The 109665-nt window shown below is 69.6% G+C and carries 106 protein-coding genes, 6 tRNA genes and 1 pseudogene (2 of these 113 running past the window's edge); 60 read left to right on the top strand and 53 right to left on the bottom strand.

Annotated elements, in window-relative coordinates; all coding sequences use genetic code 11:
• Both ACZ3I4_RS44810 and ACZ3I4_RS44815 read left to right on the top strand, forming a co-directional pair.
• Positions 1-120 carry the 3' portion of a Pecanex-like protein 1 gene (locus ACZ3I4_RS44810; RefSeq protein WP_465388269.1) on the top strand. Its footprint begins 1122 nt before the window's first position, so the window shows 120 of its 1242 coding nt (coding positions 1123-1242); its start codon lies beyond the left edge, outside the window; it ends in the stop codon at positions 118-120.
• A 264-nt stretch (positions 121-384) separates the two neighbouring features.
• A complete protein-coding gene (locus tag ACZ3I4_RS44815) occupies positions 385-1293 on the top strand; it encodes a DNA-3-methyladenine glycosylase family protein (RefSeq protein ID WP_465388270.1) in 909 nt (302 codons plus the stop codon).
• Between the two features lie 22 nt (positions 1294-1315).
• On the opposite strand, the gene ACZ3I4_RS44820 is transcribed toward ACZ3I4_RS44815, so the two are convergent.
• The gene (locus tag ACZ3I4_RS44820; RefSeq protein WP_465388271.1) at positions 1316-2206 is read right to left on the bottom strand and encodes a LysR substrate-binding domain-containing protein; all 891 of its coding nucleotides are present in this window, start codon (positions 2204-2206) and stop codon (positions 1316-1318) included.
• Between the two features lie 71 nt (positions 2207-2277).
• On the opposite strand from ACZ3I4_RS44820, the gene ACZ3I4_RS44825 reads away from it, so the two are divergent.
• A complete protein-coding gene (locus tag ACZ3I4_RS44825) occupies positions 2278-3102 on the top strand; it encodes an oxidoreductase (protein WP_465388272.1) in 825 nt (274 codons plus the stop codon).
• Here the strand turns inward: ACZ3I4_RS44825 and ACZ3I4_RS44830 are convergent.
• Positions 3062-3850 carry a TrmH family RNA methyltransferase gene (locus ACZ3I4_RS44830; protein ID WP_465388273.1) on the bottom strand — a complete coding sequence of 263 codons (789 nt, stop codon included), beginning with the start codon at positions 3848-3850 and terminating at the stop codon, positions 3062-3064. The two genes, ACZ3I4_RS44825 and ACZ3I4_RS44830, sit on opposite strands and share 41 nt — an antisense overlap.
• A gap of 63 nt (positions 3851-3913) precedes the next feature.
• Here ACZ3I4_RS44830 and ACZ3I4_RS44835 point away from each other — a divergent pair, with 63 nt between their 5' ends.
• Both ACZ3I4_RS44835 and ACZ3I4_RS44840 read left to right on the top strand, forming a co-directional pair.
• Positions 3914-4669, top strand: coding sequence for an ROK family protein (locus ACZ3I4_RS44835; protein ID WP_465388274.1), 756 nt, complete (start codon positions 3914-3916; stop codon positions 4667-4669).
• 1 nt (position 4670) lies between these two features.
• Entirely contained in the window at positions 4671-5396 is a 726-nt protein-coding gene (locus ACZ3I4_RS44840; RefSeq protein WP_465388275.1) for an HAD family hydrolase, read from the top strand.
• Here ACZ3I4_RS44840 and ACZ3I4_RS44845 read toward each other — a convergent pair.
• Entirely contained in the window at positions 5393-6508 is a 1116-nt protein-coding gene (locus tag ACZ3I4_RS44845) for an FAD-dependent oxidoreductase (RefSeq protein WP_465388276.1), read from the bottom strand. The genes ACZ3I4_RS44840 and ACZ3I4_RS44845 overlap by 4 nt on opposite strands.
• A gap of 83 nt (positions 6509-6591) precedes the next feature.
• On the opposite strand from ACZ3I4_RS44845, the gene ACZ3I4_RS44850 reads away from it, so the two are divergent.
• Entirely contained in the window at positions 6592-7221 is a 630-nt protein-coding gene (locus ACZ3I4_RS44850) for a TetR/AcrR family transcriptional regulator (protein WP_465388277.1), read from the top strand.
• On the opposite strand, the gene ACZ3I4_RS44855 is transcribed toward ACZ3I4_RS44850, so the two are convergent.
• Positions 7211-7846, bottom strand: coding sequence for a class I SAM-dependent methyltransferase (locus ACZ3I4_RS44855; RefSeq protein WP_465388278.1), 636 nt, complete (start codon positions 7844-7846; stop codon positions 7211-7213). The genes ACZ3I4_RS44850 and ACZ3I4_RS44855 overlap by 11 nt on opposite strands.
• Before the next feature lie 80 nt (positions 7847-7926).
• On the opposite strand from ACZ3I4_RS44855, the gene ACZ3I4_RS44860 reads away from it, so the two are divergent.
• Positions 7927-10965: a putative bifunctional diguanylate cyclase/phosphodiesterase gene (locus ACZ3I4_RS44860; protein ID WP_465388279.1), complete on the top strand. Its 3039-nt coding sequence runs from the start codon at positions 7927-7929 to the stop codon at positions 10963-10965.
• Positions 10966-11068: 103 nt separating this feature from the next.
• Here ACZ3I4_RS44860 and ACZ3I4_RS44865 read toward each other — a convergent pair whose 3' ends face one another.
• The gene (locus ACZ3I4_RS44865; protein WP_465388280.1) at positions 11069-12148 is read right to left on the bottom strand and encodes an NAD-dependent epimerase/dehydratase family protein; all 1080 of its coding nucleotides are present in this window, start codon (positions 12146-12148) and stop codon (positions 11069-11071) included.
• A gap of 60 nt (positions 12149-12208) precedes the next feature.
• Here ACZ3I4_RS44865 and ACZ3I4_RS44870 point away from each other — a divergent pair, with 60 nt between their 5' ends.
• From ACZ3I4_RS44870 to ACZ3I4_RS44885, 4 genes are all read left to right on the top strand, one after another.
• Positions 12209-12649 carry a (2Fe-2S)-binding protein gene (locus ACZ3I4_RS44870; RefSeq protein WP_465388281.1) on the top strand — a complete coding sequence of 147 codons (441 nt, stop codon included), beginning with the start codon at positions 12209-12211 and terminating at the stop codon, positions 12647-12649.
• On the top strand, positions 12646-13605 hold the full coding sequence (locus tag ACZ3I4_RS44875) for an FAD binding domain-containing protein (protein ID WP_465388282.1): 960 nt from the start codon (positions 12646-12648) through the stop codon (positions 13603-13605). Before ACZ3I4_RS44870 ends, ACZ3I4_RS44875 begins: the two co-directional genes overlap by 4 nt.
• Positions 13602-15638, top strand: a complete 2037-nt coding sequence (locus ACZ3I4_RS44880; protein WP_465388283.1) for a xanthine dehydrogenase family protein molybdopterin-binding subunit — start codon at positions 13602-13604, stop codon at positions 15636-15638. Before ACZ3I4_RS44875 ends, ACZ3I4_RS44880 begins: the two co-directional genes overlap by 4 nt.
• A 157-nt stretch (positions 15639-15795) precedes the next feature.
• The gene (locus tag ACZ3I4_RS44885) at positions 15796-16551 is read left to right on the top strand and encodes a GNAT family N-acetyltransferase (protein WP_465388284.1); all 756 of its coding nucleotides are present in this window, start codon (positions 15796-15798) and stop codon (positions 16549-16551) included.
• A gap of 128 nt (positions 16552-16679) precedes the next feature.
• Here the strand turns inward: ACZ3I4_RS44885 and ACZ3I4_RS44890 are convergent, their stop codons facing one another.
• Positions 16680-17831, bottom strand: a complete 1152-nt coding sequence (locus ACZ3I4_RS44890) for a glycoside hydrolase family 12 protein (RefSeq protein ID WP_465388285.1) — start codon at positions 17829-17831, stop codon at positions 16680-16682.
• A 282-nt stretch (positions 17832-18113) separates the two neighbouring features.
• On the opposite strand from ACZ3I4_RS44890, the gene ACZ3I4_RS44895 reads away from it, so the two are divergent.
• Positions 18114-18458 (top strand): histone-like nucleoid-structuring protein Lsr2, encoded by a 345-nt coding sequence (locus ACZ3I4_RS44895; protein WP_465388286.1) that lies wholly within the window; start codon positions 18114-18116, stop codon positions 18456-18458.
• 76 nt (positions 18459-18534) lie between these two features.
• Entirely contained in the window at positions 18535-19275 is a 741-nt protein-coding gene (locus ACZ3I4_RS44900; RefSeq protein ID WP_465388287.1) for an SDR family NAD(P)-dependent oxidoreductase, read from the top strand.
• Positions 19276-19564: 289 nt separating this feature from the next.
• Here ACZ3I4_RS44900 and ACZ3I4_RS44905 read toward each other — a convergent pair whose 3' ends face one another.
• The 3 genes from ACZ3I4_RS44905 to ACZ3I4_RS44915 form a co-directional block, all read right to left on the bottom strand.
• Complete coding sequence (locus tag ACZ3I4_RS44905; protein WP_465388288.1) at positions 19565-20077, bottom strand: pyridoxamine 5'-phosphate oxidase family protein; 513 nt, start codon at positions 20075-20077, stop codon at positions 19565-19567.
• A gap of 9 nt (positions 20078-20086) precedes the next feature.
• Positions 20087-21724, bottom strand: a complete 1638-nt coding sequence (locus ACZ3I4_RS44910) for a GMC oxidoreductase (RefSeq protein ID WP_465388289.1) — start codon at positions 21722-21724, stop codon at positions 20087-20089.
• A 144-nt stretch (positions 21725-21868) separates the two neighbouring features.
• Complete coding sequence (locus ACZ3I4_RS44915; RefSeq protein WP_465388290.1) at positions 21869-22882, bottom strand: zinc-dependent alcohol dehydrogenase; 1014 nt, start codon at positions 22880-22882, stop codon at positions 21869-21871.
• A gap of 53 nt (positions 22883-22935) precedes the next feature.
• Between ACZ3I4_RS44915 and ACZ3I4_RS44920 the strand changes: the two genes are divergently transcribed.
• Positions 22936-24552: an AMP-binding protein gene (locus ACZ3I4_RS44920; protein WP_465388291.1), complete on the top strand. Its 1617-nt coding sequence runs from the start codon at positions 22936-22938 to the stop codon at positions 24550-24552.
• On the opposite strand, the gene ACZ3I4_RS44925 is transcribed toward ACZ3I4_RS44920, so the two are convergent.
• The 4 genes from ACZ3I4_RS44925 to ACZ3I4_RS44940 all read right to left on the bottom strand — a co-directional run bounded on the left by ACZ3I4_RS44925 (position 24549) and on the right by ACZ3I4_RS44940 (position 30069).
• Positions 24549-25970, bottom strand: a complete 1422-nt coding sequence (locus ACZ3I4_RS44925; RefSeq protein ID WP_465388292.1) for a hypothetical protein — start codon at positions 25968-25970, stop codon at positions 24549-24551. The two genes, ACZ3I4_RS44920 and ACZ3I4_RS44925, sit on opposite strands and share 4 nt — an antisense overlap.
• A 101-nt stretch (positions 25971-26071) precedes the next feature.
• Positions 26072-27673, bottom strand: coding sequence for an ArnT family glycosyltransferase (locus tag ACZ3I4_RS44930; RefSeq protein WP_465388293.1), 1602 nt, complete (start codon positions 27671-27673; stop codon positions 26072-26074).
• Between the two features lie 36 nt (positions 27674-27709).
• On the bottom strand, positions 27710-29386 hold the full coding sequence (locus ACZ3I4_RS44935) for an AMP-binding protein (protein ID WP_465388294.1): 1677 nt from the start codon (positions 29384-29386) through the stop codon (positions 27710-27712).
• 14 nt (positions 29387-29400) lie between these two features.
• Positions 29401-30069, bottom strand: coding sequence for a dioxygenase family protein (locus ACZ3I4_RS44940; RefSeq protein WP_465388295.1), 669 nt, complete (start codon positions 30067-30069; stop codon positions 29401-29403).
• A gap of 248 nt (positions 30070-30317) precedes the next feature.
• On the opposite strand from ACZ3I4_RS44940, the gene ACZ3I4_RS44945 reads away from it, so the two are divergent.
• From ACZ3I4_RS44945 to ACZ3I4_RS44960, 4 genes are all read left to right on the top strand, one after another.
• A complete protein-coding gene (locus ACZ3I4_RS44945) occupies positions 30318-32510 on the top strand; it encodes a TRAP transporter permease (protein WP_465388296.1) in 2193 nt (730 codons plus the stop codon).
• Between the two features lie 10 nt (positions 32511-32520).
• Positions 32521-33510, top strand: a complete 990-nt coding sequence (locus ACZ3I4_RS44950; RefSeq protein WP_465388297.1) for a TAXI family TRAP transporter solute-binding subunit — start codon at positions 32521-32523, stop codon at positions 33508-33510.
• A 129-nt stretch (positions 33511-33639) separates the two neighbouring features.
• On the top strand, positions 33640-34344 hold the full coding sequence (locus tag ACZ3I4_RS44955) for a DUF6745 domain-containing protein (protein WP_465388298.1): 705 nt from the start codon (positions 33640-33642) through the stop codon (positions 34342-34344).
• 499 nt (positions 34345-34843) lie between these two features.
• Positions 34844-34916: transfer RNA gene (locus tag ACZ3I4_RS44960), tRNA-Trp, on the top strand.
• Positions 34917-35047: 131 nt separating this feature from the next.
• Here the strand turns inward: ACZ3I4_RS44960 and ACZ3I4_RS44965 are convergent.
• A complete protein-coding gene (locus ACZ3I4_RS44965; RefSeq protein ID WP_465388299.1) occupies positions 35048-35437 on the bottom strand; it encodes a VOC family protein in 390 nt (129 codons plus the stop codon).
• Positions 35438-35501: 64 nt separating this feature from the next.
• Between ACZ3I4_RS44965 and ACZ3I4_RS44970 the strand changes: the two genes are divergently transcribed.
• From ACZ3I4_RS44970 to ACZ3I4_RS45000, 7 genes and pseudogenes are all read left to right on the top strand, one after another.
• Positions 35502-35573: transfer RNA gene (locus tag ACZ3I4_RS44970), tRNA-Met, on the top strand.
• Positions 35574-35577: 4 nt separating this feature from the next.
• A tRNA-Arg gene (locus tag ACZ3I4_RS44975) sits at positions 35578-35651 on the top strand.
• A 41-nt stretch (positions 35652-35692) separates the two neighbouring features.
• A pseudogene (locus ACZ3I4_RS44980) lies at positions 35693-36007 on the top strand (ArsR/SmtB family transcription factor); the annotation flags it as partial.
• Positions 36008-36173: 166 nt separating this feature from the next.
• Positions 36174-36629: an SRPBCC family protein gene (locus ACZ3I4_RS44985; RefSeq protein WP_465388300.1), complete on the top strand. Its 456-nt coding sequence runs from the start codon at positions 36174-36176 to the stop codon at positions 36627-36629.
• Positions 36622-37026 (top strand): DUF6069 family protein, encoded by a 405-nt coding sequence (locus tag ACZ3I4_RS44990; protein WP_465388301.1) that lies wholly within the window; start codon positions 36622-36624, stop codon positions 37024-37026. Before ACZ3I4_RS44985 ends, ACZ3I4_RS44990 begins: the two co-directional genes overlap by 8 nt.
• Positions 37027-37124: 98 nt before the next feature.
• Positions 37125-37808 (top strand): ArsR/SmtB family transcription factor, encoded by a 684-nt coding sequence (locus ACZ3I4_RS44995; protein WP_465388302.1) that lies wholly within the window; start codon positions 37125-37127, stop codon positions 37806-37808.
• Entirely contained in the window at positions 37808-38548 is a 741-nt protein-coding gene (locus ACZ3I4_RS45000) for an MBL fold metallo-hydrolase (protein WP_465388303.1), read from the top strand. Before ACZ3I4_RS44995 ends, ACZ3I4_RS45000 begins: the two co-directional genes overlap by 1 nt.
• 10 nt (positions 38549-38558) lie before the next feature.
• On the opposite strand, the gene ACZ3I4_RS45005 is transcribed toward ACZ3I4_RS45000, so the two are convergent.
• Complete coding sequence (locus tag ACZ3I4_RS45005) at positions 38559-39278, bottom strand: TetR family transcriptional regulator (RefSeq protein WP_465388304.1); 720 nt, start codon at positions 39276-39278, stop codon at positions 38559-38561.
• A gap of 27 nt (positions 39279-39305) precedes the next feature.
• Between ACZ3I4_RS45005 and ACZ3I4_RS45010 the strand changes: the two genes are divergently transcribed.
• Positions 39306-40136: an alpha/beta fold hydrolase gene (locus tag ACZ3I4_RS45010; RefSeq protein ID WP_465388305.1), complete on the top strand. Its 831-nt coding sequence runs from the start codon at positions 39306-39308 to the stop codon at positions 40134-40136.
• Here the strand turns inward: ACZ3I4_RS45010 and ACZ3I4_RS45015 are convergent.
• Entirely contained in the window at positions 40120-40905 is a 786-nt protein-coding gene (locus ACZ3I4_RS45015) for an SDR family NAD(P)-dependent oxidoreductase (protein ID WP_465388306.1), read from the bottom strand. The genes ACZ3I4_RS45010 and ACZ3I4_RS45015 overlap by 17 nt on opposite strands.
• A gap of 70 nt (positions 40906-40975) precedes the next feature.
• Between ACZ3I4_RS45015 and ACZ3I4_RS45020 the strand changes: the two genes are divergently transcribed.
• A complete protein-coding gene (locus tag ACZ3I4_RS45020; RefSeq protein ID WP_465388307.1) occupies positions 40976-42715 on the top strand; it encodes a pyruvate dehydrogenase in 1740 nt (579 codons plus the stop codon).
• On the opposite strand, the gene ACZ3I4_RS45025 is transcribed toward ACZ3I4_RS45020, so the two are convergent.
• Positions 42712-43713, bottom strand: coding sequence for a fatty acid desaturase family protein (locus ACZ3I4_RS45025; protein ID WP_465388308.1), 1002 nt, complete (start codon positions 43711-43713; stop codon positions 42712-42714). The genes ACZ3I4_RS45020 and ACZ3I4_RS45025 overlap by 4 nt on opposite strands.
• Positions 43714-43815: 102 nt before the next feature.
• On the opposite strand from ACZ3I4_RS45025, the gene ACZ3I4_RS45030 reads away from it, so the two are divergent.
• Both ACZ3I4_RS45030 and ACZ3I4_RS45035 read left to right on the top strand, forming a co-directional pair.
• Positions 43816-45111: a sensor histidine kinase gene (locus tag ACZ3I4_RS45030; RefSeq protein WP_465388309.1), complete on the top strand. Its 1296-nt coding sequence runs from the start codon at positions 43816-43818 to the stop codon at positions 45109-45111.
• On the top strand, positions 45063-45698 hold the full coding sequence (locus tag ACZ3I4_RS45035; protein WP_465388310.1) for a response regulator transcription factor: 636 nt from the start codon (positions 45063-45065) through the stop codon (positions 45696-45698). The genes ACZ3I4_RS45030 and ACZ3I4_RS45035 overlap by 49 nt, the downstream gene beginning before the upstream one ends.
• Positions 45699-45700: 2 nt before the next feature.
• Here the strand turns inward: ACZ3I4_RS45035 and ACZ3I4_RS45040 are convergent, their stop codons facing one another.
• Positions 45701-46633, bottom strand: a complete 933-nt coding sequence (locus ACZ3I4_RS45040; RefSeq protein ID WP_465388369.1) for an LLM class F420-dependent oxidoreductase — start codon at positions 46631-46633, stop codon at positions 45701-45703.
• A gap of 263 nt (positions 46634-46896) precedes the next feature.
• Here ACZ3I4_RS45040 and ACZ3I4_RS45045 point away from each other — a divergent pair, with 263 nt between their 5' ends.
• The 3 genes from ACZ3I4_RS45045 (at position 46897) to ACZ3I4_RS45055 (ending at position 50942) form a co-directional block, all read left to right on the top strand.
• Positions 46897-47877: an ABC transporter substrate-binding protein gene (locus tag ACZ3I4_RS45045; RefSeq protein WP_465388311.1), complete on the top strand. Its 981-nt coding sequence runs from the start codon at positions 46897-46899 to the stop codon at positions 47875-47877.
• A 143-nt stretch (positions 47878-48020) separates the two neighbouring features.
• Complete coding sequence (locus tag ACZ3I4_RS45050; RefSeq protein WP_465388370.1) at positions 48021-48770, top strand: ABC transporter permease; 750 nt, start codon at positions 48021-48023, stop codon at positions 48768-48770.
• A gap of 771 nt (positions 48771-49541) precedes the next feature.
• A complete protein-coding gene (locus ACZ3I4_RS45055) occupies positions 49542-50942 on the top strand; it encodes an NF041680 family putative transposase (protein ID WP_465388312.1) in 1401 nt (466 codons plus the stop codon).
• 702 nt (positions 50943-51644) lie between these two features.
• On the opposite strand, the gene ACZ3I4_RS45060 is transcribed toward ACZ3I4_RS45055, so the two are convergent.
• The 3 genes from ACZ3I4_RS45060 to ACZ3I4_RS45070 are packed head-to-tail and all read right to left on the bottom strand — an operon-like array spanning position 51645 to position 55609.
• A complete protein-coding gene (locus ACZ3I4_RS45060; protein ID WP_465388313.1) occupies positions 51645-52757 on the bottom strand; it encodes a hypothetical protein in 1113 nt (370 codons plus the stop codon).
• Positions 52754-53866 carry a hypothetical protein gene (locus tag ACZ3I4_RS45065; RefSeq protein WP_465388314.1) on the bottom strand — a complete coding sequence of 371 codons (1113 nt, stop codon included), beginning with the start codon at positions 53864-53866 and terminating at the stop codon, positions 52754-52756. The genes ACZ3I4_RS45060 and ACZ3I4_RS45065 overlap by 4 nt, the downstream gene beginning before the upstream one ends.
• A 48-nt stretch (positions 53867-53914) precedes the next feature.
• Positions 53915-55609, bottom strand: coding sequence for an alpha/beta hydrolase (locus ACZ3I4_RS45070; RefSeq protein WP_465388315.1), 1695 nt, complete (start codon positions 55607-55609; stop codon positions 53915-53917).
• Positions 55610-55680: 71 nt separating this feature from the next.
• Here ACZ3I4_RS45070 and ACZ3I4_RS45075 point away from each other — a divergent pair, with 71 nt between their 5' ends.
• The 4 genes from ACZ3I4_RS45075 to ACZ3I4_RS45090 all read left to right on the top strand — a co-directional run bounded on the left by ACZ3I4_RS45075 (position 55681) and on the right by ACZ3I4_RS45090 (position 61653).
• Entirely contained in the window at positions 55681-57615 is a 1935-nt protein-coding gene (locus ACZ3I4_RS45075) for an amylosucrase (RefSeq protein WP_465388316.1), read from the top strand.
• Between the two features lie 45 nt (positions 57616-57660).
• Positions 57661-59394: an acyl-CoA dehydrogenase gene (locus ACZ3I4_RS45080; RefSeq protein ID WP_465388317.1), complete on the top strand. Its 1734-nt coding sequence runs from the start codon at positions 57661-57663 to the stop codon at positions 59392-59394.
• A gap of 9 nt (positions 59395-59403) precedes the next feature.
• Positions 59404-60375 carry a non-homologous end-joining DNA ligase gene (ligD, locus tag ACZ3I4_RS45085; RefSeq protein WP_465388318.1) on the top strand — a complete coding sequence of 324 codons (972 nt, stop codon included), beginning with the start codon at positions 59404-59406 and terminating at the stop codon, positions 60373-60375.
• A gap of 69 nt (positions 60376-60444) precedes the next feature.
• The gene (locus ACZ3I4_RS45090) at positions 60445-61653 is read left to right on the top strand and encodes an MFS transporter (protein ID WP_465388319.1); all 1209 of its coding nucleotides are present in this window, start codon (positions 60445-60447) and stop codon (positions 61651-61653) included.
• Here the strand turns inward: ACZ3I4_RS45090 and ACZ3I4_RS45095 are convergent.
• A complete protein-coding gene (locus ACZ3I4_RS45095; RefSeq protein WP_465388320.1) occupies positions 61592-62143 on the bottom strand; it encodes an antibiotic biosynthesis monooxygenase in 552 nt (183 codons plus the stop codon). The genes ACZ3I4_RS45090 and ACZ3I4_RS45095 overlap by 62 nt on opposite strands.
• 83 nt (positions 62144-62226) lie before the next feature.
• On the opposite strand from ACZ3I4_RS45095, the gene ACZ3I4_RS45100 reads away from it, so the two are divergent.
• Positions 62227-63264, top strand: coding sequence for a WD40/YVTN/BNR-like repeat-containing protein (locus ACZ3I4_RS45100; RefSeq protein ID WP_465388321.1), 1038 nt, complete (start codon positions 62227-62229; stop codon positions 63262-63264).
• Here the strand turns inward: ACZ3I4_RS45100 and ACZ3I4_RS45105 are convergent.
• Positions 63261-63566 (bottom strand): hypothetical protein, encoded by a 306-nt coding sequence (locus ACZ3I4_RS45105; RefSeq protein ID WP_465388322.1) that lies wholly within the window; start codon positions 63564-63566, stop codon positions 63261-63263. The two genes, ACZ3I4_RS45100 and ACZ3I4_RS45105, sit on opposite strands and share 4 nt — an antisense overlap.
• A complete protein-coding gene (locus ACZ3I4_RS45110) occupies positions 63559-63945 on the bottom strand; it encodes an OsmC family protein (protein WP_465388323.1) in 387 nt (128 codons plus the stop codon). Before ACZ3I4_RS45110 ends, ACZ3I4_RS45105 begins: the two co-directional genes overlap by 8 nt.
• Positions 63946-64674: 729 nt before the next feature.
• Here ACZ3I4_RS45110 and ACZ3I4_RS45115 point away from each other — a divergent pair.
• Positions 64675-66489, top strand: coding sequence for a penicillin acylase family protein (locus tag ACZ3I4_RS45115; protein WP_465388324.1), 1815 nt, complete (start codon positions 64675-64677; stop codon positions 66487-66489).
• 5 nt (positions 66490-66494) lie between these two features.
• Positions 66495-66944 carry a YdeI/OmpD-associated family protein gene (locus tag ACZ3I4_RS45120; RefSeq protein ID WP_465388325.1) on the top strand — a complete coding sequence of 150 codons (450 nt, stop codon included), beginning with the start codon at positions 66495-66497 and terminating at the stop codon, positions 66942-66944.
• On the opposite strand, the gene ACZ3I4_RS45125 is transcribed toward ACZ3I4_RS45120, so the two are convergent.
• Positions 66941-68152 (bottom strand): hypothetical protein, encoded by a 1212-nt coding sequence (locus tag ACZ3I4_RS45125; protein ID WP_465388326.1) that lies wholly within the window; start codon positions 68150-68152, stop codon positions 66941-66943. The genes ACZ3I4_RS45120 and ACZ3I4_RS45125 overlap by 4 nt on opposite strands.
• 375 nt (positions 68153-68527) lie before the next feature.
• Here ACZ3I4_RS45125 and ACZ3I4_RS45130 point away from each other — a divergent pair, with 375 nt between their 5' ends.
• Positions 68528-70087, top strand: a complete 1560-nt coding sequence (locus tag ACZ3I4_RS45130; protein WP_465388327.1) for an alpha/beta fold hydrolase — start codon at positions 68528-68530, stop codon at positions 70085-70087.
• A 23-nt stretch (positions 70088-70110) separates the two neighbouring features.
• Here the strand turns inward: ACZ3I4_RS45130 and ACZ3I4_RS45135 are convergent, their stop codons facing one another.
• Complete coding sequence (locus tag ACZ3I4_RS45135) at positions 70111-70233, bottom strand: hypothetical protein (protein WP_465388328.1); 123 nt, start codon at positions 70231-70233, stop codon at positions 70111-70113.
• Positions 70234-70326: 93 nt separating this feature from the next.
• Here ACZ3I4_RS45135 and ACZ3I4_RS45140 point away from each other — a divergent pair, with 93 nt between their 5' ends.
• Positions 70327-71286, top strand: coding sequence for a GlxA family transcriptional regulator (locus ACZ3I4_RS45140; RefSeq protein ID WP_465388329.1), 960 nt, complete (start codon positions 70327-70329; stop codon positions 71284-71286).
• A 29-nt stretch (positions 71287-71315) separates the two neighbouring features.
• Entirely contained in the window at positions 71316-72716 is a 1401-nt protein-coding gene (locus ACZ3I4_RS45145; protein WP_465388330.1) for a glucose-6-phosphate dehydrogenase, read from the top strand.
• On the opposite strand, the gene ACZ3I4_RS45150 is transcribed toward ACZ3I4_RS45145, so the two are convergent.
• The 4 genes from ACZ3I4_RS45150 to cbiE are packed head-to-tail and all read right to left on the bottom strand — an operon-like array spanning position 72710 to position 76106.
• On the bottom strand, positions 72710-73375 hold the full coding sequence (locus ACZ3I4_RS45150) for a VOC family protein (protein ID WP_465388331.1): 666 nt from the start codon (positions 73373-73375) through the stop codon (positions 72710-72712). The two genes, ACZ3I4_RS45145 and ACZ3I4_RS45150, sit on opposite strands and share 7 nt — an antisense overlap.
• Before the next feature lie 37 nt (positions 73376-73412).
• On the bottom strand, positions 73413-74147 hold the full coding sequence (locus tag ACZ3I4_RS45155) for a cobalt-precorrin-6A reductase (RefSeq protein ID WP_465388332.1): 735 nt from the start codon (positions 74145-74147) through the stop codon (positions 73413-73415).
• The gene (cobM, locus tag ACZ3I4_RS45160; RefSeq protein ID WP_465388333.1) at positions 74140-74937 is read right to left on the bottom strand and encodes a precorrin-4 C(11)-methyltransferase; all 798 of its coding nucleotides are present in this window, start codon (positions 74935-74937) and stop codon (positions 74140-74142) included. Before cobM ends, ACZ3I4_RS45155 begins: the two co-directional genes overlap by 8 nt.
• Entirely contained in the window at positions 74892-76106 is a 1215-nt protein-coding gene (gene cbiE / locus ACZ3I4_RS45165; RefSeq protein ID WP_465388334.1) for a precorrin-6y C5,15-methyltransferase (decarboxylating) subunit CbiE, read from the bottom strand. Before cbiE ends, cobM begins: the two co-directional genes overlap by 46 nt.
• Positions 76107-76269: 163 nt before the next feature.
• On the opposite strand from cbiE, the gene ACZ3I4_RS45170 reads away from it, so the two are divergent.
• From ACZ3I4_RS45170 to ACZ3I4_RS45190, 5 genes are all read left to right on the top strand, one after another.
• Positions 76270-77901: a ferredoxin reductase family protein gene (locus ACZ3I4_RS45170; protein WP_465388335.1), complete on the top strand. Its 1632-nt coding sequence runs from the start codon at positions 76270-76272 to the stop codon at positions 77899-77901.
• Positions 77902-77917: 16 nt separating this feature from the next.
• Positions 77918-78427 (top strand): FMN-binding protein, encoded by a 510-nt coding sequence (locus ACZ3I4_RS45175; RefSeq protein ID WP_465388336.1) that lies wholly within the window; start codon positions 77918-77920, stop codon positions 78425-78427.
• 32 nt (positions 78428-78459) lie between these two features.
• Positions 78460-79188 (top strand): FAD:protein FMN transferase, encoded by a 729-nt coding sequence (locus ACZ3I4_RS45180; RefSeq protein WP_465388371.1) that lies wholly within the window; start codon positions 78460-78462, stop codon positions 79186-79188.
• 156 nt (positions 79189-79344) lie between these two features.
• A complete protein-coding gene (locus ACZ3I4_RS45185) occupies positions 79345-80967 on the top strand; it encodes an ABC transporter transmembrane domain-containing protein (RefSeq protein WP_465388337.1) in 1623 nt (540 codons plus the stop codon).
• Positions 80964-82670 (top strand): ABC transporter ATP-binding protein, encoded by a 1707-nt coding sequence (locus ACZ3I4_RS45190; protein WP_465388338.1) that lies wholly within the window; start codon positions 80964-80966, stop codon positions 82668-82670. The genes ACZ3I4_RS45185 and ACZ3I4_RS45190 overlap by 4 nt, the downstream gene beginning before the upstream one ends.
• A gap of 22 nt (positions 82671-82692) precedes the next feature.
• On the opposite strand, the gene ACZ3I4_RS45195 is transcribed toward ACZ3I4_RS45190, so the two are convergent.
• A complete protein-coding gene (locus ACZ3I4_RS45195) occupies positions 82693-83259 on the bottom strand; it encodes a TetR/AcrR family transcriptional regulator (RefSeq protein ID WP_465388339.1) in 567 nt (188 codons plus the stop codon).
• Between the two features lie 325 nt (positions 83260-83584).
• Between ACZ3I4_RS45195 and ACZ3I4_RS45200 the strand changes: the two genes are divergently transcribed.
• Positions 83585-85087 carry a CocE/NonD family hydrolase gene (locus tag ACZ3I4_RS45200; RefSeq protein ID WP_465388372.1) on the top strand — a complete coding sequence of 501 codons (1503 nt, stop codon included), beginning with the start codon at positions 83585-83587 and terminating at the stop codon, positions 85085-85087.
• Positions 85088-85310: 223 nt separating this feature from the next.
• On the opposite strand, the gene ACZ3I4_RS45205 is transcribed toward ACZ3I4_RS45200, so the two are convergent.
• Both ACZ3I4_RS45205 and ACZ3I4_RS45210 read right to left on the bottom strand, forming a co-directional pair.
• Complete coding sequence (locus tag ACZ3I4_RS45205; protein WP_465388340.1) at positions 85311-85613, bottom strand: hypothetical protein; 303 nt, start codon at positions 85611-85613, stop codon at positions 85311-85313.
• Between the two features lie 48 nt (positions 85614-85661).
• Complete coding sequence (locus ACZ3I4_RS45210) at positions 85662-86843, bottom strand: GNAT family N-acetyltransferase (protein WP_465388341.1); 1182 nt, start codon at positions 86841-86843, stop codon at positions 85662-85664.
• A 191-nt stretch (positions 86844-87034) separates the two neighbouring features.
• Between ACZ3I4_RS45210 and ACZ3I4_RS45215 the strand changes: the two genes are divergently transcribed.
• From ACZ3I4_RS45215 to ACZ3I4_RS45225, 3 genes are all read left to right on the top strand, one after another.
• A tRNA-Gly gene (locus ACZ3I4_RS45215) sits at positions 87035-87107 on the top strand.
• A 34-nt stretch (positions 87108-87141) separates the two neighbouring features.
• Positions 87142-87212: transfer RNA gene (locus tag ACZ3I4_RS45220), tRNA-Cys, on the top strand.
• 24 nt (positions 87213-87236) lie between these two features.
• Positions 87237-87311 (top strand) — tRNA-Val (locus ACZ3I4_RS45225).
• A gap of 65 nt (positions 87312-87376) precedes the next feature.
• Here ACZ3I4_RS45225 and ACZ3I4_RS45230 read toward each other — a convergent pair.
• The 15 genes from ACZ3I4_RS45230 to ACZ3I4_RS45300 form a co-directional block, all read right to left on the bottom strand.
• Positions 87377-88543, bottom strand: a complete 1167-nt coding sequence (locus ACZ3I4_RS45230; RefSeq protein WP_465388342.1) for a site-specific integrase — start codon at positions 88541-88543, stop codon at positions 87377-87379.
• A complete protein-coding gene (locus tag ACZ3I4_RS45235; RefSeq protein WP_465388343.1) occupies positions 88540-88746 on the bottom strand; it encodes a helix-turn-helix domain-containing protein in 207 nt (68 codons plus the stop codon). Before ACZ3I4_RS45235 ends, ACZ3I4_RS45230 begins: the two co-directional genes overlap by 4 nt.
• A 22-nt stretch (positions 88747-88768) precedes the next feature.
• The gene (locus tag ACZ3I4_RS45240; protein WP_465388344.1) at positions 88769-90607 is read right to left on the bottom strand and encodes a replication initiator; all 1839 of its coding nucleotides are present in this window, start codon (positions 90605-90607) and stop codon (positions 88769-88771) included.
• 2 nt (positions 90608-90609) lie between these two features.
• A complete protein-coding gene (locus tag ACZ3I4_RS45245) occupies positions 90610-90897 on the bottom strand; it encodes a hypothetical protein (RefSeq protein WP_465388345.1) in 288 nt (95 codons plus the stop codon).
• The gene (locus ACZ3I4_RS45250) at positions 90894-91784 is read right to left on the bottom strand and encodes a DUF2637 domain-containing protein (RefSeq protein ID WP_465388346.1); all 891 of its coding nucleotides are present in this window, start codon (positions 91782-91784) and stop codon (positions 90894-90896) included. Before ACZ3I4_RS45250 ends, ACZ3I4_RS45245 begins: the two co-directional genes overlap by 4 nt.
• Positions 91781-92071 (bottom strand): hypothetical protein, encoded by a 291-nt coding sequence (locus ACZ3I4_RS45255; RefSeq protein ID WP_465388347.1) that lies wholly within the window; start codon positions 92069-92071, stop codon positions 91781-91783. Before ACZ3I4_RS45255 ends, ACZ3I4_RS45250 begins: the two co-directional genes overlap by 4 nt.
• Positions 92068-92382 carry a hypothetical protein gene (locus ACZ3I4_RS45260; protein WP_465388348.1) on the bottom strand — a complete coding sequence of 105 codons (315 nt, stop codon included), beginning with the start codon at positions 92380-92382 and terminating at the stop codon, positions 92068-92070. Before ACZ3I4_RS45260 ends, ACZ3I4_RS45255 begins: the two co-directional genes overlap by 4 nt.
• Entirely contained in the window at positions 92379-92795 is a 417-nt protein-coding gene (locus ACZ3I4_RS45265; protein ID WP_465388349.1) for an RRQRL motif-containing zinc-binding protein, read from the bottom strand. Before ACZ3I4_RS45265 ends, ACZ3I4_RS45260 begins: the two co-directional genes overlap by 4 nt.
• The gene (locus ACZ3I4_RS45270; protein WP_465388350.1) at positions 92792-93118 is read right to left on the bottom strand and encodes a hypothetical protein; all 327 of its coding nucleotides are present in this window, start codon (positions 93116-93118) and stop codon (positions 92792-92794) included. Before ACZ3I4_RS45270 ends, ACZ3I4_RS45265 begins: the two co-directional genes overlap by 4 nt.
• Positions 93115-93549 (bottom strand): DUF6197 family protein, encoded by a 435-nt coding sequence (locus tag ACZ3I4_RS45275; RefSeq protein WP_465388373.1) that lies wholly within the window; start codon positions 93547-93549, stop codon positions 93115-93117. Before ACZ3I4_RS45275 ends, ACZ3I4_RS45270 begins: the two co-directional genes overlap by 4 nt.
• A gap of 120 nt (positions 93550-93669) precedes the next feature.
• Positions 93670-94146 carry a hypothetical protein gene (locus tag ACZ3I4_RS45280; protein ID WP_465388351.1) on the bottom strand — a complete coding sequence of 159 codons (477 nt, stop codon included), beginning with the start codon at positions 94144-94146 and terminating at the stop codon, positions 93670-93672.
• Positions 94143-95024, bottom strand: coding sequence for an FtsK/SpoIIIE domain-containing protein (locus ACZ3I4_RS45285; protein WP_465388352.1), 882 nt, complete (start codon positions 95022-95024; stop codon positions 94143-94145). Before ACZ3I4_RS45285 ends, ACZ3I4_RS45280 begins: the two co-directional genes overlap by 4 nt.
• 88 nt (positions 95025-95112) lie before the next feature.
• The gene (locus tag ACZ3I4_RS45290; RefSeq protein WP_465388353.1) at positions 95113-95487 is read right to left on the bottom strand and encodes a hypothetical protein; all 375 of its coding nucleotides are present in this window, start codon (positions 95485-95487) and stop codon (positions 95113-95115) included.
• 13 nt (positions 95488-95500) lie between these two features.
• Positions 95501-96433, bottom strand: a complete 933-nt coding sequence (locus ACZ3I4_RS45295; RefSeq protein ID WP_465388354.1) for a hypothetical protein — start codon at positions 96431-96433, stop codon at positions 95501-95503.
• Between the two features lie 315 nt (positions 96434-96748).
• Positions 96749-97069: a hypothetical protein gene (locus ACZ3I4_RS45300; RefSeq protein WP_465388355.1), complete on the bottom strand. Its 321-nt coding sequence runs from the start codon at positions 97067-97069 to the stop codon at positions 96749-96751.
• A 209-nt stretch (positions 97070-97278) separates the two neighbouring features.
• Between ACZ3I4_RS45300 and ACZ3I4_RS45305 the strand changes: the two genes are divergently transcribed.
• The 4 genes from ACZ3I4_RS45305 to ACZ3I4_RS45320 all read left to right on the top strand — a co-directional run bounded on the left by ACZ3I4_RS45305 (position 97279) and on the right by ACZ3I4_RS45320 (position 100954).
• Positions 97279-98535 carry a helix-turn-helix domain-containing protein gene (locus tag ACZ3I4_RS45305; RefSeq protein ID WP_465388356.1) on the top strand — a complete coding sequence of 419 codons (1257 nt, stop codon included), beginning with the start codon at positions 97279-97281 and terminating at the stop codon, positions 98533-98535.
• A 161-nt stretch (positions 98536-98696) separates the two neighbouring features.
• A complete protein-coding gene (locus ACZ3I4_RS45310) occupies positions 98697-99197 on the top strand; it encodes a 2'-5' RNA ligase family protein (RefSeq protein ID WP_465388374.1) in 501 nt (166 codons plus the stop codon).
• Between the two features lie 590 nt (positions 99198-99787).
• On the top strand, positions 99788-100399 hold the full coding sequence (locus ACZ3I4_RS45315) for a DUF4145 domain-containing protein (RefSeq protein ID WP_465388357.1): 612 nt from the start codon (positions 99788-99790) through the stop codon (positions 100397-100399).
• A 147-nt stretch (positions 100400-100546) separates the two neighbouring features.
• Positions 100547-100954, top strand: coding sequence for a hypothetical protein (locus ACZ3I4_RS45320; protein ID WP_465388358.1), 408 nt, complete (start codon positions 100547-100549; stop codon positions 100952-100954).
• Positions 100955-101399: 445 nt separating this feature from the next.
• Here ACZ3I4_RS45320 and ACZ3I4_RS45325 read toward each other — a convergent pair whose 3' ends face one another.
• Positions 101400-102506: an LPXTG cell wall anchor domain-containing protein gene (locus ACZ3I4_RS45325; protein ID WP_465388359.1), complete on the bottom strand. Its 1107-nt coding sequence runs from the start codon at positions 102504-102506 to the stop codon at positions 101400-101402.
• A 485-nt stretch (positions 102507-102991) separates the two neighbouring features.
• Between ACZ3I4_RS45325 and ACZ3I4_RS45330 the strand changes: the two genes are divergently transcribed.
• The 3 genes from ACZ3I4_RS45330 to ACZ3I4_RS45340 all read left to right on the top strand — a co-directional run bounded on the left by ACZ3I4_RS45330 (position 102992) and on the right by ACZ3I4_RS45340 (position 104854).
• Positions 102992-103180: a hypothetical protein gene (locus tag ACZ3I4_RS45330; protein WP_465388360.1), complete on the top strand. Its 189-nt coding sequence runs from the start codon at positions 102992-102994 to the stop codon at positions 103178-103180.
• Between the two features lie 121 nt (positions 103181-103301).
• Positions 103302-103424 (top strand): hypothetical protein, encoded by a 123-nt coding sequence (locus tag ACZ3I4_RS45335; RefSeq protein WP_465388361.1) that lies wholly within the window; start codon positions 103302-103304, stop codon positions 103422-103424.
• A 458-nt stretch (positions 103425-103882) separates the two neighbouring features.
• Complete coding sequence (locus ACZ3I4_RS45340; protein ID WP_465388362.1) at positions 103883-104854, top strand: TAXI family TRAP transporter solute-binding subunit; 972 nt, start codon at positions 103883-103885, stop codon at positions 104852-104854.
• Positions 104855-104886: 32 nt separating this feature from the next.
• On the opposite strand, the gene ACZ3I4_RS45345 is transcribed toward ACZ3I4_RS45340, so the two are convergent.
• Both ACZ3I4_RS45345 and ACZ3I4_RS45350 read right to left on the bottom strand, forming a co-directional pair.
• Positions 104887-106317: a HAMP domain-containing sensor histidine kinase gene (locus ACZ3I4_RS45345; protein ID WP_465388375.1), complete on the bottom strand. Its 1431-nt coding sequence runs from the start codon at positions 106315-106317 to the stop codon at positions 104887-104889.
• A gap of 33 nt (positions 106318-106350) precedes the next feature.
• On the bottom strand, positions 106351-107013 hold the full coding sequence (locus tag ACZ3I4_RS45350) for a response regulator transcription factor (RefSeq protein ID WP_465388363.1): 663 nt from the start codon (positions 107011-107013) through the stop codon (positions 106351-106353).
• A 437-nt stretch (positions 107014-107450) separates the two neighbouring features.
• On the opposite strand from ACZ3I4_RS45350, the gene ACZ3I4_RS45355 reads away from it, so the two are divergent.
• Positions 107451-107984 carry a hypothetical protein gene (locus ACZ3I4_RS45355; RefSeq protein WP_465388364.1) on the top strand — a complete coding sequence of 178 codons (534 nt, stop codon included), beginning with the start codon at positions 107451-107453 and terminating at the stop codon, positions 107982-107984.
• A gap of 174 nt (positions 107985-108158) precedes the next feature.
• On the opposite strand, the gene ACZ3I4_RS45360 is transcribed toward ACZ3I4_RS45355, so the two are convergent.
• Both ACZ3I4_RS45360 and ACZ3I4_RS45365 read right to left on the bottom strand, forming a co-directional pair.
• On the bottom strand, positions 108159-108485 hold the full coding sequence (locus tag ACZ3I4_RS45360) for a winged helix-turn-helix domain-containing protein (protein ID WP_465388365.1): 327 nt from the start codon (positions 108483-108485) through the stop codon (positions 108159-108161).
• Complete coding sequence (locus ACZ3I4_RS45365; RefSeq protein ID WP_465388366.1) at positions 108470-108886, bottom strand: hypothetical protein; 417 nt, start codon at positions 108884-108886, stop codon at positions 108470-108472. Before ACZ3I4_RS45365 ends, ACZ3I4_RS45360 begins: the two co-directional genes overlap by 16 nt.
• 262 nt (positions 108887-109148) lie before the next feature.
• Between ACZ3I4_RS45365 and ACZ3I4_RS45370 the strand changes: the two genes are divergently transcribed.
• Positions 109149-109665 carry the 5' portion of a PspC domain-containing protein gene (locus tag ACZ3I4_RS45370; protein ID WP_465388367.1) on the top strand. Its footprint extends 188 nt past the window's final position, so the window shows 517 of its 705 coding nt (coding positions 1-517); the start codon lies at positions 109149-109151; its stop codon lies beyond the right edge, outside the window.

Consider the following 109665-nt stretch of genomic DNA (forward strand, 5'->3'; position numbering starts at 1 on the left):
GCGCAGTGCGCCTCGTGGGCCGGTGACGGCTCGCACCGCATCCCGATGATGGTCCGGGCCAACCAGACGCCCGCCTTCGACGTGGTGAAGATCCAGGTCGGCCGGCGCGGCCGCGGCTGATGCGAATCTAGGAGCCACGCCGCTTTTCCCGGAGGCGAACCTGACCGGGACGGGGTCACCGACATGAACCCGTTCCGGACAGGGCCCCCCATCGACTCCGGGTGGTCGCCCTTCCCCCTGACGGACGACAGTAGCGGCAGCTCCATGGCGGTCCGGACCACTCGGGTGTCCGGTCGCCCCCTCCGATGGCCCTGACCGGGAGCGCGGTCAGGGCCATCGGCCTGTCCGCAGGTGGTGGGCAACGGCCCGCGAAGGTGGCACAGTATGCCGGTGAGTTCGACCCGCAGGCTGACCGTGCCCGAGCGCTACCAGTTCGGCGCCTCGATCCGGTCGCTGCTGGTCCCCAAGCACGACCCCTGTGGCCGCTTCACCGGCAACGAATTCTGGCTGGCGCTGCGCACCCCCGACGGCCCGGCCACCCTGCGGCTCTCCCGCGACGCCGACGGCCTGCTGGCCACCGGATATGGTCCGGCCGCCGGCTGGGCGCTCGACCGCGCCGACGCGATCGCCGGTCTCCGCGACGACCTGAGCGCCTTCCCGGCCCTCGCCGAGGCCCATCCTCTCGTCGCCCGCCTGGCCAAGACCTTCGCCGGCGTACGCATGCCGGCCACCGGCCTGGTCTTCCGAAGCGTTCTGCGGGCAGTCCTCGAACAGAAGGTCACCGGCAAGGAAGCCCACCGGGCGTACCGGATGATCTGCAAGCAACTCAGCGAGCCCGCCCCCGGCCCGCTCGACCTGATGCTGCCGCCCGACCCGGCGGTGATCGCCGCGACGCCGTACTGGGTCTTCCACCCGTTCGGCATGGAGCAGCGCCGCACACAGGCCCTGCAGCGGGCCGCCGTGGTCGCCGACCGCCTCGAACGCTGCGCCGGCTCGGCCGAGGCCACCCTGCGCCTGACCGCGCTGCCCGGCATCGGCCCGTGGACCGCGGCCGAGGTGGTGCGGGTGGCCTACGGGGATCCGGACGCGGTCAGCGTGGGCGACTTCCACATCCCCAACACGGTCGCGTGGGCCCTGGCCGGTGAGGCCCGCGGCACCGACGAGCGCATGATGCAGCTGCTGGCGCCGTTCGAGGGCCACCGCGGCCGGGTGTGCGACCTGTTCGCCCACGGCGGCATCGGCGCCCCCAAGTTCGGCCCCCGCATGCCGATCCGGTCCTTCGCGCGCTTCTGAACGCTTCTGGAATCAGGCCGCCTCAGCCCCAGCTGGTCAGATCCAGAGTGCGCGCCAGCTCGTCGGCCAGCGCGAGCAGATCCCCAAGCAGCGGATTCTCCCGGCCCGGCACCCACGCCACCACAGTCGCCGCCCGCTCGCCCTCGAGCGGGACGAACACGACGCCGCCGCCGCGGATGCTTCGGGCCGACTGGGCCAGCCTGGTCACCCCGACGCCCGCGGCGACCAGGCCGAGCAGGTTGGGCACGCCGGCCGCCCGCTGGACGATCCGCGGGGTGAAGCCGGCCCCGGCGAAGTCGCGGTCGTACTTGTCGTGCCACGGCGGCCACGAGTCGCGCGGGGTCAGCACCCAGTTTTCGCCGGCCAGCTCGTCGAGCCGGATCGAGGCGCGGGCGGCCAGGCGGTGCTCCGACGGCAGGGCGACGCAGACCGGCTCGGTGACCAGGTTGCGGGTGGCCAGGTCGTCGACCAGCGGAGGACGGGTGAACGCGGCGTCGAACCTACCGTCGCGCAGACCCTCCACGAGCGTCGCGATCGGCACGTTGCTGGTGGTGAGCTTGGCGTCGGGGAGCCGCGAACGGACCGCGCGGACGATCGGCGGCAGCATGTAGTTGGCGGTCGACTCCAGGAACGCCAGGTTGAGGGCGCCGGCCAGGCCGCGTACGAGGGAAACGGCCTTGTCGACCTGCTCCAGGATCTGCCGCGCGGAAGGAAGGAACGCCGAACCGGCCCCGGTCAGCCGGGCGCCGCGGGTGTCCCGGTCGAACAGCCGCACCCCGAGCATCCGTTCGAGCGCCGCGATCTGCTGCGACAGCGACTGCTGGGCGATGTGCAGCTGCTGCGCGGCCCGGCTGAAGCTCGAATGCTCGGCGACCGCGACGAAGTAGCGCAGGTGGCGCAACTCAACAGTCACAGTTGGCGACTGTAGCGGCGGCAGGGAACCGGTGTTGGATCACGCCGCGCCGGTGAGCCAGCGTGGAGCGCATGAAGAACTGGCTCATCACAGGCTGCTCCTCCGGTTTCGGCCGTGCCCTGGCCGAGGCCGCCCTCGCCGCGGGCGATCAGGTTGTGGCCACCGCCCGGCGCCCCGAGACGCTCGACGGGCTGGGCGCCACCCGTACGGCCGCTCTCGACGTCACCGACGAGGACCAGGTCAACGAGGTGGTCGCCGGGGCCGTACGGGACCTGGGCCGCCTCGACGTGGTGGTCAACAACGCCGGGCACGGCAGTGTGGGCGCGGTCGAGGAGCTCACGATGGCGGAGCTGCGCGCGCTCATGGACGTGATGTTCTTCGGCGCGGTCGCCGTCACCAAGGCGGCCCTGCCCCATCTGCGCGCCCAGCAGTCCGGCACGTTCGTGCAGATCAGCTCGATGGGCGGCCAGGTCACCATGCCGGGCTTCGGGGCCTACTGCGCCGCCAAGTTCGCGCTCGAGGGGATCTCGGAGGCGCTGGCGGCCGAGGTCGCGCCGTTCGGCGTACGGGTCCTGATCGTCGAGCCGGGTTCGTTCCGCACCGAGTTCGGTGGTGGCCGCATGCACCGGTCGCGGACCATCGACGCGTACGGGATCTCGACCTCGCAGACCCGCGCCGCCGTCGACAGCATGGACGGCGCCCAGCCCGGTGACCCGGCGAAGGCGGCCGCGGCCATCGTCGACGCCGTCAACCGCCCGGACGCGCCGCTGCACCTGGCGCTGGGCGGCGACGCGGTGGAGGCGATCGCGGCGGCCCAGGCGAGCCGGGCGGCCGACCTGCGGGCGTGGGCCGAGGTCAGCCGTGGGACCGCTGGCGACTGGTCTCGTACAGGATGACCGTGGCCGCCGTCGCCGCGTTGAGCGAGCTGGCCGCTCCGGTGATCGGAATGCGGACCAGCACGTCGGCCGCCGCCCGCCAGGCCGCGCTGAGCCCGCTGGTCTCGTTGCCGATCAGCAGGGCGGTCGGGCCGGTCAGGTCGTGGTCGGCCACCTCGACCGCGCCGTGCTCGTCGGTGCCGACCAGCTGAATCCCGGTCCGGGCGGCCCAGTCGAGCACCGGCTCGGGCCCGTCCAGCTGGAGAACCGGCAGAGCGAAGATCGAACCGGTGCTGGCCCGTACGGCCTTCGGGTCGTACGGGTCGGCGGCGTGCCCGGTCACCACGACGGCGGCGGCGCCGAACGCGTCAGCCGACCGGATCAGCGTGCCGATGTTGCCGGGGGTGGACGGCCGGTCGAAGACCACCACGAGGTCGGCGGCGGGCAGCGCGGGCGGCTCGGGCAGGGCGACCACGGCGATCAGCTCGGCCGAGTCCTTGCCGGCCAGTTCGGCCACCAGTTCGGAGGACATGGCCACCGGGCGGGCGCCGGTGCGGTCGAGCATGTCTCGCGCCCAGCCGGACAGCGACTGCCGATCCGGGTAGATCAGGTCGCGGATCTCCCAGCCGTGCTCGGCGGCCAGCGAGATCGGGCGTACGCCATGGACCAGGAACTCGCCGGCCCGATGCCGCTTGGTGCGGTTGGTGAGCAGCGCCTGCCACTGCTGGAAGCTCGCGTTGCGGGTGCTCACCCGGACAGCCCTCGACATCGCAGCGACGATACCGGGTCACAATTGCTGTGCGAGGAGGTGTACTCCATGCAAACTGGCGGCGTGGCTTTCACCCTGACGATCGACTGTGGCGGCGGCGGCATCAAGGGTTCCGTGCTCGACGAGGCCGGCACGATGCGGGCGCAGCCGTTGCGCGTCCCGACCCCGTACCCGTTGCCTCCCGATCTCTTCGTCAAGACGTTGACGCAGCTCGGCGAGCGTCTGCCCGCGCACGACCGGGTGACCGTGGGCATGCCGGGGATGCTGCGCCACGGTGTCGTCGTCGCCACCCCGCACTACATCACCCGGTCCGGCCCCCGTACGAGGATCGACCCCGAGCTGCAGGACGCGTGGTTCGGTTTCGATGCCCGCACCGCGCTCGAGGACGCGTTCGGCCGCCCCACGCTGGTGCTCAACGACGCCGAGGTGCACGGGGCCGGCGTGGTCGCGGGCACGGGGTGCGAGCTGGTGCTGACCCTGGGCACGGGTCTGGGCTGCGCGTTGTTCGACGGCGGCGCGCTCGCCCCGCACCTGGAGATGTCCCAGGCCCCCGTACGGTGGGGAATGTCCTACGACACGTACATCGGCGAGCACGAGCGGCGCCGTCTCGGGGATGCCCTCTGGTCCCGCCGGGTCCGCAACGTCGTCGAGGGGTTGCGGCCCGTCTTCCTGTGGGACCGGCTCTATCTCGGCGGCGGCAACTCGCGCCTGATCACCGCCGCCCAGCTCGCGCGCATGGGCGACGACGTGGTGGTCGTGCCGAACACGGCCGGCATCGTGGGCGGGGTGCGCGCCTGGACGCTGAAGACGTCGCGCTGACATGCGACCCGCGGCGATCCTGCTCGATTTCGGGGGCGTGCTGGCCGACGCGCCGCCGCAGCGGACGGCCCCGCCCGGGCTGGTGCTGCGCATCTTCAACCTGGTGCGGGGCGCGCTGACTCCGGGCGAGATCCAGCGGTCGCTCACCGAGGGCGCGGTCGCCTATGCCGCGTGGCGCGACGAGGACTGGCCCGACGAGCTGAGCCAGGCCGAGGTGTGGAATCGGTTCATCCTGCCGGGGTGGCCTCCGGCGGCCCAGATTCCCGTACGCGGGGCCGTGCGCAAGCTGAGTTACGAGTGGGCCTGGCGGGACAACTGGTCGATCCGCCCCGGCATCGTCGAGGTCCTGCACACCGCCGCGGACGCGGGCATCCCGCTCGCCGTGGTCTCCAACACCCTCTCGGGCGCGGCCCATCGCGACTACCTCGACAAGTCCCACCTGGGTGACCTGTTCGCCGTGCAGGTCTACAGCGACGAGGCCGGCGTCCGCAAACCCAACCCGCAGATGATCTGGAACGCCACCGACGAGCTGGGCGTCGACCCGGCCGCGTGCTGGTTCGTCGGCGACACCCCGCGCCGTGACATCCTGTGCGGCCGCCGGGCGGGCATCGGCCGGGCGATCCTCATGCTCTCGCCGCGCACCGCCGCCGAGCCCACCGGTCCCGCCCCCGACGACACGATCGAGGACGGCCACGGCTTGCGGATGCTGCTCCAGAAACATCTCTAACCGAAGAGCCCGGCGAGCCCGTACGGTGCCCCGGCGCCGAAAATCAGCTCGATGGTCTCGCGTGCGGCGACGGCCTCGGCCTCGCTGCGCCGGAACATGACTTCCTCGTACGCCGCGTACGCGGTCTCGAGATCGGAGGGGTTCGCGGCGATCGCCTGACCGAGTTCCGCCCCGTCCAGCATCGCCAGGTTCGCGCCCTCGCCGCCGGGCAGGGTCACGTGCGCCGCGTCGCCGAGAAGTGTCACGCCGGGGGTCCGCTCCCACCGGTGCCGGTCGGGCAGCCGGTGGATGCTGCGCAGGACCGGCCCGGTGTCGCCGCCGGTGATGAGGGAGAGCAGTTCGGGCGCCCAGCCGTCGAACTCGTCCGCGATCCGCTCCTTGGCCGCCGGGGCATCGGCGAAGTCGATCCGCGCGAACCATTCGAGCGGGCGGTCGAGGACGACGTACGTGTGGATGACGTTCCCCGCCTCCCGGTGAGCGAGGAACCCCTGCCCCGGCACCAGGGCGTACATCGCGCCGTTCCCCACGGCCCGGGCCGCCCCGGGGTGACGCCGGTCGACGTCGTGCAGGTAGGTGTCGACGTAGCTCATGCCCGCGTAGACCGGCTTCTCGTCCGACACCAGCGCCCGGACGCGGGACCAGGTGCCGTCGGCGCCCACGAGGGCCTCGGAGTCGACCGCCGAGCCGTCCGTGAACGCGAGTCGATGGCGTCCGTCGCCGAGGGGCGTGGCCGACCGGAGCTTCTTGCCCCACCGGACGGTCCCGGCCGGCAGCGACTCCAGCAGGATGCGCCGGATGTCCCCGCGAAGGGCCTCCGGCCGGGCCGTCGAGCCGTCGTCGGGCATCTCGGCCAGCACCGTGCCGTGCCGGTCGAGAACCCGCTGCGCCGCCCCGCCCGCGTGGATGATCGACCGGAACTCGCTCGTGAGCCCGGCGATCTCCAGCGCGAGCTGACCGTTGTGCTCGTGCAGGTCGAGCTGGCCGCCCTGGGTGCGGGCGTCGGCCGAGGCGTCGGCGTCGTAGACGGTGACGGGGACGCCGTGCAGGTGCAGGACGCGGGCGAGGGTGAGCCCGCCGAGACCCGCGCCGACGATCGTGACCGGAGTCGTCATGGTGATCCTCTCCTAGCAGTTGGACCACTGGTCCATTCGCTCTACTATTGGACCGCCGGTCCAAAGATGTCAAGATGGTGTGCATGACCCCACGGCGCAGCGACGCGCTCTCCCGCGAGCGCATCATCGAGGCCACCGTCCGGATCCTCGACGCGGAAGGCGAGAGCGGCCTGACGGTCCGGGCGGTCACGGCGCATCTCTCGACCGGCCGGGGCGCGATCTATCACCACATCGCCAACAAGGACGAGCTCCTGGCCGCGGCGGCCGATGAGCTCGTCGGCGCCGTGGTGGCCGCGGGGCGGGGCGACGACCCGATCCGGGCTCTGGCCCTCGGGATCTTCGACGCGATCGACGCGCACCCGTGGCTGGGCACGCAGCTGGCCCGCGACCCGTTCCAGCCGGCCGTCCGGCGCATCTGGACGGGCCTCGGGGTGCCGCTGCGCGAGCTCGGCCTCACCGGGACGCGGCTGTCCGACGCGGGCGCGGCCCTGGTCAACTATGTGCTCGGCGCGGCCGCCCAGCACGCCGCGGGCGCCCGGCAGGCCCCGGACGCCGCGGCCCGGAAGGACTACCTCGAGGCTCTGGCCGCGGAGTGGGAGCGGCACGACGGCGATCCGCTCGTGCGGGAGGCGGCATCGTCGCTCCGCGAGCACGACGACCGCGCCCAGTTCCTGGCCGGGGTCGACATCTTCCTGGCCGGCATCAGCGGTTGACCAGCTGCCAGACCTTGGTGTGACGGGTGGGGACGCTTTCCAGGGACACCGGGACCGGGATGTCGTACGCGGCCCGCTCGATCAGGCCGGAATCGGGCAGGTAGGCCCGGCCGGGGTCGCCCACCAGCACCAGGGAGCCGCGGCCGGCCACCCGGCGCAGGAAGGGCAGCACCCGGGCCGCCATCTCGCGGCTGTAGAAGACGTCGCCCGCCAGCACCACGCCGTACTCGTCGTCGCGGTCGAGGATGTCCTCCTCCAGGGCGAGCACGTCGACGTTGTTGGCGGTGGCGTTCGCGGTGGCCGCGGCCAGCGAATAGGGGTCGATGTCGTTGGCCGTCACCGGGTGGGCGCCGGCCACGGCCGCCGCCACCGCGACCAGGCCCGAGCCGGTCGCGAAGTCGAGCACCGAACGACCCGCGACCAGGTCGGGGTGGTCGAGCACGTGCCGGGCCAGGGCCTGACCGCCGGCCCAGGCGAAAGCCCAGAACGGTGGCGGCTGGGCGACGCCGGCCTCCTCGGTCTTCTCCCAGAGCGCGATCGGCTCGTCGGCCTGGAACAGGGTGATCTCGGGGACGAACGGGACCGGGGCGGGGGTGGTGTTGCCGCGAATGAACTCCAGGAGCACCAGACGATTGTGCCCGGTTCCTCAACCGGGGCCGCGCCGGGCCGATCAGACGGCACGTCCCCCACGGAAAAGGAACACCCATGCCGGCTCGCTGGGCCGCCGCCCTCTTCGGCGGCTGGATGGCAGTGCTCGCGGTGCTCTTCGTGCTGGTTCCGGCCGGCGCGCAGACGCCGGTGCGCCTGCTCGCGGGGATCACCGCGGTCGCCGTGGTGACGCTCGGCGTGCGCCGGAACCGGCCCGCACACCGCTTCCCCTGGCGCATGCTGACCACCGCGCTGGTGCTCTCGGTGCTGGGCACCGCCATGTACCGCGCGCCCGATCAGGTCCACCTCAGGCTGCCCGACCTGGCCGGCGTCGGCTCGCTGCTGGTGCTGGCGAGCTATCCGGTGCTCGCCGTCATGCTCGTGGCCTTCCTGCGGCGCCGCTCCGCCAAGCCGCGCGACCGGGCCGCGCTGCTCGACTCGCTCACCGTCACCGCCGGGGTCGCGCTGCTGTCCTGGAGCTTCGTGATCGGCCCCACCCTGCGGCCCTCCGCGGCCGAGACGTGGCAGCAGATCGCCTTCCCCCTGTGCGATCTGCTGCTCGTCGGCGTGCTGGCCCGGCTCCTGGTCAGCGGCGTCACCACGACCGCGGGCCGGATCCTCGGCGCCGGTCTGGTGCTCATGCTGATCAGCGACGCCGGATACGGGATGTCGCTGCCCGGCGGTCCCACCTACCTCGTCGGCCTGGGCCGTTTCGCGCTCTACGCCGCGGCCGGCCTGGCCGCGCTGCACCCGTCGATGGCCGAACTCGACCGCCCGGCCGGTCTGCCCGTCGCCCAGCTCGGCCGGGGCCGCCTCGCGCTGCTCGGGGTGGCGTCGATGGTCGCGCCGGTCGTGCTGCTGGTCCGCACGGTGCTTGACGGCGAGGACCCCGACCTGACCGTCGTGGCCGCCCTCAGCGCCCTCACGTTCTTTCTCGTGCTGCTGCGGATGGCCGGCATCATGGCCGGTCACCGTCAGGCGCTGGCCCGGGAGCGGGCTCTGCGCACGGCCTCGGCAGCCCTCGTCTCGGCCGCCGACACCGACGAGGTCGGCGACGCCGTGCGTACGGCGGTGGCCCAGCTGCTGCCCCCGGACACCCAGCACGCCGTCGTCCTGGCCGTGACCATCGCCCAGAACGGGCCGCTCGCGCCCGAGGCGGCCGAGCAGGCGGCGCTCGACCGGACGACCGGCACCGCCGGGCGGATCATGCCCACGCGCGACGCCGACTGGGCGGTCTCGGTGCGGCTCGCCAACTTCCCGATGACGCTGCGCTGCCCGCTGGTCCTCGCCGACCGGCCGACCGGCGACCCCCTGCTCGGCGTGCTGCACGTGGCCGCGCCCGCCCGCGCGCTGCCCGGGCTGGTGCGCGCGATCGAGGTACTGGCCACCCAGGCCGCCCTGGCCCTCGAGCGGATCGCTCTCAGCGAGGAGGTCATCCGCCGCAACAGCGAGACCTATTTCCGTACGCTCGTGCAGAAGACCTCCGACGTCATCCTCATCGTCGACGAGGAGAACCGGGTGCGGTACGCGAGCCCGTCCGCCGCCGGCGTGCTCGGCGACGACCCGACCGGACTCTTCCTGCCCGCCGTGATCGACCCGGCCGAGCGCTCCCGCCTGACCGAGGTGCTGGCCGCGCTGCGGGCCGGCGACAACCTGCAGGAGGGCCTCGACTTCCGCGGGGACCGGGCCGACGTCGTGCTGGAGATGCACGGCCAGGACCTGCGCTCCGACCCGACCGTGGCCGCGCTCGTGATCACCTTGCGGGACGTGACCGAGCGCCGCCGGCTCGAGGCGGAACTGACCCACCGGGTGTTCCACGACGCGATGACCGGGCTGGCCAACCGGGTGCTCTTCCACGACCGGCTGGGACACGCGCTGGCCCGCGGCGCCCGCGACGGATCGGTGGTCGGCGTCCTGTTCATCGACCTCGACGACTTCAAGAAGGTCAACGACACGCTGGGCCACGCGGTCGGCGACCAGCTGCTGATCGGGGTGGCCAACCGGATCGCGGGCGCGCTGCGGGCCGACGACACCGCGGCCCGGCTCGGCGGCGACGAGTTCGCCGCCCTGGTCGAGAACGTGCAGGACCCGGGCGCGGTCGAGGAGACGGCCCAGCGCATCCTGGCCGCGCTGGCCGAGCCGATCATGCTCGACGACGGCTCCGAGCTGACCGCGGTGGCCAGCATCGGCATCACCACCACGCCCGAGGCCGACACCGCCGACGAGCTGCTGCGCCAGGCCGACCTCGCCCTGTACGTGGCCAAGGGCGCCGGCAAGAACCAGTGGCGCCGCTACCAGGCCCACCTGCACGGCGCGATGGTCGAGCGGCTGGAACTGCGCTCCGCCCTCGACCACGCGGTGCACGAGGGCCACTTCCTGCTGGCGTACCAGCCGGTGGTCGATCTGAGGACGGACGAGGCGGTGGGCTTCGAGGCGCTGGTGCGCTGGCACCACCCGACCCGCGGGGTGATCGCGCCGGCCGAGTTCCTCGAGGTCGCCGAGGAGAGCGGCCTGGTCGTGCCGATGGGCCGCTGGGTGCTCGACCAGGCCCTGCACACGGTGGCGCAGTGGTGGAGGACGTTGCCGCGCAGCCGCCGCCCGTACGTCAGCGTCAACGTCTCGGTCCGGCAGTTCCGCGACGGCAACTTCGTCGAGCAGGTCAAGCAGTCACTGGCCTACGCGGGCGTGCCTCCGCAGGCGCTGATGCTCGAACTGTCCGAGGACCTGCTGGCCGACGAGCACGACGCGATCTGGGCCGACCTCGCCGTGCTGCGCGATCTCGGCGTCGGCATCGCGATCGACGACTTCGGCACCGGGCACTCGTCGCCCGGCGACCTGCGCCGCCGCCCGCTGGACGTGGTGAAGATCGACAAGACCTTCCTGGACGACACGGCGCTGGTCACCGGTCTGATCACGCTGGCCCGCTCACTGGGCCTGACGATCGTGGCCGAGGGCATCGAGGACATCGCCCACCGCGACATGCTGATGCGCCTCGGCTGCCCGCTCGGCCAGGGCTACCTGTTCTCGAGCCTGCTCGACGGCACCGAGGCGCTGAGCCGCATGACCGGCGGCAGCCACCTCCCCCTCGTTGCGTAGGCCCTGTTTCGGAATTCACCCAAGTGCGAGGCGAGGTCCAGGTGACGCCAGGCGCCGGCTGGGCCACGCCGCAGCCCTGGGTGAATTCCGAAACAGGGCCTAGCTAGTACGGGTTGCCCTCGCCGGGGAGGCGGCCCTTGAGCAGGCCACCGAGCCGGCCGGGGAGGTCCGGGTTGCCGGACAGGGGCGGGCCGCCGTCATCGTGGGCCCGGTCGGCCATCCCGGCGATCAGCTCCTTGAGGGCCGACACGGCGTCGCGCCGGGGCTGCCAGCCCAGCTCGGTGGCGGCGCGGTCGCACGACATCAGCGGGGCCTTCAGGGCCAGCTGCACCCAGCCCGCGTCGATCGGCTGCAGGCGCAGCCACCAGCTCGCCGCGGCCGCCCCCCGCAGGGCGAAACCGGGAACGGGCACCTGGACGCCGTGGAACGTGCGCGCGGCCACGGCCGGATCCAGCACCGGGCCCGCGGCGATGTTGAACGCGCCCTGAGCATCCGACAGCACCGCCCGGGCGTACGCGTCGGCGACGTCATCGGCGTGCACGGCCTGCATGCGCAGACCCGGATGCGACGGCACGACCGGCAGCCACTGCGGCCGCAGCAGCCAGGCCGGAAGCAGCGGGCCCGCGAAATAGCGCGAGATCTCGGTGCCGACCGCGCGCTGGAAGATCAGCCCGGGGCGCAGCCGCACGACGCGGAGCTGCGGGTGGTCGGCCTCGATCTGGTCGAGCATCCACTCGACGAGCGCCTTGTGCCGGCTGTACGACGACTGCAGCACCCCGGCCCGCGGCCAGCTCTCCCGGACGAAGGCGTCCTTGGGGCCCGCCGAATAGGTGCCGACCGACGACGCGACGACCAGCGCGGGCACCCCGGCCCGCAGGACCGCCTTGGCCACCGCCCGGCTGCCCAGCACGTTCGTACGGTAAAGCAGCTTCTGATCGTGGCTCGGCTGGATCTGCCAGGCCAGCTGGACCACCGCGTCGGCCCCGGCGAACACCCCGGCCAGCTTGTCCTCGGCCTGCGACGAGCCGACGTCGACCGAATGCCACGACGCCTTGGCGTACACCCCGGTCGGGGCGGGCAGGCGCCGCGCCACGCCGACGAGTTCCACGTCCGGCTCGGCGCTCAGACGGCGCAACAGGGCGGTTCCGGCGTTCCCGGTGGCTCCGACGATCACGACTCGCATGTCCTGACGCCTACCCTGGCCCGCGCGGTTGAACCACTCCGGCGCGGGTACGGCCCAATCATGGATCTCGTCGTGAACGGTGACCGGCACAGCCTCGAGATGGATCCGCGGACGACGCTGCTGGACGCGTTGCGCGAGCATCTCGGTCTGACCGGCGCCAAGAAGGGCTGCGACCACGGGCAGTGCGGCGCGTGCACGGTCCTGCTCGACGGCCGGCGCGTCAACAGTTGCCTGATCCTGGCCATCACGCTGGACGGCGCCTCGGTCACCACGGTGGAGGGGCTGTCCCACCCCGTACAGGAAAAGTTCTTGGAGCATGACGGTTTTCAGTGCGGCTACTGCACGCCGGGGCAGATCTGCTCGGCGGTCGGCATGCTCGACGAAGCCGGGGACGACGAGCTCACCGACGACGACATCCGCGAGCGGATGAGCGGCAACCTGTGCCGCTGCGGGGCCTACCCGAACATGGTCCGGGCGATCCGGGAGGTGGCGGCCCGGTGAAGACGTTCACGTATCGCACCGCGACCTCGCTCGACGACGGCCTCGAACCCGGCGCGGTCTTCCTGGCCGGGGGCACCAACCTCGTCGACCTGATGAAGCTCGGCCTCGCCACCCCCGAGGTGCTGGTCGACGTGACCAAGCTGCCGCTGAACGAGGTGAGCGACCGGCCCGGCGGGGGGCTGCGGATCGGGGCGGGCGTACGCAACAGCGACCTCGCAGTCCATCCCCGGGTGCGCCACGACTATCCGGTACTCAGCCAGGCGTTGCTCTCCGGCGCGTCCGGCCAGCTGCGCAACATGGCCACCACCGGCGGCAACCTGCTGCAGCGCACCCGATGCCGCTACTTCATGGACCCGACCATGCCGTGCAACAAGCACGCGCCCGGCTCCGGTTGCCCGGCCCGGTCGGGCGACCATCGCAACCTGGCGATCCTGGGCGGGTCCGAGGCCTGCATCGCCACGCACCCGTCCGACATGGCGGTGGCGCTGGCCGCGCTCGACGCCGTCGTGCAGATCAGCGGCCCGTCGGGGGACCGCTCGGTGCCGGTGGCCGAGTTGCACCGCTTGCCGGGCGATGATCCGTCGGTGGACACCGTTCTGCAGCACGGCGAGCTGATTACGTCGGTTGACCTACCCGCTGTTCTGTCCCGTACGAGCGCTTATCGCAAGGTGCGCGACCGGGCCTCGTACGCCTTCGCGGTGGGCTCGGTCGCGGCTGTGGCCCGGATCGACGACGGCACGGTGACCGACGTACGCCTGGCCTTCGGAGCCGTGGCGCCCAAACCGTGGCGTGCCTACCGGGCCGAGGAGGCGCTGCGCGGCCGGCCCGCTACCCGCGAGTCGTTCCTGGCCGCCGCGGACGCCGAACTGGCCGCCGCCGAGCCGCTGCGCGACAACGCCTTCAAGATCACGCTGATCCGGAACCTGGTCGCCTCGGTGCTGGAGGACCTGTCATGACCGCCACCTCGGAACGGTCCGTCGGGCAGCCGCTGCGGCGCATCGAGGGACCGGACAAGGTCACCGGCGCCGCCCGTTACGCCGCCGAATACCAGGTCGGCGACGATCTCGCGTACGGGTGGGTGGCGCAGTCGCCGGTGGCCGCCGGCACCCTGACCGGGGTGACCGTCGACCCGCTGGTGGAGGCCGACGACGTGATCGCCGTCCTCTGGCACGGCAACGCGCCCCGGCTGAGCCCGGCCGACGACCCCGAACTGGCCGTGCTGCAGTCCGACCGGATCAGCTATCGCGGGCAGGCGCTGGCCCTGGTCGTCGCGCGCACCCTGGAGGCGGCCCGGGCCGCCGCGCAGTCGTTGCAGCTCACGATCACGGCCGGGTCGCACGACACGGTGCTCCGCGCCGACCACCCCGACCTCTACACGCCGGAGAAGGTGAACCCGAGCTTCCCCAGCGAAACGGCCACGGGCGACGTCTCCGCCGCCTTCGCCGCGGCGCCGGTCCGGATCGACGTCACCTACACCACGCCGGCCCTGCACAACAGCCCGATGGAACCGCACGCGACGACGGCGCTCTGGGCCAACGACGACCTGGTCCTGTACGACTCCAACCAGCACCCGCCGGGCATCGCGGCCACCGTGGGCGCGCTGTTCGACCTGCCTCCCGACCGGGTCCACGTGATCACCGAGCACGTCGGCGGCGGATTCGGCTCGAAAGGCACCGCCCGCCCCAACGCCGTGCTGGCCGCGATGGGCGCCCGCGTCACCGGCCGGCCCGTCCGGCTGGCCCTGCCCCGGCAGGCGCTGTTCAGCATGGTCGGCCACCGCACCCCGACGATCCAGCAGCTGCGGCTGGCCGCCGGCCCCGACGGCAAACTGGCCGCGATCGACCACCTGGCCGTCGAACACACCTCCCGCCTCTTCGAGTTCGCCGAGCAGACCGCCGTGTCGACCCGGCACATGTACGAGGCCCTGGCCGTACGCACCGGCCACCGGCTGGTTCGCCTGGACATGCCGACGCCGCGCTGGATGCGGGCCCCCGGCGAGGCGCCCGGCATGCTGGCCCTGGAATGCGCGATGGACGAGCTGGCCGTCGCGCTGGAACTCGACCCGATCGAACTCCGCGCCCGCAACGCTGGCTCCGCCGCGCTCGTCGACTGCCTGCGCCGCGGCGCGGACCGCTTCGGCTGGTCCGACCGTGACCCGCGGCCCCGCCGGCAACGCTCCGGCGACTGGTGGATCGGCACCGGGGTCGCCGCGGCGACCTACCCGGCGATGGTCCAGCCGTCCTCGGCGCGGGCCCGTCGCCTCCCCGACGACAGCTTCGAGGTCTCGATCGCCGCGGCCGACCTGGGAACCGGCGCCCGCACCGTGCTGACCCAGATCGCCGCCGACGCGCTCGGCGTCCCCCACGACCGGGTGCGCGTACGCATCGGCGACAGCACCCTGTCCTTCGCCTCGGTGGCCGGCGGCTCGTCCGGCACGGCCTCGTGGGGCTGGGCCGTCACGGGCGCGTGCCGGGCACTGCGCGAGTCGGGCCGCCCGGAGGAGACCTTCGACAGTTCCGCCCTGGTCGAAAAGCTGAACCAGGAAGGCAAGCACGCCTTCGGCGCCCACTTTGCCGAGGTACGCGTCGACGCCGTCACCGGCGAGGTGCGGGTGTCCCGCCTGTACGGCATGTACGCCCCCGGCCGCATCCTGAACCCGCGCACGGCCCGCAGCCAGTTCATCGGCGGCATGGTCATGGGCATGGGGATGGCCCTGCACGAGGAAAGCGTGCTGGACCCGGCCGAGGGGGTCTGGGTGAACCACGACTTCGCCGAATACCACGTGCCCACCCACGCCGACGTCGAGTCGGTGGAAGCCGAGTGGATCGAAGACCCCGACGAGGGCCTGAACCCGATGGGCAGCAAGGGAATCGGCGAGATCGGCATCGTCGGCTCACCGGCCGCGATCGTGAACGCGGTCTGGCACGCCACCGGCATCCGGGTGCGCGACCTGCCCGTCCGCCTGGACAAGCTGCTGCCCCACCTGTAGCCCCTACTGGCTCCTACCCCCATGGCCCGCCCTACCAGGGGGCCCCCACCCTAAACAGCATCCGGGCGCTCCGGCCGGTTGTCCACAGGCGCCTGAGTTATCCACAGGGCCCGGATTTCTGGTGGCGGCGGGGTGGATCGGTTGCCACGATGCCTGCGTGACCGACGATCCCTTGCTGCGAAGTGCCCAGAGCCTATGGGCCGAGCTGGCCTGCGCGCCAGTGGAGTTCCGGGCCGACGCGGTCGATGTCGCCGTCTCGCCGCGGTCGCTTCTCTGCCCACCGGGTTGGGCCGGCATCGTCAGCCTCGGCGGGTCCACGATCGCCACCGCACCCGATGAGGAATCGGCGGAGGCGATGCGGCAGGCGCTGTCCACAATCGACCGGCTGAATCGCCTTACCGTCCTCGAGACGTTGGGGCCGGCATCGCTTTCCTACTGCGATGCGGCGGCCTTCCGGCCGGTGGCGGAGGTCGGAGAGGGACAGGCGAATACGGGTGACGACCGCGGCCATGCGATCGGTGCGCCTGGCCGACGGATGGCCGCCGTCGAGGTCGTTTCCGCGGATGATCCCGAAGTGGAGGAGATGCGTGCCGGGGTCAGCGCCGAGGACGACGGGGAAGCGGGGCTGCAGGACGTCACGTCACGGCTTTTCGTCGTACGGGGAAAGGCCGCGGCCGGCTATCGGGTGTGGCCCCGGGGGACGGCTCACCTCAGCGTGCTCGTGGCCGATGAGTGGCGGGGGCTCGGGCTGGGGCGGCTGGTGGCTTCGGCGGCCACGGCGGATGCGCTCGACCGCGGGCTGATGCCGCAATGGCGGGCGCGGCCGGAGGCTTCGCGGCGGGTGGCGAAGCCGCTCGGGTTTCGCGAATTCGGTACGCAACTCAGCCTGCGACTGGGGCCCGGGGCCCGGTAAACCAAGGGTCCGGTGGCGCCGGCTGGTCGATCGCGGGAATGGACGAACCGCCCCGGCGTCGGAGAATCGGCGACGAGGCGGCTCGGGTTCGGGTGGCGATCTCTTTGCGGGATGCGCCAATCAGCGGGTCATGCGGTTGTGCACTGGGAGCCGTTCAGCGAGAACGAGGACGGCGCCGCGGTTGAGCCGGTGTGGTTGGCCTGGAAACCGAACGACGCGCTGCCGCCGGGCGGAATCGCGCCGTTCCACGTGATGTTGCGGGCGGTCACCGCGCCACTCGAACCGGTCAATGTGGCGTTCCAGGAACTGGTGATCGTCTGGCCGGCCGGCAGGGTGAAGGCGAGCGCCCAGCCGTTCAGGGCGGTCGATCCGGTATTGGCCACGGTCACATTGGCGGTGAGTCCGCTATTCCACGTGTTGGTGGCGTATGTGATGCGGCAGGAAGCGGTCCCGCCGGTCGGTGGCGAAGTGGGCGGAGTTGTCGGCGGCGTAGTGGTGGGGGGATTACTCGGAGTGCCGCCGTTGCCGTTCACCTGGGCGCTGAAATCGGTCACCGCGAGGCCCGCGCCGCCGATCCAGGGCTCGAATCCGGCCTGAATGCTCGTCAAATACCAACTGCTGGTGATGGCGCCGCGATTCTGCACGTCCCGGATGAAGTCGAGGACGCTGAAGCTCCAGCTGCTGATGGCCGACGGGGCGACGTAGGAGACGACGGCATTCGAGCCGTTGCTGCCCTGCCACACCTGCCACGTACGGCCGCCGATCGTCGCATTGCCGACAACCGAGCCGATCGGCTGGATCGAGCCCTGCCGGTTGAACCAGATCATGATTTCCTGCTGGTTCACGCCGTCCTTCTTGGGCGACGGGTCGAGCCAGATGTCGTAGGCCGCGTCGTAGGTCGCGCCCGAGACGTACCGGTAGCTGATGCTGCTGGTCGCGCTGGAGATGTCGCTGACCCGGATCGGCAGGTTCGTGCCCGGCGAGCAGTTGGTGTAGTGGCAGCCGAGATAGACCGCCGGATAGGACACCGGGGCGCCGCTCGTGCTGCCCGTGCCCTGCTGGCTGGTGATCGAAAAACCGGTGCTGGTGACGTCGATGCACTGCTGGGCCGAGGTGCCCCAGCGGTTGTTCATCACCACGTAGCGGCCACCGATCGTGGTGCTGCCGTACTGCTCACAGATCTGCGCGTCGGCCGCGGCCGGACCGGCGGCGGCAAAGGCGGTGACGGCGGCGGCCGCGAGCAGGCCGGAGGCCAGGGCGGCGCGGAGAAGACGTCGCATTTCGTCAGCTCCTTGGGGAGGGGGAACCCGTGGGGACGGGACTGGGAGCGCTCCCAGCGCACGTTACAGGACATTTACGAGCGTGGAAAGAGCCGGGACCACGGGCTCGCCGGGCGGGCCACCGGAGGGGGTAACCGGCAAGGGAATTGCGACATGCGGAAGGGGGCAATTTGCACCGGGAGTAATCGCAAGACAGAATGAAAGCGTATCGACATTCCACGGCGTTGCCGCACGCGCAAAGTCGTGGCCTCTAATGACATCGTGGTAGGAGCGGGGCACACCATGGCCAAGCAGGTAATAACCCTTCTGACCGACGACATCGACGGCGGCGAGGCAGATCGCACCGTCGAGTTCGGACTGGACGGTGTGAACTACACGATCGACCTCTCCGAGAAGAACGCCGGCAAGCTTCGCAAGGCGCTCGACCCGTTCCTGAGTGCCGCTACCCGGGTGGGTCGCACGGCTGTCGTATCGCCGACGCGGCGTACCGCCCCGGCCAGCACGGGCCGCGCCAGCCGCGACCAGAACCAGGCGATTCGCGAGTGGGCGAACAAGAACGGCTACGAGGTCTCCGAGCGCGGACGCATCCCGAGCCACATCGTGGAGGCGTACCACAGCAAGCGATAGGTTGACCCAGCAAGCGCTGAAATGACGGCGTCGCCGATCCACGGCGGCGCCGTTTCTTCGACAATGGGGTGGGACCATGCCGGTGGTAATCGTGACGGGCGCGTCCAGTGGAATCGGCCGCGTCACGGCCGAACGGCTTGCCCGCAACGGCGCCACGGTGGTGCTGGCCGCTCGCAGCACGGACAAACTCGCGGCCCTCGCCGAGCAATTGCCGAACGCTGTCGCGGTGCCCACCGACGTACGGGATCAGCAAGCTCTGGCGAATCTCGTCGAGCGCGCCACGGCGATCACCGGACGGATCGACGGGCTGGTCAACAACGCGGGCGTCGGCGGGGTCGCGTCCGTGCTCTCCGAGGACTCCGCGGTCGAGGGCATGATCCAGGTCAACCTGCTCGCACCGATCCGCCTGATGCGCGCGGTCGTGCCGATCATGCGGGCGCAGGGCGGCGGCTCGATCGTGAACATCGGCTCGGTCGCGGGCGAGGTCGGCATGAGCGGCGTCTACTCGGCCACCAAGTTCGCCTTGCGGGGCATGACCGATTCCGTACGCCGGGAGCTCGCCGGAACGGGAATCGGCGTCACCCTGATCGAGCCCGGCTATATCGCCGGCGCCGCCAACAAGAACCGCTCCGGCCTGCCCGGGCCCGAGATCGTCGCTGCCGCGGTGGAAAGCGCTTTGCGCCGTCCCCGCCGGCGCGTGATCGTCCCGGTCAAATATCGGGCCGCGGTCATCGCCGCGAACGTCTTCCCCGGGATTGCCGACCGCATGTACGCGGGCAATGCCGCCGGGAAGGGCGACGTCAAGGGCCGTCTCTGATTCCTGTGGACAGGGCGGCTGCTGTGGATAACCGGCTTTCCCCGCTTGACACCGCTTAGGGTTCATCCGTCTCCCCAGGGCGGGTGGGGGTTAGGGATGGCCGTACGGGCGGTACTACGAAGGCATGACGGATCCGAACAGTGTTAACGACCCCGGGGCAGACGTTTCCCAGGAGGCCGGCGGGGATTACGAGTACGACGAGGTGCACGGGGGCGGGAATGAGCCGACTGTGCCGGAGCACCTGTCGGATGACCCGCCGCCGTTGAACGAGTCGGCCGAATAGCGGGCTTCAGAGCACCCGGGCCCGGTGGTCCCGCATGATGCCGTGCAGGTCGCAAGCCTCGCCGGGCTCGCCGGGGCACAACACCCACAGGTCGGACGCGCCGGCCTGATAGAAGCGCCACGGCTGGTCGCCGGTGACATCCGCGCGGGTCAGGGTCCGGCCGCCGCGCGACTCGGGACCGGGGTAGTTGCTCAGTGCCTCGTCCAGGTCTTCCGGCAGGACCTCGCGGGCCTCGCCCACGGCGTACACGGCCCGGCCGTGATAGGCGGGAACGGTCGAGTCGAAGACCGAGATGCTGACCGCGGGACGATCGAGCAGGTTGAGCGAATGCTGGGCGTCGGCCGCCGACACCCAGAAGAACTCCCAGCTGGTGGCCACCGACGACCACGAGAAGTAGACCGGGCTCGTCCACGGCTGCCCGCCGGGCGAGACCGTGCCCAGGGTCAGATAGCGATTGGCGCCGAGCAGCTCGCGGGCGTGGCCGGCCAGGCTCTCGTGGGGCTGGTCAAGGTCCATCATGGGCACAGCCTAGGGCGCGGGACGCAGGGCTGCCGGGGCGTGCGCGGGGACGGCGGGGGAGCTGGGCGCGATCGGGGACAACCGCACGTACGGTGACCCGAGCGGCGGGCGCGGGTCGGCCGAGCCCTTGTTGGGCCACAACGAGACGGCCCTCTCGGCCAGCGCGGTGATGGTCAGCGACGGGTTCACGCCGAGGTTGGCCGGGACGGCCGAGCCGTCGATGACGTGCAGACCCTCGTACCCGAAAACGCGGTGATAAGCGTCGATCACGCCGGAGCCGGGCGATTCGCCGATCGTCGCGCCGCCCAGGATGTGCGCGGTCATCGGGATGTTGAAGATGTCGCCGACACCGCCGCCCGGGAAGCCGCCGATCCGCGTGGCGATCCGTCGTACGGCCTCGTGCCCGACCGGGATCCACGCCGGATTGGGCGCGCCGTGCCCGGGGCCGGTGGTCAGGCGGCCGCGGCGGGTGCGGCGCACGGTGAGCGAGTTGTCGGCCGTCTGCATGACGAGCGCGATGATCGTACGTTCGCTCCAGCGCCGCACCGACAACGAGCGGAGCAGCACGTACGGGTGGCGCAGGGCCTGCCCGAGAAAGCGCACCGGCCGGGGCAGCCGTCCGCCACCGTCGACGAGCATGGTGGTGAGCAGTCCCATCGCGTTGCTGCCGGGGCCGTACCGGACCGGTTCGATGTGGGTTGTCTCGTCGGGGTGGAACGAGGACGTGATCGCCACGCCGCGCGAGAACGGCTCGGCGGGCACGTCGGCCGTCTGCGCGCCGAGTAGCGCCTCCGAGTTGGTGCGGGTCAGCGAGCCGAGCTGCGCGGACAAGTTGGGCAGGACGCCGCGGTCGCGCATGGCGTGCAGCAGGCGCTGAGTGCCCAGGGCGCCGGCGGCCAGGATGACATCGCGGGCCGTGAAGACACCGCGGGACGTTTCGATCGACCAGCCGCCGGCCACCGGTCGCAACGCGGTCACCTCAGTGGACGGATGCACGACGGCGCCGGCCTGCTCGGCCAGATACAGATAGTTGACGTCGAGCGCGTTCTTCGCCCCCACCCGGCAGCCGATCATGCAGTTGCCGCACTCGATGCACCCCGTACGGGAAGGGCCGGCTCCTCCGAAGAACGGATCGGCGACGGTCTTGCCGGGTTCGCCGAAAAAGACCCCCACCGGCGTACGGCGGAAGGTCGAACCCACCCCCATGTCCTCGGCGACCTGGCGGATCACCACGTCGGACGGGGTCATCGAGGGTTGCTCGGTCACGCCGAGCATGCGGGAAGCCTGGTCGTAATGGGGCTCGAGCTCGCCGGCCCAATCGGTGATGCCGGCCCAGCGCCGATCGTCGAAGAACGAGCGCGGCGGGCGGTAGAGCGTGTTCGCATAGACCAGCGAGCCGCCGCCGACGCCCGCGGCCGACAGCACGACGATGTCCTTGAGCAGGGTGATCCGCTGAATGCCGCGCATGCCGAGCTTGGGCGCCCAGAGGAAGTTGCGCAGATCCCACGAGGTCTTCGGCAACGTCTCGGGGGTGAAGCGCCGGCCCGCCTCGAGCACGCCGACCCGGTAGCCCTTCTCGGCCAGGCGCAGGGCGCTCACGCTGCCGCCGAAGCCGCTGCCCACGATCACGACGTCGTAGTCCGCCATGGCCACACTCTGCCATTACCAGCTTGTTACAACAATACTGACCGGTAACTTGTTCGGCCATCCCAAGCCCCCACCCGCCCTGGGGAGAGGGAAGAGAACTTACTCGGTGTCAAGCGTGGAAAGCGGGTTATCCACAGGCGGCGGTCACGGCGCGGTCAGCAGGACTTTCAGATGGCGACCCGATGCAGCGTCGGCGAAGGCGGCCGCGGCCTCGTCCAGCGGATGCGTGGCGGTCACCATGCGCGACACGTCGACCTCGCCCGTCGCGAGCAGGCGCATCGACTCGGTGAAATCGGCCGGCAGGTACGTCGCGCTGCCCTGGATGCGCAGCTGGGCGTCCTGAATGAGCGGCAGCGGAATCCGTACGTCGGACGGCGGCACCCCGACCACGACGACCGTCCCGCCCTTCATCACCATGCCCAGCGCCTGGTCGGTCGTCGACTGCTCGGCCACGCAGTCGAACACCACGTCGGCACTCTCGCCCAGCGCCGCCCGCACGTCGTCGGCGCACGAGGGGGAGGAGGCGTCGGCGACCGCGTCGGCCCCGAACTCGAGTGCCCGGTCGCGGGAGGCGGCCGACCGGGCGGTCACCACGACCCGGCGGGCGCCGTAGGCCCGCGCCACCTGCAGGGTCAGGATCCCGATCGTGCCGGCTCCGAGAATCGCCACGGCCTTGTCCCGTACGCCCCCGGCCAGCCCGGCGGCGTGCACCGGGGTGCCCAGCGGCTCGATGAACGCGGCCGTCTCCCAGGACAACCCGTCCGGGATCACGTGCAGCCGCCGCTGGTCGACCGTGAAGTAGTCGGCCATTCCACCCTGATCGTGGGCACAGCCGAAGAACCGCAGCCGCTCGCAGATGTTCTGCCGGCCGGCCAGGCATTGCTTGCACTCCCAGCACGGCAGGAACGGCTCGAGCGTGACCCGCTGACCGACCGTCACGCCGGTCACCGCCGCCCCGACCGCCTCGACCGTGCCGCAGACCTCGTGGCCCGGCGCGTACGGCAGGGTGATGAACGGATGCAGCCCGGCCAGCGCATGCGTGTCCGACCCGCAGACCCCGGCGACGGCCGTCCGCACGAGCACCTCGCCCGGTCCCGGTTCCGGCGCCCCGGCCTCGACCACCGACACTCCGTCATCCGAAACGATCACTCGACGCATGGCCAGAGACTAGGGCCTAGCCTCCGTACGGGTCCATGGGTGATGCTGCCCACATGTCGTCCTATGCCTCGGGTGTCTCGGACCTGCCCCTTCTCGGTGAGACCATCGGCGCCAACCTGGAACGTACGGTCGGGCGCTTCGGGGACCGGGAGGCGCTGGTCGAGGTGGAGTCGGGGCGGCGATGGACGTACGCCCAGTTCGACGCGGACGTGAACCGGCTGGCCCGGGGGCTGCTCGCGCGGGGCATCGAGAAGGGCGACCGGGTCGGGATCTGGGCGCCGAACTGTGCCGAGTGGGTGATCACCCAGTACGCCACGGCGAAGATCGGCGCGATTCTGGTCAACGTCAATCCGGCGTACCGGACGCATGAACTTCGCTTTGTCGTCGAGCAGTCGGGGCTGAAACTGCTGGTGAGCGCGGCGTCGTTCAAGACCAGTGACTACCGGGCCATGATCACGGAGGTCGGGTTCGGCGACGTGGCCTTCATCGGCGAGCAGAGCTTCGCCGATCTGTCCGAGGACGGCGACAACGCGGCCCTCGACCGGCGGGCCGGGACGCTGGCGTTCGACGACCCGATCAACATCCAGTACACGTCGGGCACCACCGGCTTCCCCAAGGGCGCCACCCTCTCGCATCACAACATTCTCAACAACGGCTACTTCGTCGGCGAGCTGATCAACTACACCGAGCACGACCGGGTCTGCTTGCCCGTGCCGCTCTACCACTGCTTCGGCATGGTGATGGGCAACCTGGCGGCCACCTCGCACGGCGCCTGCATCGTGCTGCCCTCGCCCGGCTTCGACCCGGCCGCCACGCTCGCCGCCGTCGGCGCGGAGCGGGTCACTTCCCTGTACGGGGTGCCGACCATGTTCATCGCCGAACTCGGACTGCCCGGCTTCGGCGACTACGACCTGTCCTCGCTGCGTACGGGAATCATGGCCGGCTCGCCGTGCCCGGTCGAGGTGATGAAGCGGGTCGTGGCCGAGATGAACATGGGCGAGGTCGCTATCTGCTACGGCATGACCGAGACGTCGCCGGTCTCGACCATGACCCGCCCCGACGACAACCTGGCCCGCCGCACCGAGACGGTCGGCCGCGTGATGCCCCACCTCGAGTCCAAGGTCATCGACCCCGACACCGGTCGCGTCGTGCCGCCCGGCGAGCCCGGCGAACTGTGCACCCGCGGCTATTCGGTCATGCTCGGGTATTGGAACCAGCCCGGCGCCACGGCCGAGGCGATCGACGCCGCTCGCTGGATGCACACCGGCGACCTGGCCACGATGGACGACGAGGGCTACGTCAACATCGTCGGCCGCATCAAGGACCTGGTGATCCGCGGCGGCGAGAACGTCTATCCGCGCGAGGTCGAGGAGTTCCTCTACACCCACCCCGACATCGCCGACGTGCAGGTGATCGGCGTGCCCGACGCCCGGTACGGCGAGGAGCTGATGGCCTGGATCGTCATGCGCCCCGGCACGACCCCGCTGACCGCCGACGCCATCCGCGCGTACTGCGCCGACCGACTGGCCCACTACAAGGTGCCGCGCTACGTGCACGTCGTCGACGGCTTCCCGATGACCGTCACCGGCAAGGTCCGCAAGGTCGAGATGCGCGAGAAGGCGGTCACCATCCTGGGCCTCGAGGACGTCGCCGCCGTCCGCAACGCCTAGCTCGGCAGGACTCGCGCGATTGTGAGGGACGAGCTGGTCGGGCCGGCTGCCGGGTAGGCGGCGCTGCCGTCGGCGTACGGCTTGAAGGCCTGGTAGTTGTGGTCTTTAACCGCGATCGTGAACTGCTTGCCGATCGCCGCGCCCGTGCCCGCGTCGTGCGCCTGGGCCCGCATGGAGGATCCGGACTGCCAGGTCAAGAGCATGCGGTTCCCGTACGCGACCAGGTGCGGATGCTTCGACCCGGCGGCTGTGGTGATGGTCCGGGTGGCCGCCGAACCGCCCTTGAAGTGCGACAACCGCACCTTGCCGCCCTGGCTCCAGGCCGTCCAGTAACCGCTCGTCCGGGCCAGGACCAGGTCGCCGCCGAAGAGCGTGCCGTCGCAGGTGCCCTTGGCGACCGTACGGTAGGGGGCGGGCTGGGCGATGCGGCAGTTGTTGTCGGTCGCGCAGACGGTCACGAACTTCTTGGTCCTCGGGTCCCAGGCGATGCGCGGGGTCCAGGCGTGGCTGCAGCCCACCTCGAAGCCCCGGCCGGCGGCGATCTTGCCGGTCTTGGTGACCACCTGCATGCGGTCGCCCTGGTGAATGTCCACGCAGGAACCGTTCCGGACGGTGATCGCCACCCCGAAGTATGCCGCGTAGTTAGTGCCGTCCGACGCGAGCCGGCCGTGGTGCTGATACCACCAGACGAACCGGGCCCCGTCGTCGTACCCGTCTCGCCCGCCGGTCAGGTTCGTCACCTGGCGTTCCCACACGAGCCGGCCGGCATTGTCGAACCGGACCATGTGCATCGTGTTGCACGGGCTGGACTCGCCACCGCACAGGGGCCCGGTGCCGCAATTGCCCTTGCGGGTCAGCAGCAGCACCCCGCCGGTGGCGTCGGCCTGCACGTCCTGCAGGTCGATTCCGGTGAACGTGGTGGGCCGGCCGATCAGTTTGTCGTCGCAGCCCAGCTTGCCGAGGTGCACCTGGCCGCCGGGGCTGAGCCAGGCCAGCCAGCTCCCGCCGCCGGGGGTGGCGGCGATCGCCATCGGAAGCTTCTCGGTGTCGCCCTCGCCGCCGTAGCCGACGACCTTGGACCCGAGTGCGACCTGCGTGATCTTGGTGGCGGGCGATGCGCCGCGCTTGCGCCCGCAGGGTCCGGCCGGTTTGGGCTTGGCGGTGGCCACCGCCGTCGCACGGGCCGACGGCGAAGCAGCCGCCGATGGCGACGATGATCGACCGGCGGGGAAGCTGGGGGAGTCGCCGAGCGACACGGGCCCGCTCAAAGGCGATTCCGGTGAGCCGCCCCACCAGCCCAGCGCCCACGCCCCGGCCGGGAAGGCGACGGCGGCCACGAGCACCCCGGCCAGCGCGGCGGTCAGCAGCGACCGGCGGCCCGGCCGGCGGTGCCGGGACGGTTGCGGCGACTCGCTCATCGACCCTGCTCCCTGGTAGGTGTTCGCGGCCGCAGCGACTCTATTGGGAACGCTCCCACGCGGGGAGGGGCGAAGCGGAAAGCAAAGGAAAAGAAAAGGAACTACCGGCGGTAGATGGTCATCGAGTGGCCCACCTGGTCGACCGGGGTGCTGGAGTCGATCAGTTGTTTCAGGCGGTTGCGGGCCAGGGCCACCCGGGAGTCGGAGACGACGAGCAGGCCGCGTACCTGGTCGATCGGCACGGTGAGCGGGTTGCGGCCCTCGATGCCGTAGTACTCCGGCACGCCGGCGCCCTTGTAGACCAGCCAGACCGGCTGGCCCGGATATTCGGCCTCGAGGTGGGCGGCCAGGCGCGGCAGGTCCTGGCCCCAGTCGACGTTGGAGTCGTGCAAGTTGTTGTGCGTGTTGGCCGTGCCGCCGAAGGCCTCGTTCGAGTACGGCAGGTAATACGGGAACGTCCACGCCGAGCTCACCGCCACGAAACCGGCCAGCGCCGCCGCGGGAGCCCACGCCCAGCGCCACCGGAGCAGCACGATCGTCCCGGCCGCCACGGCCAGCAGCATCGGCATGAAGATGACGTACCGGGTGCCGTAGTCGCGCGCCCCGGTCATCGCCACCAGCATCAGCACCCCGGCCGGCACGAGCAGATACAGCGCGGCGACCCACTTCTTGAGCAGCAGCGTGACCGTGCCGGCCAGCCAGAGCAGCAGCATCCCGATCGGCGTCTTGATCAGCAGGGCGGCCGGCAGGTAGTACCAGCGCGATCCCCGGTACGCCTCACCGAGCAGGAACCCGTTGAAGGTGTTCTGCTCGAACCGGAACTGGATCAACACCCCGTCCCGGTACGACCGGGGCAGCGGCAGCAGGTCGACGGCGAGCCCCTTGAGGCCGCCCGGGTTGGTCAGCCAGGTCGGCGTGCTCCAGCGCAGCCGCGGGTCGACGATCAGGTAGACGAGCCAGACGACGGCCACCGCGATCAGGCCCACGCCGATGGCGGCCAGCGCGCGCAGGGCCAGTTCGCGCCAGCGTCGGCGATCACCCGGCCAGGTGAGCACCGCCGGGGCGAGAAGGGCCAGGAGCAGAGCCACCGGTACGGCCGGGAGCGTGCTCATCCGGGTGGCCAGCGCGGCCCCGAGCGCCACCCCGGCGAGCGGCAGATAGAGCCGGGGCCGGTCCCGCGCCCGCCACAGCATCCAGAACGTGACCAGCACGAAGCCCGCGGCCGGCACGTCCAGCGTGGCCAGCGAGCCGTGCGCGATGATGTCGGGCGAGAAGGCGTACAGGGAAAGGGCTGTCAAACCGGCCCACCGCCCGGCCAGATCGCGGGCGAAGAACAGCACGGCCAGACCGAACAGCAGCGTGAGCACGATGATCGGCAGCCGCGCGGCCAGCATCAGCTCGAACGGATTGTTGCCGCTCTCGTAGAGCAGGTGCCGTCCGAGGTTCGTCTGATTTCCCCGGTACGCCGGGTCGAGCTTGGCGCCGGTGAAGGCGAGCCCGGCCGCCATGAACAGCTTGGCCAGCGGCGGATGCTCCGGGTTGTAGAGCACCTGGTGCTGCTCGAGATAGAACTGGGCCGTGCCCGCGTAGACCGGCTCGTCGATGGTCGGCGACTGCTGCATGGCCGTGGTGACCATGGCGAACGCCATCTGCCCCAGCAACAGCGCCACGGCGAGCGGATAGAGCAGGCGCCGTCCAAGCATCGCGCCACATTAACCCGGCGACCGGCCAAGATCACATCAGCTGCGGAATTCACCCTCCGGGATGGTGGCCGGGTCGATGTTCTTGGTCGCCTCGGCCTCGCGCAGTTCGACCCGGCGGATCTTGCCCGAGATGGTCTTCGGGAGGTCGGCGAACTCGAGACGGCGGATCCGTGCGTACGGCGGCATGTGTTCCCGGGCGTACGCGAAAATGGTGTCGGCCGTCGCGGCGCTGGGCGACCAACCCTCGGCCAGCACGACGTAGGCCTTCGGCACGTTCAGGCGTACGGGATCGGGGGAAGGAACCACCGCGGCCTCGACCACCGCCTCGTGCTCGATCAGCACGCTTTCCAGCTCGAACGGGGAGATGCGGTAGTCGGACGCCTTGAACACGTCGTCGGTGCGCCCCACATAGGTGATGTAGCCGTCCGCGTCCCGGGAGGCGACGTCGCCGGTGTGGTAGTAACCGCCGGCCATCCGCTCGTCGGTCAGGCCGGGATCGCCGTGATAGCCGACCATCAGCCCGGTCGGCCGCGGATCCAGCGCGACGCAGATCTCGCCCTCGTCGGCCTCCTCGCCCGTGGTCGGGTCGATCAGCGCGATCCGGTAACCCGGCACCGGCCGGCCCATCGAACCCGGCTTGACCGGTTGCCCGGGCGTGTTGGCGATCTGCACGGTCGTCTCGGTCTGCCCGAAACCGTCGCGGATGGTCACCCCCCAGGCCTTGCTGACCTGGTCGATGACCTCGGGGTTGAGCGGCTCGCCGGCGCCGACCACGATCCGCGGGGGCGTGGCCAGCGCGGACAGGTCGGACTGGATCAGCATGCGCCACACCGTGGGCGGCGCGCAGAAACTGGTCACGCCGCAACGCTGCATCTCGGCCATCAGCCGGCCCGCGTCGAACCGCGTGTAGTTGTAGATGAACACGCAGGCCTGCGCGTTCCACGGCGCGAAGACGTTGCTCCACGCGTGCTTGGCCCAGCCCGGCGACGAGATGTTGAGGTGGACGTCGCCCGGTCGCAGACCGATCCAGTACATGGTCGAGAGATGCCCGACCGGGTACGACGCGTGGGTGTGCTCGACCAGCTTGGGCCGCGCCGTCGTACCCGAGGTGAAGTAGAGCAGCAGGGTGTCGCTCGCCTTGCTCTTCCCGGTCTTGGCGAAACCGACATTCCCGTCGTACGAGTCGGTGAAGGTGAGCCAGCCCTCGACGGGTTCACCGACCGCGATGCGGGTGATCTCGCCGTCCACCCCGGCGAACTTGCTCGCCGCCGAGGACGCGGCGATGACGTGCTGGGCGCCGCCGCGAGTCACCCGGCCGGCCGAGTCGGACGGGCCGAGCAGCGGCGTGGCCGGAATGAGCACCGCCCCCAGCTTGATGGCGGCGAGGATCGTGTCCCACAGCTCGGCCTGGTTGCCCAGCATGACGACGATGCGGTCCCCGCGGCGTACGCCCTGGGCCTGCAGCCAGGTGGCCACCTGGCCGGACCGGTGCGACATCTCGGCGAACGAGAACTTCTGCTCGGAGCCGTCCTCCTCGACGATCCAGAGGGCGGGCGCGTCGTTGCCCTCGGCGATCACGTCGAACCAGTCGAGGGCCCAGTTGAAATCGTCGTCGCCCAGGTCGGGCCATCGGAACTGCTCGACCGCGACGTCGTAGTCGTCGCTGTGGGCCAGCAGGAAGTCGCGCGCCGCCTGGAACGAGTTCGAAGTCATCTGATCCTCCCGGATCAGATGCTAATGGTCCTGGTCGCCACGAAGCCACGGTCAAGATCGCCGGTGACGGTGGCCATGGCCAGCTCGCCGCCGTCGTCGGCCACCGGGCTGGCCAGCGCCAGGTGGGCGGCATTAGCGGCGTACGCGGTGGTGCCGTAGACCCGGACGCAGGCATCCGCGGGCAGGCCGACCTGCCCCGCCCGCACCGGCGCCGCGGTGACCGCCGGGCTGATCTCGAAGCCCAGGTGCGGCCAGCGGCCCTCGCTCGCCCCCGGGAAGATCGTCGAGAAGGCGACCCAGCCCTGATCGTCGGTGACCTGGATACCTCGCAGGTAGTTCTGCCCGTCCAGCCCCGGTGAGTAAAGCGAATAGGCGCCGTCCCGGTCGGCGTGCCACACGTAGACGGAGTGCCCGGTGAGCGGGCGGCCGGAGTTCGCGCTGATCAGCCGCAGCCGCACCGCGAGCGGAACGCCCCGGGCGACGCCGGACGCCATGCCGAAGCTGCGCCGGATATCGTCCCGAACGATCCCCGAGGCGGTGAGGACGTCCTTGTCCGCACCGCCCAGGGACGCGACGGTGACGCCGTTGACCAGGCCCATCATGCGGCGGCGGCGCAGCACCGGGAAGTCAACGGCGAGCCCTGCGCGTTGCTGCTGCACTTCCGCCTTCACCTGCGTGGTCATCCGGTCCCCTCCGTCGGCAAATCAGGTTCCATTACGCAGGGCGTGGGTTGCATGGGGTGGTCGCGGACGGTTGCCGCTCGGGTGCAGCGGTTCGTGGTGTCCGGACGGGTGTTACCGGGGGATTCGTAACGTGACTGGCTGTTCATCCGTTATGAGTCGTGCGGTTACCAAGCGCGTTCGCAGCCGGTACTGTCCGTTTCATGGGCGAAGATCGATCTTCCGGGGTCCGGGAGCGGTCCGATGCGTCCATGGTGGACGCGGTGCACTACGACGATGAGGAACTGCCCGCCCGCCGGCTCACGGGTCGCATCGGCACGGGGGTGGCGGTCGTCGCCTTTGCGGTGGCGGTGCTTGTGTTGTGGCAGGTTTTCCGGCCGCTTGCCCGCGGCAGTCAGTACTACCTGATCATCTTTCTGGCGGGCACGCTGCCGCTGGTCTTCCTCGCGTACCGGTCGCGGATCGGCAAGCGGCGCAGTGACAGCCCCACGATCGCCGACTGGGTCCTGGCCGTGGCCACGCTGGTCGTCTGCCTCTATCCGGTGAGCCCGCTCGGCGGCGGATACGACGGGTTCCTCGATCGGCAGGGCCTGCTCGAGCCGGCCGACATCGTGTTCGGCGCCGTCCTGCTGGTCCTGGTCGTCGAGGCATGCCGGCGCACGACCGGGTGGGCGCTCCCGGTCGTCTGTCTGGCCTTCCTTGCGTACGGGTACTACGGCGGACTTCTCCCGCAGAACTGGCCGATCGCCCACGCGGGGCTGGACTTCTCGCAGATCGTCGACGCGCTCTACAACTCGGGCAGCGGGTTCTACGGCACCCCGCTCGACGTCGCCGCCACGTACATCGTCCTGTTCACGATCTACGGCGCCGTGCTCGATCTTTCCGGGGCCAGCCGGTTCTTCGTCGACCTGTCGGTGGCCGCGTTCCGGCGGTCGCGCAGTGCCGCCGGGCGTACGGCGGTGGCCGCGGGCTTTCTGCTCGGCACGGTGTCGGGCTCGGGCACGGCCACCGCGGTCAGCGTCGGCGCGGTCACCTGGCCGATGCTGCGCCGCGCCGGATATCCGGCCGAGCAGGCGGGCGGCATGCTGGCCGCGGCCGGTGTCGGGGCGATCCTTTCGCCGCCGACCCTGGGCGCGGCCGCGTTCATCGTCGCCGAATACCTCGACGTCTCGTATCTGACCGTTCTCGGCTGGGCGATGATCCCCACGGTTCTGTACTACCTGGGCATCCTGCTGGCGGTCGAGATCGACGTACGCCGGTTCCGGGTCCGCTCGCTGGAGACGCCGCCGGTCAGCACGCTGCGTCTGCTGGGCCGGTTCGGCTACCACTTCTCGTCGCTGGTGCTGATCGTGGTGCTGCTGGCCCTGGGCCAGAGCGCGACGCGCGCCGTCGTCTACGCCACCCTGCTCGCCTTCGCGCTGTCGTTCCTCGACCGGCGTTCCTGGCTGACCCCGCAGCGACTGTTCACCGCGCTCAGCGCCGGGGTGCGCGGGGTGCTGCCGGTCGTCGCGGTCTGCGCCGCGGCCGGGATCATCACCGCCACCACGACCAAGACCGGCCTCGGCGCGCAGCTGGCCTCGCTGCTCGTGCGGGGCGCGCAGGCGGTGACCGACAACCCGACCGTGGTGCTGGCCCTGACCGTGATCCTGGCCGCGGTCGCGCTGGCCATCCTCGGTCTCGCGGTGCCGGTGACCGCCAGTTTCATCATCGGCTGGGTCATCATCGGGCCGGCGCTGCTCGCCCTGGGTGTGCCGGCCCCGGCCGCGGCGATGTTCGTCTTCTACTACTCGGTGCTCTCCGAGGTCACGCCGCCGACCGCCCTGGCCGCGGTGGGCGCCAGCGCGATCACCGGCGGCCGCACGATCCCGACGATGTGGCAGGCGCTCAAGTACGCCCTCCCGGCGTTCCTGGCGCCGATCGCGTTCGTCCTCACCCCGTCGGGGTCCTACCTGCTGGCGCGGGGCCCGTTCCTCGACATCGTCTGGGCCTCGGTGGCCGCGATGCTGGGCGTGGCGGGCCTGGCCGTCGCCACCGGTGGCTGGGTGCTGGGCGTGGGCCGCGCGGGCACCGGTTCACGGGTCCTGGCCGCCCTGGCCGGGCTGCTCCTGCTCTACCTGGAGCCGGTCACCATCGCCGCCGGCATCCTGCTGCTGGCCGGATCGGCTGCCTGGGCCGCAATCGACCATCGCCGCTCCGACCCGGCCGCCCCCGGTATGGCGGAAACGACGCCTGCGCCCGCCACGCCCGGCTTGGCCGAAACGACGCCTGCGCCCGCCACGCCCGGCTTGGCCGAAACGACACCTGCGCCCGGCCTGCCCGAGCCCGCGCACAGCGAGCCCTCACCCGCTCCCGCGCAACCCGCGCCGGCCTCGACCGCGGACCGGACCGCTCCGCACCGCGACACCACGCATCCGGACACCACGAATACGGAAGAACGGGGTTGATATGAGACGAATGGCAGCAGCCGGGGTCGCGCTCGCCCTCACCGGCGCGCTCACGGCCTGCGGCGGACGGCAGGATGCCGCCTCGACCGATGCCGGCGGGGAGGTGACCTGCGACGTCGCCAACGAGACCCGGATCGGCATCGCCACCGGCAACGCGACCGGCGTCTATTTTGCGCTCGGCAACGCGTACGCGGAACAGATCGGGGCCTCCGGAAGCAAGGTCAAGGCCACCGCGTCCGAGACCGGCGCCTCCGTGCAGAACATCCAGCAGCTCGTCGCGGGCACGTACGGCGTGGCCTTCTCGCTGGCCGACACCGCCGCCGATGCGGTCAACGGCACCGGCAGCTTCGACAGCAAGCAGCCGATCGCCGCCCTGGCCCGCATCCACACCAACTACACGCAGGTGATCGTGCGCAAGGCGGCCGGCATCAAGGACGTGGCCGGCATGAAGGGCAAACGGGTCTCCACCGGCTCCCCGAAGTCCGGCACCGAGGTCATCGCCAACCGCCTGCTGACCGCGGCCGGGCTCGGCCCCGCCGACATCAAGGCCCAGAAGCTCGACCTGACCAAGACCGTCGACGGCATGAAGGAAGGCTCGATCGACGCGCTGTTCTGGTCGGGCGGCCTGCCCACCCCGGGCATCACCGACCTGCTCACGACCTCCGGCGACCAGGTCGAGTTCCTCGACATCACGCCGCTGCTGCCGGACATGCAGAAGATCAACGAGGTGTACGAGGCCGGCTCCATCCCCGCCGCCACCTACAAGCTCGCCGCCGACATTAAGACGATCGTCGTCCCCAACGTGCTGCTCGTGAAGAACGACCTGGACGCCAACGTCGCCTGCTCGCTGACCAAGACCCTGTTCGACCGCAAACCGCAGCTCGAACAGGCCAACGCGGCGGCCAAGGAAATCACCCTCGAGAAGGCCCGCAAGACCGACCCCGTGCCGCTGCACCGCGGGTCGCAGAAGGCCCTGGACGATTTGGGAGCACCCAAATAACGAGTTGCGGAAACGACTGGGCGAAGGTCATCATGGGCGCATGATGACCTTCTCTCGGAAGGGCGCGTGCGCCCTCGCGCTTTGATCGCGACCGCGCGGCGACAGGCCGCGCTCCGGACAGAACTGTGGTTGCAGGCGAAGGAAATTCGCCAGAACTGGCTCGAGATCGGAACCTCCACCAAGCCGGTCGACCACATCACCACCGAAGAGGCGATCGCCTCGATCTACGCCCGGCACGGCCGGCGGCGTCCCGAATTCGTCTGGGTCACGTCACCCCGCGCCGCGCTTCCCTTCCTCGACGGGTTGCCCACCCATGAGGGCCTGATGACCGAGTTCGGCGCCCGGCCGGTGGCCAGTGACATCGCGGCCGGACTGTCCCGGCTCAGGTCCGCGCTCGAGGCCGACTTCACCGAACCGCCCGCCGACCGGCCGCCGCCCAAGCGTAAGAAGGGCGAACGCTGGCCCGTCATGGCACCCGACCAGGCCCTCGAGGCGGGGCTGCCGTTTCATGAGGTGCTCGTGCAAGGCGTACGGGAAGAACTGTTCCGCCGTCTGTCCCAGATCTATCTGCCGATCCGGGCGGCGCTGGGCCCGGTGCCGGTCGGCTGGTACGGCCACCAGGACGCGTACTGGATCGCCTTCGCCGACGTTCTCCGGAAGACCAACCTCGTTCCCGTACGGGAAAATAGCGCTTTTGACCTCTGGGCGACGCTGACCCGGTCGGGTGGCTGGTGGTGGCCCGGCGACCGCCGATGTGTGCTGGTGGAACGGCCGGTGACCCTGCGAACCGACCCGTTGTTCGTCGAATACGGCGACGGCTGGTCCGTTCGGTAGACCGCGGGCCCGGCGATCCCGTACGGGGTCGCCGGGCTCAGTCATGATCGGGAGATGCTGCCCTTCCGGACGTGCCCGAAAAAGAATTGCGGCGGGCGCTGGTGGGCTCTATGGTTTGGTGAGTCCGCGAGAGCGCCACACGAAAGGGGATCGAGATGAAATGGCATGACGCCATTGTTGTCCGCCTGTGTGTGAGTGCCGCGGAGATGTGGCGCCCGGGTGTCCGGAGTGCTGTCATGCGGCGGCGTCTCATGTGGCGTCCGGTCGTGGATCGGGCTGGTCTCGCCTACTAGGCGATCCGTGTCGGTTCTGGGAGCCTGACGCTGTAACGGCTTGCCCGTCTGACGACGTAGCCCCCTGCGCCGATCTTCATGGTGTGTGTGACTGCAGGCCACCGTGCCCGGACTTCGTTGTGCCGTTCCAGGCCGATGTCCCGTGGTTTGCGGGCGATTCTCGGTTGATGCCGCCTGGCTTATCGACGCGTGTCCTGAATGGTCCTATGGGTGTAGCTCAAATGGTAGAGCGACGGCCTCCAAAGCCGTAAGGTGCGGGTTCGAATCCTGCCGCCCGTGCTTTTCCAGTGACAATTTAATAGGGGGCGGTGGCTCGCGCGGGCCGGCTGCGGCGGGTAAGGCGACCGCCGGGCTCGCTGGAGGGGATCACTTGCGCTACCCAGCCAACGCGCAGCCGCCGCCCCAAATCGTCAGCCGTCGTCGCGTACCAGACAGAAGGGATGCCCGGCCGGATCGAGCAGGATCCGTACGTGCGACTGCGGCTGGTGATCGGCCAGCTTGGCCCCCTGGGCCTGCGCCTCGGCCACCGCGGAGTCGAGGTCGCCGACCTGGAAGTCGAAGTGCATCATCGGCCGCTGCTGCCGGCCGGTGGGCGGCCAGACCGGAGGTTCGTAGTCGTCGGCCTTCTGGAAGACGACGAAGTTCGAACCGTCGGGCCGGGTGGCCAGCACCGTGGTGCCCGGTTCCTCGTGGACCACGGGCCAGCCGACCAGCTCCGAATAGAACCGGGCCAGCGCCGCCGGGTCGGGTGCCTCGACGGCCATGCCCCACCACATGTCTTGGGTGCGTGATTGCAGCATGCCGAGCACCCTAGGGCCGGTTGCGGACGATCCGCTTCCGTAAAAGACCGGACGAGCAGTGCACGTCGTCGTAGCTCAGCGGGAGAGCGCCGCCCTCATAAGGCGGAGGCTGGTGGTTCGAGACCACCCGACGACACGACGCCCCCGTAGCGCAGCCGGACAGCGCGCCTGGCTTCGAACCAGGAGGGCGGGAGTTCGAATCTCCCCGGGGGCTCAACGTTGAACTTTCTGGTTCAGTTTTCTAAGGTGAACCATGTGGTTCAGCAAGAGGGATTGGATCGGGTGTTCGCCTCGCTGGCGGATGCCACTCGCCGTGGCGTGCTGATCCGGCTCGGGGCGGGGCCGGCGACGATCGGCGAGCTTGCCGAGCCGGCCGGCATCACGCTGACCGGCATGAAGAAGCACGTTCAGGTGCTGGAGGACGCCGGCCTGGTGGTCACCGAGAAGGTCGGCCGCACCCGGCAGTGCAGCCTCGCGCCGGCGCCGCTCGACTCGGCCATGGCGTGGATCAGCTTCTACCAGCGACTGTGGGCACGCCGCCTCGATGGCCTCGACGCCTACTTCACCCTGACCCGAGGCGCCGCAGCCGAACAGAACGCCGCCACCGAGCCGGAGGTCGCCGTCGAGCGGGGCGCCGCCGAGCCGGGCGCCGTCGAGCCGGGCGCTGCCGTGCCGCGGGCGAGGGCTGCCCAAATCAAGCCCCGCGTGGGGAAAGCCGACGAGAGAGAGCACACCGATGACGCTTGACATGCGGGTCACCCGGCAGCTTCCGGCCACTCCGGAGGAGGTTTTCGACGCCTACACCGATGCCGGGAAGCAGAAGATCTGGTTCAGCATTCTCGACGAGGAGCCGGGCATCGTCGAGATCGAGGTCGACCTGCGGGTGGGCGGCCGGCAGACCGCCGTGTGGGGGCCCGACGAGAACACGCTGTTTCGCGAGACGCAGACGTTTCTCGAGATCGACCGGCCGCACCGGCTGGTGACCGAGTCGATCGGGTCGGGGCCGGACGGGCTGGAGATGACCACGCGGGTCGAGGTCACCTTCGAGGCTCAGGGCGACGGCACGCTCATGACTGTGGTGCAGAGCGGCTTCCCGGTGCCCGAGGTTCGCGACTTCTTCGTCGGCGAAGTGTGGCAGGGCGCGTTCGCTCGCATCGAGGCCTACCTGAAGCAGGCGCACGCCGATGCGTAGGAGCCTGGTCACGGTGGCCGCGGCGGTCGTCCTCAACCTGATCATCTATGCGGTCGGGCGGGCCGCGGGTGGCCGCTTCGAGTTCACCGCCAACGGCGTGAGCAACGAGGTCGACGCGATCACCGTGGCCGGTTTCACCGCCGTGCCGCTGCTGATCGGTCTCGTGCTCGTTGCCCTGCTGTCGCGGCTCGGTTCCTGGGTCACACGGACGGCGGCGATTGTCGCGCCGGTTCTCGCCATTGTCACGATCTTCGTCATGACGCTGCCGGCCGACCTGGACACGGCCAGCACGGTCGCTCTGACCCTCTGCCACGTCACGCTGGCCCCGATCAGCGTGGTCGCCGTGCTCGCACTCGGCCGTCCCGCGCCGCGCAAACAGGAGCCGGCCGTCGCCTGAACCGCGGACCGGAACCGGCCGTCGGGGTGAAGCCCGCGGACCGGGGCGGCCGGGAAAGGTTCGGCCCGCGCCGAAGGGTGGCCGGGTCAGAATGAGGCATGACCTCGGCATCCGACCTTGCGGCGCTGGCGGCCCTGCTGGCCGACGAGACTCGGGCGGCGATGTGCCTGGCGCTGCTTGACGGGCGTGCGTGGACGGCGGGGGAGCTGGCCGTCCACGCGGGAGTGGCGCCGTCCACCGCCACCGAGCACCTGCATCGGCTGGTCAAGGGCGGCCTGCTGGCTGAGCGTAAGCAGGGCCGCCACCGCTATGTGCATCTGGCCGACCCGGCCGCCGCGCAGCTCATCGAGGATCTGGCCGCCCGCCTCGGGCCGGGGCCGGCCCCGCGGGGGCTGCGGGCGGTCACCGCGTCGGCGGCCCTGCGGCGGGGGCGCACCTGCTACGACCATCTCGCGGGGCGGCTCGGGGTCGCGGTCACCGATGCGATGACGGCCGGGAAGATGCTGGATCAGGACGGCGGGTTCGCGCTCACCGCGTACGGGAAGGAATGGCTCGTCTCGACGCTCGGGATCTCGCTCGAAGCGGGACGCCGGCCTCTCGCGCGCGCCTGCCTCGACTGGACCGAGCGGCGGCATCATCTGGCCGGGGTGGCCGGGGCGAGGCTGTGCGAGGCCTTCCTCGAGCGGCAGTGGGTGACCAGAATCGGTACCGGGCGTGCGGTGCGCCTGACCGCGGACGGCACGAGCGCGCTGCGGTCCCTGCTGAAGGCGGAGGTGAACTGATGCGCCTTACCGTGCTCGGCGCCAGCGGGGCGTTCCCAACGGCCGTCGAACCCTGCAGCGGTTTCCTGGTCGAGCTGGACGGCTTCCGGCTCGTGCTCGACCTCGGCTACGCCACCCTGCCCCGCCTGCTCGGGCACGTCGAGGCGGAACAGGTCGACGCCGTCCTGATCAGTCACGGTCATCCGGATCACTGCGCCGACATCAACCCGCTGCTCCGGGCGCGCGCGCTGTCCGCGGTCAAGACCCCACCCCTTCCCCTGTACGCCCCCAGGGCCGCCCTCGACGCGGTGCTGGCGCTGGACCGGCCGGAAATGCTGGCCGGGGCCTTCACGCGGCACGATTTCCAGCCGGGCGACCGGTTTCCGATCGGGCCGTTCGACGTGCTCAGCCGCCTGTTGCCGCACATGCTGCCCAACGCGGGGCTGCGCCTGGAGGCCGGTGGCCGTTCGATGACCTACTCGGGCGACTGCGCCCCCTCGGCCGCCCTGGTCGACCTGGCCGCGCAGGACGACCTGCTGGTGGCCGAGGCCACCTATGTCGACGAGGTGCCCGCGGATCTGCGCGAGGGGCTGTCGAGCGCGAGCGACGCCGGCCGCCGGGCGAGCCAGGCCGGCGTGGGCCGCCTGATGCTCACCCACCTGTGGCCGGGCACCGATCGCGACGCCGCGCGGGAGGCCGCCGCCGCGCACTTCGACGGCCCGATCGACATCGCCACGTCAGGCCTGGTCCTCGACCTCTGACCCCGCCGGGTCACGCCTCGCCACCGAGTTGCCCGGCGCCGCCGGTGTCGGTCGCCCCGGTCAGGCCCGCCTCCAGCAGATCGACCGCCGCCAGCAGACCGGCCTGGGGCGCGTCCCGCCAATCGGTGGCGACCGGTGGCAGCCCGGTCGAGAGTGGATAACGCGCGGCGAAATCGGGGATCGCGGTGGCCCGGGCCAGCCAGGCGGCCTCGTCCGCGGGCGTCAGGCGGCGATAGGCGGCCGCCGTCTGAGCCGTGGCCCGCGTCGTCGCATAGAGCATCGTGACGGCCGGCGCCCGCACCTCGGCCGCGACCCCGAGACGCTCGAAGACGGCCAGCAGCGACTCCATCCAATCTTGCTCGTTCGGGCCCTGGCTGCCTTGGGCCCACGACCGTTCGGTGAGCCACGGATGGGCCAGATACAGCTCGAACAGCGCCGTCGCCCACTCCCGCAGTGTCGCCGGGGGTGTCGCGGGTGCCGCGCTCGCGTGGTCCTGCATCAGCGCGAGCAGATTCTCCTTCGTTCCCACGTACGGATAGAGCGCCATCGCCGTCTTGTCGAAGCGTGCGGCGACGGCCCGGGTGGACACGGCGTCGAGCCCGGACGCGTCGGCCAGGGCGATCGCCGCGTCGAGGATGGCGTCGAGGTCGAGTTGCTGGCGGGGGCCGCGGCGGGGCGTGGGCAGGGTCGTCCCGCGATGCCGCCAGAGCCGCCTGAGGTGATCGTCCATAACTCCTGACAGTGTATAGTGTTTTGCATGCCTACCGCGCGACTTCACGACGGTTCCATGATCGATGTCCAGGTCCAAGGCAGTGGACCGGCCGTTCTCACCCCGGTCGGCACCCGGCTGATCGAGGGCGAGCAGGCCGAGACGATGCGGGCCTGGGGCGCCGACCCGGCCAACGGGCACACCCTCGCGGCCGGTCTGGCCGACGCCGGCTTCCGGGTGATCACGGCGGACTACGAGGGCCATCGCAACGAGCACCCGGCTCCGCTCACGCTGACCGCCGACGCCGTGGCGGCCGACCTGCTGGCCCTGGCCGACGCGGCCGGCGCCGACCGGTTCGCCTACTACGGCTACTCCTGGACGGCGCTGTCCGGGCTGCAGCTGGCGCTGCGCACGGATCGGCTCACTGCCCTGGCCATGGGCGGATTTCCCCCGCTCGGCGGGCCGTACGAGGCGATGCTGGCCGTCACCGGCGCGGCCCACCGCATGGCGCTCGACCCGCCGCCCCCGCCGTCCGGTGAAGCCGTGCCGGGCGACTGGGATTCGGTGGCCTTCACCCAGACGCCCGACCAGACCCGGCAGTTCGTGACGCTCTACGAGTCGCTGCGGGGCTTCGACGACAGCAAGGTGCGCCTGCGGATCCCGCGACTCGCCTTCGCCGGGCGGAACGACAACATCCAGTACGGGCCGGCCTGGGACAACGCCTATGTCGCCCTGGCCGGGCCGCTGCTGGAGCATCAGAGCGAGCTGACCGCGTACGGGTGGGAAGTCTGTCTTGTCCCCGGCGCCGATCATCTGGTGGCCATGCAGGCCGCGCAGGTGCTGCCCATCCTGATCCCGTTCCTCAGGTCGTCACTTTGAGCCAGCCGCCGTCGACGTAATAGGTCGACCCGACGGAGTAGGCCGCCCGTTCCGAGCACAGGAAGACGAAGAAGTCGGCCACTTCTTCCGGGGTGGCGAACCGGCCGATCGGCGCGTTGTCGTCGGCGATCTTCTGCAGGTACTGCTCCCACGTCTGGTCGGTGCCCTCGGTGAGCGACTTCGCGGTCTTGATCCAGTCGCCGGTCATCACCAGGCCGGGGTTGACCGCGTTGACCCGGATGTTGTCGCCGATCAGCTCGTTGGCCAGGCACTTGGAGAACATGACGAGCGCGGCCTTGGTGGTGTTGTAGATCGGCTCGTAGCCCAGCGGCTGGGTGGCGCAGATCGACGCGTTGTGCAGGATCACGCCCCCGCCGCGGGCCTTCATCAGCGGCGCGATCGACCGGGCGAGCCGGACGGCCGCCATCACGTGCAGCTCCCAGTAGAACTGCCACCGCGAGTCGGGGGCGGTGAGGATCTTCTCCTCGCTCCCGGTGCCGGCGTTGTTGATCAGCAGGTCGGCCCCGCCGAACTCGGCCTCGACGGCCGCGGCCACCCGGTCGGCGGCGTCAGGTTCGGTCAGGTCGGCGGCGACGGTCAGCACGCGTACGCCGGAAATCGACTCGGCCACGGCGGCCAGCCGGCCCGGATCGCGGGCGACGAGCACCACGTGCGCGCCCTCGGCGGCCAGCCCGCGGGCGATCGCCTCCCCGATGCCCGCATTACCGCCGGTGACCACGGCCACCTTGTTAGTGAGACGCAGATCCATCCCTGACTCCGTTCGCGCGCTTCGACACTCGGGTAACCCACGCACATTCGCACGAGGTCGGGAGGCCGCGGTGTTCGGTAGGGGAAAGACAGTCGCTGACCAGTTCGTCGAGGTGCTGGTGCAGGCGGGCGTGGAACGCATCTACGGCATCGTGGGGGACAGCCTCAACGCTCTGTCGGACGCGATCCGGCGCAACGACGCGATCGAGTGGGTCCACGTGCACAACGAGGAGTCCGCGGCGTTCATGGCGGCCGCCGAGGCCCAGGTCACCGGAAAACTCGCGGTTTGCGCGGGCAGTTGCGGGCCGGGCAACACACACCTGATCCAGGGAGTCTTCGACGCGCACCGATCGGCCGCTCCGGTGCTGGCCATCGCCTCGCACATCGTCTCGGGTGAGATCGGCACCGGCTTCTTCCAGGAGACCGATCCGAAGCGGCTGTTCGAGCAGGCCAGCCATTGGACCGAGATGGTGTCGTCGCCGGAGCAGATGCCGCGGATGGCCCGGATCGGCATCCAGCAGGCGGTCGGCAAGCGCGGCGCGGCGGTCCTGGTGGTGCCGGGCGACGTGCTCGAGGCGGACGCGGCCAACGACACCGGGCACGGGCACGCGGTGGCCGGTCCGGTGCTCGGCGCGCCGCCCGACGACGTGATCGCGGAGCTGGCCGAGCGGATCAACGCGGCCGGCACGGTCGCCATCTTCGGCGGGATCGGCTGCGCGGGCGCCCGCGACGAGGTGCTCCAGCTGGCCGAGCTGCTGGGTGCGCCGGTCGGGCATTCGCTGCGCGGCAAGGAGTCGCTGCAGTACGACAACCCGTACGACGTGGGCATGTCCGGCCTGCTGGGCTACGGCGCCTGCTACCAGGCGACCCACGAGGCCGACCTGCTCCTGCTGCTCGGCACCGACTTCCCGTACCGGCAATTCCTGCCCCAGAAGAACACGATCCAGATCGACATCGACCCGTCGCGTCTGGGCCGCCGCAGCGCGCTCGACATGGGGGTGGCCGGTGATGTCGGCACCACGCTGCGGGCGCTCCGGCCGCGGCTCGAGCGCAAGGACCACAAGTTCCTCGGACGGATGCTGAAAAAGCACGTCGACGAGCTGGAGCGCGTCGTGGGGGCGTACACGAAAGACGTGGAAGATCTGGTGCCGATCCACCCCGAGTACGTGGCCTCGGTGCTCGACGAGGAGGCCGCGGACGACGCGATCTTCACGGCCGACACCGGTATGTGCACGAGCTGGGCGGCGCGTTACATCACGCCGAACGGACGCCGCCGCGTGCTGGGCTCGTTCGTGCACGGAACGATGGCGAACGCGCTGCCGCACGCCCTCGGCGCTCAGAAGGTCGACTTGTCGCGGCAGGTGATCTCGATGAGCGGCGACGGCGGGCTGGCCATGCTCCTGGGCGAGTTGCTCACCGCCAAGCTGCACAACCTGCCGGTCAAGGTGGTGGTGTTCAACAACTCCAGCCTCGGCATGGTGCGCCTGGAAATGCTGGTGGCCGGGGACCCGCCGTACGAGACCGACCACGATCACGTCGACTTCGCGGCCATCGCGCGGGCGGCCGGGCTGCACGCCGTACGGGTGGAGAAGCCCGCCGATGTGCGCGGCGCGCTGCGTCAGATGCTCGACCACGACGGGCCGGCCCTGCTCGACGTCGTGACCGACCCGAACGCGCTGGAGATCCCGCCCCACATCACCAAGGAAGAGGCGGCCGGGTTCGCGCTCGCCGCCGGACGGTCGGTCATGTCCGGCGGCGTGGGACAGATGCTTCACCTGGCTCGCACGAACCTGCGCAACATCCCCCGCTAGGCGGCCGCGCGGAGGTCGGCGCCCACGTCGTGCAGATGCTGCAGGGCCTGCCGGTACGAGTCGGTCAGGCTGGTCATCTCGTACGGGACGCCGATCTCCGCGCAGTACTGCTGCACGATCGGCTGGGCCTTGCGCAGGTTCGGGGTCGGCATGGCCGGGAACAAGTGGTGCTCGATCTGGTAGTTGAGCCCGCCCAGAGCCGCGTCGACGAACCGGCTGCCGCGCACGTTGCGCGAGGTCAGCACCTGCTTGCGAAGGAAGTCCTCGCTGCCGTCGGGGTGCGGCATGCCCTTGTGGTTGGGGGCGAACGTCATGCCCAGATAGACGCCGAAGATGGCCTGGTGCACGACGAGGAACGCCAGCGCCTGCAGCGGGCTGAGCACGAGGACCAGTGCCGCGACGTAGCCGATCAGGTGGACGCCGATCAGCGCGGCCTCCAGCGGCTTCTTCTTCTCGTTGATCCACCGCAGGCTGTCGCGCTTGAGGGACAACCCGAGCAGGGTCAGCAGCGGGAAGAAGAAGTACGCCTGGTAGCGGGTCAGGAAACCCTTGCCCCGGGCCGCCTCGCGCGACCAGACCAGCACGCCCGGCCCGACGTCCGGGTCCAGATCGTCATGGTTCGGGTTGGCGTGGTGTTTGGTGTGCTTGTCCATCCAGTAGCCGTACGACATGCCGATCGCCAGGTTGCCCGCGATCAGACCGGCCCGCGAGCTCGGCTTGTTGGTGCGGAACACCTGCCGGTGCGCGAGGTCGTGGGCGACCAGCGCGGTCTGTGCGAACACCACGGCGAGGAATGCCGCCACGGCCAGCGTCCACCAGGAGGCGCCGATCAGGAAGAAGGCGGTCCAGCCGAGGATCAGCGCGCCGGCGACCAGGCCGAGCCGCAGGACGTAATACCCCGGCCGCCGTCGCAGCAGGCCCGCCTGGTTGATCCGCCGGCCCAGCTCGGCGAAGTCGCTTCCGGCCGTCGTGCGCGGCCGCTCTGCCATCGTCGTCATGCGTTCCAGCACACCGTACGGACCCCCTCAAGGTCAGGAGTGCAGGATCCCCTCGCGTTGGTAGGGCTAGCACTACTGAGTTGGCGGCGCCGGTGCTTCAGGATGGAAAGCGTGGAGACCAGAGACTGGATTCGTGACGGGCTGCGGGCCATGGCGGCGGGGTTGCTGGCGATCGTGCTCGCGGTCCTGAACTTCCCGCTCTTCGTGCTCTTCCTGGTGTCGCTGGTGCTCACCCCGGTGCTGGGGATCGGGCTGGTGGCGTTGCCGGCGGTGACCGTGCTCATCCGGGCCCGCGCCGACCTGGCCCGCCGGGTGGCCGGCTGGCACGGGGTGAGCATCCCCCGGCCGTACCGGCCGAAGCCGCACGACGTCGGGGCGGTCGGCTGGAAGCGCTACCACTGGGTGATCACCGACCCGGCCACCTGGCGCGACTTCGCGTGGCTGCTGCCGGGCGGGATCGGCGGGGTGGTGCTCGGCGTGCTGACGCTGGCCATCCCGGCGTACGGGGTGGAAGGCATCGTGCTGCTGCCGCTCTGGATGTATCTGGGCGGCGAGTGGTCGGGCTACGGCGTGAACTGGCCCATCGAGAGCGTCAGCGAGGGCTTCCTTTCGCTGCCTCAGGGCCTGGTCTTCCTCGCGCTGGGCCTGGCCGCCGCGCCCCATCTGCGCCGGTTCGAGGGGCTGTGGGCCCGGCTGTTCCTGGCCCCGACCCGCGCCGCCGAGCTGCGCCTGCGGGTCACCCAGCTCACCGTCACCCGGGCCGACACGGTCGACGCCCAGGCCGCCGAGCTGCGCCGCATCGAGCGTGATCTGCACGACGGCGCCCAGGCCCGGCTGGTGTCGCTCGGCATGACGATCGGCCTGGCCGAGGAGTTGATCGAGCGTGACCCCGGAACCGCCCGCAAGCTGCTGGCCGAGGCGCGCGAGAACAGCTCCACCGCCCTGGTCGAGCTGCGCCATCTCGTACGCGGGATTCACCCGCCGGTGCTGGCCGAGCGTGGCCTCGACGGGGCGGTCCGGGCCCTCGCCCTGACCTCACGCATCCCGACCACTGTGGACTCGGGCATCGAGGGCCGGCTGGAGACGCCGGTCGAGTCGGCGGCCTATTTCGCGATCGCCGAGGCGCTGGCCAACGTGCAACGGCACAGCGCGGCCACCTTCGCCTACGTCAGCATCCACCGCGCCGGTGACCTGCTGCGCATGGAGGTCGGCGACGACGGCCGGGGCGGCGCCGACATGTCCAGGGGCACCGGGCTGGCCGGAATGGAGCGACGCCTCGCCGCCTTCGATGGCACGATGACCCTGTCCAGCCCGCCGGGCGGACCGACCATCGTCACCATGGAGTTGCCGTGCGCGTCGTCATCGCCGAGGACCATGCTCTCCTCCGGGACGGATTGACCCGGATCCTGGAGGCGTTCGAGTTCGAGGTCGTCTCGGTGGTCGGCCGCGGGCCCGATGTGCTGCCCACGCTGCTCGACTGCAAGCCCGACGTGGCCGTGCTCGACGTGCGCCTGCCGCCCACGTTCACCGACGAGGGGCTTCAAGCGGCCATCGCCGTACGCCGTGAGCTCCCCGGACTGCCGATCCTGGTCCTCTCGCAGCACGTGGAACCGCTGTACGCCCGCGAGCTGCTCTCCGACCGGCGCGGCGGGGTGGGCTACCTGCTCAAGGACCGCGTGTCGGACGTGGCCCAGTTCGTCGACGCCGTACGGCAGGTGGCGGCCGGCGGCACGGTCATGGACCCCGAGGTGGTGGCCCGCCTGCTCGACCGCTCGCAGCCGCTCGACGTGCTCACCGCGCGCGAGCGGGAAGTGCTGGGCGAGATGGCGTCCGGGCGTTCCAACGCGGCCATCGCGGGGCGGCTCTTCGTCACCGAGAAGGCGGTCAGCAAGCACATCAACAACATCTTCACCAAGCTGGGCCTGCCGCCGTCCGAGGACGACAACCGCCGGGTCCTGGCCGTGCTCGCCTATTTGGACAGCTGAGCCTATTTGGACAGCTCCGGCAGTACCTCGGCGGCGATCAGGTCGAGGTGGTCGAGATCGTCCATCTCGATGATGCGCAGGTGCACGCGGGTGGCGCCGATCTCCCGCATCTCGCCGATCCGCTGCACGAGCTGGGCCGGCGAGCCGACCACCGGGTCCTCCGGCGGCAGCGCGCTCTTGACGTGCAGGGGAGCGGCCCGGCGTTGCGCCTCGGCGTCGCTGCGGCCGATCGCCACCACGATGCCCGCCGACAGGGTCAGCGGCCTGGTCCGGCCCGCCTTCTCCGCCGCCTGACGCACGCGGCCGAACGCCGCCGCGGTCTCGTCCACCGACTTGAACGGCATGTTGTATTCGTCGGCGAACCGGGCCGCCAGCTCCGGCGTACGGCGGGGACCCTTGCCCCCGACGATGATCGGCGGATGCGGCCGCTGTGCCGGCCGGGGGAGAGCGTGCGCGTCCACCAGCTGGTAATGCTTGCCGTGGAACGAATAGGTCTCGTCGCCGGCCGTCGCCCACAGGCCGGTCAGGATCTCGAGCTGCTCCTCGAGCCGGTCGAAGCGCTCACCCACCGGAGGGAACGGGATCCCGTACGCGGTGTGCTCGCGCTCGACCCAGCCGGCGCCCATGCCCAGCTCGACGCGGCCGCCGCTCATCTGATCGACCTGCGCCACGATGATCGACAAAGGACCGGGCAGACGGAAAGTGGCGGAATTCACCATTGTGCCGATGCGCAGTGTTTTCGTCTCGCGCGCGAGACCGGCCAGCGTGATCCAGGCGTCGGTCGGACCGGGCAGTCCCGGGTCGGGCGTGAGCGCGCGGTAGTGGTCGGCGCGCAGAAGTCCCTCGTAACCAGCGTCTTCGGCGTGCCGGGCGAACCTCAATTGGGTGTCATAAGAGGCACCCCGGTGGGGCTCGATGAACAGACAGACGCGCATCATCGACCCCAATAAACGCTGTTCGGACGCATACTCGCTCATCATGATCCATCGTGAGAGATACGTCTACTTCGGCGTTTGAGACGAACTTGTCATCGATGCATGTGCCAGTTTGCCCTACGATCCCCGGTCGGGGCACCCCCGTCCCACGTACGACCCCTTAGGCCTCGGCGCGCCATTTGCCTCGATGCCCGTCTGGAAGGATTACGGTGCACAGAAGGACCCTCGTTCGTTCCGTTGTCGCCGGCGCGCTTGCTCTCACCATGAGCGCGGCCGCTGGGTGCAGCGACGACTCGGCTGACGGCGACGGTGGCGGCGGCGCCTCGCTCGAGAAGATCACATACCTGACCTCGTTCGGCACTTTCGGCCGTGACTCCTACGCGTACGTCGCCCTCGAGAAGGGCTACTTCAAGGACGCCGGCTTCGACGTCACGATCAACCCGGGCAAGGGCTCCGGTGAGAACATCAAGTCGATCGTGTCGGGCCAGGCCCAGTTCACCCCGATCGACCTCACCGGTGGCCTGATCGCCGCCGGCGGCAAGGACAAGACCACCGGCTTCGTCGCGGTGAGCGCCATCCAGCAGCGCACCATGGCGGCGATCATCGCGCTCGAGGGCAACGGCATCAACGCGCCGAAGGACCTCGAGGGCAAGACGCTGGCCGACGCGCCCGGCTCGGTGGTCCGCACGCTGTTCCCGACCTACGCCAAGCTGGCCAACGTCGACGACAAGAAGGTCAAGTTCGTCAGCGGCGAGGCGCAGACGCTGATCGGCATCCTCGCCTCGGGCCGGGTCCAGGGCATCGGCCAGTTCGTGGTGGGCAAGCCGACCGTCGAGACGGTGGCCAAGCCCAAGAAGGCCGTCGTGCTGCCCTACAGCGACGTCCTCCAGGACCTGTACGGCAACGTGCTGATCACGTCGTCGAAGTACGCGCAGGACAACCCGGAGAAGGTCAAGAAGTTCACCGAGGCGCTGCTCAAGGGTCTCTCCGACTCCATCGAGAACCCCGATGACGCCGGCAAGATCATGCAGAAGTACGTCCAGACGGCCAAGCCGGAGGGCATCGCCGCCGAGCTCACGCTGATGGGCCCGTACGTGAAGTCGGCCGCGGCCGGCATCCCGGTCGGCGCGCTCGACGCCGAGCGGGTCGCCCGCTCGATCGCAATCCTGCAGGGTTCCGGCCAGATCGACCCGGGTCTCAAGCCGGAGCAGGTCATCAACTTCGATCTGACCCCGAAGGCCTGATCGTTCTTTAGTGTGACGGGGGTACGCCGGCGACGGCGTGCCCCCGCCCTTTTCGAGGAGCACCGGTGCAAGACACCCTGACGCCCCCGTCGGAGGCCACTGTGGCCCGTCCCACCCGCCCGGCGCGGCGGATCTCCCTGTCGATGGTGGCCTGGCCGGTGTTCGGTATCGCCCTGACCATCGCGGTCTGGGCCGCGGCCGTCGAGATCTTCGACATTCAGCCGATCGTCCTGCCGTCGCCACTCGACGTGGCCGAAAGCTTCCGCACCTATCCCGAGCTGCTGCTCAACACAGCCTGGGACACGACCCGGGTCACCCTGATCGGCTTCGCGCTGTCGATCGTCATCGGCGTCGCGCTGGGCACAGCAATCGCCGCGTGGAAGCCGTTCGAGCGCGCATTCGGCCCGCTGCTGGTGGCCCTCAACGCCGTCCCCAAGGTCGCGATCGCCCCCTTGATGATCGCCTGGTTCGGTTTCGGCACCAAGCCCGTGCTGGCCATGGCGTTCCTGCTCTGCTTCTTCCCGATCGTGCTCTCCACAGCGACCGGCCTGACCAGCACACCGGCCGACCTGGCCGAACTGGCCCGCTCGCTCGACGCCACCCGGGTCCAGACCTTCCTGCGCGTACGCGTCCCCGCCGCGCTACCCCAGATCTTCGTCGGCCTCAAACTGGCCATGCCGCTGGCCGTAATCGGCGTAGCCGTAGGCGAAATGCAGTCCGGCTCGGTAGACGAGGGCCTGGGCACAATCATCGTCCAAACCGCAGGCCAGGGCGACACCGCCACGGCGTTCGCCGCCCTGACGCTGATGGCCATAGTCAGCATCATCCTGTACTACGCGATCGTAGCCATCGAACGCCTGGCCCTGCCTTGGGTCCGAGGCACGACAGCCTGATCCACCACGCACAAAGCCAACCGTCACCCCGCAGCCGCGCACGCCATCGCCATCGCCATCGCCATCGCCATCGCCATCGCCATCGCCATCGCCATCGCCATCGCCATTCTTGCCTTTTATCACCGCGCCCACAGAATGGCGAGTTGCACAAACCCGGCGGAAATTCACGGCATCGAGTGTCACCGCAACCACCCACTAAGAATGCCCAAAGAAATCCATTAAAGACCCACAAGGGCGCAACCCGCCCAACACCCGCCCGACAATCATCGCGGCCCGCGAGCCCAAGACCACACAACCCCGATCCGGCGTCACGGATCTGCCCGCGGAACCCCGCATGCGAACTCACACGCAGCGGCCGCGAAGCCCCAACCGAAAGAGGCCGAGCCCGCAACCGGGACCGACCAAATGCGACTGCAGGACGCCCGGCCGAGCCCGGGCCTGGGGTCGGGACCGGGACTGGGGCTGAGACCGCGACCCGGACCGGGACTGGGGCTGTGACCGGGATCTGGACCGGGACTGGGGCTGTGACCGGGATCTGGACCGGGACTGGGGCTGTGACCGGGATCTGGACCGGGACTGGGGCTGTGACCGGGATGTGGACCGGGACGGGGGCTGAGACCGGGGCTGGGGCTGGGGCCGAAAGTGAGCCCGCGACTGGAACTGAGCTTCGCGTTTAACGTCTGAGCTTGGTTCAGTCGCTCTGTTGAGGGACTGGCATGGAACAGCCACCTGATCACTCTGAGGAGAGGCGAATCTTCTCGGGAGGATCAGGTGGCCGTTGTTCGTAGTGTGGCGCAGGCTGGGTGGGCTGACAAGGGTGAACTTCACCGTTTCCGGGGCGAGGTGTACGACTGCTTCACCGCGCGGGCGGACGCGTTGTTCGACTTGATCGACGGGCTGTGCACCCCGATCACCGTCGGTGGAGTTGCCTATCTGAGTTTGGCGCCGGGTGCCCGGCGCGGGCACGGCGCCGGCTATGCCGCGGTGGCCGCGGGCCGGATCGACGCTGACATGCTGCGTGATCTGTTCGCCGCGGCCCGGCCGCAGCGCTGGCAACCGGACTTCGCCGTGGACACTACGGTGTGGATGCGCAGCGACGCCGAGTGCTCACCACAGCGCGGCTTCTACTACCACCCGTCACGGCACTCGGCGGGGCAGCCGATCGTGGCGGGCTGGTGCTATTCATGGCTGGTCGCGTTGTCAGCCGGCGCCGACTCGTGGACCGCGCCGCTGGATTCCCGGCGCGTGTTGGTCGGCGAGAACGCGAACGTGGTGGCCACGCAGCAGATCCGGCAGCTACTGCCCAGGCTCGGGCCGCTGCCGATGCCGGCGTTGTTCGCCTTCGACGGCGGCTACGACCCGGTTCAGGTGACCGTCGAGCTGGCCGGCGCGAACGTCCAACTCGTGGTCAGGGTCCGTGATGATCGCGTGTTCTTCGCCCGCCCACCGTCACGCTCACCCGGCCCTCGCGGCGGTGCGCCTCGCCGGCACGGCGCCCGTTTCGCCTGCGCGGATTCGTCGACCTGGCCGGTCTCGGACACCACCCTCGAACTTTTCGACGAGGTCTACGGTCAGGTGAGCGTGGCCGCCTGGCATCAATTGCATCCCAAGCAGCGCACCTACCGCGAACCTGGTGGAGCCTTGTCCATCGTCGAGGGCACCCTGATCCGGTTGCATGTCTCGCGGCTACCCGGACGCCGTGACCGGGAACCGAAAACGGTGTGGCTGTGGTGGCACGGCGAAGACCCAGCCGCGTTGAACCTCGACCGGGTCTGGCGGGCCTACCTGCGCCGTTTCGACATCGAGCACACGTTCCGCTTCACCAAACAAGTCCTGGGCTGGACCACCCCGAAACTCCGCACCCCGGAACAAGCCGACCGGTGGACCTGGCTCATCATCGCCGCACTCACCCAGCTCCGCCTGGCCCGCGACCTGGTCGGCGACCACCGGCTGCCCTGGCAACCACGCCAGCCTTCCCACGCGCTCACACCCGGTCGCGTCCGGCAAGGTTTCAGTCATCTACTACCCCTGATCGGCAGCCCGGCCAGCCACCCGAAACCCACCCGGCCAGGGCCGGGACGCCCCAAAGGCTCCCGATCCACGCCCGCCCAACGCCATCCCGCCCTCAAGAAAAACCAGGTCAAGACCCCGAACCAGCGAAATCCACGTTAAACGCGAAGCTGAGGCCGCGACCGGGACTGGGGCTGAGACCGCGACCTGAACCGGGACTGGGGCTGAGACCGGGACTGGGACTGGGGCTGAGACCGCGACCTGGACCGGGACTGGAGCCGAGACCAGGGCTGGGACCGGGACTGCGACCGGGACTGGCGCCGCGGCCGGGACTGAGGCCGGGGCTGACTTCGGGACCGGGACTGAGGCCGGAACCCGGGCAGGCAAGGACGCAGCCGGTGACGCGGACCGCCCACCCCCAACGGGCGACGCGGGCCGCGAGGTCGCAGACCCCCGGTTCCCGGCAGCAGAACCAGGCACCGCCGAAGTCGAAAGCCGCCCCGAGTCGTCGCAAGCAGCGGCCACGACAGGCACCGCCCCACCGCCGCCCCGCACACGTTGCAATTTCTCTGCGTGGCGCCGTCGCAGCCCCCAAGCACGGTGCCTCTCATGCTCCCGCCGAAATTCGTCCCGGCTGGCAGAATAATTACGCGCCGCCGTGCGATCACGCATTGCTGCGATCTCAGCCCGACCGAACAACGACATCTGCGCCATGCATCATTATCTCGCACCAAATCTGCGCCACATCAGTATTCGATCATGCCAAATACCGCCCAATAAATTGCTCGGCGGACGTCCCGAATGCAAATATAACGTCGATTGTGAACCCCAGACACGAGCAGACCGGCACGACGACGGCCGCGGCTACTCACTCCGTCCGGTGCCGTTGCCATGCTGAGCCGCCCCCAGGAACCTGTCGCGCAGGCCGGCCAGGAACCGGGCGTAGCCGTCGGACCCGAACGCGGTCACCGTCATGTCCACTGAGGCGACCGCGGCCGCGAGCGGGTCTTCGATGGAGGAGCAATCCAGCGCCGACAGCGCGTACAGCTCCCGGCTCGGTTGCTCGCCCCGGGGATCCGCATTGAGGACCGCCAGGAACGGCACGCGCGTGCGCTCAGTCACCTCGCCGGCCACCGAGTGCCAGTCGTCCATGCCGTCGAAAGGCGCCGGAGGCCTCCGGCCGGCGCGCAATGCCGTGACGGCCTCGGCGACCACCCGGTGGTCGGTGAGACCGGCTACGTCGAGGGCCTGCCACGCGCACCAGCGTGCGATCTCGCGCAGAACGATGTCCTCGAGCTCGGACAGGGTCAGCAACAGGTCGCGGTCGATCAAGACCATTGCCGCGGTGTACCCGTCCACGGCCCGCAGTCGCGCATTGGGCAGGACGCCGCCGTACTGCTGGCGAAAGTAGCGTTCCGCCGCGGCCGTCAGTTGGCGGTCCTCGGCTTCCTGATTCTCGGCCGGCAGCGCTCGTCCGCGGTTCTCCCGGTGCCAGTAGGTGGCCGCATCGCTGGTCCTTCGCACGATCCGGTCCGGGGCCGCCGGGCCGGGCCAGAACTGCAGCAGGTACTGGTCAACCGGCTCGCCCTCGTACCGCTGATCCTCCTCGCGGCCGGCGTCCATTCCGCGGGCGGCGTAACGCACCCGGTAAACGCCTCGCGTCAGCCGCAACGGGTAGCCGTCGCCGTCCAGTTCCGCGACCCGGATCCGGTTGCGGCGCTGCCGGAACGAGACCTCGACCACCTCCTCCCAGGTCTCGTCGGGTGGCGGCTCGCCGGCGTGCAACTCCACGCGCAAGCCCACAACGCCGAAGCGCAGACCTGTCGTCAGGAACAAGGCGCCGGCTACGGCCGCGCCGCACAGCCCGTTCTCCTGCTCCCGGAACGCCTCCTCGGGCGAGAGGTCGATCTCATCACCTCCGACGAGGAGGATCTGGCCGTAGCCGGTCCGGACCGGGCCGTCGAGCAGGACCTTCACCGGGCCCCGCCCTCCTCGATGCTTCGCTGTTCGGCGGCCCGGAGCCGCTCGTAATGCTCGGCCCGCCGGCGGTCGCCGAGCTTGCCGGCCGCGTCGGCGGCGGCCTGCAGGACGACCAGGGGCAGGTTCGGGACGCCGGGCGCTTCGCGGTCGGCTTCGGCGAACGCTTCGGCGGCCAGTTTGCCGCCCCCGGCGCCGGCCAGGCGGAACAGCTCCTCGACGTAGCTTCGGCCCAGGCCGACCCGCCGCCAGCCGTCCACGTCACGCAGGGCTCGGCCGCACTCGCGCAGAGCTGACCGGGCCGCTTCGTAGTGGCCGGCCTGACGTTCCAGCTCGGCCAGGGTCTGCCACGCCGACGCGGAGTCCCAGGGGTTCGCGGCGAACGGCAGACTTTCCCGCTGGGCGGCGGCCGCCTCGGCGTAGGCTCCGAGATCGGCCAGCTCGTAGCGGAGCACGCCCAACGTGGACTGGTCCCGCGGGGCCTCGGACGCCCATCGGTCCAGCAGCTGACGGGCCAGTTCCCGGTCACCGGCCAGTTTGGCGCGCCCGACCCAGGTGAGCGGGTCCTCGGCGTCCGGGTCGTCGGGGAAATCGGACCGCCGGCCGTTCGCCCACTCGGCCACCTCCTCCTCGGACCTCTCCGGGCGGCCGTCCTCCAGCACAATCCGTTCCAGCAGCGAGTCGCGTTCCGGGTGGTCGCTGCCGCGTACGAAATCGAGGGTCTCCTGAACCCCGGCGGCGAACACGTGCTCGATGTCGTAGCCGCACCAGGTGTCGAAGTTCGCCTGCTTGATCTCCCACTGCAGCCAGACGTCCTGGGCCTGCCGGTGCTCGGCGAGCAGGAAGCCGGCCAGCTCGGTCTGCTCAGTCACGCCCTGGAACGGCGCCTCGGCCCGGCACACGGCCTCCTGCCCGGCCAGCCAGCGCAGCAGCGGGAGATCGTCCGGCCGCCGGTCGTACTGCAGGGCCCACAGCACCGCCGCGCGCCGGGCCTCGTTCCCGTCGCAGTCGTATCCCTCGTCGTCGGTTCCGTGCTCGTACCGCAGCTCCGGCCACGCCTCCACCGACTGGCGCATGCGAGCCAGCTCCCGGCGTGCGCTCTCCATCATCCGCACAAGATCGCATCACCGGCGCCGCCTGTCGACAGCAAATTCGCCTCAGTTGTCGAGCAGGGCGCGCAGGCGCAGGGTGTCGGCCACGGTCCAGCCGGGAGGTGGGGCCAGGGCGGCCCAGCCGTCGACGGCGCCGGACTTGTAGACGTGGCCGTGGCCGATCGGGGCCTTGTTGGCGAACAGCAGGTCGACCGTCGTCTGCCAGAACGTGATCACCGGGTACCAGTGCATGTCGGGGGTGACGTCGGGGCCGCGGGTGCCCTGAAGCCACTCCGGCTTGTGCCACAGCAGGCTCGGGCTCCACCAGACGACCGGGTCGGAGGAGTTCTGCATGTAGACGACCTTGCGCGGCGGGCCGGACAGGCCGCGCAGCTCGTGCGCCTCCGACGAGAACTCGACGGGCAGTCCGGGGTACGACGGGTCCCACACCGGCGAACCGGCGGCGCGGCCCGCGGTCAGCTCGCGGTGCACGGGATTGGCGAACATCGGTCCCTCGAGCAGGATCCCGTCGGCCCCCTCGACCATCGCGGACGCCGTGCCGAAGGTCTTCTCGGTCCCGTACGTGCCCAGGCTCTCGCCGAAGATGAGCAGCTTGGGACGGTGGCCGGCCGGCATCTGGACCCAGCGCTCCCGGACGGCGGTGATCAGGGCCGAGGCGGCCTCGACCACCTTGGACCGGTCGACGGCGAACGAGATCCAGCTCGGCAGATAGCTGTACTGCATCGACACCAGCGCCGTGTGGCCCGAGTACATGTATTCGAGCGAGCTCGGCACGTCGTTGTCGACCCAGCCGGTGCCGGTCGGCGTGAACACCGCGATCACCGAGCGGTCCCAGGCCTGCGTACGGTCCATCTCGCGCACCACCAGCGCGGCGCGGTCCTCGGCCGACCCGGCCGAGGAGAGCCCGGCGTAGATGCGGATCGGGTCGAACGCCGCCCGGCCGGTGAACTCGGCCAGCGCGGCCACCGGGGGCGCCTTCGTCACGAAGTTGCGGCCCTGGCGGCCGAGCGAGTCCCAGGTCACCAGCGAGCCCCGGCTGCCCGAGCGCAGCGCCGAAGCCGGTTGCACGACGCCGTCGCCCGTCCCGCTGTCGGTGATCGCGGCCGAACGGTCGGCGCTGGTGTAGAGGTTGCCGACCAGCAGGCCGTCGAAGGCGGTGTAGCTGAGCAGGGTGACCACAACGAAGCCCGCGCAGTACGCCGCCGACTCGGGCACCAGCCGCCCGAACAGGCGGGCGAAGCCGTGGGCGGCCAGGCGCAGGCAGCGGGCCAGCAGCAGCAGGACGCCGAAGGTCAGGATGCTGATGCCGGCCGTGCGCATCAAGTCGTACTCCTGCTGGGGCGGCATGCCCAGGCGCAGCCGCAGGTCGCGCTGCCAGCGGGTGCCCAGCCAGAGGAAGAGCAGGATCAGCGGCGGTACCAGGACGAGGAGCATGCGCCAGGCGATCCGCTCGACCCGGCGCGACGGCCACCATCGCAGGCGCACCACCGCCCCGATGGCCGTGCCTCCGGCGTACCCGAAAGCGGCGGTCAGACCGGCCACGACGCCTTGCAGAAACCAGGGCCTCGGCAGCAGGGACGGGGTGTAGGTGAGGCAGTAGAAGATGGCGCACAGCCCGACGCCGGTCACGCTGAGGCCGCAGCGCATGACCTTGCGGCTGCCAACCACGGTCGGGGCGGCGACGACGGCGGCGACCCGGCGCTGCGCCGGTATCAGGGGGGCGGCGACCAGTTTGCGCATGCGCTCCCCCTGCTCCCGTCACGGCCGTCGATATGCGTGACCCCAGCCCCACCGGCGGTTACGTTGACCCGATGGCAGGATCTTCCGTTCGCACCCGGGCCGCAAGCGCGTTCGAGGCCCTGCTTCCATCATTGACAGCCGATGCCACTGAGCGGCTGGGTCGATCGGAGGCTCTTGCCTTCCTGGCCCGGATCGAGACGTCGCTCCTCGACATCTACGAGCCGTTGGAGATCGTTTACGGCACGGTCCCGCTGAACGACCTGGTGAGAACGGCCCTGGACGCGGCGGCCGAGCGTCCGGCCGCACTGCGCGAGCTCGATCGGCGCCGGGAGATCGATCCGCGCTGGTATCAGCGGGCGCGGCAGGTCGGGTACGTCTGTTATGCCGACCGGTTCGCCGGGTCGCTTCGTGCGGTGGCCGAGAACCCCGACTATCTGGACTACCTGGACGAGTTGGGTGTCACCTATCTGCATCTGATGCCGCTGCTCCGGCCGCGCGAGGGCGAGAACGACGGCGGCTACGCGGTGGCCGACTACCGCGCGGTCGATCCCCGGCTGGGCACGATGGACGACCTGAGCACGCTCGCGGGCCGCCTGCACGAGAAGGACATGAGCCTCTGCGTCGACCTCGTGCTCAACCACACCGCCCAGGAACATCCGTGGGCCGAGGCCTGGCGGGCGGGCGACCCGGCGTACGCGGACTTCTACATGTCCTTCCCCGACCGCGGGGTGCCCGACGCGTACGAGCGGACGATCGTGCCGGTCTTTCCCGACCGCGCGCCGGGCTCGTTCACGCTCTTCGGCGACCGCTGGGTCTGGACCACGTTCTGGAGCTACCAGTGGGACCTCAACTGGGCCAATCCGCACGTCTTCCGGGCCATGCTCGAGACGATCCTGTGGCTGGCCAACCGGGGCGTCGACGTCTTCCGCCTCGACGCGGTCCCGTTCCTGTGGAAGCGACTCGGCACCACCTGCCTCAACCAGCCCGAGGTGCACCGGATCGTGCAGGCGCTGCACGCGCTGACCCGGACGGCCGCCCCGGGCGTGATCTTCAAGGCCGAGGCGATCGTGGCCCCGGACGACCTCGTGCCCTATCTCGGCGGCCACGACCGGTACCGGCCCGAGTGCGAGCTGGCCTATCACAACCAGCTCATGGTCATGCTCTGGAGCAGCCTGGCGACCAAGGACGCGCGGCTGATGGCCCAGTCGCTGGCGCGGATGAAGCCGATCCCGGCCGAGGCGTCGTGGGTGAGCTACGTGCGCGGGCACGACGACATCGGCTGGGCGATCAGTGCCGAGGACGCGTCGGCGGTGGGCTGGGACTGGTGGAACCACCGCAACTTCCTCAACTCGTTCTTCAGCGGCAAGTTCGTTTCCTCGTACGCCCGGGGAGCGCTCTTTCAGGAGAATCCGGACACCGGTGATGCCCGCATCTCGGGCTCGGCCGCTTCCCTGTGCGGGATCACCGAGGACCCGGCGAGCTGGCCGACGGGCGTACGGAGGCTGCTTCTGCTCCATGCCGTGGCGTTCGCGTACGGCGGCATCCCGCTGATCTACATGGGTGACGAGCTCGGCCTGCGCAACGACGACGCCTATCTGCGGGACGAGGCGTTGCGGGACGACAACCGCTGGATGCACCGCCCGCACATGGACTGGGCCGCCGCGGCCCGCCGGCACGACCCGTCGACGCTCGAGGGCCGGGTGTTCGCCGGGCTGCGTGAACTGATCGGGGCGCGCAAGGACCTGCTCGCGCTGCGCGGCGGGGGCGAGACCGCGATCGTCGGCGTCGACAACGGCCACGTGTTCGCCTGGCGGCGCCGGCATCCGCGCAGCGGGACGTTCCTCGGGCTGGCCAACTTCAGCGAACAGCCGCAGACCGTCGAGGCCGCCGCGATCGGTCACTACGGCTGGCTCGAGACCGCCCTGAGCAGCGACGGCCCTCTGGTCGTACGGGAAGGTCGTGCGCATCTGCCCGCTCTGGGGTTCGTGTGGCTGATCGAGCGCTGAGAGAGGGCACACTGGGACCCTGACCCCTCCTTCGAGAGAACGGCGGTGCCGGCGGTGTCCAAGATCCTTTCGCGTCGCGACCTTGACTTCCTGCTCTACGAGTGGCTCGACGTCGAGGCGCTCACGTCCAAGGAGAGGTTCGCCGACCACTCGCGCGAGACGTTCGACGCGTTCCTCGACGTCTCGGCCCAGATCGCCGAGCGCGACTTCGCCCCGCACAACCGCCGGTCCGACCTCGAGGAGCCCACCTTCGACGGCGTACGGGTGCAGGTCATCCCCGAGGTCGCGGCGGCGCTCAAGGTCTTCAACGAGACCGGCCTGCTCAGCGCCGCGATGGATGCCGAGGTCGGTGGTCTGCAGCTGCCGCACGTGGTGGCCCGGGCCTGTTTCGTCTGGTTGCAGGCGGCCAACCTCGCCACCTCGTCCTATCCGCTGCTCACGGCGGGCAACGCGAGCCTGCTCCTGACGTACGGCTCCCCGTCGCAGATCGACACCTATGTGCGGCCGATGCTCGAGGGCCGCTTCACCGGCACGATGTGTCTCTCCGAGCCGCAGGCCGGCTCCGCGCTGGCCGACGTGATGACCCGGGCCACCCCGGCCGGCGACGGCAGCTACCGGGTCACCGGCTCGAAGATGTGGATCTCGGGCGGCGACCACGAGCTCAGCGAGACGATCGTGCATCTGGTGCTGGCCCGCGCGGCCGGGGCGCCGGCCGGGGTCAAGGGGCTGTCGCTGTTCATCGTGCCCAAGCACCACATCGAGCCCGACGGCACGGTCGGCGAGCGCAACGGGGTGTCGCTGGCCGGGCTCAACCACAAGATGGGCTACCGCGGCACGACCAACGCCGTGCTCTCCTTCGACGACGCCACCGGCTATCTGGTGGGGGAGGAGGGCAAGGGCCTGGCCTACATGTTCCACATGATGAACGAGGCCCGGATCGGGGTCGGCTCGGGCGCGGTGGCCCTGGGCTACACCGGCTACCTGCACGCCCTCGACTACGCGCGCGAGCGCACCCAGGGCCGCCCGGTGGCCGACAAGGACCCGGCCGCGCCGGCCGTGCCGATCGTGCGGCACCCGGATGTCCGGCGCATGCTGCTCGCCTCCAAGACGTACGTGGAAGGGGGCATGGCTCTGATCCTCTACGCCTCGAAGTTGCTCGACGAGCCCTCCGACGAGAACGACCTGCTCCTCGACGTGCTGACGCCGATCGTCAAGGCGTGGCCGTCGCAGTGGTGCCGGCTGGCCAACGATCACGCGATCCAGGTGCACGGCGGCTACGGCTACACCCGCGAATATCCGGTCGAGCAGTTCTACCGCGACAACCGCCTCAACTCGATTCACGAAGGTACCGACGGCATCCAGGGCCTCGACCTGCTCGGCCGCAAGGTGATCATGCGCGGCGGGGCCGGGCTGCAACTGCTGATCGGGCGCATCGTGACCACCGCCCTGGCCGCGCCGGCCGAACTGGGCCAGCCGGTGATCGCCCTGTGCGACCGCCTGGCCACGACCACGCGCAAGCTGTGGGCCGCGGGCGACCCGACCTCGGCGCTGGCCAACTCGACGGCCTATCTCGAGGCCACCGGCCACCTCGTGATCGCCTGGCTCTGGCTCTCGCAGCTCAACGCGGCGGCCGGCCGGGAGGGCGCGTTCTACGACGGCAAGCGCCTGGCCGCGCGGTACTTCGTCACCCACGAGCTGCCGCGCATCGGCCCCCTGCTCGACCTGCTCGACTCCGGGGACACGCTGCTGGCCGACCTCGACGACACGGTTCTCGGTTAAGTTGATCGCATGGCCTCTTCGAGCAAGAGCCCGGCGACCGAGATCGAGGTCGGCGACCTCACCGTGCGCGTGTCGAACCCCGACCGGATCTACTTTCCGGAACTCGGGCTGACCAAGCTCGACCTGGCCAGCTACTACCTGTCGGTGGCTGACGGCATCGTGCGGGCGCTGCGGGAGCGCCCGTGCATGCTGCACCGCTTCCCGGACGGGCTGGCCGGCGAAAAGGTGCACCAGAAGCGGGTGCCGCACGGCGCGCCGCCCTGGCTCGAGACCGTGCGGGTGAAGTTCCCGCGTTACAACCGCCATGCCGACGAGCTGTGCGTGACCAAGCCGGCCGACGTCATCTGGGCCGTGCAGATGTCGACCGTCGAATTCCACCCGTGGAACTCGCGCCGCGCCGACACCGAGAAGCCCGACGAGTGGCGCATCGACCTCGACCCCATGCCCGACTGCTCGTACGACCGGGTGCGCAGCGTGGCCGGGGTCGCCCGCGCCGTGCTCGACGACCTCGGCATCACCGGCTATCCGAAGACCTCCGGCGGCCGCGGCCTCCACATTTATGTGCGCATCGAGCCGCGGTGGGGCTTTTCCGACGTACGCCGGGCCGCGCTCGCCTTCGCCCGCGAGGTGGAGCGCCGGGCCCCCGACGACGTGACCACCACCTGGTGGCGCAAGGACCGCGACCCATCGAAACTGTTCGTCGACTACAACCAGAACGCCCGCGACCACACGATCGCCAGCGCCTATTCGGTGCGCGGCGTGCCGACGGCCACGGTCTCGACCCCGGTCACCTGGGACGAGATCCCCGACGCCGACCCGCGCGACTTCACCATCAAGACCGTTCCGGCCCGCTTCGCCACGCTCGGCGACCTGCACGCCATGATCGACGACAAGCACCATTCGCTCGAGCAGCTGCTCGAATGGGCCGAACGAGACGAGAAGGCCGGCCTCGAGGGCCCGGCCGACCCCACAGGGAGCTGAGGATGCCCGGTCGCAACCGCACGCGCTGACTTTCGTCCTCGTGTGCTTTCCTGCGATCAAGGGGCCACTGTGCCCTCTTCCCTCTGGCAAGACTCCGACTTCCGCCGGCTCTGGGCCGGCCAGACCACCTCTCAACTCGGTGAGCATTCGAGCCTGGTGATCCTGCCGCTGCTCGCCGTCCTCTCCTACGGCGTCAGCGCGACCGAGCTCGGCGTCCTGCGCGCGGCCGGGCAGGCGCCTCTGCTGCTGGCCCTGGTCGCCGGTGTGTGGGTGGACCGCCGGCGAACCCGTACGGTCATGGCTTTCGCCGACTTGGGCCGGGCGCTCACCCTTGCCGCGGTCACCCTCCTGGCCTTTCTCGGCCCGCCGCTGCTGATCGTCGCCGCGTTCGTGATCGGCCTCCTGTCGGTGTTCTTCGACGTGGCCTATCAGGCCTCCGTCGTACGCCTCGTCGGCCGCGACCACCTGCTGCCGGCCACCGGCGCGCTGGAGGGCAGCCGGTCCGCGGCCCAGATGGGCGGCCCCGCCCTGGGCGGCACCCTGACGTCCCTGCTCCCCGGTCCGTTCGCCGCCGCCGCGTCGGCGCTGTTCTTCGCGGTCTCGTTCGGCTTCCTCATCCGCATCCGCCGCCGTGAACCCCTGCCGCCGCGGACCCGGCGTGAACTGGGCGTCCGTTTCGTGGCCGGCCACCCGCTGCTGCGGGCGATCTGCCTGGCCTCGGCCGCGTTTCAGTTCTTCCTGGCCGCCACGATGACCGCCTACCTGCTGTTCCTGCCCCGCGATCTGGGCCTGTCGGGCGCCGAGACGGGCCTGGCGCTGGCCGCCACCGGGCCGGGCGCCCTGATCGGGTCGGTGCTGGCCGCCCGGTTCGGGTCGGCGCGGGTGCTCGTGCTGTCGGCGGTGATCGGCGACGGTGTGCTTCTGTTCGTGCCCGCGGTGCATGGCGACGGCCCGCTCACCCTGGCCGCGCTGATCGCGATCAACCTGGTCTGCGGCACCTTCGGCCAGATCGTCAACGTGACCGTCATGGCCATCCGCCAGTCCGTCACCCCCGACGCGATGCAGGGCCGGGTCGCCGCCACGATCATGTTCGCCGGCATGGGCTTCACCCCGTTCGGCTCCCTGCTGGGTGGTTACCTGGCCACCACCTGGGAGCTGCGCACGGTTCTGCTGGTCACCGCGGCCGGAACCCTGCTGTCCCCGCTGCTGATGGTCCTCAGCGGCGTAACCAGGGCTGGAGCAGCCTTGTCACCTGGGGCAGCACCAGATAGGTCATGACCGGGGTCAGGCAGAGGGTGCTGATCAGCGTGCGCAGCACGACGTTCAGGTCGACCAGCAGGTGGTTGAGGGTCACGGCGGCCAGCAGGCTCACCGGGAAGAAGCCGAGCCAGATGGTCACGGCCTGCTTCCAGCGCGGCGGCGGCTTCGGGGCGGCCTCGCTGATTTCGCGGTCACGGGGCGGTTCGAACCAACCCTCGATTCCCGTACGCCGTTCCGTGCGCGTGTGCTCGACGAAGGCCTCGGCCGACGACAGCCACCAGCGCCGCTGCGGGGATTCCTCCCAGTTGCGCAGCGACGCCTCGTCGGCGAACCGGTAGAGCATGTGCCACTCGTGGGACCGCTGGTCGGGCCGCACCCAGCCGGTGCCGAGGAAACCCGGGAAGTCCTCGGCCAGCGTGGTGCCCGCGTTCACCCAGGCGATCATCTCGGCGTTGCGGGAGGGATCGGCGCGACGGGTGATCGCGACGGTCACGGCGGGAGACTGCATGTCTCACATTGTGGTATCCCGCCGTTTCCGGCAGGCGGCGCTTCCGGTTTCCGTGCCGTGGCTCACGCGGTAAGTTCCGGCTCATGACCTTGCAGCGAAAGTTGTCGATGGCCGTGGCCACGGTCGCCCTGCTCGCCGTGACACCGTCGCCCGCCCAGGCCGGCGGTCACGACCTCGGCTGGAAGCTCACCCCCACCGGCACCGAGGCCCGGTTCCGCGGCCTGGCCCCGGTCAGCGGTTCGACCGCGTGGGTCGCCGGGTCGGCCGGCACCATCCTGCGGACGGTCGACGCCGGCCGCACCTGGTCGTCGGTCGGCCCGGCCGACGCCTCGGCGCTCGAATTCCGCGACATCGAGGCGTTCGACGCCCGGCACGCCGTGGCCCTGACCATCGGCAACGGCCCGGACTCGCGCGTCTACGCCACCTCGGACGGCGGCCGCACCTGGACCGAGACGTTCCGCAACGAGGACCCGGCCGCCTTCTACGACTGCATGACGTTCCTCGACCGGTGGCACGGGCTGGCCCTGTCCGACCCGGTCGACGGCAAGTTCCGCATCCTCGCCACCCGCGACGGCGGCCGCACCTGGCAGGTGCAGTCCCCGGCCGGCATGCCCGACGCGCTGGCCGGCGAGTTCGCGTTCGCGGCCAGCGGCACCTGCCTGGTCTCGGCCGGCGGCAAGGCCATGTTCGCGACCGGCGGCGGCTCCTCCGCGCGTGTCTTCACATCCCGTGACTTCGGCCGTTCCTGGTCGGTCACCAGCACTCCGGTTCCCAGCGGCGCCAGCGCCGGCATCTACAGCCTGGCCCTGCGCCCCTCCGGCCAGGCGATCGCCGTCGGCGGCGACTACGTGACCCCCACCGCCGCCCCCGACGGCGCCGCCTACCTGCGCGGCCGCACGTGGACCGTCGCGGCCCAGGCCCCCGGCGAATACCGCTCCGGCTCGGCCTGGCGCGGCCGCACCGCGCTGGCCGTCGGCCCCACGGGCAGCGACGTCTCGTACGACGGCGGCCGCACCTGGAAGCGGTTCGACACCGGCAGCTTCGACGCCGTCGAATGCACCACGAGCGGCGCCTGCTGGGCCTCCGGCGAAAAGGGCCGCGTCGCCAAGCTGACCCGCTAGAAACGTTCGTCGCTCCAGCGCCACCACGCCTCGCCGCCATCGAGGTGAAGCAGAAACTCCGGAACGTCGTGACCCTGCGGATTGCGGAGGGTCACGACGTCCCGCACCCTCTCGTAGGCCGGGTCGAAATCCTCGTCGTCGTCCATCAGCCGCAGCTGCTCGGCGAAGAGCGGCCGCACCTCGTTTAGCCCGTCGCGGCCCTCCACGCGGGCATGAAGCCACGGAAAGTCGCCACCGGTCACCACCAGCTCGGCCAGCAGCCACCCGTCCGCCCGCCGATGCAGCCGCCACGTCTCACTCACGCCGCATCACCGGCGCGCCCGCCCGGATGGCCCGCGGAATCTCGGCCACCCGGTCCACCCGCTCGAGCAGAGCGGCCCGCTCCTCCGCCGAGGCCTGCGAGTCCAGCTCCACCTCGTACGCGATCCCGGTCGAAGCCCAGCTCCCCACGTCGAACCCGCCCGACGCCGTGACCCGGACCCCGTCCAGCCGGAGCCCCATCTCGGCCGCCTCGCGATAAAGATCGTTGAGCACACACCCCGCCGCGGCCAGATGCAGCAGGTGGGCGCCGGTGAACTCCGCCTCGACGCTGACCCCCTCCTCGGTCCACCGATGCCCGAACCGGACGCCCTCCACGGCCCGGAAAGACCCGGCCCCCACCACGACCACAAACCCGTCCACCCGCAGCCCCTCTCCACCTCGACGATCATGCTCCCGGGGCCCCGCACAGACCCGCCCTCCCTGGGGGCCACCGCCTCGCCGGAAGTGTGACGGGTTTGGCCGATCTTCGCGGGGTGCCCTGTGGACAACCTCGGACTGTGGACAGGCCCGCGCAGCCGGCCGAACTGTGCTACGGCGGGCGAGATGGCGTTACGGCAGCAGGCGGGACGGCGTTACGGCGGGAGGGTCGGCACTACGGGCAGGCGGGACGGCGGCGCTACCGCGGGCGCGACGGCGCTACGGCAGGCGGGACGGCGCTACGGGCAGGCGGTCGGCGCTACCGCGGGTGCGACGGCGCTGCGGCGGGCGGGATGGCGCTACGGCGGGCGGGTGGGCGCTGCGGCGGGCGCGACGGCGCTACCGCGGGCGGGATGGCGCTGCGGCAGGCGCGACGGCGCTACGGCAAGCGGGACGGCGCACCAGCCGAAACCGCCACCGCGCCCGCCGCGCGACAGGACCGACGGGCCGGCCCGGGCGGACGCAGGGCAGCAGCAGGACAGAGACGGGAAGGCATGCCGGACGGGCGTAGCTGGGCTTTGCGATCAACGACGGCGCAATGCGCGAGGACTCGGCCACGTTTGTCGGCTATGCGGCTTACGGCCAGACGATCACGACGTGGAACCCGGCGCCTTCGCGGCGGGAGCTGACGAGCGGTTCGCTCTGAGTGGCGGCCGTCGGTAAGGATGAGGGATGCGGGTTTTTCGGGACGGGTACGGGGTTCCGCATCTGCGGGCCGACTCGGTGGATGAGCTGGCCTTTCTGCAGGGGCGGGTGACCGCGGCCGACCGCGGCGACCAGATCGAGGTGGAGCGGCGGCGTTCCGAGGGGCTGCTGGCCGAGATGGTCGGTCCGCAGGGGCTGGGCTGGGACAGGTTCGCCCGGCGGGCCCGGATCGACGACACCGCCCGCCGCGCGTTCGCCAAGCTCGATCCGCGCACGCGGGAGTGGCTGCGGGCGTACGCGGAAGGGGTCCGCGCCGGCGGTGTCACCTGGCACCCGTGGTCGTCGCTCGGGGTGTTTCTGGCCCGGCACATCATGTTCGCCAGCTTCCCGTCCAAGCTGTGGAACTCGCACGTCGAACGCACCCTCGGCCCGCACGCCGTCGGCTGGTTCCTGGCCGACGGCGATCTCGCGGGCAGTTCCGGCAGCAACGCCTGGCATGTGCCGGGTGAGATCGCCGGCGACCCGCACCGGCTGATTGAGCTGCCCGGCGTCTATCAGCAGATCCGGCTGGCCTGCCCGGAGTTCGACGTGGCCGGCCTGACCTTCGCCGGTGTGCCGGGCGTGCAGCATTTCGGGCACACCGGCGGCGTCGCGTGGGCGGTCACCAACGCGATGGCCGACTATCAGGATCTCTTCGTCGAGGAGCTGCGCCGCACGGCGTCGGGTCTGCAGGCGTGGGGCCCGCACGGGTGGGAGCCGGTCCGGGTGCACACCGAGACCATTCCCGTACGCGGGGGAGGCAGCGAACTGGTCGAGGTGATCGAGACGGCGCGCGGCCCGATGATCGACACCGCTCTGAGCCTGCGCACGCCGGCCCGCGCCGATCTCGATCTCGGCTTCTCAGCGCTGCTGCCGCTGCTGCACGCGTCCACCGTGGATGACGTCGCCGCCGCCCTCGAGCGCTGGGTGGAGCCGGTCAACAGCATCCTGACCGCCGACACCACAGGCCGCGCCCTGCAGCTCACGGTGGGCAAGGTCCCCGTACGGGATGATCGCAACGGCCGTGTGCCGGTGCCGGCGTGGGATCAGACGCACGCGTGGGCGGGCGGATACGTGCCGATGACGCGCCTGGAGGTGACCGGTGTCGCCGTGAACGCCAACGACCGGCGGCCGGACACCGAGCCGTACGGGAACGCCTTCGCCTCGAAGACCCGGGCGCGGCGGATCCGGGAGCTGATCGACCAGGGAGTGCCCGCGCAGCGGATCCACATGGACACGCCGATGCCCGCGGCGAGCGTCGAGGCGGGCAAGCACGCGGCGTGGCGGACCGAGGTGGCGCGGCGCCTGCACGAACACCCGGCGCTCAAGCCGCTCATGCAGCCGCACGGGTTCGACCCGCTGTTCGACGGCTGGACCGACCCGCGGATGCGGATCGGCGGGATGCTCGACGGCGTGCTGGCCGGGCTCGGGCTCACCGCCGGGGAACTGGTCGTTCCGGCCACGATCGAGTCGGGCCCCTGGGGTGCCAGACACCTTCTTGATCCCGTACGGCTTCCGGGGCTGACCGCCGAGATCCCGCGCACCGAGCTCGGCGGCGAACGCGACTCGGTGCTCTGCCTCAACAGCATCCCGGGTGTGACCGACCGGTGCTCGCGCGGCCCGGTCGCCCGCTACGTCTGGAACATCGCCGACCGGCAGCTCAGCCGCTGGATCGTGCCGTTCGGGGCGTCCGGCGACCCGGCCTCGCCGCACTTCGCCGACCAGCTGCCGCTGTGGCAGCACGGCGAGCTGATTCCGCTGGTCACGGACTGGTCCGCGCTGATCGAGGAGCCGTTAGGCTGACGCCCATGAGGTTTCGGGCGGAGCTGCGGCGTACGGGCGGCACGACCACCGGTTTCGAGGTGCCCGGCGAGGTCGTCACCGAGCTCGGCGGGGGCGGCCGACCCAAGGTCACCGTGGTCGTCAACGGCTTCACGTTCCGCTCGGCGATCGCCAAGATGGGCGGCAGTTACTGGCTGGGCGTCAGCGCGGAGCGTCGCGAGGCGGCCGGCGTGAGCGGCGGCGAGACGTACGACGTCGATGTGGAACTGGACACCGCGAAGCGCGAGGTCGAGGTGCCCGATGATCTGCGCGCCGCCCTCGACGCCGACCCCGCCGCCCGGGATTTCTGGGCCACCCTGTCGTTCTCGAACCAGCGCTACCACGTCGACCAGCTCACCTCGGCCAAGACCGCCGAGACCCGGGAGCGGCGCCTGGCCAAGTCGCTGGCCCTGCTCGCGTCGGGTAAGGCGCGCTAGACCGGCCGGTACGCCACCTCGGAGTCGAGCAGCCGCACCCAGGCCGGTCGCCACTGCGGGGCCCGGCTGTTCATCTCTTCCTGCAGGTTGGTGCGCCACGGGCCCGAGACGCCGTCGTCGGCCCACCACTGGGGCCAGGAGTCGTACCGGCGTTCGACGAGGATGCCGGTCGCGGTCGTCTGCACCCGGATGAACAGCCATCGCCCGTACCGGGGATCGGACTCGGCCCGCCGCAGCCCCCGCAGCAGATCGCTGACCTCCTGGAAGGAGCCGAACCGGTTCTCGCCCGTACGGTCGGCCGGCGGATGCTTGCCGGCCTGCGTGCTGAGGCTGGTGGCGTCGGCGAAGGCGAGCACCGTGCACCGCCCGTCGTTCTGCGGTGAGCGGTCGCGCATCCACGCGGCCAGCGACTCGAGCTCGGCCGTCTCCGGCGGCTCGGGCCGGTTGAGCTCGACGGCGTCGTGCATGGCCGCCCAGACCAGGCGATCGTGCTCGCCCTGGCTGAGCCGGCGCACCCGGCGCATCGGGGGGCGGACGCCGGCCGGGATGCGCGGCGGCCGGGTGCCCGCGGTGATGCCGCCCCGACCGGCCGCGAACAGCGCGGCCCGCAGGTCGAGTTCGGGCGCGGTGAGCCGGCCGAGCAGCCGTTCGAATGCCGCGCCGGTGACCTCGCCCCGGATGGCCGCGATCAGCAGGTCCTCGCTCGCGCTGCGCACCTCGTCGCGCTCGTCCGGCGTGCCCAGGTCGTGCTGCCCCCACTCGGTGATGATCTCGGCCAGTTCGTGCAGCGTGTTCTCGTTGCTCAGCACCGGGCCGGCGGTCTGCACGAGGCCGTCGCTCAGCCCGTCGCGATAGCGGGTGCGCGACCATCGGCCCTCGGCGTGCCACACCACGAAGCCCAGCCGGTCGGACTCGGCCAGCGCGGTCAGGTCGTCCCAGGGCACCCACTCGGGCGCGTCGGTGAGCAGGTCGATCGGCGGATCGGCCTCGGCCGTGGAGCTGTGATCGCGGTCGTAGCCGAACAGCACCGCGCGGGCGCCGTCGACCAGCGCCAGCCGGGCCCAGCTGCCGCCGTGGTCGTCGCGGTGGGCCCCGCTGTCGTCGACGAACCAGACGTCGGGGTAGCCGATGCCGGTCAGCGCGGCGGACAGTGTCGCCCAGCGGGTCCAGATCAGTCCCGGTGCGGGCAGGTCGACATCGGTGCGCATCCGTCCACTGTGCCAAATGCCGCCGGGGTGGTCACACCCCCCTCGTGTGCCGGGGGCATGGCCGCCCGCGAAAAAGGTCGGACCGGACGGGGGATCACCAACGGTGACCTCGTGAGGCTGGTCCTGGCCGCGTAACGGACTTCTGGGCCGAACCCGATCGAGCATGATCACTCTGCGTGCATCGACTCTCTACAATGCCTGGGGTCGCGGCACTGCCGCCGTGACCCCATCGTCAGAAGGGCCGTCCGTATGCCACGAACGCACCGACTACTGACCACGGCGCTTGCCGGCTCCCTCGTGATCGGCGCGGCTTTCGCCGGCGCCGCTCCCGCCTCCGCCGGTCGCGCTCCATCGGAAGCTCGGCTCGTCGACGCAGTGCCTACGCCGAAGCTCGACTGGTACAAGTGTTACGAGATCGCCGAGTGCGCCACCGTGCGCCTGCCGCTCGACTACCGCAAGCCCAAGGGCAAGACCACCGAGATCGCCGTGCTGCGGGTCAAGGCCAAGAACCAGGCCAAGCGCATCGGCAGCCTGTTCGTCAACCCCGGAGGTCCGGGCGGCTCGGCGACGTCGTTCGCGCTGGCCGCGCCCGAGTTCCTCAGCGACGCCCTGCTCGAACGGTTCGACGTCGTCGGCGTCGACCCGCGCGGCATCGGCGCCAGCGAGCAGGTCAAGTGCTTCCCGTCGGTCAAGGCGCAGACCGAGGTGCTCAACCTCATGAACGTGCCGTTCCCCGTCACCGCCGCCGAGGAACGCGACTACGTCACCGGCTCCAAGAAGCTGGGCCGGGCCTGCTCGACCACGGGCCGGCCGCTCACCGCCCACGCCTCCACGGCCGAGGTCGCGCGCGACATGGACGTCGTGCGCCGGGCGGTCGGCGACAAGAAGCTGAACTATCTGGGCTTCAGCTACGGCAGCGCCCTGGGCCAGTACTACGCCAACATGTTCCCGGAACGTTTCCGGGCCCTGGTCGTCGACGGCGTGCTCGACCCGACCGCCTGGGTCGGCAACACCCGGCAGATCCTCGACCAGCGGCTGCGCTCCAGCGACGGGGCATACAAGGCGCTGCACGAGATCCTGGTCCGCTGCGACAAGGCGGGCGAGTCGCGGTGCGTCTTCGCCGAGGGTGACCCGGTCAAGCACTTCGACCAGGTCGCGAACCGGCTCAAGACCGACCCGATCGAGTTCCCCGACGGGGCCGGCGGCACCATTCAGGTGACGTACGCGATCTTCATCAGCGCGGTCCTGGGCACGCTCTACAGCACCGACGCCGGCGCCGGGGTCACCCAGCTGGCCGACGAGGTCGCCACCGCGCAGGAGGGTGGCACGACCGCGCCTCTGCTCCGGCGGGTCAACGCGGCCAAGGCCTCCCGGGCGTACGACTTCCCGTACGAGAACGGGTTCGAGGCGGGCAGCACGGTGATCTGCACCGACGGCAAGCACCCGGCCGACGCGTCCTCGTGGCCGGCCGCCGTCGACCGCCGCGAGCGTGAGGCCAAGTACTTCGGCCGCTCGTGGGGCTGGATCGACAGCCAGTGTGCGAACAAGACCTGGACCGTGCGCGATCCCAACGCGTACACCGGGCCGTTCACCAACCGCACCGCCGCCAAGTTCCTGATCGTCGGCAACTTCTGGGACCCGGCGACCAACTACCGCGGCGCCGTGTCCTCGCGTGCGCTGGCGCCCAACGCGAGCCTGCTCTCCAGCAACAACTGGGGTCACACCGCGTACGGCTCCGGGGTCTGCGCGACCACGACGATCGACAACTATCTGCTGACCGGCACGGCCCCGCAGGACGGTAAGACCTGCACCGACGCCGCTCAGCCGTTCACCGAGCCGCTGCCCGCGGCCTCGGCCACCACGAAGGCGGCCACCGCGAAGCAGCGGCCGCCGGTCGCGACGATCCGCCCCGATTCGGTGCTGATCGCCGACTGACGAGTGCCGGCTTCCGTCATGCCCTAGGTGTGGCGGAAGCCCTCGTTCGAAGGCTTCCAGTCGGCGCTGTCGCGGGTGTCCGCGGTGTGGCCGGTGACGGCGGCGGCGAGGATCAGCAGGAAGAAGATTGCGATTGCGATAGCCATGACCAAGAGTTTCGTCTTGCTCGCAGATGGTCGACAGTGGCAGTGATGCCACACATCTTCAAAATCCTGCCAACCGGCCGTATGCTCCGTCATATGCTGCGCAACGTGGCCGTGATCGTCCTTCCCGAGGTGGCCGTCTTCGAGCTCGGGGTCCTCTGTGAACTGTTCGGTTACGACCGCACGGCCGACGGTCTGCCGGGCTACGACTTCGCCGTCTGCTCGATCGACGGCGGACCGGTCGCCAGCCGGGCCGGTTTCGAGATTTCCGTACGCCATGACCTGTCCCGCACCGAGCAGGCCGACCTGGTCGTGGTGGCCCCGTTCGACAACCCGGAGTTCGAGCCGCCCGCCCCGGTGCTCGACGCCCTCCGCCGCGCCCACGAGCGAGGCGCCTGGGTGATGAGCGTGTGCACGGGCGCGTTCGCGCTCGGCGCGGCCGGCCTGCTCGACGGCCGCCGCTGCACCACCCACTGGCTGCACACGGCCCGCCTGGCCCGCCTCTATCCGGCCGCGATCGTCGACCCCGACGTGCTCTATGTCCAGGACGGCCGGGTCCTGACCAGCGCCGGCACGGCGGCCAGCATCGACGCCGGCTTGCACCTGATCCGTCAGGAGCACAGCACCGCCGTGGCCCGGATGATCGCCCGGCGGATGGTCGTGCCGCCGCACCGCGAGGGCGGCCAGGCGCAGTACATCGAGACCCCGCTCCAGGCCGTCGAGTGCGCGACCCTGCAGCCCGTGCTGGCTGCCGTGCTGGCCTCGCTGGACCAGCCGCACACGGTCGACACGATGGCCGAGATCGCGCACATGGCGCCGCGCACGTTCGCCCGCAAGTTCCGCGACGAGACCGGGGCCACCCCGCACGACTGGCTGATCAGCCAGCGCATGCTTCTGGCCCGCAGCCTGCTCGAGGATTCCCACCTGGGCATCGACGCGATCGCCGCGCGGGTCGGGTTCGGCAGCGCGGCGACCCTGCGGCATCACTTCGCGCAGCGGCTCGACACGACCCCGCAGGCGTACCGGGGAACGTTCCGGTCGTCACAGCCGGTGTGAGCGCGTCGATCGCCGGGCAACACCACACCATGGCGAAGACTCCTGGTCCCACCGTGTTCGTGCTCTTCGGGGCGACCGGCGACCTGGCCCGGCGAATGGTGCTGCCGGCCTTCTACACGCTCGCGATCGAGGGGCTGCTCCCGGACGACTGGGTGCTGGTGGGCAACGGCCGGGGGGACGTGAGCCATGAGAACTTTCGTGGTCACGTACGGGAAGCTCTCGAAGAATTCGGGCCCAAGCCGTCGCAGGGTCCGTGGAAGGAGTTCTCGTCGCGGCTCCGGTTCGCCGGCGGCGGGTTCAACTCCGACGACCCGGGCAGCCTGCTCGACGTGATCGCCTCCGCCCGGAAGGAACTGGGAGGATCGCCCCAGCTCGTGCACTATCTGGCGATTCCGCCGGTGGCGTTCGAAGAGACGACCAAGGCGCTGGGTGAGCACGGGCTCGCCGCCGGGGCCCGCGTGGTCTTCGAGAAGCCGTTCGGCACGTCGCCGGAGTCGTTCCGGTCGCTCAACCGGCTCGTGCACCGGGTGCTCGACGAGGATCAGGTCTATCGGATCGACCATTTCCTCGGCAAGGAGGCGACGCAGAACCTGCACGTCACCCGGTTCGCCAACGAGGTGTTCGCGGCCATGTGGAACCGCGACCACATCGAGAGCGTGCAGATCGACGTGCCCGAGACGCTCGGGATCGAGCAGCGGGCCGCGTTCTACGACGCCACCGGAGCGGTCCTCGACATGCTCGTCACCCACCTGTTCCAGGTGGCGGCCGAGGTCGCGATGGAGCCGCCGGCCAGCCTCGGCTCGGCCGACCTGCAGGCCGCGCGGGAAAAGGTGATCCGCTCGTTCCGGCCGCTCGACCCGGCCGAGGTGGTGCTCGGCCAGCACACGGGCTACAAGCAGATCAAGGGCATCAAGCGGGGCTCGGCCACCGACACGTACGTGGCGGCGAAGCTCTGGATCGACAACCCGCGCTGGCGTGGTGTGCCGTTCCTGCTGCGTACGGGAAAACGTCTGGCCGAGAGCCGGCAGGTGGTGAGCCTCGTGCTGCGCACCCCCACGCGCCCGCTCGGCTCGCTGCCGCCGCAGGCCAACGTGGTCACGTTCGACCTGGCCGGCGACGGCAACATCGACCTGTCGCTGCTGGTCAAGCGGCCCGGGGTCGCGCTCGACACGGAATCCGCCTCGGTGCGGCTGCCCCTGGACAACGTGCCCAACGGCGAGCCGCTGCCGCCCTACTCCCGGCTGATCCACGACGTGCTGCTCGGCGACCGGGCCCTGTTCACCCGGCCCGACGGGCTGAGCGCCACCTGGAAAGCGGTCGGGCCGCTGCTCGACGACCGCCCCAAGCCGGCGTCCTACGCGCCGGGATCGTGGGGGCCGGCCGCCGCCCGCAAGCTGGCCGCGCCGCACCGGTGGCTGCTGGGTCAGTGATCCCGACCGGCCCCGGCGACGAAGAAGTGCGTGCCGTCGGGGTCGGCCAGTTCACCGCGCCCGGCGTCGATGACCGTCGCCCCCAGCTCGAGCAGCCGGTCGACGTCGCCCTCGATCTCGAACAGCACCCGGTCGGGCCCGTTGCGCGGCGCCACCGGCGGCCCACCCCACGCGATCTTCGTGCCGCCGCGGGGTGACTGGATCGCCGTCTCCTCGTTCTCATCCCAGACCAGCGGCCAGCCGACCGCGGCGCTCCAGAAATGCCCCACCGCCCGCGTGCCGTCCCAGGCCCATTCGCCGAGAAAGCCGGTGCCGGCCAGAAACTTGTTGCCCGGCTCGATCACGCAGAACTCGTTGCCCTCGGGATCGGCCAGCACAATGTGGCCCTCCTCCGGCTTCTGCCCGACGTCGAGATGCCGCCCGCCCAGCTCCAGGGCGCGGGCGACGGTGCGCTGCTGATGGTCAGCCGACTCGCTCGTGAGGTGCAGGTGGGCCCGGTTCAGCCCGGATCGGGGCTGGTCAAGCGGAAAGAACCGGATCGGGACGGCGAGGTCGTCGCGGGGGCGGACGGTGACATCGTCCCGCTCCCAGTCGAGCAGCCCGGCCCAGAATTCTGCTTCGCGGCGGGGATCCTGGGCGGCGAAGAGGATCGATCTCATTCCCGCTTTCTACGGCGGCGCCCCCGGGTCCGCATCCCTATTTCCGCGCGCTGATCAGATCCACTGCCTCGGCGACGGTTGCTGCGGTCGGCGCTGACGACGGGGTGGGCGGGCGGTTGACCATGATGACCGGGAGGTCGCGTTCCCGGGCGGCCACCAGCTTGGCGTCCGGGCCGCCGCTGTCCTTGGTGACCAGCACGTCGATCCGGTGGTCGGCCAGCAGTCGCCGCTCGCCGTCGAGGGTGAACGGGCCCCGGTCCAGCAGCACCTCGAGCCGGTGCGGCACGGGCGGCGACGGCGGTTCCACCGAGCGGGCCAAGAACCAGGCGTCCACCTGGGCGAACGCCGCGATGCCCTGTCGTCCGGTGGTCAGGAACACGCGGTGGCCGAGCCGGGGTATCCGGGCGGCGGCTTCCTCCAGATCCCGTACGCGATGCCAGACGTCCCCGTCCCGTTCGGTCCACCCCGGTCGTCGCAGCACCACCAGCCGTACGCCCGCAAGCCGGGCCGCGGCCGCCGCGTTCTCGCTGATCCGGGCCGCGAACGGGTGGGTGGCGTCGACGAGCACCTCGATGCGCTCGGCCCTCAGATAGCCGGCCAGCCCGTCCACGCCGCCGAAGCCGCCGATCCGCACCTCGCCCGCGGGTCGCCGGGGAGCGGAGGTGCGCCCGGCCAGCGAGCTGATCACGGTCCCGGGCAGCGCGTCGGCCAGCTCCCGGGCCTCGCTGGTCCCGCCGAGGATGAGCACTCGCGGCGGCGACCGGTCAGTCATGCGGGTCGGTGCGGCTGCGGGCGGCCGAATACAGGTGGCTGTCCGGGAACTGCGAGGCGGTCAGGGCGGGACCCACCACGATGACGGCCGTGCGGCGGATGCCGGCCGCGACGACCTGGGCGGCGATGCCGGCGAGCGTGCCCCGCAGGATGACTTCGTCGGGGCGGCTGGCCCGGGCCACCACGGCCACCGGGCAGTCCGGGCCGTAGGCGGGGATCAGCTCGGCGGTGACGGCCTCGATGCGCTGGACGGCCAGGTGCAGCACCATCGTCGAGCGGCTGGCCGACAGGGTGGTCAGGTCCTCGCCGGCGGGCATGGCGGTGGCGCGTTCCGCGGTCCGGGTCAGGATCACGGTCTGGGCCACGCCGGGCACCGTGAACTCGCGGGCCAGCGAGGCGGCCGCGGCGGCGAAGGCGGGAACGCCGGGCGTGACGTCGTACGGGATGCCGGCTTCGTCGAGGCGGCGCATCTGCTCGGCCACCGCGCTGAACACCGACGGGTCGCCCGAGTGCAGGCGGGCCACGTCCTGGCCGGCCGCGTGGGCGGCGGTCAGCTCGGCGATGATCTCGTCGAGCGTGAGCGGCCACGTGTCGACCCGGCGGGCGCCCGGCGGGCACCCTTCGAGCAGTTCGGCCGGCACCAGGCTGCCCGCATAGAGACACACCGGCGACGAGGAGATCAACCGCTGTCCCCGTACGGTGATCAGGTCGGCCGCGCCCGGACCGGCGCCGATGAAGTGGACCGTCATCGCGTCACCGACCAGATCGTCACCGGCATCATGGGTCTCCATCCCGTAAAGCCGCCCACCGGCGAGCCCCGGCTCACCGACAGGCGGGTCAGCTCCCCGCCCCGTTCCGCGTGCGCCCGGGCCAGCACGGCCTCCGACTCCACGGTCACCGCGTTGGCCACCAGGCGACCGCCCGGGCTCAAGGCGTCCCAGCAGGTCTCGAGCACCCCGGCCGTGGTCAGCCCGCCGCCGATGAAGATCGCGTCGGGGGCCGCCAGCCCGGCCAGCGCCTCCGGGGCCCGGCCCTCGACAACCGTGAGGCCGGGAACACCCAGGCGGGCGGCGTTGGCCCGGATGGTCGGCACCCGGGCGGGCGAGGACTCCACGGCGACGGCCCGGCAGGTCGGGTGGCTGCGCATCCATTCGATACCGATGCTGCCCGAGCCCGCGCCCACGTCCCAGAGCACCCGCATCTCGGCCGGGGCCAGCAGCGCCATCGTCACGGCCCGCACCTCACGCTTGGTGAGCTGGCCGTCGGTCTCGTACGCGGAGTCCGGCAGCCCGGGCACGATCGACGTCCGCGGCCCGTCCCCGCCGCAGTCGATCGCGATCACGTTCAGCGGGTCGCCCGGCGGATGCTCCCACCCGGCCGCCACGCCGCTGTACACGCGCTCTTCGGGCCCGCCGAGCTGTTCCAGCACCGTGACCCGGGCCGACCCGTAGCCGGCCTCGGTCAGCAGCGAGGCGACCAGCGCCGGGGTCGACGCGTCCCGCGACAGCACCAGCAGACGCCGGGCCGGGTTCAGCCCCCGGCGTACGGTGGCCGGATCGGCGGTGACCAGGCTGAGCACCTCGGTCGTGGCCAGCGGCCAGCGCATCCGGGCGGCGGCCAGCGCGACCGACGACGGGTGCGGCACCACCCGTACGCGGTCGAACCCCACCAGCCGGGTCAGCGTCGCGCCGATTCCGTGGAACATCGGATCACCGCTGGCCAGCACGGCCAGATCGGCCGGGCCGACCTCCTCGATCAGATCGCCCAGCCCGGGCTTCAGCGGCGACGGCAGCGGGATCCGCCGGGCCGTCACCGAGTCGGGAAGAAGCGACAATTGACGCTTACTGCCGATGATCACCTTCGCCGACGAGAGCGCGTCCTGCGCCGTACGGCCCAGCTCGGGCCACCCGCCGGCCCCGATGCCGACCACCGTGAGCTGGTCGGGGTGATCAATAACCATCCGCCGAACCTATCGCGCGCCGGATCCCGAGATTTTCCCCGTCCGGTTGAGCGAAGCCGGGGCCGGGTGCGTACAACTTCCCGACGGCTTGCCGAGACCGGGTCGTCACGTCAGCCGCAGGGGGTGGCCGGCGCCGCAGACGACCGCTGAACGGGTGAGAACCATGGCGCAGGGTCCGCCGACGTTCCAGGCCTTCGACGATCAGCGCTACCAGGCCGACGAGGACGCACAATACTTCGCCGATCTGCGGGCCACCCCGGAGTCGGATCCGTGGGGCGAGCAGGACGACGATCGCGACCTCTCCGACGGCTACGGCGTGCGCGAGGTCGACGAGGCCCGCGACCCGTGGGGCGACGATCCTCTTCGCGACGATCCTTACCGCCGCAGCGACCTGGTCGTCGAGTCGAACACCGACCCGTCCGGCTGGAAAGCCTCCGGCCCGGTGCAGCCGCCGATCCCCGACGACCGCCCGCCCGCCGAGGCGATCTCGGGCAACCGCCTGCTCACGGTGCTGCTGTTTTTCGCGGGCCTGGCCACCAGCGTCTCGCTCTGGCTGTTCGAGACCCAGGCCGGCGAGGTCAGCGACACCGCCAGCCTGATGCTCGCGGCCGGGCGCATCACCGGCCTGATCGGTGGCTACGTCCTGTTCATCCAGCTGCTCATGATGAGCCGGGTCAGCTGGCTCGAGGAATGGGTGGGCGCCCGCGACCTGTTGCGCTGGCACCGCTGGCTGGGCACCTCGCTCTGCGTCTTCGTGCTGGCCCACATCGTCTTCATCGTCTACGGCTACGCGCTCACCGCCGAGACCGGCGTCGTCGACCAGGGCTGGACGATCATCACGACGCTGCCCGAGATGCTCAGTGCCTCCGCGGCGACGATCATCCTGGTGGTCATCAGCCTGATCTCGATGCGGGCCGCCCGGACCAGGCTCCCGTACGAGTTGTGGCACCTGATCCACCTGACCGGCTATCTCGTGCTGCTCCTCGGCTACGGCCACCAGGTCGCCACCGGGGCCAACCTGAGCGGCCCGTTCGCCTCGATCTTCTGGCCGGCCCTGACCGCGCTGGTGATCTCGGCTCTGGTCTGGGGCCGCCTGATCGAGCCGGTGTGGCTCAACCTGCGGCACAAGTTCGAGGTGGCCGAGGTCGTCTCCGAGGGCGGCAACACGTTCTCGATCTACATCGACGGCAAGAACCTCGAGAAGCTGCCCGCGCAGGCCGGCCAGTTCATGCGCTGGCGGTTCCTGACCCGCAACGGCTGGTGGCAGTCGCACCCGTTCTCGCTCTCGGCCGCACCGAACTCGCAGTGGCTGCGCCTGACCGTGACCGCGGTCGGCGGGCACACCAAGCGGCTGGCCGACATGAAGCCGGGCACGCCGATCTGGGCCGAGGGCCCGTTCGGCGTCTTCACCGCGCAGCGCCGCACCCGCCGCCGCGCCCTGCTGATCGCCGGGGGCAGCGGCATCGCCCCGATCCGGGCCCTGCTCGAGGACATGCCGCCGGACACCATCGTGATCTACCGGGCCAGCCGCCCCGACGAGCTGGTCTTCCGCGGCGAGCTCGAGGAGCTGGCCGAGCAGCGCGACGCCTGGGTCCGCTACATCGTCGGCGGCCGCAACGACCCCGGCCCGCGCCGGCTGTTCACCTCCGAGGGCCTGCTCGGCCTGGTGCCCGACGTGAGCCGCCGCGACGTCTACCTCTGCGGGCCGCCCGGGCTCGTCGAGGCGGCGGTGGGGACCCTGCGCGATCTCGACGTCCCCGACAGCCAGCTGCACCTCGACCCGTTCGAGTTCTGACAAGGAGTTTCTCCCCATGCGACGTAGTACCGCAGCCGCCGTCGGCACCCTGACCGGCGCCGCCCTGATCATCGGGGTGCGACTGAGCGTGACGCCGCCCGAGGCCCCTGTCGCCCAGGCCCCGGTCTCCAATCTGGAGAACAGCACCGCGGCGCCGTCGAAGAAGCCGGCCACCAAGGCGCCCGCCGACGGCGCGGCCAAGGGCGGCGGGAAGCAGGCCGAGAAGCCGGCCGAGAAGCCCAAGAGTGGCCTCAAGGACGGCGTCTTCAAGGGCGGCGCGGCCGCCAACCCGTACGGGAAAATCCAGGTCACCATCAAGGTCGAGGGTGGCGAGATCACGGCGGCCGAGGCGACGTACCCGACCGCCAACGACAGCGGCACGATCAACCCGCCCGCGATCGACAGCCTCAAGCAGTCGACGCTGCAGGCCCAGAACGCCGATGTCCAGGCGGTCTCCGGGGCGACCTACACCAGCGAGTCCTATGTCAAGTCATTGCAGGCAGCGCTGGACGCCGCAAAGGCGTAGGGTCACGCTCTGTGCGCCATGTCGAACATGTGATGGGGACGACGGTCAGCATCGAGCTGGCCGACGATCGGCCCGACGACGAGCTTCGCCGCCTCGTCGCGGGAGTGTGTGACTGGCTGCACGAGGTCGACGCCCGATTCAGCACGTACAAGGCGGACAGTGAGGTGTCCCGGTTCGGACGCGGGGAACTGCGCCTCGAGGATGCCTCGGACGACCTGCGACACGTTCTGGAAGTCTGCGCCGACCTGTGGCGCGACACCGACGGCTACTTCGACGCGTACGCCTCGGGTTCGCTCGACCCCTCCGGCTACGTCAAGGGCTGGTCGGTCGAGGTGGCGTCGCGGCGGCTGGCCGAGGCGGGGTCGCACGACCACTACATCAACGCGGGCGGCGACATCCGGATGCGCGGCCGCCATCCCGAGGGCGGCCCGTGGCGGGTCGGCATCCGGCATCCGTGGGAGGCCGACAAGGTCAGCTGGGTGCTCGCGCTTAACGACGGCGCGGTGGCCACCTCGGGCACCTACGAGCGCGGCGATCACGTGATCAACCCGCGTACGGGCCAGGCTTCCCAAGGACTGCGCTCGGTCACCGTTGTCGGCCCGGATCTGTCGGTGGCCGACGCGTACGCCACGGCGGCCCTGGCGATGGGCGAGGCCGGCATCGCCTGGCTGGCCAAGCGGGCGGCCGACGGTTACGACTCCGCGGTCGTCACCGACGACGGCCGGGCCTTCAGCTCGGCGAACCTGCCCGCAGCGGTCTGATAGCACAAGTTTAGACGGGCTTCCCGGCCGTCCACAGGCTGGGCGGCCCGTCCGTGCGGTTATCCACAACCGGGTGAAACTGGGCGGCGTTCATCGACCGGTTTGAGGCAGCATGACGTCGTGAACTTACGGGGACCGGCACGCTTTCTCTGGTGGTTGGGACGCACGAACAAGGGACGGGTCGGGCTGGGCGCCGTCTTCGGCTCGCTGTGGTTCCTCAGCCTGGCCACCATTCCGTGGCTCATTTCCCAGGCCATCGACCACGGCGTGGCCCAGCGCGACCGCGGCGCGCTGCTCGGCTGGGCCGCCACCGTTCTGGTCGTGGGCGCGGCCAGCGCCGGCCTCGGCATCATGCGCCACCGCAGCATGACCAAGTTGCGCATGACGGTCGCGCTCCAGACCGCCGACCTGGTGATGACCCACGCGACCCGGCTCGGCTCGGCGCTGCCCCGGCGGATGACCGCGGGCGAGGTCGTCACCATCGGCATCTCCGACGTGTGGACGATCGGCCGTTCCATGAACGTCGGCGGCGTCGGCGTCGCGGCCACCCTGGCCATCTCGGTGGTGGCGACGATCCTCTTCCGCACGTCCCCCATGCTCGCCGCGGTCGTGCTCATCGGCGTACCGGTGCTGGCGCTCTTCGTCGGCCCGCTGCTGCACCGGGGTCAAAAGGCCGGTCTCACCTATCGCGAGCAGCAGGGCGAGCTCAACACCCGCCTGGTCGACGTGCTCGGCGGCCTGCGCATCCTCAACGGCCTCGGCGGCAAGGAAACACACCTTTCCCGGTACGACCGTCAGTCCGCGCGCCTGCGCGACCAGGGCTATCGCGTGGGCGGCCCGTTCAGCTGGATCGGCGCGCTCGGCGACGGGCTCCCGGTCGTGTTCCTGGCCGTGGTCGTCTGGCTGGCGGCCCGGCTCGCCGTCTCCGGCGAGCTGACCGTGGGCGAGCTGGTGGGCGTCTACGGATACACCGCCATGCTGGTCATCCCGGTCAACGTGATGATCTTTTGCTCGTTCGACGTCGCCCGCGGCCTGGTCGCCGCCCGCCGCGTCGTCGACTTCCTGCGCCTGCCCGAGGACGACCTCTCCGGCGCCCCCGGTCCCGACCGTCCGGCGTTGCTGCACGACCCGGCGTCCGGGGTGGTCGCCGAGCCCGGCCGCCTGACCGCGCTGGCCGGCGCCCGCCCGGCCGACGCCGCCGAGGTGATCGACCGTCTGGGGCGCTACGGGCCGACCGACGCGACCTGGGGCGGCCTCCCGCTGACCGAGATCGCCCAGCGCGAGATCCGCTCCCGCATCCTGGTCGCCGAGCCGCACGCCGACCTGTTCGCCGGTCAGCTCCGCGATGTCGTGGCCGGGAGCGACGAGCCCGACGACGAACGCGTCCACGCCGCGATCCGGACCGCCGTCGCGCACGACGTGGCGTCCGACCTGAGCCGGCCGATCGAATGGTCCGGCCGCAACATCTCCGGCGGCCAGCGCCAGCGGGTGCGGCTGGCCCGGGCCCTCCACGCCGACCCCGAGATGCTGCTCGCGGCCGAGCCGACCTCGGCCGTCGACGCGCACACCGAGGCGGCCATCGCCGAACGCCTCACCGCCGCCCGCCGCGGCCGGGGCACGGTCGTGGCCACCACGTCGCCGGTGCTGCTCGACCGGGCCGACGTCGTGCACTACCTGGTCGACGGGCGGGTCGCCGCCACCGGCACCCACCGCGAGCTGCTCGCCTCCTGCCCGGGCTACGACGCGCTGGTCACCCGTGTCTTCGGGGACGACCAATGAGCACCACCCTGCCCGTCGCCGATCAACGCGGAGTGGCCCGGGCCGCGCTGCGCCTGATCGCCGCCGACCGCCGCTCGATCGCCGCCATGACCGTCCTCAACGTCCTGGCCGCGCTGGCCGGCCTCGGCGGGCCCTTCCTGCTGGGCCGCATCATCGACGCGGTCGCCGGCGGCGGGGGAGTGGACACCGTCGACCGGCTCGCCGCGGGCGTGCTGGCCTGCGCGATCGCCCAGACCCTGCTGGCCCGCCAGTCGCTCGGCATCGCCTACCGCTTCGGCGAACGCACCGCCGCCCGCATCCGCGAGGGCTTCCTGCGCCGCTCGCTCGGCCTGCCCGCCGCCGTGATCGAACGGGTCCCCGCGGGTGACCTGGCCGCCCGCGGCACCACCGACGTCGACGCGGTGGCCAACACGCTGCGCGACATCCTGCCCAACATCCTGATCGGCATCGTCCAGATCATCTTCATCGTCGTCGCCGTGCTGCTGCTCAACCCGCTGCTCGGCATCGTCGGCATCCTCGGCCTGTCCGGCATCTGGTTCGCCACCCGCTGGTATCTGCGCGTCGCCCGCCCCGCCTACCTCAAGGAGGGCGAGGCCAACTCCCGGCTGGCCGACGAGCTGTCCGCGACCACGTCGGGCGCCCGCACCGTCGAGGCGTTCGGGCTGGCCGAACGGCGCCTCGCCGCCGGCCGCGACGCGATCGAGCAGACCCGTCGCACGCGCCTGGCCACCCTCGGGCTGCGCAGCGTGTTCTTCCCGTCGGTCGAGATCTCGTACGCGGTCCCGAGCGTTCTGGTCCTGCTGCTCGGCGGATTCCTGTACTTCTCCGGGCACGTGTCGCTGGGCACGGTCGGCGCGGCGGTGCTCTACCTGCGCCAGCTCGTCGGCCCGCTCGACATGATCCTCATCTGGATCGAGTCGTTGCAGAGCAGCAGCGCGTCGTTCGCCCGCGTCGAGGGGCTCGCCGCCGTCCCGCCGGGGCCGCCGATGTCGACGATCATGCCGCGGGACGACCGCATCGAGATCTCCGAGGTGCGTTACGCGTACGACGAGGGCCGCGACGTCCTGCACGACGTGTCGCTGACCGTACGGCCGGGGGAGCGGCTGGCGATCGTGGGCCTGTCCGGCGCGGGCAAATCGACGCTGGGCCGCCTGATCGCCGGGGTGGACCGGCCGTCCTCGGGCTCGGTGGCCGTGGGCGGGGCGCCGGTCGCCGACCTGCCACCCGACGAGCTCCGCCGCCAGGTCGTCCTGGTCACGCAGGAGCACCACGTCTTCCGCGAATCGCTGCGCGACAACCTGATGATCGCGGCCCCCGACGACGAACTGCGGCGTGCGCTCAAGACGGTCGGAGCCGACTGGGCCGACGACCTCGACGTCGACCTTGGCGAGCACCCGCCCGACGGGGCCCAGGCCCAGCAGTTGGCCCTGGCCCGGGTGGTGCTGGCCGACCCGCACACGGTCATCCTCGACGAGGCCACGGCGCTGCTCGACCCGACCGCGGCCCGCACGGCGGAACGGGCCCTGGCCGCGGTGCTCCACGAACGTACGGTGATCGCGATCGCCCACCGCCTGCAGACGGCCCACGACGCCGACCGGGTGGTCGTGATGGAGGACGGCCGGATCATCGAGGTCGGCACGCACGACGCCCTGGTCGCGGCGGGCGGCTCGTACGCGGCTCTCTGGCACTCCTGGCACAGCTAGGGCTTCGTTTCGTGGCCGAGCCCTAGCTTCGGAACACGCCGTCCAGGGCCAGGTCGATGGTGCGGTCGGCGGCGGCCCGGGCCGGCAGCCCGCCGTCCAGAGTGCCCTCGAGCACGCCCTCGACCATGGTGAAGATCAGCACGAGGTCGCCGGGTTCCAGATCACGCCGTACGAAGCCGTGCTCCTGGGCCCGGCGCAGCGGCTCGGCCAGCAGGGTCACGATCCGGCGCAGGTAGCGGCCCTGCACGGCCGGTTCGAGACCGCGGGCCAGGCGGACGAGCGGGCGCATGTTGACCTGGGCGCGCAGCACGCCGTCGAGCATCGGGCGGAAGGCGGCCGGCTGCTGGCTGGTCGCGGCGACACAGGCCTCCAGACGCTCGACCTGGCAGGCGATGACCGCGGTCGTGAGGGCGTACCGGTCGGGAAAATGGCGGTAGAGGGTCGCCTGGCCGACGCCCGCCCGGCGCGCGATCTCGGGCATGCCCACGGCGGCGCGCTCGCTGGTCATCACGTCGCAGGCGGCGCGCACAATGGCGTCCCGGTTGCGCTGAGCATCGCGGCGCCGTGGCGCCTGCACCCCGTACAACATCGGCCGCCCTTCCCGCCTGGGTCGCCCCTCGAAGTGACCTACGTTACTGGCTAGTAACGATAATGTCATGAAGTTCAATTTCTCGGAACCGGCTCTTACGCTGCGGAAACTGGAGCGCTCCAGCCCCTCCCATAGGCGAACCCCCGTACGGACGTGCCACCGCGTCCGACGGTTCGGGGTTCGTCGACCTTGCTCTGCATGAGGAGAGCGCATGGAGCTCCGTCGCATCCTGCTCGGCGTCGCCTTGTCGGCCGGTCTCGTCCTCCCCGGCGTCACCCCGGCCTCGGCCGCGCCCTTGTCTGCCCCGGCCCCGCCCTTATCCGCTTTGGCCTCGCCCTTATCCGCCGCGGCTGGCCTTTCGTCTGCGGCTGTTCCCACCACCGGCTACAGGTTTGTCGACATTTCGGGCGCCGGCGTCACACTCAAAGCCAATGTGATCGCCCCGGCCGCCGCGGGCCGCTACCCGGCCGTCATCCTCCCGTCGAGCTGGGGGCTGAACGACCTCGAATACCTGGCCCAGGCGAAGAAGCTGGCCGAGGGCGGGTACGTCGTCGTCTCGTACACGCCGCGCGGCTGGTGGTCGTCCGGCGGCGAGATCGACACGGCCGGCCCGAAGGACATGGCCGACCTGTCCAAGGTGATCGACTGGACGCTCGCGAACACGCCGGCCGACCCGGCGCGCGTCGGCACGGCCGGAATCTCGTACGGGGCCGGAATCAGCCTGCTCGGCCCGGCTTTCGACAAGCGGATCCGGGCCGTGGCGATGATGAGCGGCTGGACCGACCTGGTGTATTCGCTCTACAGCGACTCGACCCGGCACCGCCAGTCCGCCGGTCTGCTCGAACTGGCCGCCGACCTGCTCGGTAACCCCGGCCCCGATCTCAGCGGCAAGCTGGCCGACTTCAAAGCCAACCGCGACGTAGCCGGCGTGATGGCCTGGGCGCGCGTCCGTTCCCCGGCGACCTACCTCGCACAGATCAACGCGAACGCCCCCGCCGTGCTGATCGCCAACGCGTGGGGCGACTCGTTCTTCCAGCCCAACCAGTTGGTCGACTTCTACCGCCAGCTCAACGGCCCCAAGCGCCTCGAACTGCGTCCCGGCGACCACGCGATCGCCGAACTGGGCGGCATCTTCGGCTTCGAGAACGACGTCTGGACCAGCGTACGGTCCTGGTTCGACAACCACCTGGCGGGCGGCGCGCCCAGCAGCCAGCCGCCGGTGCTCGTGCGGCCGGACAATGCGGCCACCGAGTCTTACGCCGACTGGTCGGCCCTGAACACCTCGACCACCCGCTACGGCCTCGGCCGCATCCGAACCCTCGACGGCACCGGCCTCCTCGGCGGCGCCCCCACCACCGGCTGGACAAAGGCGCTGCCCACCGACAAGGACACGATCGCCAACGGCGGCGTAGTCCTGCTGACCAACGGCGTCTCGGCCTTCACCAACCAGCGCCCGTCAATCTGGCTCCCCACCGTCGACCGCACCCGAGCCGGAGTCTGGGCCGCGGCCCGCCCCGCCACACCCCTCAAGATCCGAGGCATCCCGCGCGTCCACCTCAACCTGACCCAGCCCGAGGGTTCCGCGGTCGTCTACCTGTACGACCTCGACACCCTCGGCACAGCCCGCCTGATCACCCACTCCCCGGTCACCTGGTCCGGAACCGGCTCGGTCGACCTGGCCCTCTCCGCAGCCGCCTACGACGTACCCGCCGGCCACTCCCTGACCCTGGTGATCGACACAGTCGACCCGCTCTACTACGACGCCAACGCCCCCAACCAGCAGGTCACCATCACCGGCGGCTCCTACCTGGACGTCCCCACCCGCTAGTCCCGTCGGCCCGCCCGCCCGGCGCTCGTCCGCTCGTCCGGCGGCGGTGGCCGGCGCCCGTTCGAAGGCCGCGCCCGCCGTGGCCCGGCTGCGCCCGCCGTGACCCGGCTGCGCCCACCGTGACCCGGCTGCGCCCACCGTGGGCCCGGCCGCACCCCGCACGCTCGAGGTCGTCCCGCTCCCAGCGGTCGAGGTCGTCCCGCCCCACCCGGGTGGGGCGGCCTCAGCCGTGCTTACGCCCGTGCCGGTGACGATGCCCGTGACCGCCGCCGCGCAAGCCCCCATGTGCCCCGCTGGCCATGACCGCCTTCCGCGCCCGCCAGGCCAGCAACGACCCGATCGACACCGCCGACAGGATCGACCCGACCGAAGCGAACGACGCGATCGACCCGACCGAGCCGAAGGACCCGATCGACCCGATGGACAGCGCCGACCCGGTAGAACCGATCGACAGCACCGACCCCTTCGAATAGATGCTCAGCACGGAACCCTCGGACTTGTACGACAGGATCGAGTCCTTTTTCATCCGGCGATTATCGTCCTCCTCCCCACCATCACGCTGACCCGGAGTCCGTCAGAAATCCGCGCAGATGTACGGCATCTGCCGCGGAAACATGCTGCTCAGTACCCCGACCGCAGCCCCGTCGACCTGCCCCAGCCCGCGCGTGATCACCTCGACCGGGTCCAGAACCCCGTACAGCAATCCGCTGAACCCACCCACCGAGAGCGTCGCCGCCGGAGCCGCCGTCCCCTTGGTCACCGTGAGCCGCCCGCCCTCGCCGACCAGGCGCCACGACCCACCCACGAACTCGTCGTCCGGGATCTCGATCGTCACCTCGCCGTCCCCCACCGCGGTGCCGCTCAGCGCCGGCATGTCGAGCACCCGCACCATCGCCCCGCCGTGCGTCGGAAAATCGACCCGCCCTTCGGTGGTGACCTGGAAATCCGTGCCCCACAGCTCGGGCACCTCGTCGGTGCCCACCCGCACGTGCACCCGCGCCACCTGGTCGACGTGCCGCCCGAAGAATTGCAGCAGCAGCGCCCGCCCCAGCGATCCGGTCGTCAGAAGATCGGACCCATAGAGATCCCCGCCGTACGACTTCACGCGGTAATCCACGGCCCCCACCACCTCACCGCCGGCCCGGGCGATCGCCACCCACCGCTTTTCCTCCCGGAACTCGGCCGCCCGCGCCTCATCGAAGACAGCAAACCCGTGCCGCTCGCCGAGCAGCCGCCGATGCAGCGCCCGCAACTCTTCGAACCCCTCCCGCATGGGCAGCCGCTCGACCTCACCCGGCAAGTCGGCCCGATTCAGGTGAGAAAGACCTTCAGGGGCAAACGTCGCGATGCGGTGCCGAGGCGTCCCCACATATCCGAAACGGGCATAAAAGCTCGGCCGGAACGGATACAGCGCGCTGACGGTGTGCCCTTCCTCGCGAACCTGCCGCAGCAGCCGCTCGATCACCCCGCGAACCAGCCCCCGCCGGCGCGCAGACGGATGCGACGCGACCGAGGCAACGCCGGCCATGTCGTGCACCTTGCCTCGCACGTTCTGCCGCATCCGCAGCGACGCCGCGCAGGCCAGCGCCGTCCCGCCCTCCTCCGCGACCATGTTGACCGCAGTCTCGAAGAACCGCATGCGCCCCGCGTACGCCGCCTCGTCGTCCTCCGGCCAGGGAGAAGCCATGAACGCGTACGACTGAAGGGGAAACATGGCCGCCGTACGCTCCGCCGCGCTGATCTGTCGGAACTCCATGGGCCCATCCAACACTGGGAGCCCCCTTCGCCGCCCGCCCGTTTCGTGGCCTGTGGATAACTCGGGAACTCCCTGCTGACCCCACCCGCGCGACGCGCCGGGGTACCCCGGTTTGGCAAGCCCCCAGGTGACCCGCTAATGTTTCTTCCGTCGCCGGGCAAGCCCGAAACACTGGGCCGGCCGAACGACATGCGGACGTAGCGCAGCTGGTAGCGCATCACCTTGCCAAGGTGAGGGTCGCGGGTTCGAATCCCGTCGTCCGCTCGGAGAGGCCTTCACAGTCGTGCTGGGCCGCCTCGGTGGAGTGGCCGAGAGGCGAGGCAACGGCCTGCAAAGCCGTCTACACGGGTTCAAATCCCGTCTCCACCTCGGCAGTATGCTGTACCCCAAAAGGGGCGATTGGCGCAGCGGGAGCGCGCTTCCTTGACACGGAAGAGGTCACTGGTTCGATCCCAGTATCGCCCACCAGCTCAGAGGCCATATCCCATCGATGGATATGGCCTCCTTTCGTCTCTGGGTGACTAACTGAGTGACTAAGCCTCAGAGTCGTCGTCGAGAGCGAAGATCCGATCCATGGCGTTAGCGCCGGTGAGTAGGACCGGCCGGAGCTGATGGCGGTACACCTTCTCGGTGACCGAAGTGCCGGAGTGACCGCACAGGTCGGCGATGTCTTTGAGGGAAACTCCGCCATCGGACAGCAGTGACACGAAGCTGTGACGTAGCTCCCGAGGTGTCCAGTCAGCCGGGTTCAGACCAGCGGCCTTGGTGATGCGGCGGAACGCGCGACGGACGTTGGCAGCGTCGAGCGGGGTACCGATCGAGGAGGCGAAGACCAGGTCGAGCGCTTGCCAGTCGGTGCCGGCCTTTTCGCGGTCCTGATCTTGCAGGCTTTGTTGGGTACGCAGGGCAACCACGCCTCGCAAAGGTATGGCGAGGGTGCGCCGGGATTTGCGGGTCTTAGTGTCGCCGCCTTCGCGGACGGAATGCCACACCTGGATAGAGGGCGGTACGGGGTCGTCGGCGCCCGGTCGGCCGTCAAGGTCGACACGTGCCCAGGTGAGCGCGCGGAGTTCTTCGGTGCGAGCACCGGTAAGGAGCGAGAGCACCACGTAGGCGTAGAGACGGGACTCTTCGGCTGCGCTCAGGAGCGCCTGGGCGGCGTCGAGGGTGAGCGATTTGGAGGGGCGACCGGGCCTGCCCGTGGGCACACCGCAGAGGGCGACGACGTTGCGGTTAACCTTGTCCCGGGCCATGGCCCGGATGACAGCACGATTCAGGCACTCGTACACCCGCTGGACAGTGCTCGTGCTGAGGTTCTTGGCGATCTGCAGCAGCCAACGATCAACGTCGGCGGCGGTCAGGTCTCGCAGTTTGCGGGCACCGAGGCTCGCCGTGATGTGCTTGCACAGGTGGCGATTCTTTTCGACGGTGTTGGCGCTACGGCCACTCAGGCCGTACGTGAGCCAGTCTTCGACGGCTTGAGCGACGGTGTAGCCCGTCTGCGCAGTGGAAAGCCCGTCCTCGTACTCGCGGATCTTCACGCGGAGGGCAGCGCGGGCTTCAGTCTTGGTCTTGCCGCTAGCTTTGCGGACGATGCGCTTGCCTGCCGGGGTGTAGCCGACGGTGACTGAGGCGATCCAGCGCTGGCGCGCTTCGTCCCAGTGCAGTCCGCCATCGCCCCTGCTACGGCGTTTGGTCATGCGGCGACTCCTTTCGTGCTCTCCCTTTCCAGTAGGGAGACGTATTCGGTGATGGCCGACTCGGGAACGAGTCGGGTGCGGCCTTCTTTGACGGTGCGCAGTCGGCCGGAGCGGATGAGTTCGTAGATCACGGAGCGGCTGAGGCTCAGTTGCTGCATGGCTTCGGGTATGCGGTAGAGAGCCTTCCGCTGGGGTTCGGTCAACGGTGTTCCTTCCAGGTCGTAGTCAGGCGGCTTGCAGGGAGGGTTGGACGGTGGCACCGGCTTCGTGGGCGAGTTCGTCGCGGCCGGTTTCGTGTCGAGCGCGGGCCATGGCGGCGGCGGTGTTGGCGAGCAGCGCATCGCCGTTGTTGTGCCAGCCAACTCCGGCGAAGGTCAGGGTGCCGACGATCAGCGTCGTCTCGTCGAGGTGGTCGACGGTGTGGACGGTGCCGGGATCAGTGGCGGTCTGGTCTTCGGTGCGGCGGTAGACGATGCGGGTGTCTCGGAGGGTGGCGAAGCGCACGACGCGGCGGCGGGTTTTGGTGAGGAAGTGGCCAGCGAAGCCGAACCGGTGTGCCCAACGACGCAGCCGCGTGTACGGGTTGGTGGCCGTGCCGCCGCTGGCCGTTTTGGTGTCAAGGCTGGCTTGACGCTCGGCGACGCAGACAGGGCAGGTGCGGTACCGGGTGTGGGTTCCGCAGTCTGTGCAGTCCCAGGCATCGCCGAAGGTGCCACCGAGTCGGCCGTGGTAGGCGCGCCAAGCGCGTAGACCGCCACCGTCGCTGGGGGTGCCTTGAGGGTCGCGTCCGAGCCGCCAGCACGCAGCGATAAGGCGGTCAACGTGGTTGCCGTCGGGACGGTGCTGGCCGATGGTGTCATCGGTGATACGGGTGGAGGAGAAGCCAGTGGCTTCGGTGCTCTTGGTTGTGTACTTGGCGAGGTAGCCGGCCTTTTGCGAGGCGACCTGTTCGCCGACCATGTCGTCGGTGATGCTGCCGTCCCCGGCAAGGGTGAGCGGCTGGATGTCGAACCCCTTGTCAGGATCTCCCCACCGGATGTCCCAACCTTCAGGCTGGTCGGGGTGTGCCGGGGTGGTGAAGGAGATAGTCCGGACCGCGTGGCGGAAGGCAGCGATGATGTCGTCAACGTCGACGCCCGGCGGTGGAATAAGGACGGCGTCGGGATCGTCGGGGTGGACGCCGTCGAGGCGGACCAGGGCGTGGAAGTGCACGACGGCGCGGCGTTGCATCTCAGCGGCTTTGCCGTGGGTGAGCTGCGCCGGTGGAACCATGCGAACCTTGCCGCGCGGGGTCCTCTTGGCGACCGGGGACAGGCCGCGGGCCTTGCAGACCTGGGTGAGGTAGCGGTCCGCGGCTTGTTTGGTGCGGTGCCACAGTTCGGTGGAGAACAAGTTCCACACGACGTGGTGATCGTGGTCGTAGCAGTCGAGGCACAGCGGCTGACCGAGAGCGGGGTCGTCGGCGGTGTGGCGTCGCCAGCAGACGACCGGGCGCCCATGGTCGCAGGGGCCAGGGGTGTCGCGGCGGGCGTGGCAGGGTTCGGCTGGGCAGGTGCAGCGTTTGCGGTTCGTGCAGATGTGTTTCCGGACGACGCGGGTGTGCACCGTGCCGAAACTGGGCGCGGTGAAAGTGGGGAACACGGCAGGGTGCTTGGCGACCGTGGCCGGGATCCCTTTGCCACCAACGAGGAAGCTGCGCAGGATCTGGTAGGCGTCGCGCTGGTAGGTGCGGGCGCAGGAGGGGCAGACCGAGGCGAGCCGCGTGCCGCAGGCCTTGTAGATGGCGGCGTCGGGGAGCTGGTCGGTGTGCCGGGAGTCGAGCAGGCGTCCAGTGGCCGCTTCGACGCTATCGAGAGTGCCGGACAGCCGGATCGGGCGAGTGCAACCCGCAGCGGCTTGCACGTGGGACAGCCAGTCGAAATAGTCCGGGCTCGAGGCGCGGGCCAATGCTTGCCCGGCGGCTGAGGAGTGGGCGGCCGGCGGGGTCCAATCGGTTGCGGCGTTCGATCCCGTACCCCGGGCAGACTGCTCCCGGGGTACGAGGTCCAGCGTCGAACTGGTCATGGTTAGGCAGCGATCCCGTTGGTGGGGTGCTGGGGGCCGGTGTAGGTGAAGGTCACCGTGCGTTCGATGACGGTGATCCGGCAGGCCGGGCACCGCTGTTCGCGGGGCACGTGGCGTCCGCAGTCGATGACGGCGGTGGTGTCACCGGATCGGACGGTGACGGGGTTGCGGCAGGTGCCACCGACGGCGATGGCGACGGCGGTGCGCCGGGTGTCGTAGGGGTGCGCCTCGTCAGGGTTGGCGGGGCATGTATGGGTGTAGTGGTGGACGTCGACCTGTACGGCGGTCATCGGGTACCGCCAAGGACAGGTGTACTGCCGTTGATCCTCGCCGGGTTGTCGATCGTGGTCAGGAGTTGTCCAGCGATGGCTGATGAGGTGCCCAGCCGGGCGGCGAGCTCGTGGACGGTGATCGGCTCGGTAGAGGTTTGCCGGTGCTGCACGATGACCATGCGGGCAGCTGAGACGAGCCGGGCCGGGATGGCGTGTTCGCTATCAGCGGTGGCCGGCGGCGTTGTCGGCGCGGCAGAAGGCGGAGTCGGCGGCAGGCCGACTGGTGTCGTTGTGCTGGGTTGTGCAGCGGTGGCCGGGACCGAGTCGTCAGCCGGTGTGGTGTCGTCGGCGGTGCCGGTACTCGCGGCGCGTGCCCGGATCGTGTTAGCGGCGGCGAGCAGTTCGGCGGCTTGTTTGTCGATGGCGGTGAAGTCGGGTCGGATGCGTCCGGCGACGAGTTCGACGCCGATGACGAGGACGACGACCAGGGCGAAGACGATGCGGAGGCCGAGGTCGCCGGGGGCGGCGAAGTTGACGGTGGAGGAGAGCAGGGCGGCGCCGATGAACACGGCCATGGCCCAGCGTTTGGCGTCACGTGCGATGCCGTGGGTGCGGACGACGATCAGCATCGAAACCATGGCGGTGTCGAAGATCGCCGGGGGTAGGTAGGCGAACAGGCCCGCGCCTTTGGTGGCGAGGTAGTGGGCCTGGTGGAGGTAGCTGGTGACGAGTGCGCCGATGAGGGTGAGCCGGTTGTACCGCTTCACACTCTCGATGGCTTTGAGCATGTCCGGCACGGCGCTCTTGGCGTACTCGGTAGCGAACTCCTCGGTCAAACTCGATGCCGTAACAGGGTGCGGGTCCGGAGTATCGGCCGGTGTGCCGCGTGTTTTGCGCAGCTTCATCGGATGCCTCCGTCGTTGGTGACGGGGATGATGGCGGCGATGCCGTTGCACTGGCTGCAGAAGATGGCGGCCAGGTCGTCAGCGAGCATTTCGTTGATGCGGTCGTCGAGGGTTTCGTATTCAGCGGGGAACACGGAGGTGTCGGCGCAGTCGTTGCACCACCGTTGGGTGGGGCACAGTCGAAGGACTGGCCCGAGTTCGGGGTGGATTCCGGCGGGAGCCATGCCGTCGATGCACCACACACAGTCAGGTGCAGTGGTGTTGTCGTGGCGGTCGTAGAGGCTCATCGCACGTACTCCTCAGGCAGTGAGGTGGACAGGCGGTTGCCGGTCAGGTCGTTGAGTTGGTTGTCGGTCAGGGCGTCGAGCACGTCGGGGTTGATGCCGTAGCGGCGGCGGCGCAGCAGTGGCCGGGTGATAGCGGCGCTGGGGCACAGCGGTGCTGTGCGGCTGTAGCGGTGCCCGCAGGCCGGGCAGCTCTGGGGGACCGGAAGTGTCTTGGGGGTGTGGTCGGCCCAGACAGCGACGAGGTCGGCGACGGTGACATTCATGCCGCCGGTCAGCAGCCGCCGATCGAGGCGTGGCGAAGACGCGTTCATGACGGTCCTCCGGGTTCGCATTGCAGGCATGCGCCGGTTGAGCGGGGGATGTAGTAGTTGCGGAGCTGGCCGCAGTGGCGGCAGGTGCGCCGGGCGAGAAGTGCTTTGCTGATGGCCGCGAGCTGTGCCGGGGTGGCGTGCCGCTTGGGGGCGGCGAGGTCGCGGCGGTAGAGGTGCGCCGTGCGGACCTGCTTGCGGTGCCGCCACAGGATTTGTGCAACGGGGCCGTATCCGTTGGGGCACAGGCCTTCTGCCCGGAGCTGGCGTCGGGTGGCCAGGTTGTCCGGGGCGTAGCGGAACGGGAAGGTTGGGAAGCCGTAGTGGCTGCCGTCGGGGTCGTAGAACTCGACGCGGATGCCGGTGCGCTGTCCGAGCGCGTCGAGGAACGGGTTGCTCAGTGCTGAGGCGGTCATTGGTCGTCGCCTCCCCAGCGTTGTTGGGCGGCTTGGCGGGTGATGCCGAGGCGTTGGCCGATTTCGGCCCAGGAGTAGCCGTGTGAGCGCAGGCCGGTCACGGCATCGCCGATGGCCTCGTCCAGGAGGGAGGCGAGTCCGACCATGTCGGTGAGGGCTTCGACGTCGCCGGTGGCGATGCGACGGGCATAGGCGCGGATGATGCGCCGGACGAAGGCGGCGTATTCGTCGTTCTCGACGACGTCGCGGCGGCGGGGTGTGGCCGGCTTGTTGTCGCCGGATGGCTGGATCGTCAAGGTGTGGTTGACGTAGGACAGGCTCATCGGGAGCCTCCGGCGCGGTGTGCACGGTCCCAGTCGTCGGCGGCCTCGTTGAGCGCCTGAACGACGTCTCTATCGGTGGTGTAGGGGTTGTCGTTGAAGCCACCGATGATGTCGATCGCGCTAGTAGCGTGATCGCCAGCGGCGTAATCGTCGTCGAGGTAGGCAGCGAGCACACGCATAGCGGCGATGGCAGCTACGGAGGCGATGGCGTCGGTTCCGTCGTCGGAGCAGAGCACCGGTCGACCGTGGGCGGCGATGCCGATAGCCCCGCCAGCGCAGGCAGGCGGGAACGACTGCTCGGAGAGCATGTTGAAGAATTCGCCGGTGGTCCGGCCGTAGATCTCGATGTAGGTGACAGCGCAGCGCAACAGCGCGGAGGGACACATCGGGTCGGATTCCGATGTGTTGGTCGGTTGGTGGGTAGCCTTCATGGCAGCCACGTCCTTTTCGTGAGGTGTGGTTGTTGGGTGGACAGGACCGGTCGTGCTGGCAGGCGTTGAGCCGGTCCTGTCGTCCGTCAGTGCTGGCGCAGTTGTGGGTTGGGCGCCCGGTCAGCAGCCAGGGCAGTGCCGCCGGCTTGATGAGCGCAGGCGAGCCGCCGAGATGAGGACAGCGGCGATGGCCACGAGGGCGAGGACGACCGCGGCGGTGTGCTCGGCGACGAGCTCCACGAGCTGGCCGAGCAGATAGGCGGCGGCGGAGACGAGTCCGGCGGCTGTGGCGGTGACCGCTGTGATGACTATCGTTGTGCGGGAACGCCGCGAGCGCCTGATGCGAGTGCGGGCGTGTTCGCCGACGGAGTTGACCCGTGTGGTGGGTCGAACGGGTCGCATCTCGCAGAGCCGCATGGTGATCTGGGTGCGGCCGTCGGACGAGGGACCGGATGCGGTGATACCGACGAAGGTGCCCTTGTCCCGGTAGTTGTTGACGACGTTGCGCAACTGCGGCTCGGTGCCGGCCACGGTGATGTCGCGGTAGACGCCGTACATGACGGGCGGTTCGGTGAGGGGTGTGATGCGGATGGTCATGCTGCCATCTCCCATTGGTTGTCAGTGGGTGGTGCGGGAACGGTGATGCCGGACGGGCGTCGCATCCAGGCGGCGTAGTCGGCGATGGTGTAGATCTGCTCGTCGCTCAGATACGCGGCTTTGATCAGGTACGGGGCTCGTTTCCCGGCGCGCAGAAGCGCTTCCCCGGGGTTGTCCGGGTTGATTTTTGAGGCGTCGTAGCCCATGTCGGCGTGACCGTCGCCGAGGATCACGTCGGAGCTGCCGTTGGTGGTGCAGTGGAATGCGCAGCGGTAGCCGAAGAGGTCCCGCAGGCTGGCGGGGATGATGTCCCAGCTGGTGCGCTGGGTCGCGGCGATGACAGGCATGCCGCAGGCGCGGCCGAGCGAGACCAGGCCTCGGAGGAGTTGTTCGAACTCCTTTTGCTGCTCGGGTGTGCCGAGCACGGTGGTGAACATGGCGAGTTCGTCGATGATGGTGACGATGGTCGAGAGGAGGTCTTCTCGGCGGACCTTGCGGCGGCGTTGCGACAGGATCCACAGGTAGCGGTTGCGGGCGACGGTGAGCAGCCGTCGCATGACGCTGATGCCTTTGTCGATTTCGTCGCCGATGAACTCGTCGGCCACGTCGATGTAGGGGCCCAGCTCGACCCATTTGGCGTCGAACAAGACGAGGCGTGTGTTGTCGGCCAGGGCTGACGTTCCGGCTGCCAGGTTGACCAGGCCGGATTTGCCACCGCCGGGTTCTCCGGCGATCAGCAGGTTGTGATAGACGACGTCGAGCATCACGTGCTCGCCGAACTCGTCGATGCCGATGAACATCGGGTCGAACATGGACAGGCCAGGAGCGACCGGTACCCGATCTATACCGAGGGGATCGCGGTCAGCGAAGGTGGTCATGGTGTGGGCCTCCGGTAGGCGATAAAGTCGGGGAGGCCGACGCGGGGCCGCGGTTTAGAGGCCCATTGGCCCTCGCGTCGGTCCCTATCTAGGCAGTTGCGGGTGTGGTGATGGGGTCCCAGCCCGGGGCTGCACGCCGGATACGGCGGTGCTGCGCTTCCTGGACGAACAGGGCCGCGTTGAAGGCGCAGGTCGACGCGAGCGTGATGACGATGAGGCGTTGCACCTCGGTCAATCCGGTCTGGTTGTCGCTGGACGGGTCGTAGCCGTCGAGCAAGAAAATCTTCGTCAGCGCCTGTGCTGAGGTCATCAAGTCGTCAGCGGTCTGTAGCAGGTGTGCTGCCACGGTGCGGTCGTTGGCCCGGTTGGCGAGCAGCCAGAGGTCCGCATGACGGGTGACGTCACGGGCGGTGAGGCAGTTGATGTGTTCGGGCTGGTTGAAGGCTTTCAAGTCGAGGGTCATGGCAGTTGTCCTCTCAGTCCCAGGGGTCGAAGTCGGGGGAGTCGGCGACCGGGGCCGTCTTGGCGCTGGCCGGCTTCTTGCCGTTAGCGCCGGTGGCCGGCTTCGCGGATGCGGCACGCGGGGGTTCCTCGCGGACGTCCGGTAGGTCAAGCCCGGTCGGGACGTCGGTAGGTGCCGTATACGTGAACGGCATGTGGTCGGTGTCGATGACACCGGTCAACGTCGAGTTGACCTTGGCGGTCAGGACCTCGCGGCGTTTGATGTCGAAGCGCAGATAGCCGGCCTTGCCGCTGTTGCTGGCGAGTTCGACCAGAGCCGAATCCGCGTGGCAGGTGACCGCGATCTCATCGAGTCGGTCCTGCAGCTTCTTGAGCGACAGGCCGGGCCGCAGGTAGACCCAGACACGTTCCCCGACCGGGGTCGGGCGTGCCCACAGAATCAGCGGCAGGCTGCCGGACTTGTTGGCGATGATGAACTGCGAGAAGCACACACGCAGTCGGTGCCGGACGATGAAGCACCACGCAACAGCGGTGATCCGGCGTCGGATGGGTGTGACAGCGGCCGAGAGGCCGGCCAGGGGTGCCACGATGGCCAGGGTGACCAGGGCTGGAGTGGCATTGGCCAGGGCGATCCATCCGTAAACGAGCGCCGTCGCGGCGCCGATCTCAGGTGTCCACCACCAGAGCATCCGCAGGACTGGCCAAATCCGGACGAGCGTCCAGACGAAAAGGCCGGTTGCGAAAGCGATGGGGGCGGCCAGTAGCCCCGCCAGGACCGGGTGCATACGGTCAGACGCCACAGTCAGGGCGAGGATGCCGACGACCAGAGCGGTGAGGATGAACGCCATCCGGGCGTTACGTGCTGAGGACCGCAGCACCTTCTGTTCGATAACGGTGACGGTTCCGGACCTTCTGCCGAAACCGAAACCTCGGGTAGATTTGGACACGACACGTCCTCCCTGATGAATGGGATGGATGGGTTGAGAAGGCGTGGGGTCGGCAGGTTCGCAGCCAATAACCGGCCCTACGTCGTTTCTTCGATCGAATGTCGAAGGCGGCGAGGCTGGCAGGGATGAGACCAGTACCAGCCCCGCGCCACACTTCGGAAATGCTTCGGCCGTCATTTGCGGCCGTGGTCGAGGATGCTGGAGAACCAGCGGGATTCCTGGACCGTCAGATTGACTCAGTGGAGATGACGACCGCGTTCGGTCACGGGTTTGCCACGGACACTGTGGCTTGGGTGTTCCGGTTTGCTCGAAGTGCTACTTGCTCGCCGAGGTACTCGTCAGGGGCTTCAGCGACGCCGCGCGGAACGCAGTGCCGTTACGACCGTTGGTAGCCCATGCCTTGGCCTCCAGCTGCTCGACAGCGACGAACTGACCAACCTCCACCGACGGAATTTCACCAACCGTCGTAACGTTGATCACCTCGCCACCCGTCTCGTCGAGCGCGACGACCTGGGTCTGCCACATCGGACGGCCCGTTCCCCTCTCGGAACGCTGGTTGCCCTTCTCGTCCACCTTCGGCTGAGCCTTCTTCGCCACCGTGAACGTGATGCCGGTGGTGTCCACGTAGATCTTCATGAGGGTTTCCTCCCTGAAATTGAGCGCGCCCCTTTGGACGTTTGCTCAGGTTCGGCAACCTTCCGTTGCCCAAGGAAATTCAACCTCCCGAAACGCCTTTGGAGCAGGTCCCGGATGTGGTCTGGAGCTAGTCCCCTTATAGTCCCGTTTGTAGTCCTGCCCCTTTGAAACGGCTCCGAGAAGAGCTACATTTGCAGAGCATCACATCGATGGAGGACATCGTGGGACCTGCGGGATTCGGTGACCAGCTACGCCAAGCACGACAGCAGCGCGGCCTAACGCAGCAAGAGGTTGCGGAGGAGCTGGCGAAACTCTCTTGGTCGCAACACAAGGCACACGTCGGCGTCGACCGCCAGATGGTTTCAAAGTGGGAGCGCGAGCTTAAGCTGCCTGATCGGCTCTACCGGGAGCTTCTACGGTCGCTCTACGGGGCCACAGATGAACAGCTAGGTTTCAAGACTGGTGTTGACACGTCGAAGCCGGCCATCGCCGGGGAGTCGTTGCTCGAGTCGCCACTGGACGTGGCCGAGCGGACGCAGGCGCTGTTAGGAACCAACGTAAGCGACGACGCGATCCAGCAGCTCAACGATGTGGTGAAAATTGTTGTCGACGGATACGAAACTATCGGCCCGGCACAGCTTGCTCGACGGGTAGTGCTTCAGAGGCAGCGAGTCGAACAACTGTTGTCGGGTAAGCAGCTGCCGCGCCAACGAGAACGCCTATACGAGTCGGCCGCGCAGTTTTCGGCTCTCCTCTCCTATATGGCCGTCAATCTAGGCAAGTTCGCATTAGCAGACGCGTACGCAAAAGAGGCTTTCACGCTTGCAAGGTTGGTAGACGCCAGTGACCTTATGGCCTGGGTACGCGGCACGGAAAGCTTCTGCGCCTACTACCGCAAGGATTACGTCACCGCCGCTGAGGTCGCCCGTGATGGTCTCCGCTATGCAAAGGGAGGACCACAGGCGGTCCGACTCGCGATCAACGGCGAGGCGCGCGCCTTGGGCAAGCTAGGCGACGCAACAGGAGTCGCCACGGCCGTCGAGACTGCCTACAAGACGGCGGATCGTTACGACACACCGCCAGGGGTCTCCTCGTGCATCTCACTAGGGATCTACAGTCCGGCGAGGATTGCAGCTAACGCTGTGACAGCGTTCGTCTCGCTCGGCATGACGGACCAGGTGGCCGCGTACTCTGAGCGGGTAAGCCCAGCGATGGAGTTGTCAGAGTCGTCGTGGACCCAGTCGCTAGTGCGGCTTGACACTGCTACGGCCATGGTCTACTCCGAGCGCCCCGAACCTGAAGAAGCTGCCAGCCTGGTGATCGAAGCTCTCACCATCTCTGCCGATAGGCCGATCACCTCGGTCCTCACTCGGAGCCAAGAGTTCCTCGACGCCGCGAGCCGATGGGAAGGTCTGCCATCGATCCACGAAGCGACCGAGACGTTGAAGGCCGCTCGGAAACGATGATTCACGATCGGCCAACGGAGGCCTCTGACACGGTGCAGGAGGACTGGGACCGGTTTCAGGCCGTGCGCACTATGACGAACCATTGGGACAGGCCTGGTTGGAGCCCTGCGCGTGAGGCGTACTACTGGTACCTCAGTTTCGATGCACCCGACTTGGTGAGAATGGCCAAGGCCTGCCAACAGAAGCTCTGCTTTCCGTACCTCGATCCGGTACCTCTAGATAGCCTGCATGTCACACTCGCAAAAATCGGCTGGACAGATGAGGTTCGGTCAGGCGATGTCCAACGAGTAGCAAGGCTCGCGCGCGATATGACAACGTCCCATCGAGCCTTTCAGCTTCAATTTGGCCCAGTCGCCGGCTCTCCTGGCGCAGTCCGATTCAGCGTCTCGCCATGGGCACCTGTTACCGCTCTGAACGAAACTCTGAAGACAGCGAACGAAGCGGTTCTCAAACGAACGTTCGACCAAGCAGAGTTTCGGCCTCACCTGGGTGTCGCATACAGCAATGCAGTTGTCGAGACGACCGAGCTGATCGAAGCTGTAGGGGCGTTGCGGCAGATGCCAACTGTGGATGTCACGGTTAGCGAGTTCGAACTAGTTCGCCTTCGGCGGGAAGGTCACTCCTACGCCTGGTCGACGGTCAGAACTTTCCCGCTGACCTAGTAAGTCCTGCGAAAGGCACGGCCGGTACAGAACCTCGGCGGCCAATCCTTGTTCAAACTTTCTGTACGTCTTCAAGGCGGCCCGAAACGGGCCGCTCACTCCGTCGCCGAGGGCAGCGCACCGCCGCCCGCGGGGGGATGCGGGCGGCGGCACGCTAACCGCTCCCCGGCGACACTCGTGGAGAGCGCAAGAGAGTCGGGCCTGCCGAAGGACTGACAAAAGTCCTGAATGAGGTCTTGGCGGGCGGCCGACCGGCGGGGCCTGGGCGACGCGGCCGAGCTGCCCGCGCCTGGCCGTAGTTCGCGTGACGGTCTGGGAAGTGGTCGCGGCTACTGCGCCTCCGGCGGGGGCACTCCGGCTCCGGGATGGTCGCGTACCCCGTCACCCTCGCCCCGGGCAAGCCGAGCAGACCCCCGCCGGCGCCCACCGGCCTGGGTGCCTAGTGTCAAGGCCGTCTTGACGCGGCGGGCGCCGGCGGTGCCCCGCTCCCACGTTGGGCGGGTCGAGGGTGACGGGATGGCAGAGCGCCAACAAGGACTCGCAGTCCAGCCCGAGGGGACCTACGTCTTTCTGTGCGTATGATTCTCCCCGTGTCAGCGACTAACTGCCCCTTCTGCCAAGCACTGGTCAACTTCGGTGAGCGGGTAGGGGACGGGAACCTTCCACCAGCGCTCGGCCATCCCAACGGTAATAGTCGGCGGATATCCGTTCAGCAATGCAACAATGAAAATTGCCGTATGTGGGTCGTCGCGTTCATGCAAGGGGACAACATCCTAAAAATGTGGCCCGAACATGTCGGCGGTAAATCATTCCCGGACGTCCCTTCTCACATCGGCGAGGCGGCCGACGAGGCGTACCGCTGTTACAGCATCCACGCATACCGCGCGTCTACCTTGCTAGCTCGTTCGGTGATCGAGGCTACGGCGAAGCAGATAGGCATCGTGAACGGTCAGCTATTCAAGAAGATCGAGGGATTGCACGAGCGGGGACTTATCCGTGAATTCGTCCGTGATGGCGCTCACGAGGTTCGCTACCTAGGGAACGACATGGCCCACGGTGACTTCGTAGACCCGATCGATGAAGAGGACGCAGAGTTGGCGCTGTCGCTGATGGACGAAGTGCTAGAGGAAGTCTTCCAAGCGCCAGCTCGTGTCAACGCTGCTCGGGCTCGCCGACTCGCCAAATCGCAAGTCGCACCGTAGTCCGCCGTAGGGGATTCGACGGACAGCGCAGGACGGCGCGCCCAGAACTTACAAGCGAGGGGTTGAAGGGCGGTTCAAGGTCGTGAGCTGACGGACATCGATCGAAGGTCTTCACTATGGGCTTCCATGTCAGTACTGTCCGTAGGCGTGGCATCTCGAACATCTACGGCGCTATGGCGCTACTGGGGTCTGATCCCCTTCGCCATCATCATCATCTCGGTAGGCACCGCAAGCGGCCTCGGCCCAGGCACCTATCTCATCCTCATCGGCCTTCTCGCGTTCTACGTACTGTTCCAGGCTCCCGTGTGGTGCGGAGCGGTAAACCGCTCCACAGGGAAGGGGCCTGTTCAGTACTGCCGGAACAACTCGTCGGGCCTCTTGCTCGGGTGCAGCCGGGTGCGTCAGCACAAGTCGCAGAAGCTGAAGAGCTTGTGGTGGACCGCGAGGTGGCGTGAGAACACGCAAGGGTTGTGGGTAGGCCCGGCGGCGAAACTTGCGACGCTCACTGGGCTCATCGGCACCGTCACGGGCATCTATGGCATGTTCAAGGGCTGAGTGACTAACTGAGTGACAACTCGGAGCTGCGAATCTGGACGAGCACGGACGTTGACGGACCGTTCCCGCTGCTCACAACACCTATCGATGCAGGCAGGTGCGCCATGGTCGTTCCTTGACACGGAAGAGGTCACTGGTTCGATCCCAGTATCGCCCACGAGATGCAGGGGCCGTGTGTTCGCTGAAAGCGCGAACCTCGGCCTCTCGTCATGTCTGCTCAGGGGGCCGAGCCCCCTGAAACCCCACGGTGCGATGGTCACGCTCCGCCGTCCGGTGTCGGCGTCCGAACCACAGTTGCGAGCTGATGTCGCGTCGGGTGACTGCCGTCGATGGCCGTCTGAGCCCAGGTCGTTGACTTAAAAGCGACGTGGGCGCCTGCACCTCCGCGCAGGCGCCCCCAACTCTGCTCAAGCGCCCACTCGTCCGCGTGGCGCTCGCACTCTGCTCAGGCGGTGAAACGGGTGCGGCGGCGACGGGCCGTCACATACGCGCCCGCGCCCGCGGCCAGCAGCACCGCTCCCAGCGCGGCAGCGATCGTCGCGTCGGCGCCCGTGACCGGCAGGCCACCACCGTCGCCGCCGCCTTGGCCCGGCGCCGGGGCACCGGTCGCTGTCCCGCCCGGGGTTGGGGTCTCGCCCGGCGCCGTCGGCTCACCCGGGGTCGTGGGCTCGCCCGGCGCCGCGGTCCCGGTCGGTGCCGGCTCCCCGGGCGTGCCCGGGGGCGTGGTGGTCGTCGGCGCGCCCACCGTCAGCGAGCCCGCCACCAGGAGGCCGGAGCTGACCGGCACGCCGCTGCCCGCGGGGATCCGCCGCGGCACGTTGATGCCCTTCGAGTGCGCGTACATCCCCGGCAGCTGGCGCAGCGCATCGGTCACATTCTCGGCACCCGGGCCGGCCCAGAACGTGGCCCGGAACGCGTACCGGTCGGCGAGCTCCCCCTCGGGCGCCATCAGACCGGTGTCGACCAGCTCGTACGTCTGCCCCGGCTCCAGCTGGAAGTTGTGCACGTCGCAGAACATCTCCGGTCCGTAGAAGACGTCGCGCGAGATGCCGCCCCCGCCGTAGCGGCAGTTCACGTCGGGCGCGGACGGCCGCCACCTCAGGCCGCGGTCCCCGGCGAGCGCGAACGTCAGATCGGAGACCGTCTCCTTGCCACGGTTCGTCACCTGCAGGACGACCTGCGCCTTCTCGGTCCCGTTCCGGACGGTGTAGTCGGCGACGGGCGGCCCGGCCACGACGTCCACATCGGTGAGTGTCAGCTTCGCTGTCGCCACCACCGGCTCGTACCCGTCGGCCTCGACCGTCACCTTGACCGTGCCGGAAGCCCCGACCACCGCACCCGGTTTGGGCTTGGCCGACAGCTGCGGCAGCCGCCACGTCCCCGGCGCACCCATCGCACCGAGGTCACAGCTCACCGAGCACTCCCGCGCGACGACTGAGACCGTCGCAAACCCGGCGACCCCGCCGGCGTCCACATCGATCCGTACGTCATCGAGCGACTGGGGCGCCGAGGCCGCCGGAACCATCACGGCCGGAACGAAGGACCCCGTCACCGCCGACACACCGACATCCGGAACAACAAGCTGGAACGGCGCCCCCGACGGTGCCGCCACAGCCGGCGACGGCACAGCCAGGGCGGCGAAGCCAACAGCGGCAGCCGCCGCCAGCAAACGATGAAGCTTGAACACAATTCCCCCATGATCGATTGAAACATCGACCGTTCTATGCGAACAGGACCGCGCCCGGCATCGGCCTTTCGGTTGCCGCTGCCGCAATTTGAGCCCGTCGTCACTTTCCGCAGACGGACCGCTCCCCTTCGCCGTCGCCCACGCCCCGCCCTCGCGCCTCGCCACCGCCCTCGCTCCGCCGCCATCTTGTCGCTGTCGCTGTCGGCGACCTTCACGTACATCGCAATGATCCGGCCTCAGCAACGGCGATTTCGGCCGCAGCCGATGCTTCGTCGATGTCCCGGTGACGGGCCTTCAACGATGCGATCCTGGCCGAGATGGTTCAGATCCCGACTCATGGACGTGGCCGTGTGGGTACGTTGCTGGACGTCGTCGGCTTCTCCCGCGAGCTGGATTGCCTTCAGGAAGAAGCGCTCCACCAGCTGGGGCGCGTCACCGGCGTCGAAGCACGCCCAACCAGCGAGGTCACCGAGGCGGGCGGCGGAAGCCTGTCAACTGCGCCGTGTGGCGCCAGAAATGGCACGCTGATTTCCAGCTGACGGCGGTCGTGGCGCGTCGCTACCGCGCCAAGTACGGCACGCCGCTGCTTCCGGCGCGGACCGTAGTAGTGGGGGACGCGCCGAACGACATCGCCTGCGCCTGGAACGCGGGGTCCGGGCTGTGGTGGTTGCTCACCGGGCCAGCCGGGAGGAACTGGCGGGCTACGAGCCGGACGCGGTGCTCGACCGATTGGACCCTGACTTGCTGGTGTCGACGATCGCCGGCCTCACGTCGGCTGATTGAGTAGAACCGGCCTTGAGGTTTTTGCGCGCCCGCACGGTGCCCCCGGACGACAGCCCGCACGTACAGACGGCGGGTGCCGGTGGATGTTGTTGTCACGACGCATTCACGTCTGCGAGTAGATATGATTCAGCGAGCACATTCCGCCTGCAAGCCCACTTGGAATCGTCCGCACGCTGCACACGTGCTGACCCCCAAAGATCCCGGACAACTCCTAGTTGACGGCAATGCTACCCAGCATAATCCGCATGTCATTGACAGAGATCGAAGTTCTGATCACCGGCACGATGTGACCGAGTGCGTCCGCCGGTGCGCGCTCGTCTGCTCGGAGACCGCCGAGAAGGCCAGGACGAGCGAGACGATCCCGGCGCGAAATCTTGCCTGATTGTCGTGGCACCCTTGAACCCGGAACCGGGTTGCCGCGATGCTGGCTACAACTCATCGCAGAGGAGTACCGACCCGTGACCGCCAGCCAGCCCGCAGAACTGGGCACCACGCTCAAGCGGCGCATCGTTCTCGGAGGGCTGGCGACAGCAGCCTTAGCTGCGGCAACCGCAGGGTGCCCGAGGCGGCCGCAGCTGCGAGGGCAGCTTTACATCGCTACAGGCGGTCGGGGCGGGGTGTACTTCCGGCTCGGGCAGGGCATTGCCCAAGCTCTCCGGGAGCGATATCCGGATTGGCGGCCGGAGGTGCTGGAAACCGCAGCCTCGAGCGCCAATATCAACATGGTGAATTCGGGCGGCGCGGACGTCGGCTTCACTCAGGCTGATGTCCTTGTCGGCGCCGACGTGGCTCCGCGTATGCCGCTGATGGCGTTGTCGCGGCTGCATGACGACTACCTGCATCTGGTGGTCCGTGCGGACGGCCCGTTGCGCTCGTTGCCGGATTTGCGACACCTGCGGGTCTCATTGGGTGCTATCGGTTCGGGCACGCAGGTAACTGCACATCGACTTTTCGACGTCGCGGGGATGACCGCAGACACGACGGTGAGCAACGTGCCTATGGGCGTCGACGAGGGAGCGGCGGCGCTGGCCAGTAGAAGCATCGCTGCCTTCTTCTTCTCCGGCGGCCTGCCGGTGAATGCCACTGCAGCGCTGAGCGCTCGTACAGCTATCCGACTTCTGTCGTTGGGGCAGTACGTGCCTGCCTTACGCCAGCGTTACGGGGAGGTCTACGTGGAGCGGACCATTCCGACGTCCACGTACGGCATCAAGTCGGTGAGCACCGTCGCGGTGCCTAACTATCTGGTGGCCTCGGAGACCATGGCTGAACCTAAGGCGTACGCGCTGACGAAGTTGCTGATGGGTCAGGTGAAGTCTGTTGTCGCAGCCCACCCGGCGGCAGAACGCTTCAACCCGCGCAGCGCCATCGAGACTGATCCTCTCGTACTGCATCCTGGCGCAGTGCGCTACTTCCGCGACAGCAAGCCGTGACAGCATCGTCGTGACATTCCCGCTTGTGGGTGTCATGGTGCGGCTTCCGCATCGGCGTCGTCCAGGTCAGCGGCTGCCAGGATGATGTCCACATGAAGGCCTTTGCCGCTGTCTGCGCTGCGGAGCCGGAGGCTCCCGCCGGCTGCCGTGGTTAATGCTATGGCGATGGACAGACCCAGCCCGTATCCCTCGATATTCTGCGCGCTCGGCGCACGCCAGAAGCGCTCAGCAGCCTGCTTCAACTCCTCCGGGGTGCAGCCTCTTCCGTCATCGATGACGTGCACGTGTGGGTAACTGCCGCCGGTGACGCGAGTGGTTACGGTACGCGCGCCGAACTTCAGCGCATTGTCGAGCAGGGCATCGAGCGTCTGCTCTAGTCCTGTTTCAACACTGTTCACCAGGACGGGCTCGGCGGGGACGTCGAGACGGAGGGCGACAGCACGTGCCTGGGCGGAGTGCTGCCATGCTTTGATGCGGGCGCGGGCTACCGCGACCGCGTCGACGGGCTCGGTGTGGTGGCCGCCGCGTTCAGCACGCGCCAGGCTAAGAAGCCCCTCCAGCATCCGGCTGAGCCGGTCCAATTCCTCGACAGCGAAGCGGTATTCAGCTCTTCCGTCAGCACTTAAATGTTCTTCACCGAGCGCTTCCAGGTGAAGTAACAGTACGGTCAGCGGGTTGCGCAGTTGGTGACTCGCCTGGGATACGAACGCTCGTTGACGAGCCAGTGCCTCGGTGACAGTGCCCGCCATATCGTTGAAGGTTGTGGTGAGGCCGCGTAGCTCCGGAGGGCCGACAGCCGGTACTCGAATGGTGTCCTTTCCTGAGGCGAGGGCCTGTACCGCCGAGTTCAGCCGGCCTACGGGCCGCAGTGTCCATCGTGCTAGCGCGGCGGCAGCCAGCGCGCACAGTGCGATCGGGATGAAACAGGCCGTAGCCAGTATCAGCCAATTGCGCGTGGTGACCGACCGCAGGTGCTTGGTCGGTGACAGCAGGACTACTGCACCGACCACCTCTTCATTGCTGCGCACTGGCGCGGCCACGGGTAGCCACGACGGTCCCCACGGCCAGATGCGGGTACCCGCGCCGACCTGCTCGCCGGCCAGCGCTCGGCGGACGATAGAGGCACGGCTCATGCCTGTTTGCCCACAGCTTTCATCGGGTTCCACAGCCGAGCCGGTGTCCGACTGGCGGGAGTTCGCCACGATGTCGGCATCGGCGTCAACCACGATGGCGCAGATGCCGTAAAGGTCGTCATAGCGGCGCAACGTCGCGGCGAGGGTCGTGGATTCGCCGGTACGAAGAGCGGACTCTGATGCGGCGGCCAGGTACGCCGCGTCCGCCAACCGGTCGGCCGCCACCCGTTCGCTGTCTCTGGCGCCCGAGATTATTGCTAATGGAAGCGCCAAGGCCAGGACTACCGCCACAAGCAGCGACCCGTAGCTAAGAATCAGTTTCCGACGCATCTTCAAGCCTCCAGCGCTATGAGCTGAGAGGCATCAGCTAGTTCGCAGCTGATAACCGACACCACGGACGGTCTTAATTCGGTCGGACTCTCCGATCTTGGCCCGCAACGCGGCAATGTGAACCTCTAGAGAGTGCCTGCCGCCCACGGAGGTCTGCCAGACCGCCAGTATCAGTTCTTGACGCGCCACCACCGTTCCTGCGTGTCGCGCCAACGCCAGCAGAACGTCGAACTCGCGACGAGTCAATAATAGTTCCTGACCGGCCAAAATGACTTTGCGTGCGCTTTCATCAAGCTGCAGATCACCAATCTCCAGCACCGCCGCAGGCTGCGGTCGGCTACTACGCGCGGCGCGGCGCAGCACTGCCTCGATACGGGCTTGCAGCTCCGTCATGGAGAAAGGCTTGACGACGTAGTCGTCCGCGCCGGCTCGCAGCCCGGCTACGCGGTCACGTTCCTCACCACGCGCGGTCACCGCGATGATGGACATGTCGGGATATTCACGCCGCAGCTGCCGACAGACCACCATGCCATCTTGATCGGGCAGCCCCATATCGAGAAGTACGAGATCCGCCGCAGGGGCGGCCAACGCCTCTGCGGCGCTGGTTGTGCACATCACTGTGTAGTCGCGACGACGCAGCGCGCTAGCCAGTGCCGCGGCCACTCGAAGATCATCCTCTACTAGTAGGACTCGCACCGCGCTGACATTAGCCGCTCGATCACCATCCAGTTGTCCCGTCGTCGCGGGCCAGGCACTGGCGCACGTGCTTCAGCACCCCCTCTCTCCTCGTGACCAGCGCAATCGCAAAACTGCAGGTGCCTACAAAATTTTCCTGCACGGCTAGTGAAAGAACCGCTCGACGGGTCGATTTTCAAGAGTTCCTCAAGAAGATGCCGATGACGGCGTCTACGGAGATCTATAGATAGTGTCCTGCTATCACGTTAGTCGATGCGTCAGGTATCCAAGGTGCCGCCTCAGGGCGGACCATGGCTTGCGCACCAGGCCACGTTAGCTGGTCTGTTCATGTTCTTACTTGGAGGCGAAGAGGCGATACAACAAGCCGTATTTTCGACGTTTCTTATTTGCCTAAGTCATTGACCGTAGGCTATTTTTAATCCTCTTAAGGAGATCACGTGAGTTTGATCAAGGGTACGTTCATCGGCCGGGCGGTAGTCACAGTCACCGCCGCCTCCATGATGCTGATCGGCGCGACGCAGGGCGCACAGGCGTCGCCGAGCCAGCAGGCCGCCCCGAACCCCGCGGCTGCCGCCTCGACCGTCGTCACCACCACTGCCACCGTTCAGGGACCTGACCGAGCGTGGTACACGGGTTATGTAAACCAGGACGGCAGCGTGGTGATCGAGAAGATCGCCGGCGAGCCCACGGAGCTGAACCGAGCGAGTGTCTCGCTCAAGCTCAGCAACCGGAAGACCACGGAGATTTACTACGCTGCCCTCGCGGGCGCGACAGCTACTGTCATCGGAATTTGCCAGTCGGTCGCCTCAGGTATTTTCGACACCGCCTGCAGCGTCCTCGGAACGGCGATCGCCGGCGCCATCGCGCGTCTGAGCGCTCCAGGCTCCAACGACTGCCTCGGCATCAAGCTGGAGACCCGCGTGGGACTGCCGCCGTGGAAGTTCTCGGCGGGCTACATCGACTGCAACTGAGCTACCGCATGATGGGGCGGCCGGCCGTCTTTATGCTCTGAACTTCGTCGGCTCCGGTGGCGGGGGGCCCGGCTGACCGCGGTGGCCGGGTTCGCCGTGCCCTGGTAGATCGATAGGGGCGTCTCTTCCCCGTAGAGACGCCCCTATTCGGCTTGTGCTGCTAGTTCGCCCGCTTTAAGGGGCGTCTGGGCCGGTGCCGGTGATGGCGCGCAGTGCTGTCAGATACTCGGCGAAATTTTGCCGGCCTTGGTTGGACAGTGACAGCCAGGTTCGGGGACGTCGCCCCACACTGCCTTTGCGGATGTGTACCAGGCCCGCTTCATGCAAGACGGTTATCTGCCGGGACAGGGCCGGCGCGTTGACTTGCACTGTCTCGGCGACGAATCGGAACTCTGCCTCGTCGACTTCGGTGAGCACCGCCAGGATGGACAACCGGATCGGTGAGTGCATAACCGGGTCCAGGCGGTGGCGTGGATGCGCCGACGTCATCGGCTTGTCCACCACCCCAGCGCGGACCAGATACCGAGCACAACGGCCGCCGACGCCGCATAGGCGCCGAGCCCGCCATCGGAGAACGGCGCCAGGATCAGCGGCCCGGCGATGCTGGCTGCAGCGGCGATCCAGACGGCGCGACGGCTGGGCTTGGCTCGCACGGGCGCAAGATCTTCGATCCAGCGCAGAATCCTCAAGATTATGTAGAGGGACACCGACAAAGCGGCCAGCCAGACCCAGGTGTTGGACACCCACCGGTTCAGCAAGCCAGCCAGGAGCGTTGCCGACGCGCACCAGACGCCGCAAGCGATCATCCAATGACGGGCCGCCCGCTTCGCGCGCTCGGAGGCTGCCAGACGAGCCTGGCCCACACGCTGCAACTCCGGCCGACTGTCGGTCGCGTCGTTCATGGTTCCCGTCCTATCCGCTGATGGCGTGTCTTCGGCAACTAGTTACCAATCTGCCAACCTCTTGCCAGTATGCAGCATTGCGGAAGAAGGGCAACCCCTGTCCGCCCGGAGCGCAAAGCCGCGGAGGCGATGCGATTGATCGGGGAATACCCCGATAGCGCTCGAGCTGATGCTCGTACGACCATGAGGACGACGTGGCCACGTCCGCTGGTAACGACAGGACGGGCCTTCTTGGCGGAGGGAGTAAGCGATCAACGCTGCGATGGAACCGCCACCACGCGTCTTGCGCCGCTCATCAGAGGCCCGGCTCATCGCCGGGATAGCATCCGGCGTCGCCGAGCACCTTAGGGTCCCCGTCCTCGGCGTACGAATTGCCGTCGTCCTGCTTACCGCATTGAGCGGCGTTGGCGCGCTGATGTACGTCGCCCTGTGGGTCGCGCTGCCTCCACCGTTCGATACGCCCACGTCGCGGCGGAACCCCTACGCGATAGCGGCCTACACCGCTCTCGGGCTCGCGACGATTGTGGCCTCGGGTCTGGTGACCGACCAGCACGGCCTCGTCGACGTATCGGCATGGCCGATAGCGGCAGTCGTGGCGGGGGTTTGTGTCATCCGGAATCTGGTCAGGCAGGGCCGCCACCGTGCAGCCTTCCTGCTGCGCTCAGTCGCCGGCGGCGCCTTAATCGCGGTAGGCGTCATCGGAGGCGGCATCAAGATCGCCGGATCACTGCTGATCGTCGCCGCGCTCGTAGGCCTGGTCGCGTGGCTCACCCGCAACC

Source organism: Actinoplanes sp. NPDC021490 (assembly GCF_055562135.1).

What these genes read in the sequence shown, in the direction of transcription:
- ACZ3I4_RS45100 (WP_465388321.1), top strand. Translation starts at nt 62,227, where the DNA reads ATGACCTTGCAGCGAAAGTTGTCGATGGCCGTGGCCACGGTCGCCCTG.
- ACZ3I4_RS45305 (WP_465388356.1), top strand. Translation starts at nt 97,279, where the DNA reads ATGGAGGACATCGTGGGACCTGCGGGATTCGGTGACCAGCTACGCCAA.
- ACZ3I4_RS45205 (WP_465388340.1), bottom strand. Translation starts at nt 85,613, where the DNA reads ATGAAAAAGGACTCGATCCTGTCGTACAAGTCCGAGGGTTCCGTGCTG.
- ACZ3I4_RS45000 (WP_465388303.1), top strand. Translation starts at nt 37,808, where the DNA reads ATGCGCCTTACCGTGCTCGGCGCCAGCGGGGCGTTCCCAACGGCCGTC.
- ACZ3I4_RS44985 (WP_465388300.1), top strand. Translation starts at nt 36,174, where the DNA reads ATGACGCTTGACATGCGGGTCACCCGGCAGCTTCCGGCCACTCCGGAG.
- ACZ3I4_RS44840 (WP_465388275.1), top strand. Translation starts at nt 4,671, where the DNA reads ATGCGACCCGCGGCGATCCTGCTCGATTTCGGGGGCGTGCTGGCCGAC.
- ACZ3I4_RS44905 (WP_465388288.1), bottom strand. Translation starts at nt 20,077, where the DNA reads ATGATGGACCTTGACCAGCCCCACGAGAGCCTGGCCGGCCACGCCCGC.
- ACZ3I4_RS45310 (WP_465388374.1), top strand. Translation starts at nt 98,697, where the DNA reads ATGGCCAAGGCCTGCCAACAGAAGCTCTGCTTTCCGTACCTCGATCCG.
- ACZ3I4_RS45140 (WP_465388329.1), top strand. Translation starts at nt 70,327, where the DNA reads ATGCTGCGCAACGTGGCCGTGATCGTCCTTCCCGAGGTGGCCGTCTTC.
- ACZ3I4_RS44920 (WP_465388291.1), top strand. Translation starts at nt 22,936, where the DNA reads ATGTCGTCCTATGCCTCGGGTGTCTCGGACCTGCCCCTTCTCGGTGAG.
- ACZ3I4_RS45010 (WP_465388305.1), top strand. Translation starts at nt 39,306, where the DNA reads ATGCCTACCGCGCGACTTCACGACGGTTCCATGATCGATGTCCAGGTC.
- ACZ3I4_RS44945 (WP_465388296.1), top strand. Translation starts at nt 30,318, where the DNA reads ATGGTGGACGCGGTGCACTACGACGATGAGGAACTGCCCGCCCGCCGG.
- ACZ3I4_RS45210 (WP_465388341.1), bottom strand. Translation starts at nt 86,843, where the DNA reads ATGGAGTTCCGACAGATCAGCGCGGCGGAGCGTACGGCGGCCATGTTT.
- ACZ3I4_RS45290 (WP_465388353.1), bottom strand. Translation starts at nt 95,487, where the DNA reads ATGACCCTCGACTTGAAAGCCTTCAACCAGCCCGAACACATCAACTGC.
- ACZ3I4_RS45250 (WP_465388346.1), bottom strand. Translation starts at nt 91,784, where the DNA reads ATGAAGCTGCGCAAAACACGCGGCACACCGGCCGATACTCCGGACCCG.
- ACZ3I4_RS44825 (WP_465388272.1), top strand. Translation starts at nt 2,278, where the DNA reads ATGAAGAACTGGCTCATCACAGGCTGCTCCTCCGGTTTCGGCCGTGCC.
- cbiE (WP_465388334.1), bottom strand. Translation starts at nt 76,106, where the DNA reads ATGGTTATTGATCACCCCGACCAGCTCACGGTGGTCGGCATCGGGGCC.
- ACZ3I4_RS45345 (WP_465388375.1), bottom strand. Translation starts at nt 106,317, where the DNA reads ATGCGTCGGAAACTGATTCTTAGCTACGGGTCGCTGCTTGTGGCGGTA.
- ACZ3I4_RS44940 (WP_465388295.1), bottom strand. Translation starts at nt 30,069, where the DNA reads ATGACCACGCAGGTGAAGGCGGAAGTGCAGCAGCAACGCGCAGGGCTC.
- ACZ3I4_RS44925 (WP_465388292.1), bottom strand. Translation starts at nt 25,970, where the DNA reads ATGAGCGAGTCGCCGCAACCGTCCCGGCACCGCCGGCCGGGCCGCCGG.
- ACZ3I4_RS45260 (WP_465388348.1), bottom strand. Translation starts at nt 92,382, where the DNA reads ATGAACGCGTCTTCGCCACGCCTCGATCGGCGGCTGCTGACCGGCGGC.
- ACZ3I4_RS45120 (WP_465388325.1), top strand. Translation starts at nt 66,495, where the DNA reads ATGAGGTTTCGGGCGGAGCTGCGGCGTACGGGCGGCACGACCACCGGT.
- ACZ3I4_RS45030 (WP_465388309.1), top strand. Translation starts at nt 43,816, where the DNA reads ATGGAAAGCGTGGAGACCAGAGACTGGATTCGTGACGGGCTGCGGGCC.
- ACZ3I4_RS45155 (WP_465388332.1), bottom strand. Translation starts at nt 74,147, where the DNA reads ATGACTGACCGGTCGCCGCCGCGAGTGCTCATCCTCGGCGGGACCAGC.
- ACZ3I4_RS44830 (WP_465388273.1), bottom strand. Translation starts at nt 3,850, where the DNA reads ATGTCGAGGGCTGTCCGGGTGAGCACCCGCAACGCGAGCTTCCAGCAG.
- ACZ3I4_RS44870 (WP_465388281.1), top strand. Translation starts at nt 12,209, where the DNA reads ATGGATCTCGTCGTGAACGGTGACCGGCACAGCCTCGAGATGGATCCG.
- ACZ3I4_RS45175 (WP_465388336.1), top strand. Translation starts at nt 77,918, where the DNA reads ATGCGACGTAGTACCGCAGCCGCCGTCGGCACCCTGACCGGCGCCGCC.
- ACZ3I4_RS44815 (WP_465388270.1), top strand. Translation starts at nt 385, where the DNA reads ATGCCGGTGAGTTCGACCCGCAGGCTGACCGTGCCCGAGCGCTACCAG.
- ACZ3I4_RS44845 (WP_465388276.1), bottom strand. Translation starts at nt 6,508, where the DNA reads ATGACGACTCCGGTCACGATCGTCGGCGCGGGTCTCGGCGGGCTCACC.
- ACZ3I4_RS44910 (WP_465388289.1), bottom strand. Translation starts at nt 21,724, where the DNA reads ATGGCGGACTACGACGTCGTGATCGTGGGCAGCGGCTTCGGCGGCAGC.
- ACZ3I4_RS45240 (WP_465388344.1), bottom strand. Translation starts at nt 90,607, where the DNA reads ATGACCAGTTCGACGCTGGACCTCGTACCCCGGGAGCAGTCTGCCCGG.
- ACZ3I4_RS45230 (WP_465388342.1), bottom strand. Translation starts at nt 88,543, where the DNA reads ATGACCAAACGCCGTAGCAGGGGCGATGGCGGACTGCACTGGGACGAA.
- ACZ3I4_RS44930 (WP_465388293.1), bottom strand. Translation starts at nt 27,673, where the DNA reads ATGCTTGGACGGCGCCTGCTCTATCCGCTCGCCGTGGCGCTGTTGCTG.
- ACZ3I4_RS45195 (WP_465388339.1), bottom strand. Translation starts at nt 83,259, where the DNA reads ATGTTGTACGGGGTGCAGGCGCCACGGCGCCGCGATGCTCAGCGCAAC.
- ACZ3I4_RS45190 (WP_465388338.1), top strand. Translation starts at nt 80,964, where the DNA reads ATGAGCACCACCCTGCCCGTCGCCGATCAACGCGGAGTGGCCCGGGCC.
- ACZ3I4_RS44880 (WP_465388283.1), top strand. Translation starts at nt 13,602, where the DNA reads ATGACCGCCACCTCGGAACGGTCCGTCGGGCAGCCGCTGCGGCGCATC.
- ACZ3I4_RS44890 (WP_465388285.1), bottom strand. Translation starts at nt 17,831, where the DNA reads ATGCGACGTCTTCTCCGCGCCGCCCTGGCCTCCGGCCTGCTCGCGGCC.
- ACZ3I4_RS45270 (WP_465388350.1), bottom strand. Translation starts at nt 93,118, where the DNA reads ATGAGCCTGTCCTACGTCAACCACACCTTGACGATCCAGCCATCCGGC.
- ACZ3I4_RS45025 (WP_465388308.1), bottom strand. Translation starts at nt 43,713, where the DNA reads ATGACGACGATGGCAGAGCGGCCGCGCACGACGGCCGGAAGCGACTTC.
- ACZ3I4_RS44895 (WP_465388286.1), top strand. Translation starts at nt 18,114, where the DNA reads ATGGCCAAGCAGGTAATAACCCTTCTGACCGACGACATCGACGGCGGC.
- ACZ3I4_RS44865 (WP_465388280.1), bottom strand. Translation starts at nt 12,148, where the DNA reads ATGCGAGTCGTGATCGTCGGAGCCACCGGGAACGCCGGAACCGCCCTG.
- ACZ3I4_RS44900 (WP_465388287.1), top strand. Translation starts at nt 18,535, where the DNA reads ATGCCGGTGGTAATCGTGACGGGCGCGTCCAGTGGAATCGGCCGCGTC.
- ACZ3I4_RS45280 (WP_465388351.1), bottom strand. Translation starts at nt 94,146, where the DNA reads ATGACCATCCGCATCACACCCCTCACCGAACCGCCCGTCATGTACGGC.
- ligD (WP_465388318.1), top strand. Translation starts at nt 59,404, where the DNA reads ATGGCCTCTTCGAGCAAGAGCCCGGCGACCGAGATCGAGGTCGGCGAC.
- ACZ3I4_RS45245 (WP_465388345.1), bottom strand. Translation starts at nt 90,897, where the DNA reads ATGACCGCCGTACAGGTCGACGTCCACCACTACACCCATACATGCCCC.
- ACZ3I4_RS44950 (WP_465388297.1), top strand. Translation starts at nt 32,521, where the DNA reads ATGGCAGCAGCCGGGGTCGCGCTCGCCCTCACCGGCGCGCTCACGGCC.
- ACZ3I4_RS45285 (WP_465388352.1), bottom strand. Translation starts at nt 95,024, where the DNA reads ATGACCACCTTCGCTGACCGCGATCCCCTCGGTATAGATCGGGTACCG.
- ACZ3I4_RS44990 (WP_465388301.1), top strand. Translation starts at nt 36,622, where the DNA reads ATGCGTAGGAGCCTGGTCACGGTGGCCGCGGCGGTCGTCCTCAACCTG.
- ACZ3I4_RS45115 (WP_465388324.1), top strand. Translation starts at nt 64,675, where the DNA reads ATGCGGGTTTTTCGGGACGGGTACGGGGTTCCGCATCTGCGGGCCGAC.
- ACZ3I4_RS45070 (WP_465388315.1), bottom strand. Translation starts at nt 55,609, where the DNA reads ATGCGCAAACTGGTCGCCGCCCCCCTGATACCGGCGCAGCGCCGGGTC.
- ACZ3I4_RS45170 (WP_465388335.1), top strand. Translation starts at nt 76,270, where the DNA reads ATGGCGCAGGGTCCGCCGACGTTCCAGGCCTTCGACGATCAGCGCTAC.
- ACZ3I4_RS44860 (WP_465388279.1), top strand. Translation starts at nt 7,927, where the DNA reads ATGCCGGCTCGCTGGGCCGCCGCCCTCTTCGGCGGCTGGATGGCAGTG.
- ACZ3I4_RS45300 (WP_465388355.1), bottom strand. Translation starts at nt 97,069, where the DNA reads ATGAAGATCTACGTGGACACCACCGGCATCACGTTCACGGTGGCGAAG.
- ACZ3I4_RS45095 (WP_465388320.1), bottom strand. Translation starts at nt 62,143, where the DNA reads ATGCAGTCTCCCGCCGTGACCGTCGCGATCACCCGTCGCGCCGATCCC.
- ACZ3I4_RS45180 (WP_465388371.1), top strand. Translation starts at nt 78,460, where the DNA reads ATGGGGACGACGGTCAGCATCGAGCTGGCCGACGATCGGCCCGACGAC.
- ACZ3I4_RS45275 (WP_465388373.1), bottom strand. Translation starts at nt 93,549, where the DNA reads ATGAAGGCTACCCACCAACCGACCAACACATCGGAATCCGACCCGATG.
- ACZ3I4_RS45255 (WP_465388347.1), bottom strand. Translation starts at nt 92,071, where the DNA reads ATGAGCCTCTACGACCGCCACGACAACACCACTGCACCTGACTGTGTG.
- ACZ3I4_RS45050 (WP_465388370.1), top strand. Translation starts at nt 48,021, where the DNA reads ATGGTGGCCTGGCCGGTGTTCGGTATCGCCCTGACCATCGCGGTCTGG.
- ACZ3I4_RS44915 (WP_465388290.1), bottom strand. Translation starts at nt 22,882, where the DNA reads ATGCGTCGAGTGATCGTTTCGGATGACGGAGTGTCGGTGGTCGAGGCC.
- ACZ3I4_RS45015 (WP_465388306.1), bottom strand. Translation starts at nt 40,905, where the DNA reads ATGGATCTGCGTCTCACTAACAAGGTGGCCGTGGTCACCGGCGGTAAT.
- ACZ3I4_RS45040 (WP_465388369.1), bottom strand. Translation starts at nt 46,633, where the DNA reads ATGCGCGTCTGTCTGTTCATCGAGCCCCACCGGGGTGCCTCTTATGAC.
- ACZ3I4_RS45135 (WP_465388328.1), bottom strand. Translation starts at nt 70,233, where the DNA reads ATGGCTATCGCAATCGCAATCTTCTTCCTGCTGATCCTCGCCGCCGCC.
- ACZ3I4_RS45075 (WP_465388316.1), top strand. Translation starts at nt 55,681, where the DNA reads ATGGCAGGATCTTCCGTTCGCACCCGGGCCGCAAGCGCGTTCGAGGCC.
- ACZ3I4_RS45045 (WP_465388311.1), top strand. Translation starts at nt 46,897, where the DNA reads ATGAGCGCGGCCGCTGGGTGCAGCGACGACTCGGCTGACGGCGACGGT.
- ACZ3I4_RS44965 (WP_465388299.1), bottom strand. Translation starts at nt 35,437, where the DNA reads ATGCTGCAATCACGCACCCAAGACATGTGGTGGGGCATGGCCGTCGAG.
- ACZ3I4_RS45145 (WP_465388330.1), top strand. Translation starts at nt 71,316, where the DNA reads ATGGCGAAGACTCCTGGTCCCACCGTGTTCGTGCTCTTCGGGGCGACC.
- cobM (WP_465388333.1), bottom strand. Translation starts at nt 74,937, where the DNA reads ATGGAGACCCATGATGCCGGTGACGATCTGGTCGGTGACGCGATGACG.
- ACZ3I4_RS44935 (WP_465388294.1), bottom strand. Translation starts at nt 29,386, where the DNA reads ATGACTTCGAACTCGTTCCAGGCGGCGCGCGACTTCCTGCTGGCCCAC.
- ACZ3I4_RS44995 (WP_465388302.1), top strand. Translation starts at nt 37,125, where the DNA reads ATGACCTCGGCATCCGACCTTGCGGCGCTGGCGGCCCTGCTGGCCGAC.
- ACZ3I4_RS45005 (WP_465388304.1), bottom strand. Translation starts at nt 39,278, where the DNA reads ATGGACGATCACCTCAGGCGGCTCTGGCGGCATCGCGGGACGACCCTG.
- ACZ3I4_RS45125 (WP_465388326.1), bottom strand. Translation starts at nt 68,152, where the DNA reads ATGCGCACCGATGTCGACCTGCCCGCACCGGGACTGATCTGGACCCGC.
- ACZ3I4_RS45150 (WP_465388331.1), bottom strand. Translation starts at nt 73,375, where the DNA reads ATGAGATCGATCCTCTTCGCCGCCCAGGATCCCCGCCGCGAAGCAGAA.
- ACZ3I4_RS45065 (WP_465388314.1), bottom strand. Translation starts at nt 53,866, where the DNA reads ATGATGGAGAGCGCACGCCGGGAGCTGGCTCGCATGCGCCAGTCGGTG.
- ACZ3I4_RS45365 (WP_465388366.1), bottom strand. Translation starts at nt 108,886, where the DNA reads ATGAACGACGCGACCGACAGTCGGCCGGAGTTGCAGCGTGTGGGCCAG.
- ACZ3I4_RS44850 (WP_465388277.1), top strand. Translation starts at nt 6,592, where the DNA reads ATGACCCCACGGCGCAGCGACGCGCTCTCCCGCGAGCGCATCATCGAG.
- ACZ3I4_RS45265 (WP_465388349.1), bottom strand. Translation starts at nt 92,795, where the DNA reads ATGACCGCCTCAGCACTGAGCAACCCGTTCCTCGACGCGCTCGGACAG.